The organism is Fluviispira multicolorata (assembly GCF_009208585.1).
Classification (GTDB): Bacteria; Bdellovibrionota_B; Oligoflexia; order Silvanigrellales; family Silvanigrellaceae; genus Silvanigrella; species Silvanigrella multicolorata.
This window is the reverse complement of sequence record NZ_WFLN01000005.1, coordinates 260,813-376,155: the sequence shown is the minus strand read 5'-3', so window position 1 is coordinate 376,155 and position 115,343 is coordinate 260,813. Positions and strand designations below refer to the sequence as shown.

Annotated in this window: 100 protein-coding genes and 1 pseudogene (2 of these 101 running past the window's edge); 54 read left to right on the top strand and 47 right to left on the bottom strand. The window is 33.7% G+C overall.

Annotation, left to right across the window (positions count from 1 at the left end; translation table 11 throughout):
- The 3 genes from GCL57_RS05185 to GCL57_RS05175 form a co-directional block, all read right to left on the bottom strand.
- Positions 1-88 carry the start of a diacylglycerol/lipid kinase family protein gene (locus tag GCL57_RS05185; RefSeq protein ID WP_152212218.1) on the bottom strand. It extends 914 nt beyond the left edge of the window, so 88 of the gene's 1,002 nt are visible here — the first part of the coding sequence; its start codon is at positions 86-88; its stop codon lies off the left edge, out of view.
- A 3-nt stretch (positions 89-91) separates the two neighbouring features.
- Positions 92-1,654 (bottom strand): pyruvate kinase, encoded by a 1,563-nt coding sequence (locus tag GCL57_RS05180; RefSeq protein ID WP_152212217.1) that lies wholly within the window; start codon positions 1,652-1,654, stop codon positions 92-94.
- A 112-nt stretch (positions 1,655-1,766) separates the two neighbouring features.
- Positions 1,767-2,258 (bottom strand): Fur family transcriptional regulator, encoded by a 492-nt coding sequence (locus GCL57_RS05175; RefSeq protein WP_152212216.1) that lies wholly within the window; start codon positions 2,256-2,258, stop codon positions 1,767-1,769.
- A gap of 89 nt (positions 2,259-2,347) precedes the next feature.
- Between GCL57_RS05175 and GCL57_RS05170 the strand changes: the two genes are divergently transcribed.
- Positions 2,348-4,378 carry a carboxy terminal-processing peptidase gene (locus tag GCL57_RS05170; RefSeq protein WP_152212215.1) on the top strand — a complete coding sequence of 677 codons (2,031 nt, stop codon included), beginning with the start codon at positions 2,348-2,350 and terminating at the stop codon, positions 4,376-4,378.
- A 111-nt stretch (positions 4,379-4,489) separates the two neighbouring features.
- Positions 4,490-6,595, top strand: a complete 2,106-nt coding sequence (locus GCL57_RS05165; protein WP_152212214.1) for an ABC-F family ATP-binding cassette domain-containing protein — start codon at positions 4,490-4,492, stop codon at positions 6,593-6,595.
- Here the strand turns inward: GCL57_RS05165 and GCL57_RS05160 are convergent.
- The 4 genes from GCL57_RS05160 to GCL57_RS05145 form a co-directional block, all read right to left on the bottom strand.
- A complete protein-coding gene (locus tag GCL57_RS05160; protein WP_281349643.1) occupies positions 6,581-7,489 on the bottom strand; it encodes a TatD family hydrolase in 909 nt (302 codons plus the stop codon). The genes GCL57_RS05165 and GCL57_RS05160 overlap by 15 nt on opposite strands.
- A 14-nt stretch (positions 7,490-7,503) precedes the next feature.
- Complete coding sequence (locus tag GCL57_RS05155) at positions 7,504-7,944, bottom strand: Fur family transcriptional regulator (protein ID WP_152212212.1); 441 nt, start codon at positions 7,942-7,944, stop codon at positions 7,504-7,506.
- Between the two features lie 99 nt (positions 7,945-8,043).
- Positions 8,044-8,703, bottom strand: a complete 660-nt coding sequence (locus tag GCL57_RS05150; RefSeq protein WP_152212211.1) for a trimeric intracellular cation channel family protein — start codon at positions 8,701-8,703, stop codon at positions 8,044-8,046.
- Positions 8,704-8,734: 31 nt separating this feature from the next.
- Positions 8,735-10,141, bottom strand: coding sequence for a chloride channel protein (locus GCL57_RS05145; RefSeq protein WP_152212210.1), 1,407 nt, complete (start codon positions 10,139-10,141; stop codon positions 8,735-8,737).
- 148 nt (positions 10,142-10,289) lie between these two features.
- Between GCL57_RS05145 and GCL57_RS05140 the strand changes: the two genes are divergently transcribed.
- The 4 genes from GCL57_RS05140 (at position 10,290) to GCL57_RS05125 (ending at position 14,860) form a co-directional block, all read left to right on the top strand.
- The gene (locus GCL57_RS05140; RefSeq protein ID WP_161597608.1) at positions 10,290-11,573 is read left to right on the top strand and encodes a cysteine desulfurase family protein; all 1,284 of its coding nucleotides are present in this window, start codon (positions 10,290-10,292) and stop codon (positions 11,571-11,573) included.
- 15 nt (positions 11,574-11,588) lie between these two features.
- Positions 11,589-12,920 carry an FAD-dependent oxidoreductase gene (locus GCL57_RS05135; RefSeq protein WP_152212208.1) on the top strand — a complete coding sequence of 444 codons (1,332 nt, stop codon included), beginning with the start codon at positions 11,589-11,591 and terminating at the stop codon, positions 12,918-12,920.
- A gap of 76 nt (positions 12,921-12,996) precedes the next feature.
- Positions 12,997-14,247, top strand: a complete 1,251-nt coding sequence (locus GCL57_RS05130) for a cation:dicarboxylate symporter family transporter (RefSeq protein WP_152212207.1) — start codon at positions 12,997-12,999, stop codon at positions 14,245-14,247.
- Between the two features lie 184 nt (positions 14,248-14,431).
- On the top strand, positions 14,432-14,860 hold the full coding sequence (locus GCL57_RS05125) for a hypothetical protein (RefSeq protein ID WP_152212206.1): 429 nt from the start codon (positions 14,432-14,434) through the stop codon (positions 14,858-14,860).
- A gap of 107 nt (positions 14,861-14,967) precedes the next feature.
- Here the strand turns inward: GCL57_RS05125 and GCL57_RS05120 are convergent, their stop codons facing one another.
- The 7 genes from GCL57_RS05120 to GCL57_RS05090 all read right to left on the bottom strand — a co-directional run bounded on the left by GCL57_RS05120 (position 14,968) and on the right by GCL57_RS05090 (position 23,415).
- On the bottom strand, positions 14,968-15,525 hold the full coding sequence (locus tag GCL57_RS05120; protein ID WP_161597607.1) for a Panacea domain-containing protein: 558 nt from the start codon (positions 15,523-15,525) through the stop codon (positions 14,968-14,970).
- Positions 15,526-15,795: 270 nt separating this feature from the next.
- Positions 15,796-16,935 carry a hypothetical protein gene (locus tag GCL57_RS05115; RefSeq protein WP_152212204.1) on the bottom strand — a complete coding sequence of 380 codons (1,140 nt, stop codon included), beginning with the start codon at positions 16,933-16,935 and terminating at the stop codon, positions 15,796-15,798.
- 62 nt (positions 16,936-16,997) lie between these two features.
- Positions 16,998-18,815, bottom strand: a complete 1,818-nt coding sequence (recJ, locus tag GCL57_RS05110) for a single-stranded-DNA-specific exonuclease RecJ (protein WP_152212203.1) — start codon at positions 18,813-18,815, stop codon at positions 16,998-17,000.
- Positions 18,816-19,871, bottom strand: coding sequence for a protein translocase subunit SecF (gene secF / locus GCL57_RS05105; RefSeq protein WP_152212202.1), 1,056 nt, complete (start codon positions 19,869-19,871; stop codon positions 18,816-18,818).
- Between the two features lie 17 nt (positions 19,872-19,888).
- Positions 19,889-21,679, bottom strand: coding sequence for a protein translocase subunit SecD (secD, locus tag GCL57_RS05100; RefSeq protein WP_152212201.1), 1,791 nt, complete (start codon positions 21,677-21,679; stop codon positions 19,889-19,891).
- A gap of 103 nt (positions 21,680-21,782) precedes the next feature.
- Entirely contained in the window at positions 21,783-22,217 is a 435-nt protein-coding gene (gene yajC / locus GCL57_RS14895; protein ID WP_211363222.1) for a preprotein translocase subunit YajC, read from the bottom strand.
- A gap of 40 nt (positions 22,218-22,257) precedes the next feature.
- A complete protein-coding gene (locus GCL57_RS05090) occupies positions 22,258-23,415 on the bottom strand; it encodes an acyl-CoA dehydrogenase (RefSeq protein WP_152212200.1) in 1,158 nt (385 codons plus the stop codon).
- A gap of 167 nt (positions 23,416-23,582) precedes the next feature.
- Between GCL57_RS05090 and GCL57_RS05085 the strand changes: the two genes are divergently transcribed.
- The 5 genes from GCL57_RS05085 (at position 23,583) to GCL57_RS05065 (ending at position 31,307) form a co-directional block, all read left to right on the top strand.
- Positions 23,583-25,076: a HAMP domain-containing methyl-accepting chemotaxis protein gene (locus tag GCL57_RS05085; RefSeq protein ID WP_152212199.1), complete on the top strand. Its 1,494-nt coding sequence runs from the start codon at positions 23,583-23,585 to the stop codon at positions 25,074-25,076.
- A gap of 85 nt (positions 25,077-25,161) precedes the next feature.
- Positions 25,162-26,664, top strand: coding sequence for a methyl-accepting chemotaxis protein (locus tag GCL57_RS05080; RefSeq protein WP_152212198.1), 1,503 nt, complete (start codon positions 25,162-25,164; stop codon positions 26,662-26,664).
- Positions 26,665-26,758: 94 nt separating this feature from the next.
- Complete coding sequence (locus GCL57_RS05075; protein WP_161597606.1) at positions 26,759-28,273, top strand: HAMP domain-containing methyl-accepting chemotaxis protein; 1,515 nt, start codon at positions 26,759-26,761, stop codon at positions 28,271-28,273.
- Between the two features lie 35 nt (positions 28,274-28,308).
- Positions 28,309-29,802 (top strand): HAMP domain-containing methyl-accepting chemotaxis protein, encoded by a 1,494-nt coding sequence (locus tag GCL57_RS05070; RefSeq protein WP_152212196.1) that lies wholly within the window; start codon positions 28,309-28,311, stop codon positions 29,800-29,802.
- Positions 29,803-29,813: 11 nt separating this feature from the next.
- On the top strand, positions 29,814-31,307 hold the full coding sequence (locus GCL57_RS05065; RefSeq protein ID WP_152212195.1) for a HAMP domain-containing methyl-accepting chemotaxis protein: 1,494 nt from the start codon (positions 29,814-29,816) through the stop codon (positions 31,305-31,307).
- A gap of 34 nt (positions 31,308-31,341) precedes the next feature.
- On the opposite strand, the gene GCL57_RS05060 is transcribed toward GCL57_RS05065, so the two are convergent.
- The 7 genes from GCL57_RS05060 to GCL57_RS05030 all read right to left on the bottom strand — a co-directional run bounded on the left by GCL57_RS05060 (position 31,342) and on the right by GCL57_RS05030 (position 38,543).
- On the bottom strand, positions 31,342-32,355 hold the full coding sequence (locus GCL57_RS05060) for an SPFH domain-containing protein (protein ID WP_152212194.1): 1,014 nt from the start codon (positions 32,353-32,355) through the stop codon (positions 31,342-31,344).
- A gap of 15 nt (positions 32,356-32,370) precedes the next feature.
- Positions 32,371-32,826 carry an NfeD family protein gene (locus GCL57_RS05055; protein WP_152212193.1) on the bottom strand — a complete coding sequence of 152 codons (456 nt, stop codon included), beginning with the start codon at positions 32,824-32,826 and terminating at the stop codon, positions 32,371-32,373.
- 5 nt (positions 32,827-32,831) lie between these two features.
- Complete coding sequence (locus GCL57_RS05050) at positions 32,832-34,079, bottom strand: pseudouridine synthase (RefSeq protein ID WP_152212192.1); 1,248 nt, start codon at positions 34,077-34,079, stop codon at positions 32,832-32,834.
- Positions 34,080-34,180: 101 nt separating this feature from the next.
- On the bottom strand, positions 34,181-35,419 hold the full coding sequence (locus tag GCL57_RS05045) for a pyruvate dehydrogenase complex dihydrolipoamide acetyltransferase (RefSeq protein WP_152212191.1): 1,239 nt from the start codon (positions 35,417-35,419) through the stop codon (positions 34,181-34,183).
- Between the two features lie 23 nt (positions 35,420-35,442).
- Positions 35,443-36,420 (bottom strand): pyruvate dehydrogenase complex E1 component subunit beta, encoded by a 978-nt coding sequence (locus tag GCL57_RS05040; RefSeq protein WP_152212190.1) that lies wholly within the window; start codon positions 36,418-36,420, stop codon positions 35,443-35,445.
- 24 nt (positions 36,421-36,444) lie between these two features.
- Positions 36,445-37,413: a pyruvate dehydrogenase (acetyl-transferring) E1 component subunit alpha gene (pdhA, locus tag GCL57_RS05035; RefSeq protein ID WP_152212189.1), complete on the bottom strand. Its 969-nt coding sequence runs from the start codon at positions 37,411-37,413 to the stop codon at positions 36,445-36,447.
- Between the two features lie 218 nt (positions 37,414-37,631).
- Positions 37,632-38,543, bottom strand: a complete 912-nt coding sequence (locus tag GCL57_RS05030; RefSeq protein WP_161597605.1) for a dimethylarginine dimethylaminohydrolase family protein — start codon at positions 38,541-38,543, stop codon at positions 37,632-37,634.
- A gap of 184 nt (positions 38,544-38,727) precedes the next feature.
- Between GCL57_RS05030 and GCL57_RS05025 the strand changes: the two genes are divergently transcribed.
- From GCL57_RS05025 to GCL57_RS05000, 6 genes are all read left to right on the top strand, one after another.
- Positions 38,728-39,951, top strand: coding sequence for a class I SAM-dependent rRNA methyltransferase (locus GCL57_RS05025; protein WP_152212187.1), 1,224 nt, complete (start codon positions 38,728-38,730; stop codon positions 39,949-39,951).
- Between the two features lie 25 nt (positions 39,952-39,976).
- Complete coding sequence (locus GCL57_RS05020) at positions 39,977-41,095, top strand: glycosyltransferase family 4 protein (protein WP_161597604.1); 1,119 nt, start codon at positions 39,977-39,979, stop codon at positions 41,093-41,095.
- 89 nt (positions 41,096-41,184) lie between these two features.
- Entirely contained in the window at positions 41,185-43,014 is a 1,830-nt protein-coding gene (gene typA / locus GCL57_RS05015) for a translational GTPase TypA (RefSeq protein ID WP_152212185.1), read from the top strand.
- 71 nt (positions 43,015-43,085) lie between these two features.
- A complete protein-coding gene (mutS, locus tag GCL57_RS05010; RefSeq protein ID WP_152212184.1) occupies positions 43,086-45,983 on the top strand; it encodes a DNA mismatch repair protein MutS in 2,898 nt (965 codons plus the stop codon).
- A gap of 123 nt (positions 45,984-46,106) precedes the next feature.
- Complete coding sequence (rpsR, locus tag GCL57_RS05005; protein WP_152212183.1) at positions 46,107-46,352, top strand: 30S ribosomal protein S18; 246 nt, start codon at positions 46,107-46,109, stop codon at positions 46,350-46,352.
- A 111-nt stretch (positions 46,353-46,463) separates the two neighbouring features.
- Entirely contained in the window at positions 46,464-48,404 is a 1,941-nt protein-coding gene (locus GCL57_RS05000; protein WP_152212182.1) for a sulfatase-like hydrolase/transferase, read from the top strand.
- Between the two features lie 32 nt (positions 48,405-48,436).
- Here the strand turns inward: GCL57_RS05000 and GCL57_RS04995 are convergent, their stop codons facing one another.
- A complete protein-coding gene (locus GCL57_RS04995; protein WP_152212181.1) occupies positions 48,437-49,900 on the bottom strand; it encodes a sigma 54-interacting transcriptional regulator in 1,464 nt (487 codons plus the stop codon).
- 139 nt (positions 49,901-50,039) lie between these two features.
- The gene (locus tag GCL57_RS04990) at positions 50,040-51,938 is read right to left on the bottom strand and encodes a methyl-accepting chemotaxis protein (RefSeq protein ID WP_152212180.1); all 1,899 of its coding nucleotides are present in this window, start codon (positions 51,936-51,938) and stop codon (positions 50,040-50,042) included.
- 175 nt (positions 51,939-52,113) lie between these two features.
- Here GCL57_RS04990 and GCL57_RS04985 point away from each other — a divergent pair, with 175 nt between their 5' ends.
- The 13 genes and pseudogenes from GCL57_RS04985 (at position 52,114) to GCL57_RS04930 (ending at position 66,431) form a co-directional block, all read left to right on the top strand.
- Positions 52,114-53,727: a SpoIIE family protein phosphatase gene (locus tag GCL57_RS04985; protein ID WP_152212179.1), complete on the top strand. Its 1,614-nt coding sequence runs from the start codon at positions 52,114-52,116 to the stop codon at positions 53,725-53,727.
- A gap of 18 nt (positions 53,728-53,745) precedes the next feature.
- Positions 53,746-54,681 (top strand): PDZ domain-containing protein, encoded by a 936-nt coding sequence (locus GCL57_RS04980; RefSeq protein WP_152212178.1) that lies wholly within the window; start codon positions 53,746-53,748, stop codon positions 54,679-54,681.
- A 1-nt stretch (position 54,682) separates the two neighbouring features.
- Positions 54,683-55,630: a hypothetical protein gene (locus GCL57_RS04975; RefSeq protein WP_152212177.1), complete on the top strand. Its 948-nt coding sequence runs from the start codon at positions 54,683-54,685 to the stop codon at positions 55,628-55,630.
- A complete protein-coding gene (gene gspD, locus GCL57_RS04970) occupies positions 55,627-58,191 on the top strand; it encodes a type II secretion system secretin GspD (RefSeq protein ID WP_152212176.1) in 2,565 nt (854 codons plus the stop codon). Before GCL57_RS04975 ends, gspD begins: the two co-directional genes overlap by 4 nt.
- A gap of 18 nt (positions 58,192-58,209) precedes the next feature.
- Positions 58,210-60,033, top strand: coding sequence for a GspE/PulE family protein (locus GCL57_RS04965; protein WP_152212175.1), 1,824 nt, complete (start codon positions 58,210-58,212; stop codon positions 60,031-60,033).
- A gap of 2 nt (positions 60,034-60,035) precedes the next feature.
- On the top strand, positions 60,036-61,265 hold the full coding sequence (locus tag GCL57_RS04960) for a type II secretion system F family protein (protein ID WP_152212174.1): 1,230 nt from the start codon (positions 60,036-60,038) through the stop codon (positions 61,263-61,265).
- Positions 61,266-61,319: 54 nt separating this feature from the next.
- Positions 61,320-61,778 carry a type II secretion system protein GspG gene (locus tag GCL57_RS04955; protein WP_152212173.1) on the top strand — a complete coding sequence of 153 codons (459 nt, stop codon included), beginning with the start codon at positions 61,320-61,322 and terminating at the stop codon, positions 61,776-61,778.
- Positions 61,739-61,903, top strand: a pseudogene (locus GCL57_RS15180) (prepilin-type N-terminal cleavage/methylation domain-containing protein); the annotation flags it as partial. The gene GCL57_RS04955 and the pseudogene GCL57_RS15180, both read left to right, overlap by 40 nt.
- Positions 61,904-61,939: 36 nt before the next feature.
- Positions 61,940-62,620: a hypothetical protein gene (locus GCL57_RS04950; RefSeq protein ID WP_246164805.1), complete on the top strand. Its 681-nt coding sequence runs from the start codon at positions 61,940-61,942 to the stop codon at positions 62,618-62,620.
- A complete protein-coding gene (locus tag GCL57_RS04945; protein ID WP_152212172.1) occupies positions 62,592-63,203 on the top strand; it encodes a type IV pilus modification PilV family protein in 612 nt (203 codons plus the stop codon). The genes GCL57_RS04950 and GCL57_RS04945 overlap by 29 nt, the downstream gene beginning before the upstream one ends.
- A gap of 1 nt (position 63,204) precedes the next feature.
- Positions 63,205-63,954 carry a PulJ/GspJ family protein gene (locus tag GCL57_RS04940; RefSeq protein ID WP_152212171.1) on the top strand — a complete coding sequence of 250 codons (750 nt, stop codon included), beginning with the start codon at positions 63,205-63,207 and terminating at the stop codon, positions 63,952-63,954.
- Complete coding sequence (locus GCL57_RS04935) at positions 63,945-65,261, top strand: type II secretion system minor pseudopilin (protein ID WP_152212170.1); 1,317 nt, start codon at positions 63,945-63,947, stop codon at positions 65,259-65,261. Before GCL57_RS04940 ends, GCL57_RS04935 begins: the two co-directional genes overlap by 10 nt.
- 6 nt (positions 65,262-65,267) lie before the next feature.
- Positions 65,268-66,431 (top strand): metallophosphoesterase, encoded by a 1,164-nt coding sequence (locus GCL57_RS04930; protein WP_152212169.1) that lies wholly within the window; start codon positions 65,268-65,270, stop codon positions 66,429-66,431.
- Here the strand turns inward: GCL57_RS04930 and GCL57_RS04925 are convergent.
- Together GCL57_RS04925 and GCL57_RS04920 are read right to left on the bottom strand one after the other, a co-directional pair.
- Positions 66,426-67,148 carry an alpha/beta fold hydrolase gene (locus GCL57_RS04925; RefSeq protein WP_152212168.1) on the bottom strand — a complete coding sequence of 241 codons (723 nt, stop codon included), beginning with the start codon at positions 67,146-67,148 and terminating at the stop codon, positions 66,426-66,428. The two genes, GCL57_RS04930 and GCL57_RS04925, sit on opposite strands and share 6 nt — an antisense overlap.
- 46 nt (positions 67,149-67,194) lie before the next feature.
- Complete coding sequence (locus GCL57_RS04920) at positions 67,195-67,791, bottom strand: helix-turn-helix domain-containing protein (protein WP_152212167.1); 597 nt, start codon at positions 67,789-67,791, stop codon at positions 67,195-67,197.
- 370 nt (positions 67,792-68,161) lie between these two features.
- Between GCL57_RS04920 and GCL57_RS04915 the strand changes: the two genes are divergently transcribed.
- Positions 68,162-68,377 (top strand): hypothetical protein, encoded by a 216-nt coding sequence (locus GCL57_RS04915; protein ID WP_152212166.1) that lies wholly within the window; start codon positions 68,162-68,164, stop codon positions 68,375-68,377.
- Between the two features lie 55 nt (positions 68,378-68,432).
- Here the strand turns inward: GCL57_RS04915 and ettA are convergent, their stop codons facing one another.
- Positions 68,433-70,103: an energy-dependent translational throttle protein EttA gene (gene ettA / locus GCL57_RS04910; protein WP_152212165.1), complete on the bottom strand. Its 1,671-nt coding sequence runs from the start codon at positions 70,101-70,103 to the stop codon at positions 68,433-68,435.
- A 170-nt stretch (positions 70,104-70,273) separates the two neighbouring features.
- On the opposite strand from ettA, the gene GCL57_RS04905 reads away from it, so the two are divergent.
- Entirely contained in the window at positions 70,274-70,969 is a 696-nt protein-coding gene (locus GCL57_RS04905; RefSeq protein WP_152212164.1) for a recombinase family protein, read from the top strand.
- 10 nt (positions 70,970-70,979) lie between these two features.
- Here GCL57_RS04905 and GCL57_RS04900 read toward each other — a convergent pair whose 3' ends face one another.
- Together GCL57_RS04900 and nadB are read right to left on the bottom strand one after the other, a co-directional pair.
- Positions 70,980-72,062 (bottom strand): glycosyltransferase, encoded by a 1,083-nt coding sequence (locus GCL57_RS04900; protein ID WP_152212163.1) that lies wholly within the window; start codon positions 72,060-72,062, stop codon positions 70,980-70,982.
- A gap of 25 nt (positions 72,063-72,087) precedes the next feature.
- Positions 72,088-73,725 carry an L-aspartate oxidase gene (gene nadB / locus GCL57_RS04895; protein ID WP_152212162.1) on the bottom strand — a complete coding sequence of 546 codons (1,638 nt, stop codon included), beginning with the start codon at positions 73,723-73,725 and terminating at the stop codon, positions 72,088-72,090.
- Between the two features lie 174 nt (positions 73,726-73,899).
- Between nadB and lpoB the strand changes: the two genes are divergently transcribed.
- The 7 genes from lpoB to GCL57_RS04865 all read left to right on the top strand — a co-directional run bounded on the left by lpoB (position 73,900) and on the right by GCL57_RS04865 (position 80,016).
- Positions 73,900-74,526, top strand: coding sequence for a penicillin-binding protein activator LpoB (lpoB, locus tag GCL57_RS04890; RefSeq protein WP_161597603.1), 627 nt, complete (start codon positions 73,900-73,902; stop codon positions 74,524-74,526).
- Positions 74,527-74,591: 65 nt separating this feature from the next.
- Complete coding sequence (gene frr, locus GCL57_RS04885; protein ID WP_152212160.1) at positions 74,592-75,152, top strand: ribosome recycling factor; 561 nt, start codon at positions 74,592-74,594, stop codon at positions 75,150-75,152.
- Positions 75,153-75,368: 216 nt separating this feature from the next.
- On the top strand, positions 75,369-76,292 hold the full coding sequence (locus tag GCL57_RS04880) for a hypothetical protein (RefSeq protein ID WP_152212159.1): 924 nt from the start codon (positions 75,369-75,371) through the stop codon (positions 76,290-76,292).
- Between the two features lie 88 nt (positions 76,293-76,380).
- The gene (locus GCL57_RS04875; RefSeq protein ID WP_152212158.1) at positions 76,381-77,034 is read left to right on the top strand and encodes a YdcF family protein; all 654 of its coding nucleotides are present in this window, start codon (positions 76,381-76,383) and stop codon (positions 77,032-77,034) included.
- Positions 77,035-77,156: 122 nt separating this feature from the next.
- Positions 77,157-77,288 (top strand): hypothetical protein, encoded by a 132-nt coding sequence (locus tag GCL57_RS15055; RefSeq protein ID WP_281349640.1) that lies wholly within the window; start codon positions 77,157-77,159, stop codon positions 77,286-77,288.
- 284 nt (positions 77,289-77,572) lie between these two features.
- Positions 77,573-78,757, top strand: coding sequence for a transposase (locus tag GCL57_RS04870; RefSeq protein ID WP_152212157.1), 1,185 nt, complete (start codon positions 77,573-77,575; stop codon positions 78,755-78,757).
- Positions 78,758-79,077: 320 nt separating this feature from the next.
- On the top strand, positions 79,078-80,016 hold the full coding sequence (locus GCL57_RS04865; protein WP_152212156.1) for a hypothetical protein: 939 nt from the start codon (positions 79,078-79,080) through the stop codon (positions 80,014-80,016).
- 1,045 nt (positions 80,017-81,061) lie between these two features.
- Here GCL57_RS04865 and GCL57_RS04860 read toward each other — a convergent pair.
- Positions 81,062-81,235: a GTP cyclohydrolase, FolE2/MptA family gene (locus GCL57_RS04860; RefSeq protein WP_152212155.1), complete on the bottom strand. Its 174-nt coding sequence runs from the start codon at positions 81,233-81,235 to the stop codon at positions 81,062-81,064.
- 570 nt (positions 81,236-81,805) lie between these two features.
- Here GCL57_RS04860 and GCL57_RS04855 point away from each other — a divergent pair.
- Positions 81,806-82,360, top strand: a complete 555-nt coding sequence (locus tag GCL57_RS04855; RefSeq protein ID WP_152212154.1) for a hypothetical protein — start codon at positions 81,806-81,808, stop codon at positions 82,358-82,360.
- Between the two features lie 77 nt (positions 82,361-82,437).
- On the opposite strand, the gene folE2 is transcribed toward GCL57_RS04855, so the two are convergent.
- Positions 82,438-83,217: a GTP cyclohydrolase FolE2 gene (gene folE2 / locus GCL57_RS04850; protein WP_152212153.1), complete on the bottom strand. Its 780-nt coding sequence runs from the start codon at positions 83,215-83,217 to the stop codon at positions 82,438-82,440.
- 32 nt (positions 83,218-83,249) lie between these two features.
- The gene (locus tag GCL57_RS04845) at positions 83,250-83,750 is read right to left on the bottom strand and encodes a hypothetical protein (RefSeq protein WP_152212152.1); all 501 of its coding nucleotides are present in this window, start codon (positions 83,748-83,750) and stop codon (positions 83,250-83,252) included.
- Between the two features lie 96 nt (positions 83,751-83,846).
- Here GCL57_RS04845 and GCL57_RS04840 point away from each other — a divergent pair, with 96 nt between their 5' ends.
- The 4 genes from GCL57_RS04840 to GCL57_RS04825 all read left to right on the top strand — a co-directional run bounded on the left by GCL57_RS04840 (position 83,847) and on the right by GCL57_RS04825 (position 87,508).
- Positions 83,847-84,254: an OsmC family protein gene (locus GCL57_RS04840; protein ID WP_161597602.1), complete on the top strand. Its 408-nt coding sequence runs from the start codon at positions 83,847-83,849 to the stop codon at positions 84,252-84,254.
- A gap of 274 nt (positions 84,255-84,528) precedes the next feature.
- On the top strand, positions 84,529-85,005 hold the full coding sequence (locus tag GCL57_RS04835; RefSeq protein ID WP_152212150.1) for a hypothetical protein: 477 nt from the start codon (positions 84,529-84,531) through the stop codon (positions 85,003-85,005).
- A 320-nt stretch (positions 85,006-85,325) separates the two neighbouring features.
- Positions 85,326-86,105, top strand: coding sequence for a transporter substrate-binding domain-containing protein (locus GCL57_RS04830; RefSeq protein WP_152212149.1), 780 nt, complete (start codon positions 85,326-85,328; stop codon positions 86,103-86,105).
- The gene (locus GCL57_RS04825; RefSeq protein ID WP_152212148.1) at positions 86,102-87,508 is read left to right on the top strand and encodes a phospholipase C/P1 nuclease family protein; all 1,407 of its coding nucleotides are present in this window, start codon (positions 86,102-86,104) and stop codon (positions 87,506-87,508) included. Before GCL57_RS04830 ends, GCL57_RS04825 begins: the two co-directional genes overlap by 4 nt.
- A 4-nt stretch (positions 87,509-87,512) precedes the next feature.
- Here GCL57_RS04825 and GCL57_RS04820 read toward each other — a convergent pair whose 3' ends face one another.
- Positions 87,513-87,974: a YaiI/YqxD family protein gene (locus GCL57_RS04820; protein ID WP_152212147.1), complete on the bottom strand. Its 462-nt coding sequence runs from the start codon at positions 87,972-87,974 to the stop codon at positions 87,513-87,515.
- 83 nt (positions 87,975-88,057) lie between these two features.
- On the opposite strand from GCL57_RS04820, the gene GCL57_RS04815 reads away from it, so the two are divergent.
- From GCL57_RS04815 to GCL57_RS04795, 5 genes are all read left to right on the top strand, one after another.
- Positions 88,058-88,948 (top strand): substrate-binding periplasmic protein, encoded by an 891-nt coding sequence (locus GCL57_RS04815; RefSeq protein WP_152212146.1) that lies wholly within the window; start codon positions 88,058-88,060, stop codon positions 88,946-88,948.
- Complete coding sequence (locus GCL57_RS04810) at positions 88,949-89,932, top strand: phosphate/phosphite/phosphonate ABC transporter substrate-binding protein (protein ID WP_152212145.1); 984 nt, start codon at positions 88,949-88,951, stop codon at positions 89,930-89,932.
- 112 nt (positions 89,933-90,044) lie between these two features.
- Positions 90,045-90,425, top strand: coding sequence for a hypothetical protein (locus tag GCL57_RS04805; RefSeq protein ID WP_152212144.1), 381 nt, complete (start codon positions 90,045-90,047; stop codon positions 90,423-90,425).
- Positions 90,426-90,453: 28 nt separating this feature from the next.
- Positions 90,454-90,861 carry a hypothetical protein gene (locus GCL57_RS04800; protein WP_152212143.1) on the top strand — a complete coding sequence of 136 codons (408 nt, stop codon included), beginning with the start codon at positions 90,454-90,456 and terminating at the stop codon, positions 90,859-90,861.
- Positions 90,862-90,991: 130 nt separating this feature from the next.
- The gene (locus GCL57_RS04795) at positions 90,992-91,627 is read left to right on the top strand and encodes a TetR/AcrR family transcriptional regulator (protein ID WP_152212142.1); all 636 of its coding nucleotides are present in this window, start codon (positions 90,992-90,994) and stop codon (positions 91,625-91,627) included.
- Between the two features lie 226 nt (positions 91,628-91,853).
- Here the strand turns inward: GCL57_RS04795 and gatB are convergent, their stop codons facing one another.
- The 3 genes from gatB to GCL57_RS04780 form a co-directional block, all read right to left on the bottom strand.
- On the bottom strand, positions 91,854-93,308 hold the full coding sequence (gene gatB / locus GCL57_RS04790) for an Asp-tRNA(Asn)/Glu-tRNA(Gln) amidotransferase subunit GatB (protein WP_152212524.1): 1,455 nt from the start codon (positions 93,306-93,308) through the stop codon (positions 91,854-91,856).
- A 71-nt stretch (positions 93,309-93,379) separates the two neighbouring features.
- A complete protein-coding gene (gene gatA / locus GCL57_RS04785; RefSeq protein WP_152212141.1) occupies positions 93,380-94,861 on the bottom strand; it encodes an Asp-tRNA(Asn)/Glu-tRNA(Gln) amidotransferase subunit GatA in 1,482 nt (493 codons plus the stop codon).
- 17 nt (positions 94,862-94,878) lie between these two features.
- Positions 94,879-95,214 carry an Asp-tRNA(Asn)/Glu-tRNA(Gln) amidotransferase subunit GatC gene (locus GCL57_RS04780; protein ID WP_152212140.1) on the bottom strand — a complete coding sequence of 112 codons (336 nt, stop codon included), beginning with the start codon at positions 95,212-95,214 and terminating at the stop codon, positions 94,879-94,881.
- Between the two features lie 120 nt (positions 95,215-95,334).
- Here GCL57_RS04780 and cmk point away from each other — a divergent pair, with 120 nt between their 5' ends.
- Complete coding sequence (gene cmk, locus GCL57_RS04775) at positions 95,335-96,006, top strand: (d)CMP kinase (RefSeq protein ID WP_161597601.1); 672 nt, start codon at positions 95,335-95,337, stop codon at positions 96,004-96,006.
- Here the strand turns inward: cmk and GCL57_RS04770 are convergent, their stop codons facing one another.
- Positions 96,007-99,084 carry a phosphodiester glycosidase family protein gene (locus GCL57_RS04770; RefSeq protein WP_152212138.1) on the bottom strand — a complete coding sequence of 1,026 codons (3,078 nt, stop codon included), beginning with the start codon at positions 99,082-99,084 and terminating at the stop codon, positions 96,007-96,009.
- 385 nt (positions 99,085-99,469) lie between these two features.
- On the bottom strand, positions 99,470-100,507 hold the full coding sequence (locus tag GCL57_RS04765) for an ABC transporter substrate-binding protein (RefSeq protein ID WP_152212137.1): 1,038 nt from the start codon (positions 100,505-100,507) through the stop codon (positions 99,470-99,472).
- A gap of 95 nt (positions 100,508-100,602) precedes the next feature.
- Here GCL57_RS04765 and GCL57_RS04760 point away from each other — a divergent pair, with 95 nt between their 5' ends.
- Together GCL57_RS04760 and GCL57_RS04755 are read left to right on the top strand one after the other, a co-directional pair.
- Positions 100,603-101,304 (top strand): ABC transporter ATP-binding protein, encoded by a 702-nt coding sequence (locus tag GCL57_RS04760; RefSeq protein ID WP_152212136.1) that lies wholly within the window; start codon positions 100,603-100,605, stop codon positions 101,302-101,304.
- Positions 101,297-102,088 (top strand): ABC transporter permease, encoded by a 792-nt coding sequence (locus GCL57_RS04755; protein WP_161597600.1) that lies wholly within the window; start codon positions 101,297-101,299, stop codon positions 102,086-102,088. Before GCL57_RS04760 ends, GCL57_RS04755 begins: the two co-directional genes overlap by 8 nt.
- A 2-nt stretch (positions 102,089-102,090) precedes the next feature.
- Here GCL57_RS04755 and GCL57_RS04750 read toward each other — a convergent pair whose 3' ends face one another.
- From GCL57_RS04750 to GCL57_RS04730, 5 genes are read right to left on the bottom strand one after another with little or no spacing between them, the layout of a single operon-like run.
- Positions 102,091-103,452, bottom strand: a complete 1,362-nt coding sequence (locus tag GCL57_RS04750; protein ID WP_152212134.1) for a molybdopterin-binding protein — start codon at positions 103,450-103,452, stop codon at positions 102,091-102,093.
- Positions 103,453-103,509: 57 nt separating this feature from the next.
- The gene (locus GCL57_RS04745) at positions 103,510-104,718 is read right to left on the bottom strand and encodes an SDR family NAD(P)-dependent oxidoreductase (protein WP_152212133.1); all 1,209 of its coding nucleotides are present in this window, start codon (positions 104,716-104,718) and stop codon (positions 103,510-103,512) included.
- Between the two features lie 40 nt (positions 104,719-104,758).
- Positions 104,759-105,916: an N-acetylglucosamine-6-phosphate deacetylase gene (gene nagA / locus GCL57_RS04740; RefSeq protein WP_152212132.1), complete on the bottom strand. Its 1,158-nt coding sequence runs from the start codon at positions 105,914-105,916 to the stop codon at positions 104,759-104,761.
- 31 nt (positions 105,917-105,947) lie between these two features.
- Positions 105,948-106,853 carry a glucosamine kinase nucleotide-binding domain-containing protein gene (locus GCL57_RS04735; RefSeq protein WP_152212131.1) on the bottom strand — a complete coding sequence of 302 codons (906 nt, stop codon included), beginning with the start codon at positions 106,851-106,853 and terminating at the stop codon, positions 105,948-105,950.
- A gap of 2 nt (positions 106,854-106,855) precedes the next feature.
- A complete protein-coding gene (locus GCL57_RS04730) occupies positions 106,856-107,641 on the bottom strand; it encodes a carbonic anhydrase (RefSeq protein ID WP_152212130.1) in 786 nt (261 codons plus the stop codon).
- Positions 107,642-107,761: 120 nt separating this feature from the next.
- Between GCL57_RS04730 and GCL57_RS04725 the strand changes: the two genes are divergently transcribed.
- Entirely contained in the window at positions 107,762-108,418 is a 657-nt protein-coding gene (locus GCL57_RS04725) for a shikimate kinase (protein ID WP_161597599.1), read from the top strand.
- A gap of 844 nt (positions 108,419-109,262) precedes the next feature.
- The gene (locus GCL57_RS04720; protein ID WP_152212128.1) at positions 109,263-110,024 is read left to right on the top strand and encodes a hypothetical protein; all 762 of its coding nucleotides are present in this window, start codon (positions 109,263-109,265) and stop codon (positions 110,022-110,024) included.
- A gap of 85 nt (positions 110,025-110,109) precedes the next feature.
- Here the strand turns inward: GCL57_RS04720 and GCL57_RS04715 are convergent, their stop codons facing one another.
- The 5 genes from GCL57_RS04715 to GCL57_RS04695 all read right to left on the bottom strand — a co-directional run.
- Positions 110,110-111,564 (bottom strand): sigma-54-dependent transcriptional regulator, encoded by a 1,455-nt coding sequence (locus GCL57_RS04715; RefSeq protein ID WP_152212127.1) that lies wholly within the window; start codon positions 111,562-111,564, stop codon positions 110,110-110,112.
- A 114-nt stretch (positions 111,565-111,678) separates the two neighbouring features.
- Positions 111,679-111,846 carry a FeoB-associated Cys-rich membrane protein gene (locus GCL57_RS04710; RefSeq protein ID WP_211363220.1) on the bottom strand — a complete coding sequence of 56 codons (168 nt, stop codon included), beginning with the start codon at positions 111,844-111,846 and terminating at the stop codon, positions 111,679-111,681.
- A gap of 21 nt (positions 111,847-111,867) precedes the next feature.
- Complete coding sequence (gene feoB / locus GCL57_RS04705) at positions 111,868-113,793, bottom strand: ferrous iron transport protein B (RefSeq protein ID WP_152212125.1); 1,926 nt, start codon at positions 113,791-113,793, stop codon at positions 111,868-111,870.
- Between the two features lies 1 nt (position 113,794).
- Entirely contained in the window at positions 113,795-114,139 is a 345-nt protein-coding gene (locus GCL57_RS04700; RefSeq protein ID WP_152212124.1) for a FeoA family protein, read from the bottom strand.
- A gap of 157 nt (positions 114,140-114,296) precedes the next feature.
- Positions 114,297-115,343, bottom strand: the 3' portion of a protein-coding gene (locus GCL57_RS04695) for a sugar ABC transporter permease (RefSeq protein WP_152212123.1). It continues 288 nt past the right edge of the window; 1,047 of the gene's 1,335 nt are visible here — the last part of the coding sequence; the start codon falls outside the window, past its right edge; the stop codon is at positions 114,297-114,299.

Here is a 115,343-nt window from a genome sequence, read left to right as displayed (position 1 = left end):
TAAGCGGAAGAGTTTTTTTTACCCAATTTAATTTTGTTTTACCAGAATTTGCATTGGGATTTACAATAAAGAATATTGTAAATTGCATATACTAATCAATTTCTTGTAAAGTGAATAAATTTGAATTTCTTTGTGAAACACTTGATGCTGTTAAAGAAACAAATACAAATTTATCGCCTTTTTTAAAACCAAATGCATTTACAAGAATATCTTTTGTCTCATTTAAAATGCGCTCAACCTGTGTGCGTGATTCAAGAACCATTGCAGTGACTGAACGAAGCAAATTCATTTGCCGCATGATTTTTTTATTGCAAGTGATTGCAATAATTTCTGTTGGTGTGCGCATAGAAGACAACTTCATAGCTGTATAACCGCCCTCTGTGAAGCAGACAATGGCACGTACATTTGCTTGCTGAGCAATGCGAATAGCACCATATGTCACAGCGTCATCATCACTTGGAATTTGATCCATTTCAAAAGGATGCCATTTTTTTTCTTCCCAAGCTTCAGAATTAACAAGAGTTTCAAGAGAAACTTCGGCAACGAGATCCGCATTTGGACCTTCCGTAATTTCATGAGAAAGAACAAGCGCATCGGCTCCGTCTGCAGCCGCATTTGCCATATCTGAAACCTCAGCACGCGTTGGATTTGCATTGACGCGCATGGAGTGCATGAGTTCAGAGGCTACAATAATTGTTTTTGACATTCTGTTACAGCGATCAATTAACTCTTTTTGCAAGATAGGTAAATTGTGAGGATGCTCATCAATTCCAAGCTCTGAGCGACTTAAAAAGACACCATCAACATGTTTTAATAAATAAGGTAACAATTCAAAAGAACGTCTGGAGTCAACTTTTAATAAAAAACGAGGTGGCAATAAAGCTTCGGTTTCAAGCACATCTTTATTAATTGGAATACTTGGATGTCTTTCAGAAAATGGAGCATTTTCACCTAAAATTCCAGCTTTAATTGCAAAAAGCTCTTGCTCAGATTTAATTCCATCGACAATGACATAATCAGCAAGATAAGAAAAACCAGCTCGTAAAGTTTTTTCGTCATCGGCAAGAAGTGGAAAGAGATCACGAGACATATCTTGTGAATGAACATCTACACCCGAAATAAGGGTTCCACCATGTTCAACAATACAACGCGCACTTAATTCTTGTGCTGACTTTTTAAGAACTTCAACAATTTGTAATTCAACTGAACCAAATGAAATATTTATTATTGAACCTGCTTTTAAAGTAGAAAGCTGATCTTCTGAAGAAACACTCACTTCAAATTTATTTGACTTAGAATTGCATTGTGTCATCGAAGCACAAGCAGCAAAATCGACATAAAATAACAATTCAACTTCACTTCCACTTTCAACTGCGACTTCACTTCCAGGAACAGAAAGAAGAGCTCGTCTACCAACAAAACTTAATAAAAATGGAACTTTACCATCTGCTGGTTGCTTATCTTCATTTGCAAGTTGTTTTGTAATTTTTTCGCGTAATTTTAATATATTTGGATATGCATTTGTAGAATATGTCATTCTGACTGCATTCAGGCGATTTTTTGCAATTGTAGAAGCGATGTGATCGACTCCTAATTTCTCACAACCGTTGTTTGTGACTGTCCAAATGAGTTTCGCCTTTGACTTTATCTTCATATCCGATTTCTTCCTCTAAAAAATGTTTGGGAAATTCCAAACGGATCCGTTTTGAAATGCCCTTCAAAATGTCATGGAGAAAATAGAACTAGGAGGGATAAAGATCAATTGACTATTTTGAATTTTTACGATCACACTTGTCAGAGCTTAAACATTCTGCAAAAAGCTCCATTTTATGATGGGTCAATTTAAAGCCTAAATTTTTTGCAACGTCTTCTTGACGTCTTTCAAGTTCTTCGTCATAGAATTCGACAATCTCACCACATTGTTTGCAAATAAGATGATCATGGTGTTCATCACCTTGATCGGCAAACTCAAAGCTTGCCCGATCTCCACCAAAATGGCGTTCCACTAAAATTTGAGAATCAGTCATCATTTTAAGAGTACGATATACAGTAGCCAAACCAATTGAACTGTCCGTTTTTTTCACTTCATTTGCAATTGTTTCAGCATCGACATGGCGCCCCGAAGCAAGCACTGCATCGAGAATAATACGTCTTTGTCTCGTCTGTCTAAGGCCGAGCTGATTAAGATAGGACTCAAACACTTGATGCAAATGAGCTCTCTTTGGCAAAGAGTCTCGAGGACTACGCGCTGTCGTCATAAAATCTCACAAAAAAACAAATTGACTATTGAATAACAAAAATTGACAATAAACAATACAACATTCGATTTAAACACAGGAAACAAAATATGCGTTTACTTGCAATTATGTCACTCGTATTTTTTCTTTGTTGCACTGCTTGGGAGTCAATTGCTCCAAGAATAGCTTACGGAGACAATTCGAGAAATGCAAGAATTAATGTACCTGTTCTTTCATGCAAAGAAGTAAAATTGCGTTTGAATGCAATGCTCGATCTCCATTTCTTTTATAAAGAGTTCAATGAAGATTTGTCAAAGAAAACCTTCAAAAAAATATTTGAAACCATGGATCCTTATAAAGTTTATTTCATTAAATCTGATATCAAAGCATTTATGCACCTAGAAAACTCAATTGGAAAAAATATTGAAAATAATAGTTGTAACTTTATCTTAGAAATTTATAATGTTTTCTTAAAAAGAGTGCATGAACGTACCGAATATACTAAATTATTTTTATCAAAACCATTTGATTTCGCAAAACCTGATTATCTTCCAATTGGAAAACCTGATTGGAGTGTAAACATAAATGAAGCAAATGAAAGATTGAAAAAAAGAATTAAATTGCAATATTTATCTGCAAAAATGAACGAAGATGAAAGTGCAAAAGTCCGAGAGAGACTTTTAAAAAGCTATATTAAATCTGAAAAAAAATACACTGAGTTTGATGATGATAAGATTTACTCTATTTTTTTAAATAGTTTTGCTCTTGCTATGGATCCTCACTCTGCCCATATGCTCCCCCTCGATCATGATTCATTTGTAATTCATATAAGCAATAAACTAGAAGGCATTGGTGCACAACTACAAGAAAAAGATGGTTTCATTATAATTCGTTCACTTGTTCAGGGTGGAGTTGCTCAAAAAGATGGTCGTTTAAAGGCAAATGATAGAATTATTGCAATTGATCCAGGAAATGGAAGTGGTCTTCAAGATTTAAATGATCTGGATGTCGAACAAACTGTAGAATTGGTTCGTGGAAAAAAAGGAACATATGTTCGCTTAGTTGTTTTGAGAAAAAATCAAAAAGGAAACGAACGCTTAAATATTCTTCTCACTCGAGATGAAATTGATTTAAAAGATGATGAAGTAAAGACAAGTGTAATTGAAAATGGATCAAAAAAAATTGGTGTTATAAAAGTTTCTACATTTTATACAGATTTAAAATGCAAAATAAAAATATTTTCTCAATGTCATGGTGTAGCTTATGATATTGAACAAGGACTTCGAAAACTTACAAATAGGGGAGTTGAAGGAGTTTTAATTGATTTACGTAACAATGGAGGTGGAGATTTTCCGGAAAGCATTCGTCTGACTGGTTTATTTATTCCAAACGGCACCGCTGTGCAGACTATAGATAAAAATCAATCTGTAAAAAGACAGCTTATTGGTGAATCAAATTGGCTTTATAGAGGTCCATTAGTTGTATTAATCAATAAATACAGCGCTTCAGCATCGGAAATATTTGCAGGTGCGATTCAGGATTATTCACGGGGAATTATTGTTGGAGATAAAAGTACTTATGGGAAAGCTACTGTACAAGTAGTACAAGAAATACCAGGAAGTTTAGGAAGAAGAAGCGATGGTGCCCTAAAAGTAACACAAAGTAAATTTTATCGACCCAGTGGAAATAGCAATCAACTCAATGGCGTGCAGTCTGATATAATCATTCCAGATATGTTAGACGCATATGAAATTGGAGAAAATCAATTGGATTTTGCTCTTCCATCAGACTCAATTCCTGCTGCAAAAAATTTTAAGCCTTTGCAAAATTTATCTCCTTTAATTGCTAAACTAAAATCACTTAGTCAGGAAAGAATTTTAAAAAATTCTAAATTCCTCGAAGTCATTTCTAAAATTGATAAATATAATAAAGAGAAAAAGCATCCCATGCTCTTGACAAAGGAATATGCAAAATCATTAGAAGATCAAGAAAATCCTAAAGATATAAAAGATAAAGAAGGAAATAATGTCGATGAAATTGTTTCTCAAAATGATTTAATAATACAAGAAGCTTTAAATATAACAAGTGACTCCATTAAATTAACAGAAAATAAGTCTCTTTGGATTGGTATGGGAAATTAGTATTATAACAAGCAAAGCAACCTATTTAGTTTTAATATAAAATAAACTCTTTCTGTTTTGAAGAATTTATGCTTTGTTAGAAGCGTTTGATTCTTCAATTGGAGTTTATTCATGTCATCTGCACCGTATTTAAGTTGTCATAACCTCTCTACAAGCTATGGTTCTACTCAATTATTCAACAATCTATCCTTTACAGTTCACCCAGGTGAAAGATGGGGTATCGTTGGTCCCAATGGTGCAGGAAAATCTACATTATTTCGACTGATAACAGGAGCTCAAGCGGCAGATTCAGGCTCTATCTCTATTCGAAACGGTATTAGAGTAGCCATTGTAAATCAAAAATATACTTTTGACATTGAAATGACAGTTGAAAATATTCTGCGAGAATCCTTACCAGAAGAATATGATCTCGATTTACAAATTAAAAATATTGAAAATGAAATAGAAAATCACTCCCTTTTAGCAGAAAAAAAACCTGAAATAATGAATGATCCTCAGTGGGGAGATAAACTCAGCAATTTAAATGATAAACTTATAAATATTTCAGGAGTGGGAACAGACAATGTCATTCTGAGCGCTCTAAAAGCAGGCAAACTTCTTTCTTTGCGAAATAGAGAGTTTAAAAATTTATCGGGCGGGCAACAAAAATGTGTTCAAATAGTAGCAGCTCTCTTAAAAAATCCTCATCTTATTTTGCTTGATGAGCCCACAAATCATTTAGATGTACAAACTGTCGATTGGCTTGAAGAGTTCTTACTCGAAGTTGTCGAACAAGGCGTTGGACTTTTTGGCTTTAAACCTAAAAATGAATCTACTGAACCTGTGGCTTTTGTTATCATTTCACACGACCGTGCTTTACTTGACACATTGGTCAATAAAATTCTTGAAATTGAAGCAGGAGAATCCAAGCAATACGATGGCAATTATGAGAACTATAGCCAGCTCAAACTTGAAAATGAAATTGTAGAACAAAAAACACGCTCAAAAATGGCAAATTTAATGCGTCGTGAGTTAGCCTGGTTGCGCACAGGTGCAAAAGCAAGAACAACGAAACAAAAATCACGTATTGACAGGGCACACGCATTAGATAAATCATTAAATTCAAAAATTCAAAGAGCAAATATACCAAAAAATGCTGAAATGACATTTGATGCACTTATGACAGACGAACAACGTAACAACGAAGATAATATTATTTCTGTCGTTAGAAACTTAGGAGAACAAGAACTTGTTCGTCTTAAAAGCGTTACAATAAAACATCCCGGCGCAAAGAATGATCAACATTTTGTCTTCCAAAATTTAGAACTTGTTATAAAACCTAAAATGCGCATTGCCTTATTAGGACCAAATGGATGTGGAAAATCAACTTTAATGAATTTGGTGGCAAGCCATACACAACCAGAAGTTGGCGAAGTCACTTACCATGAACTTGTCAGCATTTCACATTTCGATCAGCAAAGACAAAAACTCGATCCAGACGAAACCGTGCGCACAACCATTGCCCCTGAAGGGGAATATGTGCATTTTGCCGGAAAATACATGCATATTATGAGTTATTTGGATCGTTTTTTATTTTTTAAATTTGATGCTAATAGAAAAGTTGGTGAATTATCAGGTGGCGAGCAAGCACGCTTATTACTCGCAAAGCTGATGCTTGAACAAGGTAATTTGTTGATATTGGATGAACCTACAAACGATCTCGACATTTCTACCCTACAGGTTCTTGAAAGAAATCTTTGTGATTTCCAAGGCGGCGTTTTATTTACAAGCCACGATCGTTATTTTGTCCAAAGAGTTGCAACAAGTATGCTCACTTTTTTAGGTGAGAAAAATGTTAAAGGGGCTCTTACTGGTGATTGGCTTATGCTACCTGACTTAGACCAAGCTCTAGAATCCATGGAAAAATACAAAGATACTGAAATACCTAAAAAGCAAAGTGATAAAGTAACAATTGAAATTGCTTCTAAAAATATAAGTGCACAACCAAAAAAATCGAAATTAAGTTTTAAAGAACAGCGCGAACTTGAAGGCATTGAAAAAAAGATCGAAGTTCTTGAAGAAAATTTAATTTCACTTTCAAATCAACTTGAAGAAGCTTATGCAAATGGAAAATCTTATAATGAAACATTAAGTATTTCAAATGAAATAAAAGCAAAGCAAACTGAAATTGATTCCTGCTATTTTAGATGGGAAGAGCTTTCCTCAAAAAACACCTAAGAAAGTTAAAATATTTTTATTAGAATTTTTTATAAAATAATCTAATTCAGTATTTGAGTATTTTGCAAGTATTTCGGCAATATTCTTTAAATATTTTGGTTCATTTTTTTGTAGTTTATCTATATCTGAAATTTCGGGCGGTAAATCAGGTGAGTCCGTTTCAAGCATTAAAAAGTTTGGATCACACTGTAAAAAAGCATTCCTATTTTTAATTGCCTTTTTCCAAGTTGGAACCCCACCAAAAGAACAATAAATAGATAAATGAGACAATACTTTCATATCTTCTGCTGGTCCACTAAAACAGTGGACCATAATTTTCTTTACTCCACTCTTTTTTGCCCATTTAATTTTTTGCAAACATAAATTCCAGTTTCCTCTTAAATGTAAAATAAGTGGTAAACTGTATTGAATAGCCGCTTGTACACATACTTCAAAAGCTATATTTTGTAATAAAATAATATCTTGTTTCGTTAAATTTTTACATTTTTCACTTTGTAAAATCTCTTTTGAAAGATCAAAACCCGTTTCTCCAATAGCCCAAATATAATTGATATTTTTATAAAGAATTTCTTTAAAATTTTTAATATCTGTTTGAATTAAATCATTATTACAAGTACCATCTAAATTAAGCCACTTTTCATGCACATATATAGGATGTAAACCATGCGCTAAAAAGCAGACAAAATGATTTTCTTGAATAAGATTAATATTAGCTTTTTCTTTTTTAAAAAAAATTAAATTATGTAAATCTGGATTTTCTATAAAAGATAAATTCTCAAGAGTGTCATTGTTCCAAATTCCAGCAACTATTCCTGATTTTACAGAAGAATTTAGAGCACTGCTTAAAGAGGCTTTTATGTCAGTAAGATAATTTAAATGAAAGTGAGCATCGATTAAATAAGGATTATTTATTTTATAGAAATTTTCCCACGCAAAAATACTTCAACCCCCTGGACAGAAATATCATTTGGCATTGCCAGAGTTACTTGGCATTCTTCAGGTGATACATCAAAAAGTTTTCCTGTATTGCTATCAAGAAAATGAAAATGTTCCGCAACATTGGTATCATAAACTATTTTACCGGTATGTGGTAATTTTAATTCTTTTAAAAGGCCTGCTTGGACTAAAACTTCAAGTGTATTGTAAACCGTCGCACGACTGAGTTTAGGGAAATTTACATCTGTCCATTTTTTAATATCTTCAGCAGTCGGATGATCCGCTTCACATAAAATGTACTTACAAATTGCTATTCTTTGCGCAGTTGCAGATATTCCAATGTCATTTAAGCGCTTTTCAATTTGCGCTGAAGTCAATTGATTATAAATTTTATGGCCGTGATCTAATTTCATACACTCCCCTTTTCAGCTCGAGAGTATAAGAAGAGAGTGTATCGTGCAAGCTATTTTTAGACTTATTCTAAGTGGCTTTAGATATATTTATTAGTAATTTTAAATATTTATACGTTGATTAGGCTTTCGAGTCATTGGAAACTTTCTTTTTCGAATAGAAACCTCACCCGCCCTCGGCAAATGCCATTTTTTCCAGACTGAAATCATACGAGCGGCAAAAATTATAGGAATAACAATAAGATCTGGTATTCCCTCTGACATATAACTTCTTAAAAAGAAATAGAGAATCCCACCCAATAAAGCAAACCCGCCATAAATTTCATTTTGAAAAACATAGGGAACACGATTGACAATAACATCTCTCGTTATTCCACCAAAGCATGCTGTAATAACCCCCATAAGGACACATTGATAATTCAAAAGACCTGATTGTATACCAACTTTAACACCTACAACCGTAAAAAAAGCGAGACCCATTGCGTCGAAAATAATAATAATTTTTTCTACATATTTATTTTGAATATTAAAGAAATAAACGAGAAAGGTCGCACATAAAGCAATAATCCAATAGGCAGGAGTGTCAAACACAGTAGGTGGTGTTTTGCCAATAAGAATATCGCGTAAACATCCCCCACCAAAACCAGCAATAATTGTCATCACAAAAATACCAAAGAGATCCATCCTACGTGAGGCAGCAATTGATGCGCCACTCACACAAAATGCAAAAGATCCACTGTAATCGAGAATTGCAAGCAACATAAAAATCCCTTAAAAACTTAAGTAACAGAACTTAATAAACGTCATTTGGCTTTTGCTGATTTTCATTATCTGATGCTTTTATATTTTCATCATGGGGAAACTTTACTCCTTTCTTTCCTAATTCCTGCGTTAAGATAGAATGCTGCATTAAAAATAGTGAGACAATATAAGCTGCTATGCATCCAGTTAAAACAGGCACTGCTGCCCAAAACTGATGAGTGGATTCTAATGTAATAAAAACAGAAGCCAAAAATGCACGTGTCACTCCACAAAATAAAGCTGCCATTCCTACCAAAGCAGCAACTTTAACATCAAGAGTAATGAGTGGAAATAAATTTACAATGATTCCGTATAAAGTAACTCCTAAAGCGCTTCCAACCATAAATAATGGAGCTAAAGTACCAGCAGTCGTTCTACTGCTCACAGCAATAAGCCATGTTATAACTTTTAATATAAAAATAGAGACAATAGAGTATCCTAATAAATGACCATTTAATATTTGACTTATGGTTAAGTATCCAGCACCTAAAACACGGGGTTCTAATAAACCGACCGCACCAACACCAACTCCACCAAGAGCAGGCCACCACATCCAATGCACTGGTAATTTGGCATAACCATTTTCTAAAAAATGTACGCAATGAGTTATTCCAACAGCAACTATACCTGCAATAAGGCCAATAATTAAAAAACAAAAAATTTCTACTGAAGCCGATGGTAAAGTAACAATTGACATTGGAAAAACGAGCTCATCACCTATAAATTTCATTCTAATAAACTCTGCTGCAATAACAGAAACTGAAGCAGGAATAAGAGAACGTATTTTAAATTCAAATAACATTAATTCTATTGCAAGAAAAATACCGCCGAGGGGACTGCCAAAGGCAGCAGACACAGCTCCAGCAACCCCTGCACTCAGTAAAATTTTTCGCTCATATGCTGAAGTTTTTATAATTTGCCCAAAAGCGGATCCTAAAATACCTCCTGTTGCAATAATAGGACCTTCGTCACCAAAAGGCCCTCCTGTTCCTATAGAAATAGCTGCGGCAGCTGGTTTTAAAATAAGCATTCTCTTTGAAATAATGCTGTCATTTAGTAAAACTTTTTCCATAGTTTCAGGTATTCCATGACCATAAATAGCAGGATTAATAAAACGAGCCATACAACCAATTATAAGGCCACCGATAATCGGTATAAAAAATGCCCAATTACCTAATTGATGATGTGCAGGTGAGATATCTGATAATGAAAATTTACCGAAATAAAATAAATTTGTGACAATATTAATAACTAATTTTAAAGCTTCGGAAAGTAATCCAATAAAAATTCCGATAAATAAACTAAGGATACAAAGAAAAAAATCACGTTTTTGAAAAATAGCTGGTTTAGGCGCAAAGCTTTTTCCTTTTAAAAATCGCATTTTTTCAAAATAAGTCATATAAGAAATCCTGCTCAACAACAAGAGATTCTAATCATCAAAATCACCTACTCCGATCATAAAAAAAAAGCAAACAACTTTGATTGCAAATTAATAATACACGAATTAGATTCAAATCTGTAGATTTGGTTAAAATATGGAATGGAATATGGAAAAAAATACATTTATTGAAAATTTTGTTCTCCCTTCAGAGTTGATGAATTCAAGCACAAAAAACGTCGAGCACATTTCTTTTGGTGGTGTCTCTCTCCCACATGACACAATTTATCTTGATTTTGCAGCAAGCACACCACTCGATAAACGTATCTTCGAAAAAATGACGCCTTGGATGCTTGGCTATTTTGCAAATGCAGCCAACAGAACACACCCAATGGGGGAATTAACTGAACATGCACTTGCTTGGGCACGCACCTCAATTGCTAAAGTTTTCTCAGTCTCATTTGAAGAAGTTATTTTTACTGCGAGCGCAACTGAAAGTAATAATCTTCTTATTCGTGGGCTCGTTGAAGATCCACACCGTAAACGCAATAAAATTGTTTTTTGTGCAACCGAACACTCAAGCATAATTACAACCATTCATACTCTCGTTGAAAATTTTGATAAAAAGTTAGGAATTGAATTTGCTGAGCTTACCGTAAACAAAGATGGACAAATAAATATAGATGAAGCACAAAAAATAATTGACAATAATACTCTTTGTGTTTGCGTAATGGATGTAAATAATGAAACAGGCATTAAGCAAATTCAACTCGAAAAAATTAGACAACTCACTTTGAAATTTGCTACAATTCTACATGTTGACTCTTCGCAAGGTTTTGCGCGCAGTGAACTCATAGCACAAGGTGTTGATTACGACACAATGACAATTTCTTCTTCAAAAATATATGGCCCCAAAGGAGCTGCAGCTCTTATTATAAAAAAAAGAAAACCAAGAATTAAATTACAAGCGCAATTAACAGGTGGTGGGAATGAGTTTAATCTTCGTTCAAGCACTCCTAATATTGCTGCTATTTTGGGTTTTGCTCATGCCTGTATTTTTCAAAAACAAGAAGCAAAAGAACGTATTCAATATTATAAAAAATTAGAAAATATATTTTGTGAAGAATTGTCCAAATACATCAACGTTAAATATTATGCAAGTGAAAATTATAAAGTACCAGGGGTTCTCACTCTCTCCTTTAAGAATGTCAACGCAATGAAACTTCTTGAAGAAACAAAAACTGTCTGCGCAAGCGTCGGCAGCGCCTGCAAGACGTTACAAGCAACTGCCAGTCACGTCCTTGTCGCTATGGGAATAGATCTCGAAAATACGTTGTCGAGTTTTCGAGTGAGTTTTGGTCTCACAAATTCTGAAAATGAAGTTCGAGAAGCAGCTCAAAGACTCGCTCATTCAGCATTAAACCTAAGAAAAAAGTCAGCAACTCTTTCATAAGGATTATATAACGCTATGGATTTGAATGTTCTTATTGTTGGCGGTGGAATACATGGAACAGGCCTCTTGCATGATCTTGCAAGTCGCAAACTTGCGGGCGTCCATCTAGTCGAAAAAAATCTTCTGTCATCAGGCACTTCAAGTAAAAGCACAAAACTTGTGCATGGGGGACTTCGATATCTTGAACATCTTAATCAATGGGGACTCGTTCATGAGGCTCTCAAAGAAAGAGCTCTTTTATTACGTATCTTAAGAGGCATCGTAAAACCACTTCCTTTTGTATTGCCTAATTTTAAGAGTGATAAAAGACCTCCTTGGATGGTTCGTCTTGGTCTCTTTTTTTACGACATGCTTGCAGGTGATGGCGGTCTTCCTGCTGCATCTTCAATAAATAAACAAGATATTCTTTCATATGCTCCATATTTAAATCCTGATAAAGTTGAAAAAGAAATGCTCAGTGCATTTCAATACTACGATGCACAAATGTTAGACGATGTAATCACACGACTTGTTGCTGAAGCGGCTGTTAAGTTAGGTGCAAGTTATGAAGAAAATGCAAGTGTAACAGAAGTTGTGCCCATACAAAACGGATTTAAAGTAACAATCGTATCAAAAGGAGGGACTAAAACTTTAACAACAAAAACAATTGTAAATGCTTCAGGTGCATGGTGCAACGCCAATCTGTTGAAATGGAATATTATTCCTAATATCACATGTCTTTTAAATTTAGGTACACATATTATTTTTAATCCCGAAGCTGTGCCAAATGGTGATGTATCAAAAAACTCGGCAACTTTAATTCAAGAACCAGATGGACGTATCGTCTTTTTTATTCCTTGGTTTGGAAAATGGCTTTATGGAACAACAGAATCAATTCTTGTCGGCGAACCTTCAGGCGTTCGTTACCCAGAGGAAGATAAAGCTTATTTAATGCACACAGCCAAAGAAACTTTGAATTTAAATGAAGCTGAAAAAAATATTTCTGAAATTTTTTGTGGTGTTCGTTGTATGCCGCTAAAAGAAAAAAATAAAATAAATAGTATGAACTCTAAGTGGCAAAACGAACCTTTTAACTCGCCATTTTATGTGAGAAGTCTTGACAAAAACATTTCGAGCTTATCAAGAGAAACAGTTTTAGAAGAAACTCTACCTGGAATAATAACTATTTATGGTGGTAAATATACTACTTATCGATCTATTTCTGAAAAAATTGGTTCTCTTCTCTCTCGAAAATTAAATTTAGGAGCATCGACTGGAACTCATTTAGCAGAAAACTGGTTTTTATCTGATCTCTTACAAGAAAAACCAGATATTTTTAAAAGCTCTGCTAATCTACGTCAAATATAAAATAATTTCCTATCTTCACAAGACCCTCACTTTTTTATATAGTAAAAATGGCACTAATTATCTTTGTGAGGTTAATATGGTTTCAGCAGCAACGTCTTCTCGTCTTTCTCATTTTTTTAAAAATCAACTTTTTTTACAGGTCGTAATAGCAGTTATATTAGGAATTATCGTTGGGGTATTATTACCTACATTTGCAATCGATCTTAAAATAATTGCAGTGATATTTATCCGTTTTATTAAAATGGTTATAACACCAGTGGTTTTTGTTTCAATCGTCTTAGGTGTTTGTGCAAACAAAGAACACCGAAGTATTGGAAAACTCGCATTTAAAACCCTTGTTTATTTTGAAATTATGTCTGTTATTGCTGTGGTTATTACTTTTGCATACATGTTTCTTTTCCATCCTGGTAGCGGATTTAATGTCGGTTCATTTAGCGGTATAGATGTTTCTAAGTTTCAGCCTAAATCTGGGACAACTGGTGGTTTTATGGAATTCATAACCCACATGGTTCCTGAAAGCGTATTTGGTACTTTAGCGGGTGATAATTTACTTGCAGTTATAGTTCTTGCTGTTATTTTTTCGGTAGCTATTTTACAGGTTGAAGATAATGTTAAAGTTGTTACTTTTTTTAAACAGGCAAATGAAGTTTTTTTCAAAATGATTGCAATTATTTCTCGGGTATCTCCAATAGCCGCATTTGCAGCAATCTCTGCAACTGTAGGTGCACAGGGAGTAAAAGCTCTCACCATGCTCGCCTATTTTATTTTAGTAATGGGAATTAGTATGGTTACTTTTTGGATATTAGTTTATATTGTCGGCAAACTTTATGGATTTAGTGCTATAAAGCTTATGAAACATATTAAAGAAGAAATGTCTATTGCTTTTGGCACATCCTCTTCAGAATCTGTATTCCCTCAGTTAATGGAAAAACTTGAAACCTTTGGTTGCTCTAAAAAAGTAGTGAGCTTCGTTTTGCCGACAGGTTATGCTTTTAATTTAGATGGAACTGCAATATATGTGACTGCTGGGGCAATTTTTATTCAACAAGCTTATAATATTCCATTTGGTCTAAGCGAATATTTTACATTATTAGTAACTATTTTAATTGTTTCAAAGGGTGCTGCAGGAATTACAGGTGCAGGTTTCGTTACTTTATCTGCTATTTTAGCTGCCATGCCAGGGCACGTTATTCCTATTGAAGGTCTTGCACTCCTCCTAGGAATTGATCGCTTTATGTCCGATGCAAGGGTTGTCACAAATATTGTAGGGAACACTGTAGGTACAGTCATTATTGCAAAATCGGAAGACGAGTTCACTCCCACATAAATTTATTTAGTATTATTTATTAAATAATAATTTTTAATAAATAATATATTGAAAAAAAATAAAAAATATCAAATAAAAAAATCAAGTTTAAGTTTCACTCTATTTTTATAAAAAAAATTTTACGTGTTCAAAACAAAAGAATTCTGTTATGATTAAATTCAATTCATTTTTTTTAGAGGTTGCTATGAAAACTTTTTTTACAATTACTCTTTTATCTTTATTAAGTGCGCATTCTGCTTTTTCTCAATTAGTAAAACAAAATACCTTTGAAAATAGCGATTGGAGCGGAACGCACTGCAGTCCTTATGCAGATAGTATTTTACAAGGAACCTATAATTACAAATTTAGCAATGGAAATAAAATAGAAGGATACCTTGTGTATTACACTGATATGAGTTGTACAACCAAAACAGGTTATTCAGAAAACATGACAAGCGGCACTTATAAGATATTAAATTCTTGGCATGAAGGAAGTAATGAGGTTTTTAATATTCAAGTCAAATATGACCATTTGAATTATGATTTAACTTTTAAAGTAACATTAAACGAAAATGAAATGACATTATGCAGGAACTCAAATAGAAGTTGCGGAAAATATTTGCGAATCAAATAAAATTCAATTCGCAAATATCTGCAATTATATTTCCACTATATTTTTCATATTTTTTTTAAAATAAAAAGTTTAAAACTGAGTCTTCATCAATGCAAGAAATAATTTTACTACAGTTTTAACATATTTATTTCTTGATTAAGATAATGTGCAACCTCAAAAATATCTTTAAAAGCAACAATTGGAATATTATCTAATAAAAAACTATTATAATCAAACAAGCCTAAAGGAAGAAAAGTTTTTTGTTCTTCATTATTAAATTTTTTCTTAAAAAAATGCTTAATAAGCATATTATCAATTAAATTATGTTCTTTTTCGCTATGATATGTTTTCTTCCAAGGATTATCTTGATCCTCTATCTTCTCTTCATGCGTTTCATTAACAAGACTTCTTGGCGACAGTCTGCCGTAAATATCAACTATAGCAGAGATCAATTCAATTAATTGCTTTGAAAATATTTTACTTTTCTCATTGCCATCATTAAAAACATGGTGTGTTGAGTCAATTTTATAATATGGGTCATTTGGATTTTTAAATAAATCATAAACTTTTCGATTTACTGGGCCATATTTCCAAGCTTCAAATTCGATTCCATTTACCTCATTATCTAAATCATATGCTAAAGCAGCTCCAAAACAATAATAAGCAAGTTTTTGAAATTTAAGCAAAGTAAGATCATTTTTATAATTATTTTCATATTTTTTTATAATTTCATAAACTAATTTGGTATTTTTTTAATCACCTACTCTTTTGCAAACTCCTCATAGTCAAATATAAGCATGTTTTTTACAACTATACTATACTTTTTATTAGTTTCATAACTCAAATAGTTTCTTTCGACAAATTTAATTCTTAGTTTAGATCACCTTATTAAACTCATATAATTAATAACTTATTTATAAATAAATATAACAAAATACTAACATAAATTAAATACCTTACAATCTCAATTCAATGACCATACCTTCAGTTCCCTGTTTAATTTCATAATCACAGCCAGCTGCGGTTGCAAGGTCAATCCAAGTGACAAAGCTAATAAGAGCAAATAAAGTATTAGGACTATTAGGATCAGGGGCGATCAGCAACATACCTTGTTCAATGCGTTCATTCACACTCAATTCAGAATTGCGCATAAGGTCAAAAAATTCTTCGGGGAAAGCCATGCCTTCGCACTCCCAGCGTGCACTGATTTTGCCTTCAATGCTTTTAGCAGAAAAAACAACACCATTGCCACGGCGTGCAAAATATACGGAACTGCGCCAAGGTCCCACGAGGAGTCGACGCAACACAGCTTCGTTGGTGCTTGCTTTTAAAGGCGTAACAATGGCTTGCTCAATATTAATTCCTTTACGACGCCAAGTCGTGTCAAAAGTCTCGGCAACGTCTCTAAATATTTGTGAAACATCCATGTTTTGTGGCGGGGATTTAACAATAAGTTTTTCAATAATCCCTTTAGGATCATTGGCTAAATAAATTTCAAATTCATTGAGACTGTCAACCACGTCATTCCAACGTCTTTTTAGTAAAGAATTTGGATCGGCACCATTCAATGAAGAAAAAGGATCGGGTGCACGTTCCTGTTTTTGTTTTAAAAATGATTTTTCCATGGCATAAGCACGCACTTGCTGAATAAATTGATAAAGAGCCATTTCGGGTGCAGGAATACCTTTACGAGGTTCATCGGGATGAACATTTCCTTGAAAATATTTTATTCCAAGCGCAACTAAATTCATTCCATCATTTTTAGGTGACAGATAAGAACAAATAGCACCTATTTTATAAAATAAGAAAAATGTAGAGAAAATAAGCGAGAGAATTCCTCCGCCAACATAGATAAAAAGTTTTAAACCATGCACTTCTGCTAAAAAACAAAATGCAAAAAAAACGCCCGAAGCAATTGCAAAAAGCAAAGAAAAGAAAAATGGTGCGACTAAAGAAACACCTTGTTTAACATGTATAGCTTTTTCAATAATATTTTCGGGCGTATTTTTTTGAACACGACTGGTCTGTTGTGTTGTATTTACTTTTTTTTTCCGAACATACCATGGTTCTGGATCATTTCGTTGCGACTGGAGCATAAGCAAGTCCACTCAATTTAATAAGAAAGAAGAAATATTTTATACAACTATACCCTTAATAATCAAAATGAAAATGGGAGAGTCGACTCACTCGAGTAAATAACAGGAGCATAGTCAATAACCCTAATCTCGGGTAAGGTCTTACCATTCCAGTTGCCTAGCTTGGCTTCAACCACAAGTTGTATATCAACGCCGGTTGCTAAAAACTCTTCAAAAATATCTGCCATTCCAAATGCTGTTACCCAAACATTTTGCCCATTTTCAAGCAGCAAGACCTTTGCGTGACCCTGTGAAATATCTTTTCCTATGCGTTTAACATGCTTTACATTTGCTGGCCCAACAAGCCAACGCGTGCGAGGATTTTCAACTCCATAGGGTTCAAACTGTTCTAATTTTCGCAAAAAATTAGAACTTAGACATTCTAGTGACAAAATACCGTCAACGTGTAAAGGAGGAATTTTGTCATTGGCTAGTATGATCTCACCTGCTTTTTTTGCAAGATAATCTCTTAACCAAGATAATTTTTCAGGTGCAAGCGTTAGCCCAACAGCGTGAAAATGCCCGCCAAATGAAATAAACTCATGCCTGACTTCATTCAACACAGAGAAGAGATCGAAGGAATGCGTCGATCGACCACTCCCTTTTAGTTTGCCATCAAGTGTCCCAAAAACCAAAACAGGACGATAGAATTTATCGAGCACACGAGTCGCAACAAGTCCCACAACCCCAGGGTGCCAATCTTCTTTGTGAAGAACCAATGCTTCAGGAAGCTCTTTAAGAGAAGCAACTTGTGCAAGAGCCTCTTGTGTAAACGCTTTTTCGAGGGTCTGTCTTTCAGCATTTTCAGAATGGAGAAATTGCGCCATTTCTAAAATATTTTGATCTTCATTAGAATAAAGTATGTCCACGCTATTGAGAGCATTACCAAGTCGACCCGCAGCATTGAGACGTGGTCCTATTTTGAATCCCACATCAGCCGAATCAACCTTTGCATTTTCGTTCCAACCAGCACATTTTAATAAATGATATAATCCGTTGCGTTTGCCATCTTGTAAATTTTGGGTCAAAACTTCGAGACCAACCTTACAAAGCGTGTGATTCACGCCCGTCAAAGGAGCCATATCGGCAATTGTACCAAGAGCAACGTAGTCCAAATAATTTTTTAAATTAACTGGGCAGGATAATCCTTGTTCACGCATAAGAGAGCGTATAGAAACCATAAGATAAAATGCGACACCTACGCCTGCAAGCATACGATAAGGAAATAAACAGTCTGCTTGTTTGGGATTTAATATTGCAAAAGCTTTTGGGAGAGTAGGAGGAATATCATGATGATCGGTAATAATAACATCAACACCGAGAGATAAAGCATGCGCGCAAGCATCCACCGCTGCAATGCCATTGTCCACTGTGATAACAAGTTTGCATCCATTATCCGAAATTTTTTGTAAACCTATTTTATTTAATCCATAACCTTCGAGCAAACGGTCAGGAATATAAATATCTACTGGATAATTTAAATCAGAAAAAAAATGTTTTAACATGGCACAAGAAGTTGTGCCATCGACATCATAGTCGCCAAAAATGGTTATTTTTTCGCCATTTTTTATGGCTAATAAAATACGTTCCGTAGCTTTACGAATGTCTTTTAATGCCCAAGGTTCAGGTAACAAAGAAAGTGGAGAAACTCCCTCTTCTATATTCTTACCTTCAAGCAATGATAATTTTTTTTCGAAAATATAATTATCTATTTGTTTACCATTTTCAGCAAATATTTTTCTTAATTTCCAAGCAAAGCGACCTGTAGTACATATATTTTCTTTATTTAAAAGAAAATGATGAGAAGTCAATTTACTTTGAGAAATCGTTTCTAAATCCATTTATTTTTTTTCCTGAGGAACTTTTTTTCTAACATTTATTGGAGGTGCAAAATCTTTTGGACGCACTTCTTTTGCTAATTCTTTATTGTCTTTTTTCTTCCAACCTAGTTTATTGAAGTAAGTATCCATCATCAATGTTAAAGGAGCTGCGACATAAATTGAAGAATAAGTACCAACGACAACACCCACAAGCATGGTAATAGCAAAGTCTTCAATGGAACCTCCACCTAAAACAGAAAGCACAAGTAGAGCTAAAATACCGGTTGTTGAAGTTAAAATAGTACGGTTCATAGTTTGACTAATACTACGATTTACAACATCAATCATGGCCATTTTAGGTTGGAGCATACGGGTTTCGCGTATACGATCGTAAACAATCACGGTATCATTGATAGAATAACCAACAATGGTTAAAAATGCTGCAATAGAAACCGTCGTGAAAGGTCGACCAAATAAAGTCATTACACCCAGCGCAATAATAACATTGTGGACAAGACATAAAACAGCCCCTGGTGCAAAGCGGGAGTCAAAACGGAAAGCAATATAAATAAGAATTCCAATACAAGAAAGTAACAAAGCCATGTAACCTTTGTATTCGTCTTCTTTTCCAACTTTTCCAGAAATATTAGTAATAGATGCAATTTGAATTTTATTGGTTCCAAATTCGGATTTAAGAATATTCACAAGATTATCAGCACGATTTGTCGTTGCATTTTCATCTTGCCCTTTTTCACGTTGCATACGAATAACATATGCTTCGGAATTGTCTTTACGCGCAGCAAGAGACCCATAAGTTGTAATTTCTGCATGATTTACACCCGCTTTTGCTACGGCTTCATGTAATTGTTCACGGGTTAAAGATTTATTTAAAACATTGACTTGGATTTCGGCACCACCCAAAAAGTCAATACTGTAATTCAAGCCTTTTATTCCGACAATAAATAATGAAATAGCAACAAGTACGACAGATATTCCAACTGTTACTTTACGCCATTTCATGAAGTCGAAAAAATAATTATGTGGGAAAACTTGAATATTTCCAATTTTGAAAGCCATAATCGTTTTCCTCTTTTTTAGCCAAATCTTTTTACTTTAGTTTTTTCAACCAACCATTGGCCAATTACTTCGGTTACGTAATAAGAAGTGAATAAAGTACAAATAATACCGCACAATAAAGTAACAGCAAAGCCTTTTACAGTTGGATTTCCATAAATGATAAGCACAATTCCTGCAACTGCAGAAGTAATATGCGCATCGATTAAAGTACGAAAACTTGTGTTATAACCTTTGTAAAAAGCTTGTTTTTGTGAAAAGCCTGAACGAATTTCTTCGCGAATGCGTTCGTTGATAACAACGTTGCCATCCACTGCAATTGCCATTGTTAAGACAATTCCTGCTATACCTGGTAAAGTGAGAGTTGCTCCAAATAATGCCATAAATGCTAAAATAAGAAGAACGTTAAAGAGCATTGCAATATTTGCAACAAAACCTGACATTCCGTAAATGATAAGCATAACAACGACAACTAATACTCCAGCAATAATTGTAGAAACAAAACCTGCATGAATATTTTGTGCACCTTCACTTGGTCCGATTTGTCTTTCTTCAACAACTTTTACAGATGCTGGAAGCGCACCAGCTCTTAAAACTAAAGATAAATCTTGAGCTTGCTTCATTTGATCAACTAAATTTGTACTGCTGCCCATAGTGATCTGCGCACTGCCTGTGGTGATAGGCGCATTTACTACAGGTGCACTTTGCACGTTGCCATCAAGAATAATTGCAACTTGATGTGGTGCATTATTAGGTTGAAATGCTTGAGTTGTAATATCCCCAAAAAGCTTTGCACCTTGCGGTTTAAATTTTAAAGAAACAACATATTGAGGAATATAATTTTCTGTAGACTGTTGTGCTTGAGCATCTTCAATTAAATCTCCTGTTAATTTAGCATGAGATTCTACTAAATAAGGAAGAGTTGAAATAGTTTTAATTGATTGTGCAGAAGGAGAAGTCACCCGATGTAGAATAATGGTTGTATTTTTTGGTAATTTATTTTTGTCACGTAACCACTGCGACAAAGTCTCAATTGTTGCGGGTTGATTGTCATCATTTGTAATTTTAAGCGCTTGACGAGCCTCATTTAACAATGTTGGCAACTGAGCCTGCGGAATGCTGTTGAGCACGAGACGAAAATCAAGCTGAGCTGTGTTACCTAAAAGCTCTTTTGCTCTTTGTGTGTCAGACATGCCTGGTAATTCTACCATAATACGTGTGCTGCCCGCTTGAAAAATATTGGGCTCAGCCACCCCAAATTGGTCAATACGATTGCGAATTGTATTGATAGCCTGCTGCATAAGTTGCTTTTCGTAGTCAGATATATAAGAGCGATTTACTTGGAAATAAAGAGTTTTATCAACTATTTTATCGAATAATACGAGGAGAGTTTGCTCTTGAATTCTTTTTTGCACTTGCTGTGCTTTATTTGCATCTTCAAGTTCAACAGTTGCCGAAAAGTCGGGGTTAACTTTAAAAGAAGTGATTTTAATTCCTTCAGTTGAAACTAAATCTTTTGCCAAAGTTATGGAACGATGAATGGAGTCTTGAATTGCTTTTTCAACTTCAACATTGAGAGTTAATGATAACCCACCTTTTAAATCGAGTCCTAAATTAATACGAGAGTTTGGCAGAAGATTCTCTGCCACCCTTTCATACCACTGAGTTGGGACACCTTTGGAATCTCTCTGCCAATCAGAAGGATTTCCTAAAAATGTTGGAAGAGTATAAATAATGCCAAATACAAGTGCACAAAGAATTATGACACTCTTAGTCCACCACATTGGTGGCATGGAGCTTTTGTTCTGCATAAGTTCACCCAATGTCTATCAATTAAAAAAAGCTTTATAAAAGAAAAAACCGCCCACCCTATTAGAGCGGGCGGTTTTCTTATTTAAGATGCAAAACCGACTCTTACTTTGCTGGTACAGCGACAGTGGAAGCGGAATCAAGTCTTCCAGAGATTGAACTTTTGAGAACGCGCACAGTGGAACTGCCCACATTGAGTGAAACAATATTTTCTTTCACTTCTACAACTGTGCCAATAATTCCACCAGCAGTAATAACTTCAGAACCTGCAGTTAAAGAAGCCAAAAATTCTTTTTGCTCTTTAGCACGTTTAGACTGCGGGCGAAAAACAAAGAGCCACATAAAAAGAATCATACCGCCAATAAGAGCAAAGTTAAGCCACCCAGAACCAGAGGGTTGTGCTGCAGCAGCCGCTCCTGCCGGAATTTGTTGGGGAGCCGTTGCGACAGCAGTGGATGCGTCTTGTGCAAGAGCCTGACCCGCAATAAAAGTTGTCGCAATGATTGAGCTTAAAGACATAGAAAGAGATTTTATATTCATTGATAGATGCACTCCAATTAAAACTAAAAAAACAACACGTTTAATCTAGTATCATCTTTGAAATAGTTTGCAACTGCATGTTCGTTGTACCTTCGTATATTTTACCAATTTTAGCATCTCGATAAAATTTTTCTGCTGGAAAATCTTTAACAAAACCATATCCACCATAAATTTCGAGAGATAAACTGGAAACAAATTCTGCAACCGAACTGGTAAAATGCTTTGCCATTGCTGCCTCTTTGACAAAACTTTTTCCTGCATCTTTCAAACGAGCAGCATTATACACCATAAGACGCGCGGCTTCAATACGGGTCGCCATTTCTGCAAGTTGAAATTGAATTCCCTGAAACGAAGAAAGGGGTTTACCAAACTGCTCCCGTTGCTGTGCATACATCTTTGCTCCAGCCAAAGCACCTTCTGCAAGTCCTAACATTTGCGCTGCAATACCAATGCGCCCCTCATTTAAAGTCTCAATTGATATTTTATAACCTTTACCAACTTCACCAACTATATTTTCTTTTGGTACTTTAACGTTTTCAAAAATAACTTCACAAGTGCTACTTGCTCTTATACCAAGTTTTGTTTCCTTACGACCTAAAGAAACACCTTCCATTTCTTTTTCAACAAAAAATGCAGTGATACCTTTGTAACCAAGATCAGGATTTATATTTGCAAATACAAGAAATAAACTTGCTTCTTTTGCATTGGTAATAAAAATTTTTTTCCCACTTATTTCATAATGCGAACCTTTATCAACGGCTCTTGTCTTTAAAGCAAAAGCATCGGAACCACTGTGTGCCTCTGTTAAACAGTATGACCCGACTTTCTTTTTTGCCATTTGTGGAAAATAAGTAGATTTGATGTGTTCAGAACCCCATTTCAAGAGAGCATTTTCCACTAAAGTATTTTGCACATCTACAAATACGCTCACACTGGGATCAACTTGAGCAATACCTTGAATAGCTAAAATCGCTTGAAAAAACGACCCACCCGAACCACCATACTTTTCGGGAACTTCAATTGCCATAAGCCCCATTTCAAAGATTTTTTCAATTATTTTAGGATTTAAAGTTTCGGTTTCATCCATATGAGAAACATGTGGTTGAATTTCCTTTTTGGCAAAATCTTGTACAGAACTAAAAAAAAGTGTCTCTTCGTCGTTTAGAACGGTCAAAGGCAGCAGACCTAATTGTTTCATTCCCACACTCCAAGGTACAAAATTGGTTACAAAAAATTTAAAGGCTCAGGTTTTTAAATACATCCGTCCGAAGAAAAGCGCAATAACTCATAAATGCACTCATTTTTAGCATTTATTAAACCGAACTCTCTTTACAGAAAGCGTCTTATTTCTGACGGAGTGGGTTTATGGAAAAGAAAAGCCTCGCATTTAAATTAAATATTTCTATATCAATTCTATTGCTCTTTATATTATGCTCCTCGATTTATACAATAATAATGATTGAAAGATCACAAAAGTATGCGGATAATACAGGCTCAAATTGGTTACCAAGTCTCAATTCAATAAGTGCAGCGAATATCATATTTGCAAACCTCTCAAGAAGAGAATTAAGAGCATTATTAGAAAAAGATGCCAATGAAAAAGTAAAATACTTAAAAGAAATAGAAGAGTTTAGAGAAAAAATAAAAGATTGGATAAAAAATTATCAATCCCTTATCAATGATTCAACAGAAAAAAAAGAATTCCAAGAAGTTGAAAAAAACCTGCAAGAATATCTTATAATTAACGAAAAAACAGTTGAATTTATTAAAGCAGGAGAAGAAAAAAAAGCATTTGAAAATTTAAATATTGTAGGAAAACCTGTCGTCTATTCTACCGAAAAAGCTCTTAATAAATTATCAGACTATAATTACAAAGGCGGAATCAATTCAACGAAACAAGGTAATTATTTAACGACCCTCACCAAAACAACCATGATGATTATTATCATTTCTGGATTGCTGGTAGCCGCTGCAATATTTAAACTTATTATTAACTCAACACAATCTATTGCAAATGCTGTGGTTAATTTAAAAAAGCAAAGCATTGCTACAAGTGAAATTGCAAATAATTTAAAAAAAGGTGCTGGCGCCTTAAACGACTCTGTAGGAGAACAAGCGGCTTCTGTTCATGAAACCACAGCAGCCATTAACGAAATTACAAGTATGGTGAATAGAACTGCTGAAAATGCAAAGGAGTCAACAAGCGTAGCTAAAACAACTTCAGACAAAGCAGAAGCAGGCCAAAAGACCATGCATCGCCTCGTCCAAGCTATGGAAACCATTCAAGAGTCTAACAGTCAACTGCAAAACATTGCTGTTATTATAAACCAAATAAATACCAAAACAGCAGTTATAAATGACATTGTAACAAAGACAGAGCTGTTATCTTTAAATGCATCCATTGAGTCTGCCCGTGCCGGTGAATATGGCAAAGGTTTTGCTGTGGTGGCCGAAGAAGTTGGAAATTTAGCTAAAATAAGTGGAAAATCTGCCCATGAAATTCAAGCTCTCATTTCAAAAAGCCAAGAAGAAGTGAATAAAATTCTTGAAATCACTAAAAATAGAGTGAATGAAGGTAAAACTGTTAGCGAAGAAGCCCAAAGTTCCTTTCAGAATATTGCAGAAGATATAAATATTATGTCAGGAGTCATTCAACAGATTTCAGATGCTACACATGAACAAGAGATAGGCGTTCGCCAAATTTCAACTGCAATGAATCAAATTGATAAAGCGACACAAAACAGTCAAATGGCTGTCAACACCACCGCAGACTCCTCCAAACAACTTGTCGAACAAAGTGATAAACTCGACATAACTGCTAAAGATATTGAAATTTTGATTATGGGAAAAACCTCTTAATTTAAATTTAAATAATCTTTATATAGAGCGCAGATTTAAAACAATAGATAAATATATTTTAGAATTAAAAGTGGAGTTTAATCCTATGGAAAAAAAAAGCCTCGCCTTTAAACTTAACTTATCTTTTTTAGTATTGCTATTATTTATTTTAACCTGCGCAGTCTATAGTATTTTAATGAACAATAAAACCCAAGGTTATGCCGATGACGTTGCAAACAATTGGTTTCCAAGCGTGAATTCGACTGCAAATTTGAGCAACGAAATGACTCGCTATTCTCGCCGCGAAGTACTAGTTATAGCATCATTTTTAGGTAACAGAACAGAAAGCGTAAAAACAGATTTTGATGATCTAGCCACATGGAAAAAAAACTTCGAAAAGCTACTTGAAAATCACAATAAAAACTTGGTTTCAGGACCAGATGAAAAAACAATTCTTGATGATGTCGAAAAAGCATGGAAAATATATACCGATTTTGTTGAACAGGATTTAGCTTTAGTTAAGCAAAAACCTATTTTAGGGCTTGAGCATTACCAGAAAAATACTAAAGGAGCAGCATTGCTTGTTAGCACTGCAATTGATAAACTCACTAAATATAATTATGAAAATGGGGTTCTTTCTTCAACCAAAGGGAATTCTTTAACTGCTATTACAAATATTACAATGACAAGCATAGTTATTGCTTCGATTCTTGTTTCTTTAGGTATTTTTACAATAATAAAAAAATCTACGGGTTCAATTTCAAATGCTGTTAATAATTTAAAAGAGCAAAGTGTTTCGACCAGTAAAATTGCGGGAGCTTTAAAAACAGGTTCCCAGTCACTTGCGGACTCGGTTGCAGAACAAGCGGCTTCTATTCATGAAACCAGTGCTGCTATTAACGAAATAACAAGTATGGTGAATAGAACTGCAGAAAACGCAAAAGAATCGACAAATGTGGCAAAAAGTGCATCGGACAAGGCAGAAGAAGGACAGTCAACCATGAAACGCTTAGTTCAAGCCATGGAAACCATTCAAGAATCTAATGCTCAATTGCAAAACATTGCGGTTATTATCAATCAAATTAACACAAAAACTGCTGTTATCAATGATATTGTTTCTAAAACAGAATTGCTTTCCTTAAACGCCTCTATTGAGTCCGCCCGTGCCGGTGAATATGGCAAAGGGTTTGCTGTGGTGGCTGAAGAAGTAGGAAACTTAGCTAAAATAAGTGGAAAGTCTGCCCACGAAATTCAAGAACTTATTACGACAAGCCAAGAACAAGTAAACCAAATATTAAATATTACAAAAGAACGAGTGGCTGAAGGTAAACGTGTCACAACCGAAGCTCAAGAGTCTTTTCTGCATATTTCTGAAGATATTTCTAATATGTCAAATGTCATTCAACAGATTTCAGAAGCGACCCGTGAGCAAGAAATTGGAGTGAGACAAATTTCAACCGCTATGTCACAAATTGACAGGGCAACTCAAAATAGCCAAGTGTCTGTTAACACAACATCTGAATCGTCAAATAATTTAGTTGAACAAAGTAACAAACTAGATGCAACAGCAAAAAGTATAGAAATTTTAATTAATGGCAAAGCGTCTTAAAATTAATTTAAGACCTTCTTTAGAAAATTTTTTTACCACCGATAAAACTCCTAAGAAGTGAAATTCTGTAAATGCGAGAATGGAGTTCAGTCTTATGGAGAATAAAAGCTTAGCCTTTAAACTCAATACATCTTTTTTAATTTTACTTATCTTTATTTTGACTTGTGCAGTCTATAGCATTTTAATGAACAATAAAACCCAAGGCTATGCCGATGATGTGGCGAATAACTGGTTCCCAAGCGTTAATTCGACTGCAAATTTGAGCAACGAAATGACTCGCTATTCTCGCCGCGAAGTGCTTGTTATAGCATCATATTTAGGTAACAAAACAGAGGGCATAAAAACAGATTTTGAAAATTTAACCACATGGAAAAAGAACTTTGAAAATCTACTAGAAAATCATAAAAAAAACTTGGTTTCAGGACCAGATGAAAAAGCAATTCTTGATGAAGTCGAAAAAGCATGGAAAATATATTCCGATTTTGTTGAACAAGACTTAACTTTAGTTAAGCAAAAACCTATTTTAGGGCTTGAGCATTACCAGAAAAATACTAAAGGAGCCGCATTGCTTGTTAGCACTGCAATTGATAAACTCACTAAATATAATTATGAAAATGGGGTTCTTTCTTCAACCAAAGGGAATTCTTTAACTGCTATTACAAATATTACAATGGCAAGCATTGTCATTGCTTCTATTCTTGTTTCATTAGTCATTTTTACAATAATAAGAAAGTCTACGGGTTCAATTTCCAGTGCTGTGAATAATTTAAAAACACAAAGTGTTTCGACCAGCAAAATTGCTGGAGATTTAAAAGCAGGTTCACAGTCACTATCAGATTCGGTTGCAGAGCAAGCCGCTTCTATTCATGAAACCAGTGCTGCTATTAACGAAATAACTAGTATGGTGAATAGAACTGCAGAAAACGCCAAAGAATCAACAAATGTAGCAAAAAGTGCGTCAGACAAGGCAGAAGAAGGTCAGTCAACCATGAAACGCCTTGTTCAAGCCATGGAAACCATTCAAGAGTCTAATGCTCAACTGCAAAATATTGCTGGAATTATCAATCAAATTAACACAAAAACCGCTGTCATTAATGACATCGTTTCAAAAACAGAACTGCTTTCCTTAAATGCTTCTATTGAGTCAGCACGTGCCGGTGAATATGGCAAAGGCTTTGCTGTGGTGGCTGAAGAAGTTGGCAACTTAGCTAAAATAAGTGGAAAGTCTGCTCACGAAATTCAAGAACTTATTACAGCAAGCCAAGAACAAGTGAACCAAATATTAAATATTACAAAAGAACGAGTGGCTGATGGTAAACGTGTCACAACCGAAGCACAGGAGTCTTTCCTGCATATATCTGAAGATATTTCTAATATGTCAAATGTCATTCAACAGATTTCAGAAGCAACCCGTGAGCAAGAAATTGGTGTGAGACAAATTTCAACCGCTATGTCACAAATTGACAGAGCCACTCAAAATAGCCAAGTGTCTGTTAACACAACGTCTGAGTCATCAAATAATTTAGTTGAGCAAAGTAACAAACTAGATGCAACAGCAAGAGATATTGAAATTTTAATTAATGGCAAAGCATCACCTGTTTCGCATTAATTAATAATTAAATAATTCTTACTTAGGGATGAGTGATGAATAAAAAGAGTTTATCCTACAAATTATATACTTCGGTTATTACTATACTCTTTATTGTACTTGTCTCAGCAGCCTATACAGTCTTTATGATTAATAAGACACAAGGATATGCTGCAGAAACCAAAAGATTTTGGCTTCCAAGCGTTCGTATTGCTCATGATTATTTAGAAGATCTTACATTAATGCGGCAAAGTACTTTAAGAATAATGCTTGCTCAAAGTGAACAAAATAGAAAATTTTTCATTGATAAATGGAAAAGTGAAACGGATGAAATAGAAAAACTAGGCAGTGAATATGCTGCTTTTATTACATCTGAGAGAGAGCGAAAGTCTTATACAAGACTTCAAGAAAATTGGTATAAATTTAAGGCTTTAAATGGAAAAGTAGTGGAATTAGGTAAAAATGGAAAGACAAAAGAAGCTCTTAATATTATTCGAGATCAAACGGATCCCCTCCTTGTTGGTATGGAAGAAGAACTTGAAAAACTTGTTGAAATAAACTATAAGGGTGCAGTTAATTCAACAAAATTAGGAGCCAATTTAACAAATATTACAACAATTACTATGATTATAATATTAATTATCACAACTATCATTGCACTTGTTATTATACTTATAATTAAAAACTCTATGGGATCTGTAGCCTCTGGAATTGAAAATTTAAAAATGCAAAGTGTCTCAACTAATAAAATTGCTGTAACTTTAAAAAACAGTTCAAATTCTTTAGCAACTTCAATTACCGATCAAGCCGCTTCAATTCACGAAACCAGTGCTGCCATAAATGAAATAACAAGTATGGTAAACAGAACCACTGAAAATGCAACCCAATCTACCATCGTGGCAAAAGCAGCTTCTGAAAAAGCTGAAGAAGGACAAGCCACAATGAAACGTCTGGTTAAAGCAATGGAAACAATACAAGAATCTAACGTACAATTACAAAATATATCAGTGATTATTGGACAAATTCATACAAAAACAGCGGTTATTAACGATATCGTAGCAAAGACCGAACTTCTTTCCTTAAATGCTTCTATTGAATCAGCTCGTGCCGGTGAGTACGGCAAAGGCTTTGCTGTGGTGGCTGAAGAAGTTGGTACTTTAGCTAAAATTAGCGGACAATCTGCAAGTGAAATACAAGAACTTATTAATAAAAGCCTAGAACAAGTGAATCAAATTCTCGATGTCACAAAAGGACGCGTTGCTGAAGGCAAAAAAGTAACAACAGAAGCTAAAGAGTCCTTTTTACAAATTTCAGACGACATCACCAATATGACAAATGTCATTCACCAAATTTCAGAGGCCACTCGTGAACAAGAAATTGGTGTGCGGCAAATTGCCTCTGCGATGACTCAAATTGACAAAGCAACACAAAACAGTCAGGCCGCCAGCACAAGTGCCGCGGAGTCTTCAAATAAACTGGTCGAACAAAGCGATAACCTTGATTTAACAGCAAAAGACATTGAGCTGCTTGTCAAAGGAAGCGTTGCGTAAAGGGTATTAAAATGGCTAAAAAAAGCCTTGCATTTAAACTCTATATTTCAGTCGTATGCCTTGTACTTATAATATTTGGCTCCGCTTCATTTTCAATTTTTATGATAGGTAAAACTCAAGAGTATGCGAATAATACAGGCGAGGATAATCTTCCAAGCTTTCACTATGCATATGAAATTCAAACTGCTCTTGGTCTATTAAGAAGAAATGAATTGCGCACACTGGCGTCAGAAGAAGCAAAATTTAAAGAATTGAATAAAAAAACTTTATTCAAAAACTACGAGAAAGTATCTAGTATTATTAATGTTTATAGAAAGTATGTAGAAGATCCTACAGAAGTAAAACAATTCAAAGAATTTGAAGAAGACTATGCTAAATATAAAATAATATCTGAAAAATTTATTGAACTCAGCAATCAAGGAAATAATAAAGAAGCTCTCAAGTTGATGTTTGATCAAGGTGATGGTCTGCTTAATAAAATGGTTGAAAGTTTTGCAAGAATTATTAAAACTGATTACAATATTGCTTTAAGTTCAACCGATAAAGGAGCTAACTTAACTTTTATTACAAGTATAACAATGAGCTGTATTATTGTTGCTTGTTTACTTATTGCATTTATTATTTTCAGACTCATTCAAAAATCCACTCGTGCTATCTCAGTTGCCGTTTTAAAATTAAAAGATCAAAGTGTTGTTACAGGTAAAATAGCATCTGAACTCAAAAATGGAGCTGCATCGCTTTCTGATGCTGCAAATGGACAAGCAGCTGCAGTTCATCAAACAACGGCCGCTGTTAATGAAATTACAAGTATGGTTAATAGAACTTCTGAAAATGCAAGACATTCAAATGAAGTCGCTAAAGGCGCTGCCGAAAAAGCAGAAGGAGCACAAAAAACCATTCAACGTCTTGTCTCAGCAATGGACACAATTCAAGAATCGAACAGTCAATTGCAAAATATTGCAGATATTATTGCTGAGATAAATACAAAGACAAAAGTTATTAATGACATTGTAAATAAAACTGAATTATTATCTTTAAACGCATCAATAGAATCAGCACGTGCAGGTGAACATGGTAAAGGTTTTGCTGTGGTCGCAGATGAAGTAGGTAAACTTGCAAAAGTTAGTGGAAAATCTGCAAAAGAAATACAGCAACTCATTCGGAAAAGCCAAGGAGAAGTAAATCATATTCTTGATTTAACAATTTCAAGAGTCACTGACGGTAAAAAAGTAACAAATGAAGCTCAAGAGTCTTTTATTAAAATTTCAGAAGATATTATTAATATGACAGCAGTTATTCAACAAATATCCGATGCCACTCATGAACAAGAAATTGGAGTGCGGCAGATTTCTACCGCAATGGATCAAATTGATAGAGCAACTCAAAGTTGCTTAAGTGCAGTGAACACGACAACAGAATCATCTATTCAGCTTATTAAGCAAAGCGATAAACTTGATGAAACTGCAAAAAACATCGAAGTTCTTATTATGGGTTCAAGAGCTTAAGAGAGTATTTTATTAATAAATAATTATTAAAAATTTATTTTCTAGGTAAATTTAATTTATCGTCGCCTGTTACTTTCTTCATAATTTCTCCAATTGAGCCTAAAGAAGATAGAACAGCAGTTGCTTCGTAAGGAATAAATATTTTATCTGTATTTTTTTGAGTCATCTCACCAAAGCGTTTTAAATACTCCATTGCAACTAAATAATTTGCTGCTACTTCTGGACCACCAAAGGCTCCTTTAATTAACTCAATAGATTTTGCTTGCGCCGCTGCGACTGACTCAATTGCTTTAGCCTGACCTAAAGCACGAGCCACAGTTGCTTCTTGATCTCCAAGAGCTTGGTTGATTTTTTCTTGTTTTTCGCCTTCAGAGTGTTCAATACGAGCACGCTTTTCGCCTTCTGCATTTAAAATTTGGCTTTGCTTTGAACCTTCAGCTGTAAGAACATTTGCACGTCTTTCACGTTCGGCTTGCATTTGTTTTTCCATGGCATTTTGCACTTCAGGTGGAGGAGTCACATTTTTAAGTTCAACCCGATTGACTTTAAGACCCCATTTGTCAGTAGCTTCGTCAAGGACTATTTTAAGACGTGAATTTATAACATCACGACTGCTTAAGGTGTGGTCGAGATCCATTTCACCCACTAAGCTTCTGAGTGTTGTTTGAGTGAGTTGTGCAACTGCAATTGGCAATGCTTGAATTTCATAGGCTGCGCGTTTTACATCGGTAATTTGTACGTAAATAATTGCATCCACATTAATTCCAACGTTGTCTTTGGTAATAACCTGTTGCGCAGGAATATCGATAACAACTTCACGCATGTCAATGCGATCGACATTTGTAATCATACCATTGCGACTCCAGAGAATAGCTCGGGATTGATCGACAAAAGGGATAAGGACATTAAGACCAGAATTTAATACAGCGTGGAACTTACCCAAACGTTCAACAATTATACATTCTTGTTGCCTAATAACGATTACATATTTAGAGAATATAAAGATAACAAGAAAGACAACTGCTAATAAAACGATAATTTCAACCATAGCTTAACCCCTATTTTAAATTTTTAATTTTTCAACGATAACTTTGTTACCTTGAACAGAAGTAACTTTAACGCGATCACCCACTTTTAATTCTACAATTATTTTTTCATGGTGTGAATCCCAGTAAATTTCCCAAATATCAGAAAATATTTTAACTTTTCCTGTATTTTGTTGTGACTTAAATTCTTCGACAACAAGTCCCATTTGGCCAACAAGACCAACGATAAAATGACTATCCTTCGGCTTTAGAAAGCGTGATTTTCGCCATTTAGAAATTAAAAACAACAACATTATACTAGATAATACAAAAACACTTCCGTGTATATAAATATTATCGAAAAATATTGCAAAAAAACCTGTTAATAGCGCAGCCAAAGCAATGGGCAAGAAATAAAATGTGAGTGTAAAAACTTCAATTAATATAAAAATAATTCCAATTAAGAAATAAAACCAATATAATTCAAAGTTCATAGAAATTACCTCTTTTTAGAGTTTGACTTTTTGGTATTTGCTTTTTTAGATTCTTTTTCGGTAACACGTTCAAATCTCTTTTTGGGTTTTTCAGTTATCTTTTCTGAACGAGAATCTTTTTTGTTACGAAAAGAATTTCCATCGCTTTTTTTACGATCTTGTGCTTTATTATCTTTACTTTCATCACGATAAGATTTTTTTTCTTGAACATTTTTCTCTTGGCGTTGTTCCGTCCGATAAGAAGAGCGTGATCCATTCTTTTCTTCAGTTGGCTTTTCTTCGCTGTTCCACGAGTTTCTTTTTTCTTTTTTGAGATCATTTTCTTTTTGTTTGCGAGCTCTTATAACTTGACTTGAACGCATATCGCGACGTTCTGCTTCACGAGCATAATCCGCATCATTCAATTTCATTTTACGTTTGAGTTTGCGGGCATCAAGAATTTCCTTAGGTAAGGTAACAGAAGGCTTTTTATTCTTTTTATTTTCACTCAACATTTCGAGTTTAATTTCGCCCAAATATTTGCCTTCTTGTTCGGTGATTTGTCTCATTTTCCCTGGCTCAAGTTTTCCTGGTAAACGAAGATCACCAATAGCAACACGAACAAGTCTTACAACACTCAGCCCTAAAGCTTCCATCATACGACGTACGAGACGATTGCGACCTTCAGTCACAACAAGCTCTAACCACTGACCAACACTGTTCCCTAAAGTTTCTTTGTTACCAATTTTTACCGAAAGTGCTTTTGCAGGGCCATCTTCAAGTTCTATTCCCTTTTTTAATTTTTCAGCATCTTCAATATTGACTGGACCAGATAATAAAACAGCATAAGTTTTTTCGACCGAATATTTTGGATGCGAAAGAGCAAGAGCTAAATCGCCATCGTTCGTTAAAACAAGCAAACCTTCGCTGCGATAATCAAGTCGTCCCACAGATTGGACATTTAATGAAAGTTTTTTGAGATCGGGTAAATCAAAAATAGTTGGTCTTTCTTTTTCGTCTTTTCTGCTGGTGATTGTCATAAATGGTTTATTTAAAATATATGTTACTTTAGGAGGAGCGTTTTTAAGTAACTTTCCATCAACAGAAATTGCAGAGCCACTTTCAACTTTTATACCAAGTTTCTTTATTACTTTTCCATTTACTTTTACTTTTCCAGCTTCAATAAGTTCATCGGCTTTACGTCTTGAAGCAGCGCCTAACTCTTGCAATAATACATTCAATCTGATCAATTCGTTTTTTTGATCTTTACTCATAAATAATGTTTCCCAACATGATAAAAAAAAACAGAACTTGCATAACCAGACGGATTAAACTGGTATGAGTTCTGTCATTTTAGTTTAAAAAAAGCTAATTTTTAACCTAGAAATAATGCTGTTGCAGGATCTTCAAAATACTGTTTTAAAGTCTTTAAAAATTCGGCTCCAACTGCTCCATCAATAACTCTGTGATCACAACTCAAGGTCACTTTCATTCTTTGTTCAACTCCAACAGAACCGTTAGAGAGTACAACAGGTGTCGGAAGAGTGGAACCAACAGCCAGAATAGCAGCTTGAGGAGGATTGATTATTGCTGTGAAATCTTCAATTCCCGTCATACCTAAATTACTAACAGAAAAAGTTCCACCAGCATAATCATTTGGCTGAAGCTTTCCTTCTTTTGCAATTTTTACAAGACGTTTTGTCTCTTGCGCAATTTGGACAACTGTCAATTTGTCTGCATGTCTTACAACCGGAGTCATTAAACCATTTGGCAATGCAACTGCAACGCTTATATGCACGTCACCGTATTGAAGAACACAATCATCTTGCCAAGAAGAATTGACTGCGGGATGGCGCTTAAGTGCACGCGCAGCTAGGAAAATAACTAGGTCATTGACACTGAATTTTTGATCTTCAGGTAATTTAGCAACCGCAGATTTTCTCCAATTCAACAGATCTGCCATATTAAAGCTGATGGATAGGAAAAAGTGGGGGGCTGTGTTCACACTTTCAGCCAAACGACGTGCAATTGTTTTGCGCATATTGGTATGAGGAATTTTAACAACACCACCAGATGCAACTGCAAATGCAGGAGAAGTTGTCGCGGCAGATGATGAAGTTTGACTTAAATCGCGCTGAACTATACGGCCATTTGGACCACTTCCCTGAATTGATTTAAGATCGATTCCTTTGTCAGCAGCAATTTTTTTAGCCAGTGGGCTTGCTTTAACATCTACTTGAGAAACAGAAGTCGCTTGTGGAGCAGCTGCTTTTGCTGGAGCAGACGCTGTAGCTTTTGGTGCTTCGGATTTTGCACTAGCAGCAGAGCCGCCTTTTTTAGCTTTATATTTTTCGAATACTTCTTCCCATTTTTCATCGGCTTTACCAATGATTGCAATCGGAGCTTGCAAAGGACATTTTTGTCCATCACCTACAAGAATTTTTAATAAGACTCCGCTTGCAGGAGATTCATATTCCATAGTTGCTTTGTCGGTCTCAATTTCAATGACAGGAATACCAGCCGAAACTTTATCGCCTTCTTTTTTTAACCAACGCGCCACAGAGCCTTCAGCCATTGTGTCCGAAAGTTTTGGCATTTCCATTACTGTAGCCATAATGATGTCTCCAAAAATTATCTTTATTTATATAAAACAGCCTTAATTGCAGAAATTGTTCTTTCTGCCGTTGGCATGACTTCGTGCTCGAGGCGTTCATTATAAGGCATTGGTACAAAAAGATTTGTCACACGTTCAGGCGGAGCATCGAGGTCATCAAAACACTCTTTTACAACTCTATCGACAATGTGACAGCCAAATGATGCAACTCCCCAACCTTCTTCAAGAACAACAAGACGATTTGTTTTACGTACGGAATTGAAAATTATTTCTTCATCAAGAGGCATGAGAGTACGTGGGTCAATTATTTCAACACTAATACCTTCTTTTTCAAGTTCAACGGCAACATCTTGGGCTAAAAGCACCATTTTATTCCAAGCAACTAAGGTAACATCAGTTCCTTCACGCTTAACAATACCCACACCGATTGGGACAATATGCTCACCATCTGGAACTTCACCAGAACGGCCATAGTGCATTTCGCTTTCTAAAAAGAGAACGGTGTTGTCATCGCGAATAGCTGACTTCATAAGACCTTTTGCATCGGCAGGATCAATTGTACTGATAATTTTTAAACCAGGGCAATTTACGAGCATATGATCGACACACTGACTGTGCTGAGCAGATAACATGTGAGCAGCCCCATGTGGTCCACGGATAACCATGGGAACTTTGTACTGACCACCGCTCATGTAAAGCATTTTTGCAGCATGATTGATAATTTGGTCAAAGGCTTGAATGGCAAAATTCCAGGTCATCATTTCAATGATTGGACGCAATCCACACATAGCCGCACCAACACCAAGTCCAGCAAATCCAGCTTCGGAAATGGGGGAGTCGACAACGCGCATAGGACCAAATTTTGCAAGCATACCTTTGGAAACTTTATAAGCGCCATCATATTCAGCAACTTCTTCTCCCATAAGGAAAACACTTGGATCTCTTTCCATCTCTTCGCTCATCGCTTGATTGAGCGCTTCTCGTAAAGTTAAAATAGCCATTTTTAAAACCTCAAATTCTAGTGACTAAACAAGAACATGTTTATAAAGTTCATCGAGTTCTGGTTCTGGTGAGTCTTCAGCAAAGGCAACAGCAGCTTCGACTTTATCTGCAATTTCTTCTTCAAATTTTTCGAAGTCGTCTTCTTTTGCAGCTTTTTGGTTCAGCATGATGTCTTTGAGTAAAACAAGACAATCCCGTGCGCGTTCTTTTTCAACTTCTTCCTTTGTACGGTAATTGCCTGGGTCAGAAACAGAGTGGCCACGGAAACGATAAGTTTGAATTTCAACCAGAATAGGTTTTGAGGTTTTACGTGTTTCGTCGACAATTTCTTTCATTTGAGTGTATGTATTTACAACATTTCTTCCATCAACAACAGCTTGACGCATGTTATAGGCTTTTGCTCTGTCAGCAAGAGTTGTTAAAGAACATGTACGAGAAATTGCAGTTCCCATTCCGTACTTATTATTTTCAATAATAAAAATACATGGAAGATCCCAGATAGCAGCCATATTGAGCGCTTCATGAAACTGACCTTGATTTGAAGCTGCATCTCCTAAAAAGCAAAGAGCAACTAAATCTTCTTTATTGTATTTAATTTTCCAAGCAGCTCCCGTTGCCAATGGAACTTGTCCACCAACAATTCCATGCCCTCCCATAAAACGGAATTTTTCAGAGAACATATGCATGGAACCACCTTTTCCACGCGCACACCCAGTTACTTTACCGAGTAGTTCAGCCATCATGACACCGGGTTCCATACCTAAAACAACAGGTGCAACGTGATCGCGATAGCCTGTAATAACATAGTCTTGGCCTTTACGAATAGCATTTAAACAACCCGTTGAAACAGCTTCTTGACCTATATATAGGTGACAAAATCCACTAAATTTTTGTTGAACATAAAGCTGTCCCACGCGCTCTTCAAGGCGACGGCCAAGTAGCATTTCTTTATAAAAAGCCACTAGGAGCTGATTTGATAATTTTTGAGTCATCTATGAAACTCTCCAAAAAAAGAAGAATCGAAAACAATTTTTTATGACAATCACTGATAGGATTCGTTTGAGATAAACCTCAAACACACAAGGTATACGCTATGACAGAAAAAACGGGACTGCAAGAATAGGCAATCTTAAAAGAATAAAAAAAGAATGGCATATGCAAACAGATCCCTGCTGCCTTACAAAATTTGATTATAAAAATTTATGAAATTTTAGAAAAACATTAATTTCATACAAAACACAGAACCACCTGATTTTATAAATTCAGAGGTATCCACTGGAATAGGTTCAAAGCCTTTGCTTTTTAGGAGTGACTTTGTCTTTTTACAGCCTGTCTGAATAATCACATGCTTTCCATTTGGACAATGTGCATTGCAAGCAAATCCAGGTGAATCTGCTTCATTTAAAGGAACTTCGATTAAATTTGAAAAAATACCCGATAAAAGTTCCCAACCTTCATTTGTAAATGCTTCTTTACAGACAAGCGCTGTGTTCTTATTTAAGATGCTTAAACATGTGTCTAAATGATAGAATTTAGGGTGAGTCAATTCAAATAAAGCTACAGGGGCATCAGTGGTTTCACTTAAAATTTCATATACTCTTTTATCAGTTCGAAATCCGTAGCCACCCAAAATGAAACGTCGTTCAGGAATCCAGAGAGCGTCGCCCATGGATTCAAAAAAATATCCTTCTGTGCGTGAAGCAATGCGATGGGTTTGATATTGATGCGCATTTAAAAACGAATTGATATAAGGAACTTCTTGATTGCGTATATCATTGTGCATGTTTGATAAAACGGCATGTAAGTTTCCACAAGCATCTAAATAAGGGAAACTTTGATTTGCACAAAAAACCATATCAGGAAGATTCTCAACGGGATCGACAACAAAAACATTTAACCCAATATTTTCATATGCTTTTTTTAAGTTTTGCCACTGATCTTGAGCTTTATTTTTATCAAGTTCGTGCAAGGAACCATCTTCTTTGACCATATGCGCATTTATAGGGGTGTCCACATTAAAATAAACTGGATTTACCATCATGACTTTTGTTGCAAGAGGCATTGCGGGAACGGAATCAATTAAAAAAGTTAATTCTGATACATTATGTATCACTTTTTGCATATGGCACCTCAAAAAAAAGAAGCACGCTTTCATTTCAGACAATGGAAAGCAGCATCAGTTATTACATCATTCAAATTATAGGTTCAAACATTTTACAAAAAAAGTTAAACAAGTTTATATCTTTCTTTTGATTTGAAAACAATAAGCTTCAAATAAAATAAAGTCAGCCAGAGGAGATCCCATTTTGTTAAAAATTCTTCAGATTGATATCATTGATTCTAAATATAAATACTTTAAAAGTCCTTGGATTTTTAGTAACCAAGTAAACCATTTAGACGATAATTTACTTAACGATGAGAAAATTTCTTTGGTGCAAATTAAAGGAACAAAAAATTTTGGTATTTATTGTAAATCAAATCTTATTTCGATTCGTTTGTTACCTGATTGTCTCTTTGAAAAAATTAATAATAATTTCATTTCTAAAGAAGATTTTATTGATCAACTTAATCTTTATTTAAGCAAACTCTATAAAGAAAAACAGTGTTTTTCATTTGCTCAAAATGAAGCATATAGGCTCTCGCACGGGGATAACGATGGTTTACCCGCTTTAGCTATCGATGATTATAAATCTGTTCTTGTCATACAAAGTTCTTCTGCAGTGGGTGATTTTTTGCTTCCTTTTATTGTCGAAGCAATTAAAAAAACAATTCATTTACCTATTTTTGAAAGAAGTACAGGACAAATTCGAAAACTCGAAAATTTACCAGAAAGAACCCGTTGGATTCAAAAACCAGCTAACGAACAAAGTTATGAAGTAACATGCAATTTAGCACATTTAAAAATGAGTTTTTCTTTAAATAAAGCACAAAAAACAGGTCTATTTTTAGACCAAAGAAACAATTTAAAATACCTAGCAGATCTCTTAGTTAATTATAATATTAAGAAAAGTCTTGATATTTGCAGTTATGCTGGGGCTTGGAGCGCTATCGCGGCACAAGCAGGAATTATGGACATGACTCTTATTGATCAAGACGCTTGGGCATTGCAGCTTGCTCAAAAAAATATTATACAAAACTCACAACACTCTCCCGAAATTACAACTTTGCATGGTGACATGTTTGAACATTTACAAGGTCTCACTAAAAGTGCTCAAAAATTCGATCTTATTATCGCTGATCCCCCAGCTTTTACCAAATCGAAGAAGAACATTGCCGAAGCAAAAAGAGCATATACAAAAATGACCCGCTTAGCTCACAATTTATTGAATGAAAATGGTATCTTAATTGTATGCAGTTGCAGCCGCCATATAGATGACCAAGAATTTCTTGAAAGTGTTTCTCTTGGTCTAAGTACACAAAACTGGGTACTTCTCCATAAAGGGGAGCAGTCCCCATGTCATACGCGTCTGGCAACTCCAGATTCTTCTGAATATTTAAAGTGTTACTTTATAAAAAAGAGAATGCTTTAGTTTCATTTGAGGTATGAGGGGAAAAATGAATTCGTTTAAAAAAAGAATTATGATTGATACACGTGTTGTTATTGAAGGCAATGAACATGGAATTGCACGTCACACCCGCGAACTTATCTACAATCTTATTCACAAAAATAATCCCGCTATTGAGTTTTTATTACTTGTAAATAAGAATTCTCCTTTTTTTAAACAAAAGCTTCCAAAAAATTTTAAAGTTATTAAATTAAAAACTGGACTTTATAATTTATTTGGGCAGTTTGAAATGTTTTTTTATACTTTAAAATATCGCCCTCATTTTTTTCATTCACCTCATTTTATTGTTCCACTGCTAGGAAATACTCCCTTAATAGCAACGATTCACGATATGAATCATGTTGCACTTTCCAAAAATTACACTTTAAAACAAAAATTGTATTATAACTTCTTTTTAAAAAGAAGACTTATTAAAGCAAAATATATTGTAACTGTTTCGGATTTCTCTAAAAATGAGATCATGAAGTATTTTCAAATTTCTGATGACAAAATTCGCGTTATTTACAACGGAGTTTATAATAATTTTAAACAGCGTAGTGAGTTTTGTGTTGACAGAATTAAAGAATTTTTAGCAAAATATAACCTGCCCGAAAAGTATATTTTTGCCAGTGGAAACCATAAGCCACATAAAAACTTAGAAAAACTTACCGAAGCATATTGTCTTGGAAATTTTGATCTCCCTTTGGTTATTTTATCTGATTTTAACGATAAAAATTTGGAGTTAGCTAAAAAATTTAATAAAAAAAATCAAATTTATTTTTTGAATTTTGTCAGAGAAGAAGATTTTCCTCTCCTTTATGCGCTCAGTTCTGCATTTATATTCCCTTCACTTTATGAAGGATTTGGCCTCCCCCCCCTCGAAGCTGCCGCCTGCGGTGTCCCTGTTGTTGTTAGCAGCACAACTTCATTACCCGAAATCATGCAGGATACAGCTACATATGTGAACTCAGAAAGCATTCACGATCTGCAAAGAGGTATGCAAGAAGCTCTCAATGAAAATAACGAAGTCATTCATATTCGTGTCAAAAATGGATTAAAACTTGCCCAAAAATACACTTGGTCAAATATGGCGCAAGAAACTCTCGAACTTTATGATAAGTTATATTGATTTGATTTGCTTTTTTTTAAAATTGTGAATACCAACAGTACGGAAACTTTCTTGGAAACATTTTGTTCCAAAACTCTGAAAGGCTTTTTATGACAACTATTAACGGAAATATGCGTAACATTGCAATTATTGCACACGTTGACCATGGCAAAACTACGCTTGTGGACAAACTTCTTCAACAATCAGGTACATTTGCAGCTCACCAATCCATTGCAGAGCGTGTCATGGACAGTATGGACCTTGAACGTGAACGCGGAATCACCATTGCAGCAAAAAATGCTTCTATGATGTACAAAGATGTTCGTATTAATATCGTCGACACTCCTGGACACGCAGACTTTGGTGGCGAAGTGGAACGCACTTTAATGATGGTTGATGGAGCAATCCTTTTGGTAGATGCTGCTGAAGGCCCCCTTCCTCAGACTCGCTTCGTGTTGCAAAAAGCTTTACAACGCAATCTCCGTATGATTCTTGTTATCAATAAAGTTGATCGTTCTGACGCACGTGTTGATGAAGTATCTGAAATGGTTCAAGATCTTTTCTTAGAACTCTCTTCTGAAGATCACCATCTCGACTTCCCAATTTTGTACGCTTCAGGCCGCAACGGTTGGGCAAGCAAGTCAAAAGATATTAAAACAGATAATTTACAAGACCTATTCGATACAGTTCTTGAACATGTTCCACCACCCCGCGTACAACTTGAAGGTGGAGCTCAATTTTTAATTAATAATTTAAGTTACAATAACTTCTTAGGTCGCTTGGCAATTGGCCGCATTGAACGTGGCACTCTAACAGCAAACCAAAATATCGTTCTTATCAATAAAGAAGGTAAGCAACAGCAAGCTAAAATTATTAAAGTGAGAGCTTACAGAGGCCTTGAGCAAACTGATGTAGAATCCGTTTCTGCGGGAGATATTGCTATTCTTGCCACTGGTTTAAACGATCTTGCAATTGGTGACACCATTGCAGATGCAACAAACCCTGAAGCCCTTCCACGTATTGAAGTTGACCCACCTACAGTTGGTGTTGAAGTCAGTGTAAACACGTCTCCAATGGCGGGACGCGAAGGAACATACCTCACAAGCAGTAAGCTTGGTGAGTTCTTACTCAAAGAAGCTATGAACAACGTTGCTTTAAAAATTGAAAACACAGACTCCCCAGAAGTGTTCATTTTAAAAGCCCGTGGTGAGCTTCAAGTTGCAATCGTTATGGAAAATCTTCGCCGTGCCGGTGGAGAGTGTATGGTTGCACGTCCAAAAGTTATTACAAAAAAAGAGAAAGGCGAAACCCTTGAACCGGTTGAAAGAGTTGTTCTCGACGTGCCAGACGCAAGTGTTGGTTCTGTTACAGAAAAACTTTCTATTCGCAAAGGTCGTCTCGAAAATATGCAGGCGTTCAACAACGGTCGCACACGTATTGAGTTTAGCATCCCAACCCGTGGACTCCTAGGTTACCGCAGTACTTTCCTTACAGACACTAAAGGTGAAGGACTTATGTCCAGTTACTTTGAAGGCTGGGAAACAAACCGTGGAAGCTTCCTTTCACGTGTAAACGGAGCACTTGTTGCTGACCGCTCAGGTAAGACAACTGAATATGCTCTTTCCGGACTTGAAGAACGTGGTCGTCTTTTTGTTGGTGCAGGTGAAGAAGTTTATGAAGGCATGATTGTTGGTGAACACAATCGTGACTCTAACCTAGATGTAAACGCTGTTCGTGAGAAAAAGCTAACAAACATGCGTGCTTCTGGATCCGATGACTCAACCAAACTCTCCCCTGTAACTCGCATGAGCCTTGAAACCGCTCTTGACTGGGTTGAAGATGATGACTGGATTGAAATCACTCCAAAGAACATTCGTATTCGTAAGCGCACCCTCGCTTCCAACCAACGCAGTGTTTCCCGCAGAGAAAAAGGAGAGTAAGTTTTACTCTCCTTTTTTTATATTCTATAGTGTGTTGCTTATGACTCTTGTGCTTAAAAGGGCTTTCCGCAATGACCTTAGTAGAAAATTTAAATATGAATTCCACCCACTCACTCTTGAAACACTGGCTTGCAAATGGCAAAGAACTCCCTCCGCATTTAAAACCAGCTATTGAAAAACTAAGTTCCGAACATATATCTGGAATATCCTTAAATCAGCTCGACTCACCTATGATGAAGCAATTTAAAACTGCAAAAGACGAAGTGCCCGATGCACTGCTTTTTTTCAGAATGGGTGACTTTTACGAGCTCTTTGGCATTGATGCCATTATTGTTTCAGATATTTGCGGATTAACCTTAACATCTCGAGATAAATCAAGTGCAAACCCTGTACCAATGGCAGGCTCACCCGCTGTTGGTTATAAAAATGCACTAAAAAAATGTATTTTAGCTGGTTTTAAAGTCGCTGTGTGCGATCAAGTTGAAGATCCACGCCAAGCTAAAGGAATTGTAAGAAGAGAAATCACTCGGATAGCCACACCAGCCGTTCCAGGCGATTTAGATGACGAAGAAACAAGTCATGAAACAAAATTCGGTTGTTACTTAGCCAGTATTATTGAACATAAAAAAACATACAGCATTGCCTATGTGGATGTCTCAACTGGTGAGTTTCGAATAACACAAAATTTAAATGAATTGTTATTGAGCCAAGAAATTGCGACCATTGCTCCACGCGAAATACTTGTGCCTAAAAGTATTCAAAATTACATTCACGAACTCATTAAATCTCTGCAAAAAAATCATTCCACAACAGTGAATGTAATTGATAATTGGATATTGCGCTCACCTGTAAACTGCAAAGAACTCTTTCTTGAGTTTTTTAAAGAAAAAGATTTAAATTCTTTTGGTTTAAATGAAATAACAAATGGCTTACAATGCACTTGCGCAATCCTTCAATATTTAAAATCAACACAAAAGTCTGTTTTAAAAAACATACAGTTTATCACTTACTATGATTTAACAGCTCATCTAATAATTGACGAAGGAACTCGTAAACATTTAGACTTTTTTTATACAGCTTCAGGTGAGAAAAAAGGAAGTCTTTTCCATTTTCTTAATAAATGCTCAACGGCAACAGGCAGTCGAAAACTGATTCGCAGACTTAATTATCCATTTAAAAATTTAAAAGAAATTGAAAAATCTCATTTAATTATAAGTGAATTTTTAGAGCAAACCGAAATTGTCAATGAAATAATTGAAAATCTACGTTCAACCGCAGATATTGATAGATTATTATCAAGAGCTGCACAAAAGAATTTAGATGCAAGAGGAATGGCTTGGCTAAAACAAACATTAATATCATTACCTACACTTGAAAAGGTTTTAAATAAAGTTAAGTCTAATCCATTTAAAAATAATAGCATCATAAAATCTATAGAACCATTAAAAGATCTTTTAATAAAATCGCTCGCCGAAGAACCTTCAGCTGTTATGGGAAAAGGAGGAATTGTTTTTAAAGAAGGTTATTCTAAAGAACTCGATGCAGCCATTGCCCTTACAACAAATTTTTCTGAGTTGCTAAACTCCCTTGAACAAAAAGAACGCGAAATCTCACAAATTTCAACCTTAAAAATTGGCTATACGGGTGCATTTGGTTATTATTTTGAAATTTCTAAGGGAAAAATAGCTCAAGCACCAAAACATTTTATTAGAAAACAAACTTTAACAAATTGTGAACGATATATTACACCAGAGCTTAAAGAACTCGAAGAAAAATCATTAAATGCAAGTGATGAACGCATCATATTAGAAAAAGAAATTCTCGAATATTTAAGAACACAGATTTTAGAATATTCAAGCATTTTGACAAAGGCTTCTGAACTTATTGCAGACATTGATCTTTCTGTTACCTTTGCACAGCTCGCTCAGCAATACGATTGGTGTCACCCTAGTTTAAGTAACAAAATATTTACTAAATTAACTGGCTCAACTCATCCTATTTTAGCAAATTTACAAACAACTGAAGTCTTTGTACCAAACGATATTTCACTTGGAATTATAAATGAAAGTTCAGAGCAGAATCCGTTAGTACACTTAATTACGGGCCCAAACATGGCCGGTAAAAGCACGCTTATGCGACAAGTCGCTGTGACCCAAGTCCTTTGCCAAATTGGCTCCTATGTACCTGCCCAAAAAGCTGAAATAGGTCTTGTAGATCGTATTTTCACCCGCATAGGTTCTGGTGATAATGCACTTAAAAGCCAGTCTACCTTCATGGTTGAAATGCTTGAAACAGCTAATATGCTGAGGTTTGCTACCCCGCAAAGTCTGCTGTTGCTCGATGAAATTGGTCGCGGAACATCAACCTTTGATGGTCTTTCCATTGCATGGTCAATTCTTGAAAATTTATCCGAAAAAGTAACAGCCAGAGCATTGTTTTCTACTCATTATCATGAGTTACAAGAAGTCTGTAAGACTCACAACAATATTTGCCCCATGCATATGTCCGTTGTCGAAACGACATGTAAAGATGAGAACAATCAAGATAAAAAAGAAATTATTTTCTCACGAAAATATGCACATGGAGGCTCAGGAAAGAGCTATGGTCTACATGTCGCTGAACTTGCAGGAATTCCAAGCAGCATTATTGCCCGAGCAGAAGAAGTTCTCCTAAAACTTGAACAGGAGCCAGAAGCAAAACCCATTCAATTAAAAAGCAATCAAATCAAGATCCCACAAGAGAGCCCTATAAAAAATAGTTTGCAAATGGCTCTCACGAGCCTTGACCTTGATGGCACAACACCCCGTCAAGCTCTTGAAGTTCTTTATATCCTTAAAGAATTTGCAGCGCAAAAACAACTTGCAGAAGGGGAACAAAGCGTTCATTTGCTAAAAACTCTTGCCAAACAACAAAATTTAGCCAAAAAGCAAAAGGAACGCCTTCTCTCTAACGAACAAACCCTCTTTTAACTTGACGCATTAGCTGAGCTGTGCTTATTTGAGTCTTCATGTTTTGTTGAGTTGCTGCGTTGGCAAATTAGCCCAACGCTGCTGCCTGCATTTTATTTAACAAACTTCATTAGGAGTTTTACCATGGCAGTATCCACAGGTAAGAAAAAGCGTCGTTATTCCAGACCAAAAAGAACGCTCGATCCACAAATCACTTTTGACTATAAAGACACACAACTTCTTCGCCGTTTCGTAACTGAACACGGAAAAATCGTTCCACGTCGCATCAGTGGTGCCAGCGCACAACAACAACGGGCTCTAACCGTTGCTGTTAAACGTGCACGCACTATGGCTATTTTAAGCTATGGCCAAGGCAACGACGCTCGCTAAAAATCTTTTTAGCAGTTTACAAAAAACCGAGTCTTCATAATTTGAAGATTCGGTTTTTTTGTTTTATGTTAAATAGTTCTTTATTTATCTATGAATTTTTAGGACTTTAAAATGATATCGAGTTTTTCCCATAAAATTTCAAGAATGAGTTCTTTCAAAAGAATTTCTATTATTATCGCTCTTTTTATAATGTATGACATATTTATTATAAAACAACCTCTGAAATTTATATATGACATAATTGGCGGAAGATATTTTGTTAATTACTTACTAAGTGTTATTACTCTTATCTTCTTTATTTTATTTATCGATCTTCTTTTTAAAGGTAAATTTTTTTCAAAACTCTTAGCAGTTCTTTTAGTATTTATTCCTCTAGGCATTCAAACAGCACATTATTCCTTTTACAACGCACCTTTAACAGCTTATGGAATTCGCTTTTTCTTTAGCGAACCCATGCTAACGACTCAACTTGGATTTGAAAATATTAATTATTTTAAAACAACTCTTTTTATTCTCTTTTCCTTTTTTATTATTTATTTATTTTTGCCCAAGAAAAAAGATCTTATTTTTAGAAAATCAAAAATGATCTTTTATTCGATCTTATATATACCACTTGTTATTTTATGTGGGGTCAATTGGTACCTTATTTTAGATTATCAACATTCAATGGTCTCTGTTTATGCCGCACTTCCCGAGACAGCTCGATCATTGTATTTTAAAAAACTTAAAGCAGATAAACCGACAATTAGTTTATCTCCAACGACTAAAAAGCTTCCAAATATTTTATGGATAGTTGGTGAGTCTGTTGCCAAAAGCCACATGAGCCTTTACGGATATCAACGCAATACAACTCCTAATCTAGACAAAATGCGTGACGAAGGAATCCTTATTCCATTCCAAAATGTTGTCAGCATTGGCCCACACACTCTTATTTCTGTTCCATATATGCTGGTTGGAAAACAAAATATCGATCCCTTTGGCACTATTTATTCAGCTCCAAATATTTTTGATTACGCTAAAGCCCGAAATTATGACACAGCATTTATCAGCGCTCAAGATTTACGTTGGAAAAATTTTGACCAGCTCACTGGCAATGGGCTAGTAGATTATTACCGCTCTGGTCCTGACTTTAGTACGAATGTAAGCGTATCAAAAGGAGCCGATGACATAAAGGTTCTTGATAAAAGTATTTTACCTCATTTATCAGAAATGCGATCCCCATTTCTTTTAATTGCTCATATGGATGGAAGCCATTATCCATATAATATTCACTCTGAAAAAGAATATAAAAAATATTTTCCTGAAAATAGCCCAAATGGAACCAATGCATATGATAATACAATCGTATATTCTGATGTCTATTTAAATCGTTTAATTGAGGCTGCCCGCAAAAAAGATCCCGATATTTGGATTTTTTATACAACAGATCATGGTCAAAATGTTGCGCTTGCACAAAATAAAAACGCTTCTCATGAAGAAAAAAAACAAGATTTTGATAGCAACTATAAAGATAAGAACATAGATAACTCTGAAGCAAAAAATAATAATAAAGACGAGTCAAACTCAATTTTTTCTGCATGGACAAATAAAATAAAACAAGTTTTTGAAGAAAAAGATAAAAATGATGACGAATCAAAAGTTATTTTTAATCAAGGCTATAGCAAAGACATTATTCACAATGCCTTTTTTGTTATTCCGCCTGATCATTATTTAGAGCAAATTAAAAACCAAGCAAATTCCCCTATCGCTCAATCTGATATCTTTGCTACAATTTTACAACTTATGGAAGTTGTAAAACCTGTGGCAAAAATTGATGGACTGTCATTATTAGAAACTATTCCTGAAAATAGGTTCCGTATTTCTACAGGATTTGTTGTTACAAATGACAACGTCCCAGAAGCCGAGGTTTTTTTTCCAGATTTATCTTCATTATTTGTTGATTTTTCTAGAAATAGTGTAAGCATTTCAAAAGAAAAAAAAGTTATTCAACTCAGCGATGCATCACAAGAAATTCAAGATCTTTTTGTAGAAAAAAATAGAAAGATCAATTGATCTTTCTATTTTTCATTAGTCTAATTTATCAATCAGACACCCTCTTCTGTAGCTAAATTAACAAAATCAATGGTGTCAAAATCAGGATTGTCATTACCCAACCCATCAAAAATAGTGAATGCTGAATTTCTTTTGACTCGACCTGTTTCTGATTTAATCGGTGAAGTGGTTGCCCGTTTCTTAAGTTTTTCAACCAAGGTTGTACGGTTCATAGAGAGCAATTGAGCGGCACGATTTTTATTATGATTTGTTCTTCTAAGAGCTTCTGAAATTAATCTATTTTCAAACTCTTCGACCACTCGGTAAAAATCTATTCCAGAACCCAAATCAATTTCTTTTTTAATAAATTGATCAATTTCACTTGGAATATCATCAAACATAGAATTTCTAGAAATTGATTGATTTGAATTTTGTAAATTATTTTGTGCTTGAGAATATGTTTGATTATAATTTTGTTGCGGTTGCGAAGCTTGTGTGTAGTTATTATTCGCAGGAGAATTTGCTTGGTTATTTCTATTAAAATGATTATTATGCCCATTCAAAATAGCATTTTCTCTTTGTGATTGACTGTAAGGTGGTACCTGAGAGTTTTGTGAACCAAGTTTTGCATACTGTGAAATATTCGATTGCGTTGGACTGTGATATAAATTGCCCGTCGTCTGCATAATATTATTTTGATTCATAATCGGTTGTTGAGTTCGATCATAAAATGCATCAATATTATCTGTTACAAAATTACGTAAACGAGGTGGTAAATCACTGATTTCAATGCTACCTGAATTCTTTAAAACAACAATTCTTTCAATTAAATTTTCTAATTCTTGAATATTATTTGCCCAAGTATTTTGTAAAAGAGCATTCATTGCATCATGGGAAATCCCAATTATCTTTTTTGCTTTAATTTGATTAAATTTTTGCACAAAAAATTCAGCTAAAATAGGAATATCTTCTCTTCTCTCACGAATTGGAGGCAAATAAATAGAGGTGGCTGATAACTTATAAAAAAGCTCTTCTCTAAATAGCCCTCTTCTCACCAATTGTTCAAGATCTACTGAAGTAGAACAAATAATTCTAATATTAATTGGAATATCCGCTTTTCCTCCAAGACTGCGAATTATTCCATCACTTATAGCTCTATATAAAGCAAGCTGGAGCTTATCACTTAATTTACTCACCTCATCAAGATATAAGGTACCACCTTCAGCCTGTCTGAAATGACCTTCACGCGCCTGCGGGCTCTGTGGAACATAACCTGATTCATAGCCAAAAAGTTCTATCTCAAGCAACTCTTCATTTCCTGCGGAACATTTAATTGGAACAAATGGGAACTTATTGCGTTGAGATCTTTCGTGAATGATCTTGGCAATTGCGTCTTTACCCGTGCCAGGTTCACCTGTAATTAATATTGCCGAATTGCTTTCTGCAACCTTGTATACAAGATGCTGAACATGACGAATAATGGCACTCGACCCCATAAGCGCATAAGATCCGTTCACGATCTCCTCCCCTTGCCAAAACTGGCATTAACTGGTGCAGTAGACATATATAAAATTGGGTTGACTGATTGTTATTATTGCACCATGTAAAAAATATAACAAGACCACAATTGGGAGTTTTTTCGGCAAAAATTTTTCTTTAAAAGAAAACCACATCGCCCTTCGTTAAAGACTCATCTTCTTCAGCATGCGAAGTAGATTCTGCTGATTTCGCCGCAGGTTTTAAGGGCGTTGGCGCAGATGTCGCACCACTTGGAGCAGCACTTGCTTTTGGAGGAGTCATAGATGGGGGTGGTGAACCTGCTGGCGGAGTCGAAGGAGGTGGTGGAGGTGTGCCTCCGCCATTTGCAGCACCTCCACCATTACCACCTTGATGTGCTGTTTTCAGAGCAAGAGCATCGTTTTGAAGCGCTTTGTTTAACAGATCTTCAATATTAATTTTTATTCTTTCGAGCGGTTGGAGAGCCTGATCGATTTGCTGTTTGGTGATGTCTTGAAATTGTAGACTTAAAATAATTTGGTCAATATTTTTCGCCACACTTTCAGAACTTGCTACAGCATTAGAAATGAGTTTTGTAAAGACCTCTGTGCTCTCTTCTGCAGTGCGCACAAGCTCATTTACAGCGTGGTCCACATGTGTTTTCTTTTCTGTGTTTTTCTTTAAGTTTTCTAGTAAACTTCTACTTATATCCCTTACACTTGAGTTTACCTTTCCAACAATTTGAATAATATTATTACTTGCAAGACTGGTTCTATCAGAAAGTTTACGAACTTCTTCTGCCACCACTGAGAAACCTCGACCATGCTCACCGGCACGAGCCGCTTCGATGGCCGCATTAAGCGCAAGTAAATTTGTTTGGTCAGAAATGTACTGAATTTCGTCACTGATTTTATTAATTTCTGCTGTATTAACAAGGATTGTATCTATTGCCTTTGAATAATCCATATTTAATTTTGAGTTTTGTTCGAGCATTTCTATCATTTCTCTTAATAATGATAAACTGCTTTGAATAACTTCACTCAAAGATGTGTTGTTATTGTTACCTTTACCACCTCTAAATTGCGCAGATATTTCGTTAGATTCCTCAAGATGTTCTTGTGCTTTTTCATAAATAAATCTAACTTTATCACCAATTTCAATTGCACTTCTTTCTGTTTGATGAGTTACGTTATGAAGTTGATTTGTCATTTCAGGAACAAGCGATATAATTTCTTCTAACCGCTTTACTTGCTCGCTCACACCCACTTCTTTTTGTGAATTTTCAAGTTGAAGTTTTGCTAATCTATTTTGCTGCTCAAGTGCTCTTTCCTCTGAAAGAACAGCCCGACTCTCTAAAGTTTTTGCCAATGACTCAAACTCTCTCTTTTGTTCTTGCAACTTTTTATTCATGCTCTCAGCAGAAGATTTCCAAAACTCCATATTTTTTTGAGCTTGCACATTTTTAGATTGGAATTCATGTTGCAGAGTGGCAAGACGTGCATTGTTAACTTCTTCCATATGCAGAAGCTGATGTCTGAGCGCTATAATATCTCTTTCATAAATTTCATCTTTTGTTCCTTCTCTTGAGCGTGATGAAGCAGCAACTGTGACTGAAGGAATAGAAGTTGTCTGCTCAAATGATTTCTTCTTACTTTCAAATTCCTCAATTTTTCTCATGAGATCTTTTTCACGCGTGACTATTTCTCTTTCTTTATTTTCTATTGATTTTTCTTTTCCTTCAAACGATTTTTCACGAGAATCTAAGTTTTTTTCTTTTTCATAAACTTTTCTATCAGTTACATTTCCACCTTTGGATTCCATTTCTTCACGAATGGCACGAGCAGCTTCGTTGGCAATTTTATCTAAATCATGGGTCAAAATCTCATCAATTCTTTTTCTGACTGCAAAAAACCAAACATATGACAAAAGAAACAGCACAACTCCGACTGCTGTAGTGAGCATCCAATCGGTTGAGAGAAAGCCTGTTGCTGCGATCACAACAGCCCCAATTATGGCAAGTAATACTAGAATTGTGGGTTTAAATCGGATTTCTTCCATGAAGCACTCCAAGTCGCAGTCGAATAAAATATTTTACTATGATCACTTCGGATACTGTAACATTAATATAGAGAGCCACAGTATTGACATAGTGAAAGAAGATTTCAAAGCTTCATTTAACTGACATCCCACTCAGATCGGAACTGATAAAATTGAGTGACGGGAGAATAAAGCTTTGAGCAATATAACGATTGAAGACATCATCCAAAAGTGGACAAAAAAACTTTTGAATATTGTTCAAAACGTTTATGCTTATATTGGAATTCTTATTGTTGTAGGAATAATCGGCAATATTTTCATTGTTAACTTAGCATTCAATATTTTCATGATTATTTTCACAATATTTTCAGGTGTGTTTACTTATAAAACTTATAAAAAATCAAACCAACTTATCGAAGAATGGCAAGCAGAGTTTACAGAGCCTACTCAAAAACTTTTACAAACCATTCAAATGGTATCAATTCAAAATCTTGATCTCTTGCCCGAAGAGCAGCTCAATAGCTTTACTTCTGAGTCACATTTAAAATTACTCGATGTTGCCCGTGGAATACTAGAACATCAAAGATTCATCGATCAAGTCGTAGATAACATGTTTGAAATGATGTTTCTCTTAAATCAAGATGGCATTATCATGAAAGCAAATAAATCTGCATGTGATACAACAAAATATGTTCAGGCAGAGTTAATTGGCCAACATATTCGAAAATTATTTCCACATGCAGAAAGTTTAGTTGATTATTATTTAGAGCTTGAAATACAATTTACAACCCAAGGATTTGTTAGAGATGTTGAAGTATTTGTTCAGACTTCAGAAGGAGAACTTCTTCCATTTTCAATCAATGGAGTAAAAATTGAGAGCACAACAGGTACTTTGTTAGGTTATACAATGATCGCAAAAAACCAAGCTGAAACAGTTCGTTTATTTAACCAATTAAATAAAAGTAACTACGAACTGGGCAGAGCAAACGATGAACTTGGCAAACGCTATGATCAAATTAAAAAAGAAATCGAAGAAAAAGAAGGTCAACGCCGAACTCTTGAAATGGAACTTGCAACAAGTCAATTGGTGCAAAAAACATTTCTTCCGCAAAAAGCACCTGAGCATTTAAATGTAGAGTGCGCAGGCACAGCAATTCCTGCTGCATTTTGTGGAGGAGATTGGTGGAATACTGTTTCCTTAAAAGATAAGTTTTACGTTTTCATTGCAGATGTAACAGGACATGGGACAGCCAGTGCCATGGTGACAGCTGCTGTATCAGGATATTTTGTTGCAGTTCAAAGCAAACTTTTTGCAGGAGAAAATCTTGATGTAGATGACATTCTCGTAGGATTTGATACAGTACTTTCGAGCATGGGCAATAGCAACGACGTGCGCTATAATATGACTTGTTTTTCTTGTGTTTTTGATTTTGATAAAAAAGTCATACGTTTTTCAAATGCTGGGCATAACTTTCCGATGCTTGTACGAGCAGACAAAAAAGTTGTAAGTATGGTTGCAAGTGGCCACCGGCTTGGTAATACCAATGGTGAAAGCTTTGAAAAGAAGGAAATTCCACTTGAGAAAGATGATTTTATATTTTTCTATACAGATGGACTTATTGAAAATAAAAATGATCAAGATGAAGAATATGGTAAAAGGAGATTACGTAAATTTATAGACAAAAATAATACTGAAAGTTGCGCTGCTTTTATTGAGCATCTCCTGCAAGAAGCTCTAGAATTTTATGGTTCTGGAAAGCCACTAGAAGATGATATAACCATAGTCGTAACAAGGATAAATCAACTTTAATGTTAAGAACTATTTAAAATGAAGAGCATTGTATCAAAATTCAAACATAAGATTTTCTCGTCAGACATTGCTATACCGCCTGCCGAAAAAGTATTACCCTATGTTTATTCCATTGTGGGACTTTCATTTGCCTTTGGTTTAGTCACCACAATTACAGGCCTCAATAAATCAACTTCTAAAAAACAAAATCATACAATCGAAAAAAATTTTAATAATGAAATTGCAAAAAAGAATATTGATGCAATAATTAAAAGAAACATATTTAACGTAACAGGCGCTATTCCTGATGCCGAAAGCAATGGACAGCTTGTCTGCCCAGAAATTCCAATAAAATCCGATCTCCCCTATAAGATATCTGGAATTGTTTTTGGAGGCAGTTCCGAATCAAGTATTGTTCAATTTGAAAGCAGTGGTTCCCAAAGTAAGTTAGGAAATAGTTTTAAACTTGGTGACACTCTTCCCATGGGCGGAAAATTAGCAGGTATCCAAAAAAATAGAATTTTAGTTACAAATAAAAATTGCCCCGAATTTATTGATCTCATTTATCCCACTCCTCCTAAAAGCCGTGACACTAAAGCTTTAGTCGGAAATACAGGAACAGGTTATAAAGAAAATGGTTTTGAACGTAATGGAAATGTTTCCACAACGTCAAAACAATGGGTAAATAATATTTTAAATAATAACTTTGCCAAAACCCTTGAAGAAGCCAAAGCTTCACCTTATTTAGTAGGCGGACAGGTTAAAGGATTTCAATTAACAAGCATAACACCTAATAGTGTTTATTCAAAATTAGGTTTTCAAAATGGAGATATTGTAACTTCAATAAATAATATTCAATTAAATGATGCTGCGAGAGCTATTCAAACACTCAATTCCATGAGAAATGAAAACTCCATTAACGTGCAAATTTTAAGAAATGGTAAACAAATTGAGTTGAAGGCGAATATACAGTAAAATGCAAAAAATTAAATTATTTGAAAATATTACAAACAATAAGTTCTTTGCAAAGCTAAGCAAAGAAAATATTTTACTTGCTCGTAATTTATCATTAACTTTTGCTACATGTATCTTACTCTCAAATATTGTTAATACAACTGCCTCTCTTTATTTATTAGATAATTCAAAACCCGCACCAAATTTTAATAGACATGTTTATAATCCTATTATTTTATCTGCTAATGTTTCATATCCACAAATGCAAGAAAAGATTATAGATCGTAATATCTTTAATATTTCTGGAGAAATCCCTGTAGAAGACACAGTAGAAAATAATGGACTTATTCAAAATTTCGATTCTGTTCCTTGTTCTAAAAACGACGAAAAACTTCCTGTTGAATTAGTCGGCATTTTATTTACAGGCAATCCAAACACCAATCTTGTTACCTTTAAAGATTCTCGCATTCCGACCGCAGATGTATATAAAGAAGGCCAAACTCTCATTGAAAATGAGAGTTATGAAATTTATAAAATACCAACGCCTTCCACAGTGCAAATTCGGCAAGCAAATACAAAAATTTGTCTTTCCACCGGAACACAATCAAGATATCCAATAGAGAGCGATAAAAATAATCAAAATGAAGGACAGTCTTATGAATTTACATCAGATTTTGTTGACGAACAAATTGGACCTGGATTTTCAAAGATCCTAAACTCCGCTCGTCTTGTTCCCGAAGTTTCAAATGGAAAAACACTTGGGTTTAAAATTTTTTCAATTACGGCAGGGAGTCTCTTTGATAAAATGAAGCTAGAAAATGGTGACGTTATTACAACTGTAAACGGAATAAAACTTGAGGATCCTTCTCAGGGCTTTAAACTTTATGAAGCTTTACAAGACGAAACAAATATCGTTATAGAAATAAATAGAGCGGGAATGCAGATGACAAAAAAGGTAACAGTTAGATGAATCAGACTTTTAAAAGATCAAATAACAATCGTATTTCAAGAATAGGAAATAATAAAAAATTAAATTTTTTTGTAATGACGACAGTTGCGAGTATTGTATTCAATAGTACAGTTATTGCACAAGCGCCGCCTATTCCTCCTTTACCACCTTCACCACCAAACGATTCAAGCAAGACACCACCGAATAAAAATGATACAAACAAAATACCTAAATTACCCTCAACTCCACCATCAAATGGCAATACCCCAAATTCACCGACTGCTCCTGGAGGAAAAACTTTTCAAGGAACTGCAGTCACCCCAAAATCAGCCCCACAATCTTCGATTACATCGCCAAATATTCCTGAAAAGCAAAATGCGAAATCTCAGGAAAAATCTCAGGAAAAAAACAAAAAAACCAATCCAGTGGATGATATCCCACATGGTAAAGAACTTGTCAGCATTGACTTTCCAAATGGTGCAAATTTAAGTGATATTATTAAAACTATTGGCCTTTGGACCGGAAAAAACTTTGTTCTGGCTCAAGGAGTCGCTGGATCCTCAAGAATTTCCATCATTTCTCCAGAACCAGTGACAAAAGAAGAAGCGTATCAAGCCTTCTTAAGTGCATTAAATATCTCTGGTTTTACTACAGTTGATACAGGATCTGTTGTAAAAATTCTGCCCATTGCCAATGCTAAATCTTCAAATATTAAAACCTACTATGGTGAAAACTGGTCGCCATCGACCGATGAAATTATCAATCAAGTTATTCCTTTAAAATATATCGACGCCAATTCAGTTATAAACCAATTGAGACCATTGCTTGGTATCACTCAATATGCGGCATTTACGACAACAAACTCTCTTATTTTAACCGACACTGGAAATCGAATCCGCCGTATTCTTGAAGTTATTAAATTACTCGATTCAAAAACCAATCAACCTTTGGTTTCTATCGTTCCAATTAATTACATGGATGCCAAAGATGCTGTAGCAAAAGTAAATGATATTTTTGGCAATAGAAATGGTCCATCTTTAAGTTTACAAAAAGTTTTAGCTGATGAACGCACAAATTCCATAATATTAGTTGGCCCTGCAAGTGGTCTCGACGACATTGTTCGATTTGTACAAAGAATTGATAAACCAGCAGTTGATCAAAACTCGCAAACCATGGTACGTGTCCGTCCTCTTGACTATGCCGACTCCGAAAAACTTGCACAAACTTTGCAAGCTCTCACACAAAATACACGCAATCAAAATTCACCTTACAGACCTGCTTTCTTTCAACCACCACCTCCTCCAGGTGCACCCAATGCTCCACCCGGTCAACCCCAAGGGCAAGCAGTTGCTGACTTAAATGGCGTTAAAGTAACTGCAGATAAAGCGACCAATGCTCTCGTTATTCAAGGGAGCAAATCCGCTTATGATGAACTTGATGGAATTATTGCTCAACTCGATAAGCGCAGGGCTCAGGTTTATGTTGAAGCAAATATCATCGATATGAATATTAATAATGGATTTAATTGGAAACCAGCAACACTTGGTGGCGCTACTTTAAGCGATGGCCGTTACGTTATGCCTTTTGGTTTTAATGCAGCTCAAGCAGCACCTTTCGTAGTAAATCAAACAAATTCCACCGCAAATATAGACTCATTAAAAGGAGCGGGTGATAATTTCCTTCTCGGTATTTTAAGTAATAAATCTATAAATCTTGGACCATTTACTTTAACACCTGGAGCACTTTTATTTGCATTAAAACAAGACTCTAATTCAAATATTCTACAAACACCAAGTATGATGGTCTCCGATAACGAAACAGCAAATTTTCAATCGAACCAACAATACAGCTCAGTTACAACGACCGCAAATCCTAACGGACAAGGTTCTATACAACAGGTTACTAAATATGACGTCACAACTTCTTTAAAAATCACCCCACAAATTTCACGGGCAGATTTTGTTACAATGAAAATCAATTTAAACTTAGATGATGCAGGACCCCTTGATAAAGATGGAAAACCAAATCCAATTAGCAAACGATCTGCCGAATCAACTTTAATTGTACAAAATGGTCAAACAGCAGTTCTTGGCGGAATCACTCAAGACAGTCATAAAGTAGGTGAATCAAAAGTACCTTTATTAGGTGATATTCCAATTTTAGGTTGGCTCTTTAAATCTGTGACAAAAGAGAAAAAGAAAACAAGTCTAACTTTATTTGTAACTCCACATATTGTTCGTAATTCAGAAGATCTCGAAAAAATATATAATAATAAAATAAAAGATCGAGATTTATTTTTGAAAATATATTATGGAGAAAAATATAAAGACGAAGAATTTTATTCTATTTTACCAAACGAAGAAGCTGGGAAAGCTCCTAAAACTCTGTCCAAAAGCGAAGAACAACAAGAAAATGATAAAAACCAAACCTACGAACCTGCTCCTGCAACGAAAAGAGCTGTATTGCCAAGTGAAGATCCAAATCCAATCAATGCACCTTCTTCAAATTCGGGTACGAGTAGCGGAGGAGGCTTTGGTTTTCCATCTCCACCACCTCCTCCACCCCCACCACCATACCAGTGATGAGGGGTAAAAAACGGAATGGCTATAAAGCAAACTGAAAAAGAAAATACTATTAACTTAGAGGATATTCTCTCTCGAATCTCTTTAAAAAAGGGTAAAGAGGAATACCCTGAGTTCTTAAATAAAAATAAAACTTTTGAAGAAATTTTAATCGAAAAATTTCGTGTGACTCAAAAGCAAATTGATGAAGCTCTTACTGAGCAAACAACAAACAATCTCCACATAGGGGATATTTTAGTTGAAAATGATGTCATCCAAGAAGTCGATAAAATTAAAGCTCTAGCTCTTTTATTAAATCTAGATTTTCAAGAGCACTTTGCATACAGTGATATCAATCCAAAAATAATTCAAAATTTAAATATAAGTTTTTGCCTTCAACATATGTTTATACCAATTGCAGAAGACGAACTTAACGTTACAGTCGCTGTATCAAATCCACTGGATACAGTCAGCATCGACGACATACGCGTTATATTAAATAAAAATATTAAAAGAATTGTAGCTCCACGTGACCTCGTCGAAGCTGCTATCAACAACGTATTTGAACGCCAAGAGCTTGCTGACCAAGGGAAAGGTCTCACTGCAGATGATGACATCGATGGTATAGAAGGGCTTGATGTTGCCCACAATCTATTGCAAGACAATGAAGAAGCACCTGTGCGTAAGGAAGTGACTGCGATTATTCGACGCAGTATTACTGAAAAAGCCTCGGATATTCATATTGAACCTTTTGAAGATCGCGTTTCTGTACGATTTCGCATAGATGGTCGCTTACGTGAAGTCAGAGTGATTCCAAAAAAATACCAATCGAGCGTCACCACCCGTATCAAAATTCTTGCCAAATTAAATATTGCAGAAAGCCGTTTGCCTCAAGATGGACGTATTACACTTAAAGTTGGAACTCGAGAAATCGATGTGCGCGTAAGCACTCTTCCAATTAAATTTGGCGAAAGAATTGTGTTACGTATTCTTGATAAATCTGGAGGCATGCCCGACCTTGAAGACATTGGCATGCCCAAAGTTCTGCTTAAAAACTTCAAAACCATCATCAATCAAAAACATGGAATTGTACTTGTTACGGGCCCTACAGGTTCAGGTAAAACGACAACATTGGCATCAGCCCTTATGTCTATCAATAAACCTGATGTGAGTATTATTACCGTTGAAGATCCAGTGGAAATCCAACTTCCTGGAGTGAGTCAGGTGGAGGTTAACGACAAAGCAGGATTGACTTTTGCTGCTGCATTGCGTTCTATCTTAAGACAAAACCCAAATATCATCTTAATTGGTGAAATTCGTGATGGTGAAACGGCGCAAATTGCAGTGCAAGCTTCGATTACAGGTCACCTTGTTTTAAGCACATTGCACACAAACGACACAGCAGCTTCGGTCACTCGACTTGTTGACTTTGGTATCGAACCTTTCCAAATCACCACCGCTGTGGTTGGAATTCTTGCAGTACGTCTCGTTCGTAAGGTTTGCCAAACATGTCGTGTGCAAACTACCCACACACCCGAAGAACTTGGACTTCTTGGTTTAAGCCTTAAACAAGTTGAAGGAAAAGTTTTTTATAAGGCAAAGGAAAATGGCTGCCAAGCATGTAAATCGACGGGGTATTCTGGACGCATTGGAATTTATGAACTCCTCGTCTTTGATGAGCACATTCGCAGTTTTGTCCTTAAAAGTTCCGATGGAGCAAGTTTAAAAAGAATGTGTGTGCAACGTGGAATGAAAACACTGAGAGACTCAGCTCAAGAAAGGTTCCTCAAAGGAGAAACAACTCTTGAGGAAGCGCTTTTTGCCACTCAATCAGAAAGCGAACAGGAAAAAGAGGTATTATAATCATGCCCTTGTATTCTTACAAAGGTCAATACGCTAAAACTGGAAAAAAAGTAAAAGCCTTTATTGAAGCTGAATCTCCTCGTGATGCACGGGTTAAGCTTAAAAAACAAGGCATTTACATTATTGATATGAAAGTAGACAATCGAGCCAGTGCAGCCGAGGGACGTACAAGTTTCATTGCGAAACTCAATCGCAAGCCTCCTAAACAAGAAGACTTAGCTCTTGCCACCAAGCAGTTTGCAATTTTACTAAGGTCAGCAGTGGATATAAATGATGCTTTGCGCGCTGTTTCAGAGCAAATTGAAAACGAAGAATTAAAAGCGATTTATATTCGAATCCGTGAACTTGTTTCCGAAGGAAAATCCCTTTCAGATGCACATAGAACATATCCTAAAGTCTTTAGTTCAATTTATATAAATATGATTGCTGCCGCTGAAAAAGCAGGAGCATTGCCACTGGTCATGCAAAGACTTTCTGAATTTATCAATTATCAAATTGAAATCAAAAGAAAAGTTGTTGGTGCATTAACTTACCCAGCATTTATGGTTATCGTAGCAATCTTAGTGACAGTATTTTTATTTGTTAAAGTAATGCCTGAAATGATAAAGTCATTTACTTCAATAAAAGTTACTTTACCTTGGTATACCGTTATTATGAATGATTTATCGAATTTTTTGCAAAATTGGTGGCTCCCTTTTCTTATTATTTTTATAATAATTGGTTTTGCACTTTTTTCCTGGTCAAAAACTGTAAAAGGGCGCTATAAAATAGATCTCTTTTTATTTACAGCCCCAATCATAAGTCCACTTATTCAAAAGGTAACAGTCTCACGTTTTTCAAAAACCCTTTCCACTGTTCTCTCCAGTGGTGTGCGTATTGTTGAAGCACTTCAATTAACACGAAAAGTCGTGGGCAATACCGTCATGGAAAAAGCACTGGATGAGGCCATTGTTAAAGTTCAAGATGGAGATAAACTTGCAACAGCACTTGAAAGAACAGGGCGTTTCCCTACAATGGTTATTCACATGCTGCGCACAGGTGAAAAAACGGGTCAGCTTGAAGAAATGTTATTTAATATCTCAGAGGTATATGATGAAGATGTAAATAATCAAGTTGAAATCACAACAAAATTACTTGGCCCAATTATTATGGTTTTTATGGCAGGAATGGTATTTTTAATGGTCATGTCTGTCATAGGACCGATGCTTGAAGCCATGAATGGGTTGCATTAACAAAGTGATTCAGTATACTAAAAATTCCTTTTATCCCTTTGGAGATTTCACATTATGAATCTTAAAAAACATTTAAAGTTCAAAAAACAACTCGCTGCACAAGCAGGTTTTTCTATTTTAGAAATTATTATAGTTGTAGCGATTATTGGTACTTTAATGGGTGTAATTGTCAGCCGCATATCTGGCGGTACTGATAATGCAAAATCAGGTATAACAGACACTAAAGCGTACACACTTCAATCAAAATTAATTCAATATCAACTTGCAAATGGTAAATTTCCAACCACTGCACAAGGATTACAATCTTTAATTACAAATCCAGGAACTCCAATTGCAGCTGAAGAAGACACTCGTGATGGTTGGGGCAATTCATTCGACTATAAGTTAACAAATAAAGGCCCTCTCATTATTTCTAATGGTAAAGATGGACAACCAGGAAGCAACGAATCCCTCTGTTTCCTTAATGGTAAAAAATTGGACTGCAAAACTGTCGAAGCAGGAGCTCCAAACTGAAATATCTGTTTTCTAAAAAAAAACTTTCAACTCAATTATTTAAAAAGAATATTTTAGCTGAAAATGGTTTCACACTCATAGAAATCATCATTGTTCTCGGAATAATTGGTGCTATAGCCGGAGTTATTTTACCTAATTTAACTCTTTCAGTTGACTCACAAATGTCTACTTCACTTAGAAACTTCACTTCACAAGTTCGTTCATCTTATAACAATGCTATTTTCACCGGTCGCTTGCATCGTATGGTTATCGATATTAAAAACAGTGAATATTGGGTTGAACAAGCACCCCTTGGTTATGAAGGCCGGCCTCCTCCTGTCGAAAATACCGATGCGGCAGATGGCCTCTTGAAAAAAGATAGAAGAAAAAAATTATTAGAAGATTTCGATGACAGAGCTAAATTGCTTATGAATAGAGAACTTGGAACAAGCACTGCAAGTAATAAAAAATTTTATACAATTCGCAGTATTCCTATAATACAAAGAAATGTATTACGCCCTATCAATTGGGAAGAAATTAATGACTCAATTATTTATAAACAAAAATTTTTAAGCAAAGTTGTTGTTGCAAAGTTTTTAACTGGATTAAGTAGCAAAGAATTAACCTTTGAAAGCATTGCAAGAGATAGCGATAAAAATAAAAAAGAATTTGGATATATTTATTTTTTACCAAATGGTTTACTCACTCCGACTTCATTACAATTTACTTCTAAAAGTGGGAATGAATCAACATTACTTGATCAAAATGGACCTAAATTTACAATCAACATAAATACTCTTACGGGACAATCTCGTTTGCTTGAAGGCTTTCAAAATGCAGATTTTACACCGCCTAAAAAATAGTGAAAGCGGATTTTCTCTTCTAGAATGTGTTCTTGCCATTGCAATACTCTCTATTGTCATTGGAACTATTGTTGGTTTACAATCTTCAATTATTTCATCCACCCAAATTTCTGGCGACAATATGAAAGCATCTTGGGCAATGCGATCCGCAATTTCTCAATTGCAATATTTAGTTGACACGGGGGGAGCATCAACAATTCCCAATGAAACAGATTTCCCTTGGATTACAGATGAGCAATTTAAAGTTAATTTAATTAAAAAAGAATTAAAAGATGTAAAACCTTCACAGTTTTTATTAAGTGCCTTAGGTGTCTTTAATTTAATATCACCCGATGGAAATGAACAAACCGATGTCACTTCTACCTTTTCTGCTATCACCCCACTGCTCGATGCTCCAGCAGGAGCCCAATCACAAAGTTTTTTTAACAACGTTACAATATCCGTCAATTGGAAAGATGCTTCTGTCCAAAGAAATATTTCCGAAGGTTTTTTTCTAATTGACAAAAATGCTTTGCAAGGAATTAATTTGCCAAATTTAGGTGGTGATAATAAAAATCAAAATCCTCCGCAAGGAGGAAAATAATATGTTTAAAAGTCAACATGGTTTTTCACTCCTAGAAATTATTTTAGCCTTATCGATTTTAGCAACTTTAAGTGTCTTAACAATTAATATATTAACGACTCAATTAAATACCCGTGAAAAAGTAACAGATTACAATTCACAAAAACATGCAATGAATATGGCAATGAAAAAAATATATGAAGACTTACAAAGTGCATATATTTCTGATCAAAACTACACAGCCGCCCTCAATTTGGGAGCACGACAAATTATTCCTCAGCTTTATTATCGTAACAAAAATTTAGTATTTTCAACCTCAAACTATAAATCCTATATTGCAAATTCAACACAAAGTAATCTTGCATTTGTACGCTACTTTGTTAGAACTGACCCAGGAAATTCAACAAGAAATCAACTTATGCGTGTAGTCGATACCAATATGTCTGATAGTATTGAAAGAGATGAAGTTGGCTTAACTGAAGTTTTAAACCCAGATATCAAAGAATTTAAAGTGCAATTTTGGAATGGAAGTGACTATCGAGAGGAATGGGATAGCACTGCAAATGACACACAAAATAAATTGCCAAAACTTGTTAAAATTCATTTAGAAGCATATTTTCCCGAAAGTGCTCTTGAAAAACAATTACGTGATACGAATTCAAGCAGCCAACAGAATAGAAAAACCTTAGCACTCGACACCATAGTTTATATTATGAGTACAAATGGAGTGTCCAACGTGATCAATCCTTCTGGAAATTATAAATGGCAATAAAAATATCTTTAAAAAAACTTAAAAATAAAACTCATTTTAAAAAGCAAAACGGTTTTGCACTCATTTTTATTCTCGTTTTTATTGCAATGATTTTAGGGGTCATTGCGGATATTGTATATCAAACACAAGTGAGTGTTAAAAGCTCACTTGAACAACGCAGTGAACTCGATGCACAAAGCACTGCCTACACCGGTATTGAATTTGCAAAATTTCTCCTCGGATTAAATGCACTTGCTGCACAATATCAAGATAACCCTGCTATTCCAATTCCTAAAAATATGTATAATTTATTAAATGGACAACCACTTGGCTCGAATAGTTTTGAAAATATAGAAAAACTATCAGGCGTTAATTTATCAAATGCAATTGCACCTGAAATTAAAGACGCTCTGAAAGCTGTTAAAGGCTATTTTGTTCTGAACATAAATTCTGAAAATACAAAGCTCAATGTAAATATGCTACAAGGAAGAGATTATTCTGACGCACAAAAAGCACTTCTAAGAATCTTTTCAACTCAAGATTCTGAAAAATTTTTAGAAAGCCTTGGCTACACTCCTCAACAACTTGTAGACAATATGGGTGTCTACATTAAACTCTCTGTAACAGATGGATATTTACAATCTGCAACTCAGAGCGCCTATGATGCAGTGTCCGCAAAATACCAACCTAAACATGCCGCTCTTGAATCACTAGAAGAACTCAGGCGCATACCTGGTTTTCATCTTGACGATATCTACAATATGTATACTCCTTATTTAACTATTTGGCCTCTTTCAGGCAACAAAAACAACTTAAATATCAACTCCGCTCCAACTGAGCTCATTGCAGGTATATTGACCCCTGAAAAGACTGACATAAATGACTCAGATTGGGATAAATTTGACAATTACCGCAATTCAAGTTCTTTTAAAAATTCAGGAATAAAAGAATGGTTTCAAACGAATATCTCGGGTTTCAAAGGAAATAAAGACAGTGAAAATATCGCAGATAAACTTTTTGGAACATCCGATAATATTTTTAAAGTTGAGTCTAGGGGTGTCGTCAATGATGTGGAAAGAACTCTTGTGGTTGTTTTTCAACAGGCTCCATCACAAACAAACAATGCACAACAAGGTGGAAATGACCCCAATAAACCAAATGACCCTAATAAACCAAATGACCCCAATAAACCAAATGACCCTAATAAGCCAAATGACCCTAATAAACCAAATGATCCCAATAAACCGAATGATCCTAATTCAAAAAATCAGAACACCCCTGTTAACTCTAATCCAAATTTCCAAGTTCTCTACAGTTATTGGAAATAAAATAAAATGCTATTAAAACTTATTTTTGCAATTTTACTAGCATTCACTGTTACTGCATCTGGTCATTATTATCTATTTATTAGACTTATATCTCCATTATTTGGAGTAAACCCTTTTTTAATTACTTTGTTTACATCTCTTTGGGCAGTGACTTTTTTTGGTTTCTTAATTTTACGCATCGTACCTCATTTCTTACGCAGAATATTTGAAGTTTTTATGTTTCTTTGGATGGGAATTGCATTTCTATTTTTAATAGTCTGTCTTTTAACTTCGCCAATTAATTTATTTTTAAATATCATGGGCTATAGTCAAATATATTTATGCTATTCAGTCATAATTTGTGGTTTTTTATTGACTATTTATTCAATGTATAAAGCCTTAAAAGCGCCTCAAGTCATTGAAGCAAAAATTCCTATTTATAAAAACCTACCTGATAATTTAAAAAATCTTCGTGTTATTGTTATTAGCGACATACATGTTTCTGGTCTAATTGGCAGAAAAAGAATGATTAAATTAACCAAGAAAATAAATTCACTTGCTCCCGATGTTATTTTCATAACGGGCGATCTTATGGATGGATCGGTTAGACAACTTAAACGAGAAGTTGCCCCTTTAGCAGATCTCCGTTCAAAACATGGAGTCATTTATATTACCGGCAATCACGAATACTACAGCGGTCCCAAAAGTTGGAAACAGCACTTATCCGAGAGGTTCCATTGGAAAGTTATTTCAAACTCTTCATATTCTTTTAATATAGATGATTTAAATATAAATATTCTTGGAATAGAAGATAGACATTGGTTAAGTCACGAGAAAATTCCACGCAAAAATGACAGACGACTACACTCTGCTGTTTTTCATATGCATCAACACGGACATCATGCAGATAAATCTTTAAATATTTTACTTGCGCATCAGCCCAAAGATGCAAAATTCATGCCTGAATTTCCCTTTATTGACCTACAAATTTCGGGTCATACACACGGAGGGCAAATATGGCCACTTAAATATATTGTTCTAAAAGATCAAAAATACAATAAAGGTCTTTATAAGCTAAATGACAAACAACATATTTATGTCAATCAAGGCACAGGTTTTTGGGGACCTCCTATGCGCTTAGGTACAATTTGCGAAATTACTTTAATGACATTTTTTACCAAACACTCATAATTTATTGAGGAATGAAAATAGTTTTTCTTTAAATTCATGAGGAGATTCCCAAGGGACTCTGTGACCTGCATCTTTTATAATATGATTTTGAATACAAGAGTTTAATTGCTTCATTTCATCAGAAATTTCTGCAAATTTTATATCATTTTCTCCTGCAAGCCATAAAATTGGGATATGTAAAGTACTTATTTTTTCCCGAAGATTTTCTTGCCTACCTAGTGAAAAATAATTTAATATTTGAGCGACCTCATACCGATTAAAATCACTTTCTTCCCGCTTTAAAATATTTTTTATATTGGCAAAGACTCCTTGGGAATTCCAAGAGTTCATCACATCATCCCAGTTTTCATTTAAAAATCTATTAGCCCAAATACTGTCATTGAGTAAACGAACTTGCCTGTCATTTTCATTTTTTAATCCTGGGTTTGCCGATATAATTATGCCAGCATTCCAATCATTACTTTCAAGTATTGCTCTAAGGGCAAGCCTTCCACCCAACGAATAACCTACCAAGATATTTATTTGAGGTTTATTTTTCTGATTAAAAACCGCTGCATTAAATTTTTTGCACCATTCCTTAAAAGAAGAATCCTCTGTAGATGGCAAATATTCAGAAATAGAATGAAATTTAAAATTATAATTTATTAAATCTTTTTTAAAGATATTCCAGTCGTTTGGAAAACCTAAAAAGCCATGAATGAAATGCAAATTTATCATTATTTATATCCCATTTTTTTGCTAACGAAATATCATAAAATAGAATTTAATTAGCTTCATCTCTTTTTATTTTGCAAAAATCTTTCTGCTTCATGATATTCCCCGTCATGATATCAAATATTCCCATTGTTTTTTCCCGTAGAAATCGTTGTTCTTCGGAATTTTCTTCTTCAACGTATAATTCTTTTAAAATAACTTCTTCTACACTTAACTTACGAAATGCGGGTAAACGAGCCCACATTAATGCAATTCTAAAAGCATTTTTCATATCAAGCATTTTGCCCACATCATCAGATTTTGGTGCTTTATAGTAAGTCATAAATTCAGAAAAAATAAAATCAATTAATTTTCTAGGAATATCATGATTATCATTCATATTAGATAAGAATATTTCACAAATGACATATTTAAAATTAAGTCCAGTAATTTCTGCGAATTTAAAATAAGTTGAAAGAGGAATATTAACAATATCTGAATTTTCGTATTTGGCTAATAAGTTAAATCCTTTAAAACCCATTAATGCAGAAAATTCAGTTTGAGTTAAATTCATCCGCAAACGCTCTCTTCGCAATAATGTTGCAAAACGCTTACGTACACAATTTTCAAGTTCTTCTAAATCATTTTCATTTTTTTTCTCTAACATAATTGCAATCCATTTTAATTAATGTTAATAATAAATTAATATTGTTTTTATATTCTCATAGTGAACACACTTAGCAAAGGATACAAAAAAAGAGTACATCCGTAAATGCACCCTCTCTCGCAAAGAAAGACTAACACGGATTAGATTAAATAGCAACTTATCTTTATAGGAGATCATCTGTGATTACTTATTTTTTCAAAATTTATTATTAATAAATTTTTTATTTTTTCAACTAAATAACTCATATTAATAAAATTAAGAATTAATTATTTAAAGCACTTCTTAAGTTTAAAAACTACATTTATACGATTAAAAAATTATTTAATTTAATAATGTAAATTATTTAAGATTAAGGTACAAAGGAATGAATATGAAAAACGAACTCTGTCGTGAAATTAAAAGTGATTTGATTGACATGATTAAATATTTAAACAATTCTGACCTTAGAATGAATGATACAAAGCTCTATTTTGAATTTGGTGGAAAGATCTCTAATATGATTGAGCGTGTTGCAAAATCAGAAAATGATTTAAACGAAAATTCCTTAGAAACTTCTAAAAATCTAAAGTCAAATGATACTCATTAAATATTAAAATAAAAAAAGGCGCTCTCAGTTAAGAAAGTGCCTTTAAAAATTAAAATTAGTGTATTAGTTTTTTAAATTTTATTCTTTTTGGATTGACTGCATCGTCGCCAAGGCGACGTTTTTTGTCTGCCATATAATCTTGATAATTTCCTTCAAACCAAACAACTTTACTGTCCCCTTCAAAGGCAAGAATATGAGTGGCAATACGGTCTAAAAAATAACGATCATGGGAAATAACAACAGCACAACCAGGAAAAGACACAAGAGAATCTTCAAGGGCACGCAAGGTATCTACGTCCAAATCATTCGTAGGTTCGTCAAGAAGCAAAAGATTTCCACCATTCATTACCATTTTTGCTAGGTTTAAGCGATTGCGCTCACCACCAGAGAGTTTACCAACTGATTTTTGCTGATCAGCTCCTCTAAAGCCAAATGAAGAAATATAAGAACGTGCTGGAATTTCACGATTGCCAACTTGGATGAGATCTTTACCACCACTCAATTCTTGAAAGACGGTCTTATCACCATCAAGAAAATCACGATTTTGATCGACATAGCTGATTTTTACAGTGTCGCCTATTTTAATTTCGCCTTGTTCAGGTTTTTCAAGTCCTGCAATCATTTTAAAGAGAGTCGATTTACCTGCACCATTTGGTCCAATTACCCCAACAATACCACCAGGAGGAAGCTTAAAGTTTAGGTTTTCAAACAAGACCTTATCGGCAAAAGCTTTTGTTATGTCGACAGTTTCTACAACGCTGTCACCCAAGCGCGGAGCTGGAGGAAATACAATTTCACGAATGCCTTCATTGCGTTCATTTTGTTCTTTTAGAAGTTCATTGTATGCAGAAATACGCCACTTGCTTTTGGCTTGGCGTGCTTTTGGCGACATACTCATCCATTCAAGCTCGCGCTTTAAAGTCTTTTGACGTGCGGATTCTTGTTTCTCTTCTTCAGAAAGACGAGTTGTTTTTTGTCCTAGCCAAGATGAATAGTTTCCTTGCCAAGGAATGCCTTCACCTTTATCGAGTTCAAGTACCCATTCCGTTACATTATCAAGGAAATAGCGATCATGTGTAATTGTAACTAATGTTCCTGTAAATTCTTTAAGATAACGCTCAAGCCACTGTACACTTTCCGCATCCAAATGGTTTGTAGGCTCATCAAGTAATAAAAGGTCAGGTTTCTCGAGCAAGAGTTTACAAAGAGCAACACGACGGCGCTCGCCTCCAGAAAGAGTTTTTACGTCTGCATCGGCTGGAGGGCAACGCAAAGCATCCATTGCAATTTCAAGGGTACGGTCAATGTCCCAACCGTTTTTTGCATCAATTTCATCTTGGAGAAGGGCTGTTTGCTCTAAAATTTTATTCATTTCATCATCGCTCAACGGCTCACCCAAGCGTTCGTTGAGAGAGTCGAATCTACGAATAAGATCTTTTACATCCTTAACGGCCTCTTCAATATTTTCAACTACATTTTTAGTAGAATCCAATTGAGGTTCTTGTGGTAAATAACCAATTTTAGTTCCTTTTTGAGGAAAAGCTTCCCCAGCAAAATCCTTGTCCACTCCCGCCATAATACGCAAAAGTGTAGATTTACCTGCTCCGTTTGAACCAATAACACCTATTTTAGCCCCATGAAAAAAAGATAAATAGATGTCTTTGAGAATATCTTTTCCGCCAATGTTTTTGCGGAGTTTGACCATGTTGAAAATATAGTTAGCCATAGTTATTTCCTAAGTTTGATGTTGCAAAATCAAAACGCACAGTATCATCCACAAAAACCCAACCTTCTGCAATGATATCTTTTTATTTTTGCACGAATTAAGATTTTTAATAGAAATTGCCATAATGAATTTACCTTATTATATTGCGATTTGCTAAGGGAGGGCCTCTAATGAAAGTAGCTATTTACAGCAAAAATGATTCTTATGAACACAAGATGCCTCAAAAGCAAAAAAGCCGTTTGCACAATTACGCTCTGCAGCGGGGATGGAAAATAATCAATGAGTTTGAAGATTATTATTTCTCTGAAAAACGTCAAGCACGTGAGCGTGACAAGCTTATGCAACTCGCAAAAGAAAAAGAAATCGATGTCGTTCTCGTTTGGAGTTTAAAATGTTGGACAGCATCCACCCGTGATCTCATTTTAAGTTTAGATGAACTTTCTCAATATGGTGTCTCTTTTGTTTCATTATCTGAACCTCTTGATTCATTATCTCCTGCCGGAAAAACTTTTTCAGAAATTCTTACTGCATTTGCAAAATTTGAAAAAGAAAGTTCTTTTAAAAATAATCTTTCCACTCCAAAATCCACACAAATAAAAAACTCTCAAAATAAAAGATTAGGTAAAGCTTTAAAATGTGCTGATGAAATGAAAAGGCTGCAAAAAGAAGGAAAAAATCATTCAGAAATTGCGCGTGCATTAAATGTCTCAAGAAGTAGCGTACACAACATTTTAGGTAACACGAAAAAGAAAGCTGAAAACAATAGGATTTATAAAAAAGGAGAAGCACAAACGTTATTTTGTAAATCATTTTATAATGTAGTTAATTTTCTAACATATCATTCTCGCATGAGTATAAAAAAGTAAAAAAACAAAATTAATTTTTAGCTTTCCAAGTGATATTAACATTGATCATATAATTCCAAATTGCAGCAATAAAATATCCTAAAGCATTTGACAAATAAACATCAAAGCCAAAACTAAGCATTTTTAAAGCAATACCTTGATTAATAAAGGCACCACCTAAGCATATTGCATGAAATGTAATAAGCCCACGCGACATTTTCCAAAATCCATTTAATTTATTATCTCTAAAAGTCCAAAAATTATTTAAAAAGAAATTTGTTAATATACTTATTTCAATAGAAATGGACACAGCATTTGCATTTGAAAGAGAAGTAAACTCTTGGCAAATAAAAATGACCATTGTTGCAATTAATAATCCCGATGCTCCAATAATTCCGTACTTGATAAATCGAGTAGGAATATATTGACCAAGACTTAATTCATAAAGAGCATGAATATAGTCATAAATAACACGACTTGAGAGCTTACTTTCTCCATGAATACGGCCTTTAAAAGTATACCCAACCTCTTTTACATGTACATTTTCAGCTCGTGCCAAAAATTCTAATAATATTTTGAATCCTCTTGGGTTAATTTTACTCTTATTTTCTAAATAAACATTTCGGTTCATTGCAAAAAAACCGCTCATTGGGTCTGTTACGTTACAAGGCAACGCCATTTTTGCCATAAGTGTTGCAACCCAAGAAACAAATTTACGTATTGGACTCCAGTTTTCGACGCTTCCACCATCTACTTTTCGTGAACCAACTACAATATTTGCACCATTTTCAAATGCAATTAGAAAATGAACGATGGCTTCTTCATCATGCTGAAGATCGGAATCCATCACAGCGAGAATCTTTCCTTCTGCTTGTTCAAAACCAGCTATTACAGCTGAACTCAAACCTCTATCTGTCATTCTACGAATGACTTTAAGCCAAGGATATTGAGATGATAATTCCCTTGCAATTTCCCATGTTTTATCTGGCGAGTTGTCGTCAACTACAATCACTTCTTTATCTATGTCAGATAGACATAAGTTTAGTTTATCAAGTAAAATAGGAATATTTTTACTTTCATTATAAGTAGGAATTATGAGAGAAAGCTTTGTCATTTATACTCCATTTTACTTAAAATAACTAACTCAAGACCACTGTGTCTTTTTTATATTTTATATCATCTGTTAAAGGATAGTCTAAAGAATAATGAATTCCTCGACTCTCTTTACGCATTCTTGCACATTTAACAGTGAGTTGTGCAACAGTTGCTAAGTTTCTTACTTCAATTAAAGAGCGACTTGGAATTATATTCCAATAATACGTTTCTATTTCTTGGCATATTTGATCGATTCGCGCAGCGGCTCGTGCCAATCTTTTTTCCGTTCTTACAATACCAACATAATTCCACATCGTTCTCCGAATTTCGTCCCAAAGTTGACTGATAACAACCATCTCATCGGGCTCTGCCGCAGTGCCTAATTCCCATTTTGGAACATCAGGATTCCTATAAAGATTTAAATCAGACAATAAGTTTTTTATATCTTCATAAACAAAATCTGCAAAAACAAGTCCTTCTAATAAAGAATTTGATGCCAATCGATTTGCACCATGAAGCCCCGTACAGGCAACTTCACCCAATGCCCATAACGACTTAATGCCCGTTCTTCCTCGAATATCAGTTACGATTCCACCACAGCTATAATGTGCGGCAGGAACTACGGGAATAGCATTTTGAGTGATATCGAGTCCAATTTCAAGACATTTTGCATATATGCCTGGAAAATGTGTTTTAATAAATTCAGGCTCCTTATGAGAAATATCAAGAAGAACATAAGGATCTCCTGATTTTTTTATCTGAGAATCGATAGCTCTTGCAACAATATCTCTGGGCGCTAATTCTTTTAAAGGATGAATATTTTCCATAAATCTTTGACCATCAAGGGTCTTTAAAAGAGCTCCTTCACCACGCAGAGCCTCGGAAATAAGAAAATTCTTTGTCTTAGGACTGTATAAACAAGTCGGATGAAACTGCATAAACTCTAAATTTGCAACTCGAGCTCCCGCACGCCACGCCATGGCCACTCCATCTCCTGAAGCAACATCTGGATTAGAAGTATACAGATAAAGTTTTCCATGGCCTCCCGTCGCCAAAATTGTTGCTTTTGCCAAAATAGCATAAATACACTTGCTTTTTTCGTTTAAGACATAAGCTCCAAGGGCTCGATTGCGGGAAAAATCAGGAGTCACTTTATCGGTTACAATAAGATCAATTGCTGTATGATATTCAAGTAATACAATATTTTTATTTTCTGTTACCTTGCTTGATAAAGTATCTTGCAAAGCAATTCCAGTCATATCTGCAGCATGAATGATACGTCTTGCGCTGTGTCCACCTTCTTTTGTAAGATGATATTCATAATAAAGTCGATTTTCATTTGAGTTTTGAGTAAACTGCACACCTAAGTTTATCAATTGTTTAATTGTATTTGGACCTGCTCCAATAACTTTTTCAACTGTTTTTTCATGACAAAGGCCCGCTCCAGCTATTAAAGTGTCCTTAATATGCAAATTATAACTATCATTTTCACTTAAAACCGATGCAATTCCACCTTGTGCCCAACGGGTATTACATTCAAAGAAAGACTCTTTACACAATAATCCTACTTTTCCATATGCGCTCAACTTAAGTGCAAGTGAAGCTCCTGCTACACCACTTCCAATAATCAAAAAATCAAATGTTACATTATCAATAACTTGGAGAGATGATTTCTTCTTCATTGCTAAAACCTTTACAGAGTGAAGCTCACTAAACTCGAGAAAGCACATTATGCGTGATAGTTTACTCTTGCAAGCTTGCAAATAAAACGCATATACTTGCAAATGTTTAACCTAAGAAATACTAATTCTCTTGTTCTGGTTATTTTTTTATTTAATGAAAGAAAGGAATATTCGATGTTAAAAATGAAAAAAGTGATTTCTGTATCGTCTTTATTCATCGCAAGCACTTTATCTCTCACAAGCTGTACGTCGTTCCAAGGGGATTATGGCGATCCTGATCAAGCACAAATTTTAGATGATCGCTGGAATCCAACTGATGCCACTCAAACTGTTAAAAAAATGGTAACGGACATGACTGCAGCACCATGGATTCTCAACTGGCGCGAAGATATGCAAAAGAAAGCAGCAGATAGACCCTTTGTTTTAGTTGACGATATGGAAAACAGAACAAGTGAAGTCATTGATACTAAAGCACTTTTCGAAGATCTCCGCAGTCAAATTCTCAACAATGGAAAAGTTCGTTTCTTAGATGGAGATCTCCGTAAAAAAATATTAGATGAATACAAATACCAGCAGTCTGGTGTGGTTAAAAAAGGAGCGGTTAAAGGCCCTGGAAATCAACATGGAGCTGATTTCTTTCTGTCAGGAGCAATTTCTAGTATCAATTCAAAGCAAGGTGGCAAGAGTTCCGTTCAATATCAAATTGAAATGAAGCTCACAAATATTTCCACAGGAGAACTTGTTTGGAGCGGTATCGAAAAAATTAGAAAAAACTTCAAAAGAAGTAGTATTGGTTGGTAATAAAATTCAAATTGATCTCAAGCAGTTTTAAGACTGCTTTTTGTATTTATAGAAAAGGATAGCTCATGGATAAAAAGCAACTTGTCGACAAAGTTAAAGAAGGCATGGAAAAAACAATCAATTCATTAAAATCTGATTTACAAAAAATTAGAACGGGCAGAGCCTCAGCATCTCTTCTTGACGATGTCAGAGTTGATTCCTATGGAACACAAATGCCACTTAGCAAAGTTGCGACTCTAGCAACTCCAGAAGCACGCTTAATCACAGTCAATCCATTTGATAAAAGCATGTTACCCATTGTTGAAAAAGCTATTTTAACCTCTGGGTTAGGTTTGACTCCAAATAATGATGGAAAAGTCATTCGTATTCCTATTCCTGCTCTTTCCGAAGAACGCCGTAAAGAAATAGCGAAACAAGTTAAAAAAATTGCAGAAGAAGCTAAAGTTGCTGTGCGCCACCACCGTCAAGATGGAAATACAAAAGCAAAAGCTTCACAAAAAGAGCATGGTTGGTCCGAAGACGAAGTCAAGCGGGCAAGTGAAGAAGTTCAGAAATTAACAGATACTTATGCAAAAAAAGTGGATGAGCTTTGCGTTGCAAAAGAAAAAGAAGTTCTAACTATGTAGTCAATTAGATTTGATTTAAAAAAACACCACGACATTTCTCGAGGTGTTTTTTTTTAATTCATTCATTTTTTTAGATTATATTTTTAAATAACAACTCTTGTCAATTTGATAAATTTCAATTATATTTTAAGTAGAAAACCTTAATTGGTTTTTATATTTAATTTCATATCACCCAAATTATTATACAAAATAAATAATTCTTTCTCAGAGGTGTTCATGCTAAGTAATTCAATAAATAAATCAATGCCAACATTTCCTAAATTTATAATAGATTATTCAAAAAAAGGTAAAAAATTTGGAGGACAAGTCTCACGTTGTCCACATGGAGGTATTTATGAAAAAAACATTAACAATCAAAAATATACAATTTTATTTAAGCAAGGTCGAAATGATGGAGAAACAATTTGTGAATTTTTAGCCAAAGCAATTTATGAATTAGTTATACCTGGTTATGCAGCAAATATTTTTTTTTCAAAATACAATGATGTCACTCTTACAAAAAATATGAAAAAAAATGATCTCCATTATAATATTTATATTGGTTCCGTTTTTTTTGAAGATTTTTTTGAAATACATAAAATAATGGGCTATAAAGAAAGACCTCGTTTTTTAAATACCTTTCATTCAAAAGACTCAAAACATTTTGTAAACGTTTTTAAAAATTCTAATTTAGGTCGTATTTTGGCTACATCACTGTGGGTTGGGGATTACGACGTTCACATTGCAAATATCGGAACATCTACTGAAAAGAACAGGTACCATTTTGTTAAAATTGACCATGGTTGGAGCTTTGCTCAATTTCAAGATCGTATGAATTATAAAAGTGTTCCTTGGTCTGGTTTTAGTGCACTTGGAAGGCCTACAAATCACTACAAAGACTATGATCATTTTGGCTTATACAACAATCCCGAAGGTGAATTTCAAAAGACAATACGCTTCTTAAAACACATTGGACCTGAACAAATAAAAAGTGCGTTGTCAAAAGCATATTCAGAAGTACCTATTTATTATGCTGAAAATGCTAATAAATCTGTTGCAAAATGGATCGGTTTCCCCAGCTCGCATATCCCATCTGCAAATAACTTAATTGACTATTTAACCTATAAACTTTATAAAAGAGCCACTAGTCCTTTAGTTTAATAAATGAAGCCATCAAATAGTGTTATATGAAATCTAGTATTTTTAAACACCAGTCAACTTCTGCTTTCCAAAAGGAGAAAAGAGTTCAATGCAAAATTTAAATGGCTCAACCGTTCTACAAAAGGCAAAAATTCTATGGGATTTTCTTTGCGCTGGAAGGTCGCGAACCAAATGTGACTTACTCGTTGCCTGTGGCTCGTATGATTTAAGGGTGTGCGATTATGCCTGCGCATTGCTAAAAGAGGGTTATGCCGATAAATTAATTGTTTCTGGCAATACGGGCAACTGGACAAAGCATTTGTGGAGTGAAACAGAAGCAGAGGTTTTTTATAAAAGAGCCCTCAATCAAGGCATTTCAGCAAAAAATATTTTTCGAGAAGAAAGAGCAACAAATCTTGCCGAAAATATTATATTTTCCTCTCAACATTTTCCTGAAGCAAAAAGTATTCTTTTTATTACAAAACCAAATACAGTGCGACGGCTTGGATTATCAATACCAATCAATAATCCAAATATAATTTATTATGTCGATGCTCCTGATTTTGAATTCCCTTGGGGAGTTTCAAATTCCGTGGGTGTCTTAGGATTAATTGACGAAATGGTTGGTGATTTACATAGAATAATAGAATACCCAAAGATCGGATATCAAAAAGAATGCGCTCTGCCTTATGAAGTATTAGACGCTTGGAAATTTTTAATAAGCGAAAAATTCGATAGACATTTATTAGTAGAAAAATTTTAAATATAAAATTGTTGACATAAATAACATAATATTTTAAATATATTCATGCTTACATAATTTTTACTTTACAGATATTTTTTTTTAAAATCCTATTATTTTAAAATCGCTTTAAGGATAATTAGATGAAAATTCTTGCGGTCACAAACAATGATCAAGCAGGAGCTTGTATCATTGCAAATAATTCAGTTCTATGTGCCGTGAGTGAAGAACGTTTTACAAGAATAAAAGATCATAAAACTTGGCCTGAAAAATGAATGAAGAGATAAAATTGCATTTAAAGGAAAATAATACTTATAATATCTCATAATATAAAAAAAGAGAATTTTCCATGATATATCTTCTGAGCTTAGAATGATCACACATCGCTATTTACAGTTAACCCAAGTTTCCAGACAAGTTAACAGCAGAATACAAAAAAAACTCATAAATACATATAGAAATTTAAAGAGAATTGCGTTCCGCAGGCTTAAAACATAGACAAATTGAGTGACTCAAGATAAAGGTTTAGTTGCAAAAAAAATCTAACCAAGAGTCACCTATGATAAGTATTACAGCACCAAATGAAATTCGTAAAGTAGCAGACCGCTATAAAGATGTATTTTTTGAAACTCCAAGCAATTATAATTGTATTTGTGTTCTTTTATGCTTGCATCTGTTTGGGATGAAGAGTTTATCTTCTGCCGCAAGGGAATTGGGATGGAGTCAATCCGTTTTGTCCATTCAAAGTAATTTACATAAGTTTACTGCAAATCGATTTATGAGAAGGTTACGTTCGGGAGTTTTGAATAAATTAAAAAATGAAATAAATGATGAAAATTTTTGTTATGCAATCGATGATACTTCAAATATAAAGTCAGGGAAAAATGTGTTTGGTATTGGTAATTGGGGTAAAAGCAATAATAATGTATATACGGGCCAAAAAATATTTGTACTTTCTCTTGTAAATAAAAGAAAAGGTTATGCATTACCTTTGCACTATTTTATCTGTAAAAAAATTGATGGTAAAGTTGTTGAATCTGGACATGAGTTAACAATCAAACTTTTAAAAGATATTTTTGACGAAGGATATCCAATTCTTCCGGTCGCATTAGATTCTTGGTTTGACTCGATATCTTTAATGCAGAATTTAGATGACATGAAAGTTTCTTTTTGCATTCATACAAAAGATAATCGAAAGGTTAGGCATTGCAAATCATCTAAAGTGCCTTGGAAAACTTGGAAATCTCACTTTAAAAATAAAACGAGATACAGAGTCAAACTTTTAAAAACAGAGCATCAAAAAAGATCAAGGAAAACAAAGTACATACAAGAAAGCTTTGTATACATTAAGGGAAGAAAATCAATATTAAAAACAATTGCAGTTTACAATAAGTTAACTGATTCCTGTCATTTTTCAATTTACGTAACAAATGATCTGAAAATAAGTGGCGCATTTCTATATGAACTTGGAAGAAAACGCTGGTTGATCGAAGAACTATTTAGAAATTTAAAGCAAAAATTATCTTTTGGTAAGCTTTCGTGTACGGGTAAGGTAGCAGCAGATCTTTCCATCTGTCTACCATTTGCATTAATTATTTCCTTACATTTATCGCCGAATGAATTACACCAAAAGAATGTACAGTCTATAAGGTGCGCGACGCATATTCACGTAAAAAACGCACTAGCCGTATTTTTAAACAAATTTAATTATATCTTTCTTAAAAATGTCAGTTTGGAGCCATAGAGTTCATTTAAAATCTGTCAGTTAAATAAAAAAGTGAGTCTATGTTGACAGAAAATTTGGCTTTTAAATTGTAAAGATAGAGTTTGCTTCAAATTGACATTAATTTTTTGCAAATTTTTTAAGCAAGTGCGTTTTTTACACGAATCCGAGTCGCGCACCAGTATGGAACAATTTTAGTGTTAATGTCTTTGGGTAATGATATTGGGGGCACCCCATATCAAGGGACAATGATGGTCAGTATTTTGACAATATAGTTATTTTTTATTTTTTTGTACTCTTTGTGAGTTTAACTAAAAGAAAATTTATAACAGGGAGTTGCTATGATTTTTTCATGGATTAAAAAAGGTTTAGCTTGGCCCGCATTATTCATAATATTTAGTATGCAAGCATATTCCATTGATTTAAATAAATTGAGAGAAACGCAGCATTTTACAGTAAGTCAAAATATAACATATGCTTTTGTTGTAAATAATGTAAACAGTGATGGTTTTGGAGTTACATCTTGTATTGTTAATAAAGATGGTACATTCAGCAGTTGCCTACCAACGGCTCCAAAGTCAAGCAATCCTTATACAATTGATTTCGATAACAATAATAATGCTTATTTATCAAATTCTAGTTCTAATACCATTAGCTACTGCCCAGTGAATTACAATGGAATTCTATCCATTTGCAATTTGTCTAATACGAATATTACATCTCCCATGGGAATTGCCTTTTTTAGTGGATATGCCTTTATTTCAAATTACTCAGGCAATTCGGTTTCATATTGTAAACAAAATTATGATAATACTTTAAGTAATTGTGGAAATACCTTATATTTTAGATTTAAGGAACCTAGACGGATTACTATTCAAAACGGAATAGCATATATTACAGGTGATTCGAAAGAGACTATTACATATTGCTTTATTAAAAACAGACAATTAGCACATTGCAATGAAACAGGTTCTACATTCAATAATTCAAGAAGGATTGTATTTAATAATAAATATGCATTTATATTAAATAATGGAGGTGATAGTGTATCTGTATGTAATGAAAATTCAGATGGAACTTTAGTAAATTGCAGAATAAAAGCTGTTGGATTTAATAATGCCAATGATTTAGCTATATTTAATAATTTTGCTTATATTGTAAACAATGAAGATGATTCAGTTAGTAAGTGTAATATTCAAAGTGATGGATCATTAACAAATTGCAACTTAACTGGATATAATTTTCAAAACCCTACCTCCATCGCCATTTACACACCCTAATTAAACATAAATTTCAAACTTTTGATATTATGTTTTTAAATTTAATTTTTAATATTAAATTAGCAATAGGTATTCTTAATCCTTTTGAAAGAGCACAAAAATTTAAAAAAATCATATTCGGGGTTCAGATTTTCTTTCAGAATCATAAAGTTTCCACCATTATTTGTCCTTTGGGGCAAATGAAATTTTAATATTGTATCCCATTCTTCCAAGGATTTCTTGGAGCTTAGGAAAAGTCCAGCCTCGCTTGTCCCATTTGATGTAGCCCCTTATAAGGGGTCTTGTATGTTGATTTTGCCTTAAGAAGGATCAATCATAAGAAGCCCTAATCGAAACCAACTCGAGTGATGATATTGCTTCTATCGATTGTAAAAACTGCGGAAGATATAAAATAAATGAATTTAATCTTAGAGCGATTAAAAGAAGAAAAATAGAAGTACTGGATCAGATCAGAAAAAAAGTAAAAGAGGATCTAAATTATTTATCTACAAACCGTGATCTTCCTTAAAAGCAGCAGTGTGCAAACTTCAGAATAAATGACTTTTAGTTACAGTGCCCAATTCAAACGATCTAGGATAGACTTGTTAAATATAAAGATCTTAAACTTTCTGATTCAGTTGGCGAGGTCTTGCAAAAAGTGTGCCACGAATGATGTGAATATCGAAAGATATTTTACAGCAATGCTGTGTATGAGATGAGAGTCGACCTCTCAAAGTCGTCTTGCAGGCGAAGGCTTTAAACAACTCTATGTTGCAATAATCAAAAGTTATTGTGGTGAGCGATAGAGATAAGGCGTAGTAAATAAAGAATCAATGAAAAGTTATGGTGCTGAAATAACGATAGATGATTTTTCTAAATTGAAAATATTACAAAAAATGAAAAAATAAAATTATATATTGATAGTAGAGAATTTATTTATGAAAGTAAACGAGCTAATATAAAAGAGAAAGCAGTTCTATGGATGCTCAAAAATAATATTGATATTAATTATTCGTCAAAAAATGTGACACTTTTCATCGCTTAATTTTACACATCTGTTCAAAATTCAACTCAGATCGTCACTACAAATAAATGCGTAAGCATTTTGCTTGTGAATAAATTCAAAATTTTCTGAACTCACTTCAAAACGGGAGTGAGGACATTTATTTTTTAAAATCAAAGCGACTTTACGTGCTAGGTATTCAACAAAACGTAGATTATTATATGCTTTTTCAGTCACATATTTTCATCTGCTCTTTTAAGAATAGGTTAAATTGCAAAGCTACATGGACATAAACTTTTAATTATAATTTGCAAACTGATCTTATTTTTTTCCACTTGATCTTTCTTCAGTTTGAATATTTACACAAATATTAGTCACGCCTTTTAATTTTAAAACAAGTTATTATTTTTCATAAAAATATATAAAATCAACGTCTAAATATGTTTTGCTCGCTTCCAATATATTCAGCATTTTTGCAAATTTACCGAGAGAAAAGTGAGGAGAAATATCATAAAGTAACGAAGGAAAGCAAATCATATGAATCTCATTTTTTTAGGCTGGCAATTCAACATAAAATCAAATTTAAAGAATAAATAATAAACTATCTTGACTTTATAAACAGGTATGATACTGAATTCTTATCACTTAAAGAAATAAGTTTTAAGGAAATGAAGGAAAATATTTTAGAACTTATATTGACATTTAATATTTAATACTTCGCTGACTTTATACGAGTGAATATCTGCATGTTTTTTTTCAAGAAACTGTATACAAAAAAATTTTTATTATTTTATAGGAGATTAAAAGATGAAATTTGCTAATTTTCAAATGAATAACTTAAATAAATTATTCATAGCTACTGTTTTATGTGGAACCACAATAAATGCTTTTGCGAAAGATTGTCCAGGTGGCTTTTACACCACACATAACTACTGTGGTTATTCAAATACATGTACAGTCCAACCTGGTGAACAAAAGCATTGTGACTATGGGAGTAATGGGAATCATAGTTTTTGGTATACCATGAGTCCTTTCTCTCACGATACAGGTTATTACCCAGTTGGAGGAGGGGTTCTTAAACCAGTGCCAAAGATGGTTTTTAGCCCAACAAGCACTATTTCTGATGGCTCAGTGCAGGTAAAAAGCACCTTGTCTAATGGCATTGGAGGAGAATGGACATCATCAGTAGCAGAAATGTCAGGTGATGCGTCCGCCACCTTATCAGAAGGAAGTAACTATAATTATCTATATAATATCTACATAAAAAATAATACAAATAAAGAAGTTACTATAAAATATAATGTTTGTGATCACTTTTATGGAGATGGGGGAGATGCAAACGGCATTTATTGTGGCTATTAGACTCCTCTTTCTACTATTATTATTTGCTATGACAGCAATAAAAATAACTTTGCTTCACTGATTTTCCGCTTATAAATTCAACTCAGATCGTCACTACAAATAAATGCGTAAGCATTGTGATTGTGAATGGATTCAAAATTCTCTGAACTCACTTCAAAACGGGAGTGAGGACATTTATTTTTTAAAAGCAGAGCAGCTTCACGTACAAGATCTTCAACAAAACGTGGATTGTTGTATGCTTTTTCAGTCACATATTTTTCATCTGCTCTTTTAAGAATAGGATAAATTGCAGAAGATGCAGAATTGTCCGCAATGTCAATGCATTCTAAAATTGAAAGAGTCGGATTCCAAATAGAAATAGTCAAATGGCTTCTCTGACTATGTGCACCATATTCGGAAATAGCTTTGCTACATGGACATAGACTTTTAATTGGAATTTGCAAGCTGAGCTTAGTTTTTGTTTTTTGATTTAACTGTGCTTCAGTTTGAATATTTACACAAATATCAGTCACACCTTTTAATTTTGAAACAGGCGCTTCTTTTTCATAAAAATATATAAAATCAACTTCTAAATATGCTTTACTCGTTTCCAATGTATTCAACATATTTTCAGTCATTTTTTCGAATTTATTGAGAGAAAAGTGAGGAGCAAATTCATAAAGTAACGTAGGAAAGCGACTCATGTGAGTCCCTTTTTTTTCGGCAGGCAATTCTACATAAAATGAAAAATTCGCTACGCTTGGAAAGTTATTTTTCTCAGATGTGTCCTTATAAAAAATAGGATATTTAACATCTTTAATTCCAACTTTTGCAATTTTAACTTTGCGGTTGTCTAAAAAATTCTGCGTATCTTGCATGCTATAACCTTTAAAACTTTAAATAAGAATGCTCACTCTGGATTGGCAATAAGTTGAGTATGAGTTGGAAAGTCTGCAAAAAGAGGGCGACCAATATCTTTACGGAGTGGCCAAGGCAATGTTGCAACAAGAATTAACATTCCTGCCCAAGCAAAAATTGCCATTCTCTTATGTTTTTTAAGGTCTTGATTTGCGCGCTTTGAAAAAATTCTACCAAATTGAATTAAAGTTGCAAAAATAAGAATGCTTACAAAATGCTCAACTGCCCAATAACGCAAAGCAGGATTTTTCATAGCAAAACCCATATTAGACATTGCAGTCCTTACTATAGGACTGAGAGAAAAATATAAAATAAGCCCTATGAGAAGCTGTAAATGGATTGAGCCAATGAGGATTCCACCCCAAATTTTGTCGCCTTTTTGGTAGGTGGCGTTTTTGAGCCAACCTTGAGTGGATTTAAATAAGACTATAAATAAGGATAAAATTATAATCCATCTTAACCAGGAATGAACAAACAGTATAATATCGTACATAATCAATCCTCCACTAGAACAAACATCACTTCAGTGGTATTCTTTTCGCTCTATCGCTGCAAGTCGTTTTATCAGGTATTTATAAAGGAAATTCCTATGGGTCTTAAAATTACAGGTAAGTTGGTCGGCGTAAATTCAACAGAAATAACACACGGACCTTCCGGAGCAATTATAAAAACAACTGCTCCAGTAGACAATGGAGGAGATGGGAGTTCATTTTCACCCACCGATCTCTGTGCGGCGTCCCTAGGTGCCTGTGCATCAACTGTTATAGGGATGTATGCAAATAGAAATAATATAAATCTATCTTCTATCGAATTTCACATAGAAAAAGAAATGTCTACTTCACCGCGCAGAATATCAAAGTTAATTGTTACTTTTTTATTAAAAACGAATTGTTCAGATGATGATTTTAGAAGACTCGTCGGAGTTGGTAAAACCTGTCCTGTTAGAATGTCTCTTTCTGAGAACACAGTTATCCAAGAAAAGTATGAAAGAGTTTAAAAAATAGTTCAAGTAGCTTCTTAAAAAAATCCCAAAAAATCCTCACAATTTAATTATAAATTAAGTGCATTTAAAAAAAATAGAATTTCAAATTATGTTTCTTATTTAAAAATAATTTTATTTTTTTTTATTATAAATTATTTTAATTAAAATCTGACTGACAAAATTTAATTTAATTATTTTAGCCCGTTGACTTGTTTATTGTGCGGTGTTAAATGCCATATAGATTATTAATGTCCGTATATTTTTTTATTTATAATACAAAGGAGATCTTATGAAAAAGATTATTTTTGGTTTAATGCTATCAACTAGTACAGCTTTTGCGTCAGATGTTTCTATTAATTTTTTTTCAATAGTAAGGTCAGGCGGCGGCCAAATGGAAGCTATTATTTTTCAACAAAATAATACAGTATACGCATATGCACTTAAATGTAAATTTCAAGAAATTTCTAAAGAAAAGCAAAGCACAGGTATGTTTGCACTTAAAGGAACAGAGGCAAACGATGCACTCAATATATTAAATAATAATGCAATCATTGCTTCTGACGAGAGTATTCGTGATCCAAACCTTGTAACTGGTACTTGGCTTGCGACAAACTTTGAATACAAATATAAAGATCCAAATGGCGTTGAAAAAACTGAATCAAAGTCTATTAAAAAACCTATTTTCATAATAAACTCAAGAGTTTCAAATGTTTTAGAAAAAATTGAGCAACAAATTAGACAAAACTACAAAGGTATTTGTGATTAATTTAAAAAAATAAATTCAATTATATTTTAAATTTATTTTTGAGCACAAATTCAAATATATATACGACACCTTGATTAGGAATATTTTCAACGGCAAAATTTTCTTCTTTATCAAGGTATTTTGACGCCACAAAGTGAAAAACTATTCTAAATCCAAACAAATATTATTCCATAAATCATATAAATTCATATTTTTATTAAAGATATCTGCTAATTTATTGCATAATAGTTAATATGTTAGATATATACTTAACTGAGCTACTCTTGACTTATAAACGCAATCAATCGTAGAGTTTATTTAAATATATTGGAGGATTATGCATGATTCGATTTTTACTTTTTACTCTATTTGGCATATTAATAAATAAAAGTTTATTTGCTGAATCAGAAAAAATATATCTTCACTACCAAGATCGTCCTCCATATTTTATTATAAATAAAACTAGTAAAAAATTAGAAGGGGGTGAGCTTTTTATTTTAATTAAAAAAGTAATGAAAGAAGCGGAAATACCTTATGAATTTCAAATTTCACCAACATCTCGCTCTATACTTGCAATAAAAGAAAGATTAGAAAAAGTGTGTATACCGTCCGCATATATAACAAAAGACAGACAAGAATTTTCGCATTTTTCTATACCTTATTATAAAGACAAGTTAACCGTACTCGCAATTCGAAAAGAGGACAAACGTTTTGATAAATATAGTACGTTTGAAGATATAACAAGAGATCAGTCTTTAATTCCAATTACTAAGATTGGTTATTCATTTGGTGAGTATATGAATAAAGTTCTAGCAAAAAATAAAAATTATATATCTACAGAATTGGAAAAAGTTGATAAAAATAAAATTAAAGTAACATCATTAGAGCCTGAAGGCATTTTAGAATCAGTAGCCCATAAAGACGCCGACTACACATACTTTGCCTTAAATGAAATACAATTTCACATCAAAAATAATAAAAAAATTAGACAAGTAGTTAAGATAAAAACATTAAAAGATATTGTCGATGCAGAATCTCGATATTTTATGTGCTCAAAAGAAATTAGTGAGAATACTATGAAGAAAATAAATGCAGCAATAAAGAAAGTAAATGAAAAATGAGTATACTACGAATTGGTATTAATTGTATTATTTCGATAATAATTATGCCTTCTATTAGTCTCTTTGCCTGGTCAAATCATTCTTTAGTTACAGAAATTGCTTTAAAAAATTTACCTGAAATTAAAAAAGATAAAATTATAGTTCCTGAAAGCTTAAATAACTTTCTAAATAATACATACAGTGATTTGCCTGATCTATTTAATAAAATAGAAAATTGGTCTCTAAATAGAAAATTGAATTATAAATACTCTTACTATCCAGCAACTCCTAAAGAACTTTCTTTTAACTCTTATAAAAACGATCCAAATATTGAATTAAAGTTCTTAATGGCAATGCGGATAAACCCTGCTATGAAGTTTCCAATTTACTTACAACTTCTTCCAGGTGATGAAGCAAGTGACAGACATATACAAATTCCATCAACTGAAATTCTTCTACCTGAAATATCAAAAAACACAATTTCATATTCTTTTATAAAAATTGAGCAGAACGAACAACTGTCCCCCTTAAACATTGTCACGACTGCATCAGATGAACCGGACTATGGATTTGATATTGGTTTGTTTGATGATAGTCCAAATGCAGACAAACTAAATTATCAATTTGGAATTCAACCCTTTGGAAATCCACATCTTGTTTTTAGCAGCCAAGCTCCTTTTCATATGGGTTTTTATCAAAACTCCTCACTTATTTATAAGGCTGCTCCATTTTTAACTAAAACCTATGCAGAGTTTCGCTTTTATCTTTTTAAAGAACTTGCACAATTTGCCTTTAAACATGGACATCCTTACTGGGGATACCGCTTTCTAGGTTGGAGTTTACATTATATTCAAGATTTAACTCAGCCATTTCATGTCACTCCTTTACCTGGTTTTTCAAGCAGTGACTTAATTGCATTCAATATTTTAGACATTCTTGAAGGCACATTTATTAAAACTCACAAGAGCAAAAGCGATGCTATAAATATCATTTCAAATAGACATTTAATATATGAGCAAATTGTCTATAATTATCTTTATTATTTAAGAAAAAATAACATAGCAAATGATAGACTTCTTTATGTATTAGCGCTTCCAGATAGTAATTTATTAGACGCAAATACCATCAATAATTATATTCGAGAAACAATTACAAAAGAATCAAACCTTGATACTCTACCAACATATGGGAGTGTTATATTTGAAAAATATAATAAAGATATTTCCTCTTTGCTTGCTCGCACATTGCCTTATAAATATGTATATGATCCTGAGTATATTTTTGACTTTAATATCAATACATCAGATATTATTAAAAATTTAGATACTGACCAAAAAGATATTCTTATGAATATTTCATATAAATTAATGAAACGAACTGGCATTCACACGCGCAGTGTCACAAAATATATTTTACAAAATTAATATTTCATTTAGATTTTTTTATTAATATGTGTAAATATTTATCAAATGTAGAAGCAAATCTTTGCTTATCGGCAGGATTAAATTGTGCCGGTCCTCCTCCTTGTATGAGGCCGCTCTCACGCATAGACTGCATAAAGTTCCTCACAGAAAGCCTTTCAGAAATGTTACCTTCATTATAAAGCTCCCCACGTGGATTGATTGCAAGAGCTCCTTTTTCAACAACTAAGGCAGCAAGAGGCACATCAGCTGTGATTACCATATCATTTGCATTCAAATTTTGGACGATGTATGCATCGGCAACATCAAAACCTTTGGGAACCTTTACCATTGTAATTATTGGTGACTTTGGGATTTTTAACTCTTGGTTTGCGACCAAGCACACTTCTACCTTCAATCGTTCAGAAGCTTTGAAAACAATTTCTTTAACCGCAGCAGGACAGGCATCTGCATCAACCCAAATTTTCATAAAAATACTTTACTCTTTCTTACTAATATTCTTGAAAAAAATTTTCAACTTAAGCAGTATAACCTTCTCAAAAGGATACGCCAATGCTGATTAGAAAATTTCTATTTTTTAAGAAATCATCTTTAATCATAATAATTGCTTTTTTTAGCATTCAAAAGCAATTAATAGGTGAAGAAAAAAAAATTAAAATCATTGCTGAAGAAGTACAAATGCATTCCTTTTATGAAGTGATTAAAATAGATCCTAAAGCTCCGCCTAAGAAAGAAGATCCTAAAAATCCAGTCGAGCCAGTTGATCCCAATGCTCCTCCAAAAATTGTTGGCTCTGATGTTGAAATTGTCACTCGAATCTTAAAAAAATTAAAAATTCCTTTTGAAGTAGAAATCGTAAAGTGGAATGAATTAGTACCCATGATAAAAGAAGGCAAAGCAGATATAGCCCTCGGCATTCAAAAATCGGTTCTTTTAAAAAAGTATGCTTATTTTCCGAGAACTTCTCTTCGCACACGCAATTATATTTTTCATCGATTAAAAACTGAAATTGGTGATAGTGAAACATTAAGTTACGAAGAAGCAGTTGCTAAAAATTTAATAGTAGGTATTGTGGTTGGCTTTACCTATCCAAAAGAATTTTGGGATTTCTATCCCTATGAAAATTTACAATTAAATAGACTGTTATATGAAACAAAAGATTATAAAGATAATATTATAAAATTAAAGCAAAACAAAATTGATCTCTTTATTGCAGACAGAGAAAGAACAAGTGCGCTCTTAAAGAAATTAGGTGCTGAAGAGACTGTCTTTCAGTACAGAAATGTATTATATTGGAGAGATTATTATTGTGTATTTCCAAATAAAGCACAATATCCTAATAAAGAAAAACTCCTATCTCAGTTTGAAAGAGAGCTCTATAAAATGAAAGAAAAAGATGAAATACCAGTTATAAATGAAATGTGGATCGAAAAAGGGTTTTAAATGAAATTTAATTCACTGAAAGCTAAAACTATATTTCATTTATATCTTATTATTAGTATAGTTCTATTAACCAGTTGTACACAAATGTGCTTTAATTCCCCAGAACTGGGCTCAAAGGCACTTCCAGTTGAGTTTTATTTAGAAAGTTCAGAATTTTTGCATGTCGATGAAACTGCAGTGACAAATTTAGAAAACTGTATTGAAAATAAAACGGGATATCGAATTCACTTTAATTATGCTACCGACGATAAAGCCGTTATTTCAGCACTTTCACGTGGAAATGCACAATTTGCGTTAATGAGTGCTTTATCTTACGTAGGAGCCTCTGCAAAAACCTCTTTGCGAAGTATTCTTGTTTTATTAAATAAAGGATCTCCTTCTACACGTTCAATCATTATTGGTAAAACTTCTGTGTGGAAAAGTTATTTAAATAAATCAGGACTCTCACTCAATATTTTTACTTTTCAAAATGAAAATACAGTTCTTTTTTTTAATAACTCAACAATTGCTTATACAACTCCTGAAAGTGATGTGGGCTTTTTAGTTCCGAGAATGTATTTTCTACAAAGAAATATTTTTCCAAACAGTGCAATTTTTGTAGGAGATTATGACTCAGTTTTACAGTCTATTGAAGAAGAACTTGCAACAGCTGGAGTAATTTCAGAAAATTTTTTGGAAAAAAAATTTCCAAATTCAATTCCAATTAAAATTGGTTCACAAATAGGACATTTTACTATTCTCGGTGTTTCTCAAAGTATTCCAATGAAAGTTATTGTTGAAAATCCTAAAATTCCTATTGAAATTTCTAAATCATTAATTGACGGTTTAGAGTTTTGTGTACAAGAGAAAAATACAGATTTTAAAAAAATATTCGATGCTGATGGAATACAAAAATCTTCTGAAAAATCATTTTCCTTCACTAAAGAACTCTATAATTTTCAACAAGAAAACATTAGAATTCTCACTCCGCGAAATTCAAAATAATTATAAAATGTCAATTCTCTGTCCTTTCGATAAAAAATGCCTCACTCAAAAAATAAGAATCAGTTAAAAATAAAAAGAGAACATGATCTCATTTCAAAGATAGGATAATGCCATGACCCTAGCGATCGTTCCAAATGATATCGTTTGGACTCGAAATGGAGATCCCATTCGAGTGGAAAAAACAAATCCAAAAACTGGGAAAATAATTCTTGATCCTGATTTTGAAAAGATTCAAGATACAGCTCAAACAGGAATTAAAAATGGACTTGAACCTAAACTTAAAGATGCTTACAAGACTTCACTCTCCGATATTGAAGGCGAAGAAAAAAGACAAGAGATAAGAGATCTTTACGCAAAAATTGAAAGCTTAAAAAATGGCAATACAGATCAACGCGTCATAAAATATTTAGAAAATGAATTGCAATATAGAATTGTCAGAGAAAAGTTTGCACCTGAAAATTTTGCGGTTGATCCGATTACTTTAGGAATTTAATAAGCACACATTCTGAGGAGGATTGTTCATGGTTTATATTCCCCCCCCCCAAAAAGGCGCATTTATACAGGTAGGTGATTATGTGTCAAAGGTCGGTATTTATACAAACCCTGGGGTTGTAGAGGACAAACGTGAAGATGGAACAGTCGTCATAAACACTGATAAAGATATGATTAATAAATTTCATCGTCACTCAATTACAACAGGCCTTACTCCTGATGAAAAAGATACATTTAATTCAATAATGGATAATATTATGTCCCTTGAAGTTCAATCAGATCGAATACTCACATTACAAGATATCATTGATGAAATGCGCACAGATCCAAAAATGAAGAAAGTATCCGACTATTTACGCAATGAACAAGCTCAATTAATTCGTTGGTCTAAAGAACTTCCACGCGTTTATGATACCCAACCAGAAAAACTCAGATAACTCTATTTTATAAAAAGATATCATTTTGTTATAGTAACTTCCACTTGACTCATACGCAGTAATGAGATACGCACTAAATTACAGTTGAGTAATTGAATACTTACTCAATAGAGAAAGCGCAGAAATTACTATGTATACAGAACTCTCAGACGTTAGCTCAAAACCTATCCCTAAACGCCAAAGAAAAAACAGAGAAGATCGCTTTGACGATTTCATTTGTAGCGCAAAAAAAGTCTTTGCAGAAAAAGGATATGATGCAGCCACTATACGTGACATTGCAAAAGAAGCTAAATGTTCAGATGGGCTTTTGTTTCGCTATTTTAAATCAAAATCAGATCTTCTCATTGCTGTTATAAATAATGGTCGAGTCAACAGCCAAAAAGATATCTTAGACTGTTTATGTGAGACTAACAAAATTGAAGATCAAATTTATTTAATAATGAAAGTTTATATAGATAAATTTAAAGAAAGCGAACAGCTAATTCGTGTTATTCTTTCAAGAGCTCTCACCGACCCTGAATTCGAAGACTTTAAAATTAGATTTAAAAATATGGATTTTTTAAAATCACAAATTGAATTTTTTAGACTCAAACAAAAACAAGGTGAAATTTCTGCTACTTGTAACTGTGAAGCATTGGTTATGATGATTTATTCTTTGTCGTATATGATTGGATTTAATAGACAAGCATTATTATGCATTCCACGCGATGAATGCCTTGAATTAGCAAAGCAGTATATTAATATATTCACGACAGGAATTAGATAGATTTTATTTAATTCAAATTCAAATAAAAAAACCTCTCAAAAGATTCTTAATAATTTTTCATTTAATACTCTTTGCTTATTAATTTTAGCACGTTAGAGGAATAAAAATTTGACAATTTCCTAACACTCAGTTATAATCAATTTAATATAAACAGACAATGCTAATAGGTTGGATATTCCACCGAATTTAAAAACTCGGTGGAACCTTATTTAAAATGAAATTAAAATTACTTTTTGGAATCAAGTAATTTTTTTAACATTTCATTCACTTTTGCTGGATTTAATTTGCCACCAGAAATTTTCATTGTTTGTCCTACAAAGAAACCAAATAATTTTTCTTTGCCAGACAAATATTGAGAAAGTTGTTCTGGATTATCTAAGATAACTTGTTCACATATTTTTGCTATGGACGTGTCATCAGATATCTGCACTAAGTTTTTTTCCTTAACAATTTCAACTGGTGATTTTCCAGTTGAAATCATTTCTTCAAAAATTTCTTTAGCAATTCTTCCACTAATTGTTCCTGAAGCTTGCAAACTTAAAAGTGAAATACTATTTTCTAAAGAAACAGGTACTTCAAGCAATTCGTCAAGAGAAATTCCCTTTGCCTCTGCAAATAATTTACTTGCTCTCATAACATCAGTCATAAAATAGTTTGAAATATTTTTTGGTTCTACTTTCCCAAGAAGCGATGTTACAAGTGATTCAAAATAACTGCTGTTTATACGAGATGCGGTTATGACCTTTGCATCATATTCAGGAAGAGAGTACTTTTCAGTAAATCTTGCTGCTTTACTTTCTGGCAGCTCAGGCATAAGTTTTTTAACTTTTTCTATTCTCTCTAATGAAACAATAAGGGGAGGTAAATCAGGCTCTGGAAAATAACGATAATCCTTTGCAGATTCTTTGCTACGTTGCCCAACTGTTATATTTTTTTCACTATCATACCCACGTGTTTCCATATGGATTTTTCCACCTGCCTCAATCACTTCGTATTGACGTTCAATTTCATAGGCAATTGCTTTTTCGAGGTATTTAAATGAGTTTACATTTTTAATTTCACAACGCTGACCAAAAACTTTGGAATCTTTAGGCATAATTGAGACATTTGCATCGGCACGAAAATTTCCACGCTCTAAATCACCATCAGAAATATCTAAATTAACAACATAGCTGTGGAGTTTGCGCAGATAATCACTGGCTTCTTCTGGTGAAGTCATGTCAGGCGCACTGACAATTTCAATGAGTCCAACACCTGATCGATTGTAATCGACGAGAGAGGTAGCTCCGACGTGTATATTTTTTCCAGCATCTTCTTCAATTTGCACACGTTCAATATTTATTTTTTTACCATTTGGTAAAATCAACTCACCTCCTAAACAAATAGGTTTATCATATTGAGTGATTTGATAACCCTTAGGTAGGTCAGGATAAAAATAGTTCTTGCGGGCAAAAACACTTACAGGTTGAATTTCACTCTTAAGAGCAAGCCCCATACGTATTGCTAAGTTAACACACTCTTCATTTATTGTTGGTAATGCTCCGGGTAAACCTAAACAAGTAGGATCTATATTTGAATTTGGAGAATCTCCATAAGCATTTTTAGCATGACTAAACATTTTACTCTTTGTTGCAAGTTGACAGTGTACTTCAATGCCAATAACAACATCATATTTTTTCATTATCTCAAGAACATTTGGATAACTTGTTAAATTATTTTCACTCATAGTTTTCTGTTACCTTTTAAAAATTTTCACACCAATGCTGTTGTTCCAATGAGCTTTGTTTTTTCAAGTGCAGATGCAAATGCAATTAATTCTGCGTCTCGTCCTTTCGCCGCCATAAACTGAACACCCACAGGTAGGCATCCCATCCCAACTTTTGTTGGAACAGAAATAGCAGGAATGCCCGTCAAATTGGCTGGAATAGTAAAGACATCATAGAGATATTCTTTGAGAGGATCGTGAGAGTTTTCACCAAATTTAAAAGCACTTGTTGGTGCTGTTGGCATATAAATAAAATCTAATTTTTCAAAAACTGAAGCAAATTCTTTTGCCATCATATCCCGAACAGCAAGTGCACGTCCATAAAATGCATCATAATAACCAGCACTCAATGCAAAAGTTCCTAACATAATTCTACGCTTAACTTCAGCACCAAACCCTTCCGAACGAGATTTACTATATAGATCATTAAGGTCTTCAGTTCCTTCTGCGCGATGACCAAAGCGGATTCCATCATATCGCGATAAGTTACTAGACGCTTCAGCACAAGCAATCACATAATAAACACTCAGAGTGTGTTCTAAGGATGGAATTTCGATATCGACGAACTCAACTCCATATTTTTTCAGATTTTCTTCTAGAGATTGAAACTCTTGCAATACATTGTCATCTAAACCAGCCTTTAAAAGGCTGCGAATAACCCCAATTTTTTTTCCTTTTAAAGTATATTTTTCTATTTGAGATTCGTAACAGCCTCTTAAAGAAGTTGAATCTAATGGGTCTTCATGTGCAATAACTTTTAAAACAAGATCTAAATCTTCAACCGATCTCGCAAAAGGAGAAATTTGATCGAGACTCGAACCAAATGCCACCAATCCATAACGAGAAACACGACCATAAGTTGGTTTAAAACCATAAATTCCACAAAATGCCGCAGGTTCGCGCACACTGCCACCCGTGTCAGACCCTAAAGTGATCGGAGCAAAACCAGCAGCACATGCAACTGAAGATCCTCCACTTGATCCTCCACTCACACGCTTAGGGTCATGTGGATTGCGCACCACACCATGAGAGCTGTGTTCATTCGCTGATCCCATAGCAAACTCATCCATATTTGCGCTGCCAATGATAATTGCTCCTGCATTTTCTAAAGATTCAATAACCGTTGCATTGAATTGCCCTCGATAACCTTTTAGCATTTTCGAAGCACATTCCACTGGAAAATCAACTTTTTGAATATTTTCTTTTATAACAATTGGCACTCCATAAAGCATTTGATGTGCTTCTGGCTTTTTAGCTTCTAATTCTTTTGCACGTAAAAGTGCATATTCTTTTTGCAAACTGGTTATTGCATTCAATTCAGGATTGATTCTTTCAATATGCTCAAATAATTGTTCTAGATATTGACTTGGTTTTCTTTCTCCAGAACAAAATGTTTTCACCAATGACATTGCTGTATGTTCTTTCAATTCATTAACATATACAGAAGAAAATTGATTTTTATAACTCATAATTTATTCTCTTATCATTAAGTTGAAGAAGCTAAAATTGCTGGAACTCTTACAAAAACACCTTCTCTATCTGGCGATTGAGCAAGAAAATCATGTGTGGCAATTGAATTTTTTGCTTCATCGGAACACATACGAGAAAGAGAGTCATCTGCTCCTATCCCTTTAGCCATACCCAAAGCAGAACGAGCATCGCCTAGAAGCTCTTTAGGTAATGGAACTTGCGAAAGAGCATTAAAAGCTTGAATAATTTTAGCAAGTTCTTTTTGATATTGAGTTATTTCATCTTCCGACAGATGCAACCGACTCAGTTCAGCAATACGTTTTACGGATTCACGAGAAAAATCTGTTGTCATAAATGAAAAATCCTTTCAAAGCTATCCAATAGACAATTTGCTAAACTAATCTGACAAGGGCATTGAATCAACTAACAAATGCATTTATGGATAAAGCGACGCGTAAAAATGGAGACTCTCATGAGAATTGCAATTTCAGGACATAGCGGATGCGGTAATACAACAGCGACAACAAATGTCGGTAAAGCCCTTCAGCTCAAAATAGTAAACTATACTTTCCGCGATTTGGCGCGTGATTTATCCTTAAATTTTGAAGATATTCATAAAGAAGCGAGTACAAATCTTATTTATGATTATTTAACAGACTTAACCTTAATTCGTAATGCAATATCTAATGAAAATATTGTGGTTGGAACTCGCCTTGCGGCTTGGTTAATGGATGCGGAATTACGCATTTGGTTACATGCTCCACTTGAAATCCGTGCCACACGTATCAATCGCAGAGAGTCCGAAAAAGAATCCAGTTATGAGCAGGTTCTTTATAAAACTCTCAAGCGTGATGAGCAAAACAGAAAAAGATATTTAAGACTTTATGGTCTTGATATTGATGATCACAGCGACTTTGACGTAACAATCAACACCGAAAAACTCACCGCAGATCAAGTTTCAAGCCTTATTGTTGCAGCCGCAAAGTGGGCTAAAAAAAGTCAATTGGAACGAACAAACTTACACCTTTCGCGTATTCAAGAAATTATTGCAGAAAACTTACAACTTCCTATAGAAGCCGTTCAAGATCCTAAATATCCTATTGATATCAGAGAAGTTTATAAAAGACTTAAAAAGGTCAAATGATCAATTTGACCTTTTCTCTTTTAGGACAATCACATCTGAAACAGGTCGAGGAACTCCTTCACAAAATCCTCTCCATGATCCACTTACATTCATTTTCAATCCATCTGCAATCATATTAGCTGAACTTCCACCATCTAAATTAATGGCATCATCACAATTAAGTTTATTTACTAAATATTGAGATAATTCTACTAAAGTCATGCCAAATGAAGTTCTTTTACGACCATCTACTAAAACAAGCGCCCAATTTTTTTCAGCTTCATTTAAGGATCCATCATCATTTAATTTTCCTTTTCTAAAACATAAAGCTGTTCTTGGATGTTTTTTTCCAAAAAAGTCCACATCTAGATATTGAACAAGATTGCGAACAGTGCGATTGGAATCGACAAAGGGATTGCGAGGATGCCCAAAAGTGTGTACAATTGCTGATTTATTATTAATAACAAGCGCTTGCACCTTACCACGAATAAAAGTCATATCGTTGAAAGTGTGAGCGATTTCATTTCTTTCATTATAGAATTTAAAATCACTTTTTAATCTTTCTCCTACTTTAAGTCGTCTAAAATCTAACTTAATCAATTCATTCTCAATATAATTCCTACTTACAGACACAACAAAGCCATTTTTAGGAATAAAATTATTACCATTGTCATTTATATCTGTAATAATGTCATTCTCTACTATAACTTCAAGCCCACCTTCTGGAGTTCTTGTTCTTTCAGAAAATGTATCAAAATAAATAACAACATTGTGAGAACGCCTTTTAGGTTCAATATTTTTTTCTAAATAATCAGTGCTACCAGATTGCAAAATTGTATCAGAACGAAAAACATTTATTTTAGGCGAAGACATAATATATGACGAACCTAAATTATTAAATCCATTTAATATAGAAGTACCATCCGCAAAGAGTACATCCCAAATAACTTTAACTCTATCAATTTTATATTCACCTTTATCGTTCCAACCAACAACATCTGTAAAGTTATCTTCTGAAGAGTACCATTTATCATTTATCTTTAATATTCCAATTGGTAGAGTTACTACTCCATCTTTAGGATACTCATTTGTCTCACTACATGTTGAAATCATTTTTGTATTAAAAATACTAAAATGATTATTTATATCTTCTTTATTCAAATTATTATCTTGATAATGAACAAAGTTTCCATTATGCCAGTATTCAAAAAATCCGCCCGTAATTCCAGCAATATTTTTATCATCTTGCTTCAAAAGATCAAGAATAGTAAGAGCTCCATTGTTAAAAATATTTTTATCATTGCTATTACTGCTTGATCCTGATGTAAAATTTTTAGTTTCAATTGCAAGTTGAACTTGAGAAGGATTGAAATCAATCACATTCACATTTGAATGATCTTTAATACCAAATAATTTTTTATATTTAATTAACTGCTTAGTTTCTATATTAAGAAAATTTTTCTCAATATATTCTAAACGATTGTCAATCCAATTCATCATTTTATTTAAATCATAAGTTGTAAATTTGCTACCAGATCGTGAAGACCAACGTTTAAACTCTCGTGCATACGCTCCATTTTCTTCTAAGTGGGTAAATAAATTATTTAAATGATTTTTTAAGCGAATATTATTAAAATGATTTTCACTTGTTCTTTTATTTTCGAGCCAATATTTATTAAAATTATTCCTAAATAAAATATGTTCACTATTTGTTCGTGTGTAACAAGTCAATAGACTTGCCTGATTTTCAATAGATACATTATAAGTCAATTTTGTATTGATTGCTTTATTATTGTAAATTTCTTTATAGTTACTATAATCAATATCAAAAGCACCGTCTTTCATCCAACCTACAGCGCCCAAAGACATATCAAGATCCCATGGAATATAATAAATTTTAAAATCTTGTGAAAATAATTCGTTGGTATTCCAAATTGAGTTTTTACTTAAAGCAGGATAGACCGCTAAATGCACATTATTTGTTATATTATCGAGAGCTTGTGTTGCTAAAATAGTTGACAGGTATGCTTGACTATAGTTTTTATCAAAGAACTGTATGAAATTTGGATTGCAAATAACATTTCTATTTGCAAAAGAAGCCAATCCTGCTCCATTTTTATGTAGTTTTGAAACACTAAATAAATCTCCTTTTTTACCTAGTAACGCATCTCTCAAAACATCTTCATTGTTCTTTTTTATAGAATAAACATTCTGATTATTCATTTCAAACATATTAAATAAGTTCTCAGAGTCATTTTTAAAAACTAAATCCGATGGATTGACAGTATTCATGAGGGCATACACACCGTAGTATTCGCCTTCAATAAAAACATCTATATAGGACATATTTATATTTTCGTGAATTGAGTTCCCAGCAATTTGCCTGTTAAATAGATCGTGACCAAATTTTTCACGAATCATTGAAGAATCTAAATATGATGAATATAAACTGTATTCATTTGATTTTGAATAAACGTTAAATTTCTCTTTAAATATTTTAGATAGATCATTATCTCCATATAATGCAAAGGACTGTTTTGGATTTTTTAAACTCCCTTTTCCTCGTGTGTTCATTTTAATTTTAGCTTGTAAGTTTTCAGTTGAAAGACCATCTGTAAAAGTTAAAATATTATCATTTATTATAGGATGATTTTGAATACTATTCTTTTGTATTTCAAAAATAGGTAATTTTGAAAATGTTAAAAGAAATCTTTTAACTTCAAATGACTCAAAATTTTTCTTAATAATAATTGAAATATCAGTTGGAACATTATTATTATACACAGATAAAATATCTGAAATTTTTATTAAATTATTTGCCATAAGAGTGTTATTGATATATATTTCATATCCTTCCTCAAATTGAAAAATAACTTCTTCTTTATTATTTTCTAATTCATTTTGCTTATTTATACCCTGAACAATAATAAAACCATTTTTATTATCGACAAAAACCTTTCTATTTAAAGAATCAACTGATTTAACATAAGTAAGATCTCTATTTATAAATATTTTTTCTTTTTCAATATTTCTACATGATATATTTATAATTACTAATAAAAACCAAAAAACAATACATGATTTATAATTTAAATTCATTAATTCACCTGAAAGATAAAAATTTTTAACAAAAAAATAACTATTTTTATAAAATAAAAAATAGTCTACAAATTTATATTATTTTAAATCAATTATTTATAACAAATCCCTTTCTATCCCTTTTTTTTAAAAATAACTTGAAACAAATGAAGTCATATAAGAAAATTCTTATAATATCGAGTTAATTCAATTAATAGACAAAATCAAGGAAACAGGCAGATTTATAAAAATAAAAATCCATCTATTATTTTAAAGTATATTATAAATAATATAAATTATATTTTTTAATTATTTTTTGTTTTTTTAAAAAAAAATTAATACTATATATTAAAAATATCAATTTTAAATAATTTATTGCTATTTAAATAATGCAAAATAATTTAAATCACTTTGTATTATTTAAATACTTTAATGTATAAATACTATGGTAATCAATATTTTTATCAAATGCTTTACTTTCGATCAACATATTTGCAAACTCACGCCAACGCACATCTGTCATAATTCCCATACCGTACAACTCTGCATCGCCGCCCGAAATAATTTTTTCGTTTATGAACTTTTGATGAGCAAACTGCAACAACTCATCTGTCATTTCTGGATTTGCATTTTTTATAAGTTCATTCCCAAGGGTTGGATTTTCTAAATAGCTTTTCCATCCCTCAAGAGTTGCATTAACAAAATTTTGAACAATTTTAGGGTGTTTTTCTTCAAACTTTTTTGTGGTGGTTAAAAGTTCTCCATAACCTGAAAATCCATAATCAGACAATAATATTGCGACAGGTTTAAACCCAAAGTTTTTTTCTATTAAATATGGTTCTGAAGTTAGGATTCCCTCTTGAATTGAATTTTTATCTTGCAAAAAAGGTGTCAAAGAATGCGAATATGATTTCTTTTGACTCTCTTTATAGCCATATTTTCCTTCTAAAAAACCCCATATAGAAGCAGCTGTAGGAGCAGAAATAAAGATTGGCTTATTTTTCATATTTTCTAATGTATCATTCCCCACATTTGGGTGAGCTAACAAAACTTGAATATCTTTCTGAAATATCGCAGCCACACTAATAATAGGAAGTTTTTGTTTTGCTGCACTCATCATAATATATGATGCTGGCACATAAAACTGCACTTCATCTGCTAATAAAAGTTGAATCCCATTTACCTGGGGACCTCCCATTTTTATTTTGACATTGAGACCATATTTTTCATAGATTCCTTCAGCAACAGCCTGATAAAAGCCTCCATGCTCTGCTTGCGCAAACCAATCTGTACCAAGCACCAAAGGAAAATAATCATTATTTTCCTTAGAATTTATGGTTCCATGATTTTTCTTTCCTAAAACATAAAAAATCATTACCGCTAAAATTACGAGCAAAATAAAATATGGTATAGTTCTGAATTCTTTCTTAATTTGATTTCTCATCTACACTATCCTATGGAATTGATGTTGTGCTTTATCAAACACTTCTAAATACGAGATCACATGTGGACTTTATCAAATTAGACAACGTGAGTAAAATGTTTCAAAATCTCACAGTTTTAAAAAAAGTTTCAATGGAAATTCATAAAGGGGAATTTATTGGAATTTTAGGACCCTCTGGCTGTGGAAAATCTACCTTACTGACACTTCTTTCTGGCCTTGAAAAAATATCTTCGGGTGTTTTACATAACAATTCAACAAAAGGTAAATCTGCTTTTGTTTTTCAAGATTCTTGTTTGATGCCATGGAAGACACTTGAACAAAATATAGCAATACCATTAGAAATTCTAAATTTATCTCGACAAGAAATTGAAGAAAAAGTTAATAAATATTTAAAGATTTTAGATCTATATAAATTTAGAAAAAATTACCCAAGAGAGCTCTCCGGAGGAATGAAAATGCGTGCATCAATTGCACGTGCACTCGTAACCGATCCTGAAGTCATACTTATGGATGAACCATTTGCGTCTCTCGATCAAATATTACGAGAAAGACTTGTCGATGAAATCTATGAAATATATTTAAGGAAAAATTTAACGGGTATATTTGTTACACACAATATTGCAGAAGCCGTCTTTTTATGTAACCGTATTTATATTTTTTCATTTCATCCAGGACAAATTATTGGTCAAATTCAAATTAATAAAAGCAATATGGACATGAAAAAATACAGAAATTCAGATGTTTTTCATCAAACATGTGTTAAAATTAGAACAATTTTGGAAAACTCAAATGAATAGAACAAAAATTAATTTAACTTCATTTTTATACCCTCTTTTATTTTTAATTTTTATTTTGTTATTCTGGGAATTTTTAATTATTTATTTTAAGATACCCAAATATTTTCTCCCCTCTCCTTCCAATGTCCTCAATGCATTCATTTTGAATATTAAAACTTTTCTAATAGCAACATTAGTTACCTTAAGCATTACATTTCTTGCCATTACTCTTTCAATCATTTCTGGAGTTTTAATTGCAATAGGAGTATTCCAATATAAAATACTTGATAAAACCATTTCGCCCTATATTGTTATTTTACAAACGACTCCAATTGTTTCAATTATTCCTCTACTCATTATTTGGTTTAAAAGTAATACATTCATTACCTTGGTTATTTGTGCATGGATAGCCTGTATTTTTCCAATTATTTCAAACACCCTCATTGGTTTAAAAAGCACCGATAAATCATTAATAAAAATTTTCAGAATATACGGAGCTTCTCAAACTTTTATGCTTAAAAAATTATATATTCCTTCGGCTCTTCCCTACTTTTTAAGTGGATTGAAAATATCAGGAGCATTGGCATTAATAGGTGGAATCTCCGCAGAGTTTATTGCAGGAACGGGAGGGAGAGCATCAGGTATTGCTTATATTCTTTTAATGGCCGGCTATAATTTAGAAACAGATAAATTATTTGCAGCTCTCTTTATTATTACAGTACTTGGAATTTTTATTTACAGTCTATTCAATTTTATTTCTTATTTATTATTAAAACAATGGCATGATAGTTCAACAAATTTTTAAAATTATAGAACTGCAGAAAGAGAGCAGAGCAAATAATGCGCAGTTCTTGTTTTTTGCACATCCGCAGTGTGACGTTGATTTGATTTTATAAAGCAAGTGAAAGAATATGTATCTTCTTCATTTTCTATTTCAACGAATTTCCAAGAGTATTTATCAAGAATTTTTTTAGCTGATTCAATATTTGATAAGCTTTTCTTTTTAAATGCCATTGCTAAATAAAATCCTTCCTTTTTTTGATCTTCTGACTCCGAATGGATTTCATCTTTATTGCCACACTCTGCTAAAACAATGTCTGAATTGAATTTTTTTAAAGTCGCTAAAGCCATTTGTAATGCTAAATCATGTGAAGCTTTATTTTCTAGCAAAACTATATTATCTGGAAGCTGAAGAATTTCTTTTCTTACTCTATTATTATTTGCAACAATTGCTCCTACAAAATAAGTAGAATTTTCATTTAATGAACTCAACTCTTTACTTAAATAGCCTGCACAGGTACTTTCGGAAAATGCAATATTTAACCTTAATTTATTAAGCCGCTCTAAAATATAATTGGGAACTTTTTTATCTTCACTGTATAAAATATTATTTACAAATGCTTTTTCAACAGCAGATTGATAATCTTGATTTAAAAAATTTTCGCATTCAAATTTTTGAGATTTAGAAGTAGGAAAAAGAGTCACACCATAAGAAACATAATAAGGATGAGCCTGATAAGAAATCACAGAATTAGGGAAGCGGGCAATAAGCAATTTTTCAGCAACCTCAATTGCTGTTTGCATAAATGATTCGCCCATTAAAAAAACTTGCCAATTTTTTGAAACAGGCATAGCTGTTTCATCATATAAATTTGGTAAGACAGAATTTAAAAACATAGGCTCCATCTCATATGGCACACCTGGTAAAGAATAAATTTTAATTGTTTTACCAAATTTTTTGCCCGTGGTACAAAAACCAGCAGCAGTTCCTAATTTATTTGGAATAAGTTCACAGCCTTCTGGTAAAAATGCTTGTTTTTTATTGCTTTCAGGAATAGATTCTCTGCCAGCTTTGACAAAAAATGCTGCACAAGCAGCCCAAGCCTCATCATTAAATTTAACAGGAATATCAAAAAAATGTGCAACAACCTCTGCGGTGAGATCATCTGATGTGGGGCCTAGACCTCCAGTCATTAAAATAACATCACATCTTTCTGCCAGATAATTTAAACAATCAATGAGATCTTCTTCTAAATCTGAACACATCATGGAAGCTTTAACCGAAACACCAATACGTCTTAAATGCATTCCCATGAATGGCCCATTAGTATCTTTCGTTTTTGCAGAAAGGACTTCATTGCCAGTTATTAAAAACCCTGCAGATTTCATATCAACACCTCAGAATATTATTTTTTATGCTCAAAGCATTTTTAAATTAAATATATTTTACTTTAAACACTCCCAAACTTCCTTCGTCAAATCAAAATTCCAAAATCCACCATTATTTTTCATGCGCGTTTCTAACATTTTATTTGAAAGAAGATAGCTTATATTTTTTGCAGAGTTTTCGACAGAAATTTTACCACTCGGATTCATATCTGTTTTGACACTTCCTGGATGCAAACTTAGGATACATATTTTTTTATTTTGATTTTGAAATTGTAAAGCAACATTTTTTGCAAATTGAATAACTGACCTTTTTGACATTCGATAAGCTGCATAAGAGTATGTATCATAAGAATCATGCCCCATGAGACTTGAGACAAATGCTATAGTCGAACATGAACTCATTAATTGCATAAATTTATTATTTGCTTCAATCAAACCAAAAACATTTGCTTCATATATTTTATGAATTTCAGTGTAATTAACATCAAGAGAGTCAGCTCCACTATCTAATGAAAATACGCCTGCGTTGTGCACAATTAAATTTAGCTCAATAGAGTTTTTTTTCAAAAAATTTGATAAATAAGAAATAGAATTTGGTTTTGTTACGTCAAGATATAATGAGTCAAATATATTTGTATTTTCATATAAAACTTTCGAACGAGCCGTTGGAATAACTGCAAAGTCTTCTTGACTCAATTGTTTCACCAATGCATTGCCAATCCCCCTTGAAGCACCCGTTACAAGAGCAACACCGTTTGAACAGTTATTTGCAACATCTTTTATCCAATGTTTTAATTTATCCGATATTTTATTTTCTGGATCAAATATATCGATCTCTTTATTATTTACAAAAAGTTTAGGTGTCATATGACATCCAGATTTTTCTAACATGGCACTCACACCACAGTATTTTGTAAAACTTAAAAAAACAGCATTTGCAACTTTTTCAACATTAAGTTCTTTACCATTTACATAATAATTAATATTGCACTTTTCAAATACTTTGGGATGGACTGTCGTTTGTTCTGCATCACATTCAACTATCAATTCTTCGAGAGGTTGCCGCATTTTCTGCAATGTACTGATAACATCAACCGAAGTGCATGAAGCCATACCTTGTAACACGAGCTCTTTTGGATTTGGAGCAATTTTAACTGCATCCCCATTTTTTACTGATATTTGTATTTTTTCACCTTCATCACACTCCGCATAAAATTCCCAATTGTGCGGATACTCTTTTCCTTGCCAAATAGTTTTAATCTTCATTTAAGTTTTCCTTTTATTATATATAATATTTCATTAAAAACTAAATAATTATTTTTCCAAATTGTATGACACTTTTAATTCTTAAGTTTTTAGAATCAAGGACAACTAGATCAGCATCAAATTCTGGCAAGAGTCTGCCTTTTTTCAAAATACTCTTTTTGCTGCCATCAATTCCTAAGCACTCAGCTGCATTTGTAGAAGTCATTGGCAGGGCCTCTTCTAATGTAACTAATTTTTGAGTTACTATATTTTTAAATGCTTCATAAACAGAAATAGCAGAACCTGCTAAAGTTCCATCTGCATTTATATATTTTCCATCTTTTACAAAAATTTCTTTTTCATTTATATAAAATCTTTTCATATCTGTACCAAAAGGGGCCATGGTATCAGACACTAAAATGAATTTTTTATTATTCTTAACTTTAAATGCAAGTTTTAGAGATTCAAAACTAACATGTTGGCCATCCGCAATAATTCCACACCAAGAATCATCATGTAAAAGAGAAGCTCCCACAACACCTGGTTCACGACTTCCAAATTGACTGCATGCATTAAATAAATGGGTCACACCTTTAACGCCTTGTTTAAAAGCCTCATTCATTTGTGCAAAAGTTGCATTGGTATGACCAGCAAATAATATTACTTTTTTTTGCCTGAAAGCCTTAAGAATTGATTTTTCAATTACCTCTGGAGCAAGGGTAATAAGTGTCACAGCATTTTTTACAGAAGTCATTAACTGAATTTCATCAATTGTAGGCGTTCTTATATATTGTTTAGAGTGAATCCCATTTTTTTCTTTATTAATAAAAGGGCCTTCAAAATGAATGCCAAGAATTCCTGGTAAGAATTTTTTGACACAATCTTTAATCGTTAACACTGCCTGTGATATTTTCAGAAAATCATCGGTTATTAATGTTGGTAAATATGAAGTAACTCCATGGATAATATGAGCACGAGAAATTTTTAAAAGAGCATTTTCTGTTGGTGTTTCGTTAAAAAAACAACCTCCTCCACCATTTAATTGGATATCTATAAATCCTGGGACTACAATATTCCCTTTTAAGTCAAATACTGTTTTAATATTTTTATTTGGTTGTCGAGAAGTGAGATCTTTAATTTTTCCATCAGAAATTATTATATTCTTTTGTTTGACAAAAGAAATCCCATCAAAAACCCGTGCGTTTTTAAGGCAAATCATGAATAACCTCTTATGATACTACAATCAAAATTTAGCTCTGATTGTATTTTTCTCTTATCATAAGAAGAGCTCCATCGCACGCGTCTCCTCTGGGAAGAACCAAACGCTTTTTAATATTCGGTTTTAATAAAGAAACAATAAATTGTGAAACCCCTCCTACAAAAGAGCAAGGGAGTTTTATTTTTGAATCATTTTCAAACTTATCCAATGCAAAAAATATTTTTTCAATATGAGTTGCAGCATTATTTAGAAGATAAAGAGCAATTGTATCTTTTTGCTCTGCAAATTTAAAAACATCTCTTGCAATTTCTGCATATTTTGTTGCATTTGCATAACATGCCCATTCCGTCACACTTTCTGCACTGCCGCCTAATTTCTGTTTGACGTGTTGCAAAAGCAGAGAGTCGATTCCTCTTCCATCGCAAAGATGAAGAGTTTTTCGAATGGTTTCGAGACCAAGCCAAGCCGCTCCCCCTTCATCACCATGAGGAAAGCCCCAACCTCCCACTTGATATTTTCCTTTTTTAGCATATTTAAGACCAACAACTCCTGTTCCACATATAATAATCGATCCATAATTACCTGAATGAGCACCTAGACAAGCTACAAATGCGTCGGATTGAATTTCACAATGCGTAAAACCTAAATTCTTTTGCTTGGCTAAAAACTCTTCACGAACAGATTGAACCTCATAGCCTGCTAACCCCATACCAACATGAAAATGTACATCTTTCGATTTATGAACATCATTTAAATCTGCTGCATAAATAGCTTGCTCAAATGCATTTGATATTGATGAGATTGCAACGTCAACAGACAAACGAATGTTGGCTGGCCCAGCCCACCCCTCTCCAAGAACCTTTCCATCTTCTGACTCTAAACGAATATGGGTTTTCGTTCCCCCTCCGTCTACTCCAATGAAAAAGTTCCTAAGCATTTTTACTCTTTTTCCTCAACTTTTCGGTCATTCAATTTCTGGATAGGTCTAGCGTTCATATGAAATATTTTAGAAAATCTTTCTAATTGCTTAGGGGATACCTCAATTGGCTTTTTTAAAAGAATCCAATTTACGATTTCTGAGCAAGGAGGAGTGGTCAATGAGCCTGAATAATTATAATACCCAGTATCTTGAGGAAAAATGTCTATTCCATTAAACTTTGCTTCAACCTTTGTTTCACTGTCACTCTTCTCAGGTAGGTTATCAAACAAAGCTTCAAATGCTTTATTTTTATTACCTTTCTTCATTAGAACCCCAACCACTGCAAGGTTTCCATCTTCTTTTTTATGGACAAAATGCACTTCCATTTCTGAACGTTTGCCATCTAAAGCATGCTCACTCGGCGTATGGAAGTGAAACTGTAAAAGCTCATACACATCATGATTTATGGTTAATTTACTCCCTTTTTCATAATTAACTTGAATTGTATGACCATTGTTCAAAATATTTAAAGGAGTGCTAAAATAGGCGAAACTGAGAACGGGTATTTCATCATTTTTTTTACTTTCCTTAGACTTAACATCAACGGGAGATTGTTTTTTACCAGCTATACAAGATTGAAATTCATGTTTTAATGTTCCCCATTTTGCTGGACCTGTAGCACCCTCATAACTCCAGTGTACGGCTTTGTCAGCATTGGCCATGAGTTGTGAAAAAGCTTTATTTTCAATTGTAAAAAAGAAAAATAAACTTGAAATGATTATAGAGGTTTCAAACCTTATACCCATCAGCGCTATCCCTCCTCACTTAAAAATTTGTCTTCAGTTAATATAAAATATAGTCTACAAATGTTCATTCTAGGATGCAAACAGGCTCACATGCTAGAAAGTTTCACTGAAAGGACAATCATGACAAAGTATTGGGCAAAGAAGTTTAAAAATATCATACTAACAGGTATGCCGGGCTCAGGAAAAACAGCCTTCGGAAAAATCTATGCTCACGTTAGTGAAAGATTATTTTTAGATTTCGATGCTTTCATAGAGTCCACTACAAAAAAGTCTATTACACAATTATTCGAAATTGAAGGTGAAGATGGTTTTAGAAATCTTGAAGAAAAGATTTTACATAAGCTTGAACGTAGGCATAATTTTGTTATCGCAATGGGAGGAGGAACTCTCCTTAAACCTGATAATTTAAACTATGCACGTCGCTTAGGGCTTATTGTAACACTTAAAACTCCTCTTGAAATCATTAGCAAACGCATTTTTGAAATAAAAGAAACTCGCCCACTTTTTATAAATTGTAAAACAATTGAAGACGTGCAAGAAAAAGTAAATATTCTTTGGGATGAAAGAAAAGACGCTTATGAACAATCTGATGTCGTTATAGAAACAGCATATAATTCTATAGATACTTTAAAAATGCACCTTTCTTTAATTGAAAGACGTGCAGATAACAGAGAGTATATGCAAGAAGTGTATAATATAATTAATAAAAAATTAAAACAGTCCAATCGTTGGGTAGAAAAAGATGAAGTTATTCCTGAAAAAATTTCAGATTTATAAATTCTCAGAATTATTAAAAATATTATTATTTATACTTTTTACACGATCTTGATAAAATTATAATTACTTCTTAATCTCTGTCTGAATTTGCCAACAAACAATACCACCACTACTCCCTCTCAAATAATGAATTTTAAATTTTTTTAACTTCGTTGCTAGCCTTGATCATAATTGATCTGTTACCTTTGTTCTCAACATGTTTCCTCTCATAAGTTAGACTTCGTAATCCAACTTTTGCAGGCAACCTCCCAAAAATCTAGTTTTCTATAGAAGTTGAAAGCTACCCTAATGTCTTTAAATTTATATTTAAAATCTTCAGAACCAATAAAGAATCTATGAAAATATATCCATATGCTTTTTAAAGGCTTACAATAAAATATTCAGAAAAAATAGATATGAATCTCCATATCTATTTATAATTTTTACAGCAAAATATTCTATCTTTTCTTCACAATTGATTATATGAAAGCCTGGATCATTTGATTTTTTGTATTTAAAAGCTGCTCACCACGGCTAATCCAACAGCTTATAATATATGAAATATTAAAAATATTTTTCATCCTAGATGGATAAAGTAAATTATCAAATTTAATTGATCATTTTTATTCAATTAAAAAATTATTTTTTAAAAAAATCAGTAAAAAAAACTAATTTTAATATTTATTTAATGTCAATATTAAAGAAAAAATTCTTGACGATTTTTGAAAGTTCATCTATATTTTTTTTGATGATGGAATTTTCTTAAGTATTTATACCATCATATTTTAAAGCCTTACCCCTTTAAAAATAATAAATTTATTTACATATAAATTTTCCAACTAATACTTAATATGAAAGGTTTTTGATGTATAATAAATTAATAAAAAATACTATTTTTTTCACTACACTCTTTTGTTTAAATGCCAATGCATCACCTGTAGATGAGATTAGTAATTATGAACAAAATACAAAGTATAATAATGATACAAAACATTATGTGTATTCAGAGACAGCTCATAGTTACTTTAATAATCAAGGAGAGTATACTCATTTAATCGAAATCCCCATCTATGAAGACATCTCATTTTCTTCTAAAATGAGTGATAATTTTTCAATGCCAAAATTTACAGTCATTCGAATGTCTGAGGCATCAGCATATCACGTAGGACAAACTCATGGTGATATAGATAAAAGCATACCTATTGTATTATATTTAAGAAATGGAAATGGTGAAATCATTTCATCCAGTAGTGGAATGAGTATAAAAATGCAAAAAAATTATGTTTTAATATCGATAGACTCTAAAGAAAGTGCATATAATATCGGAAAAATATTATATAATACACGTTATTATATGCTAGGTGCTACATCCACTGTTCATAGTGAATTTTTAATTAGTAAGAACCATCTTACATCTATTACAAATGAAAATGTGGCTTCAGTTATCAAAGAAACTAAATTATTTACAAACAAAGAACTTACTGTGAAGATTCAATTTGTTAAAGCTAATTCTGATTCCCCTTTTTCAGGATACTTTCTTAACAAGTCACTACACAAATATCAACCAGATATAGATCTTTATAATAATAATGAAATGCAAATTAATGCAAAACCTGAAAATCTCTAAAAGCAAAATATATGTTTATAATTTTTAGTTAAAAATTTGGTATTTATAGGTAAGAAATGAATTGCTCCAATATGTTAAAAAAATTTTATTTACTTTTAATTTTATTATATTTAATTTGTAAGGTGCTTCTTGCAATACCAAGTTTCTTAGCCACTAAGCTTAAATTCATTTTCTCTGCATAAAATGTTTTCAGATAAGTCCTTAATAGGATTTCACACATTTCTTTAAATGAAAATAATTTTCCTTCTTGATTTTTAATAGGAATTTGCAAAGTATCTTTATCAATTATTAATTCATTATAACGCAAATCTTTTTCTTTCGATTTTTCTAAAATTCTTTCAGGAATACCCATTGGAGATAAAACTTTTTTATTTTGATGCTCTGTCATAGCTCTTAAACAGTTGCGCAACTCACGAACATTGCCTTCATCCCAAGGTAATTGGCATAGTACATTCATTGCTGTTTGTTCAATTTTATAGGGACCACCTCGCATTTTTTTACAAAAAAATGAAATGAGATCTGGAATTTCATTTTTTCTCTCTCTTAATGATTTTAATAATATTTCAGTTTCACAAAGTCGCTGCCAGAGATCGTTACGAAATTCTCCTTTTTCAACTTGTTTACCTAATGGAATATTTGATGCCGCAATAAATCGAACATTTATTTTCCTCGGAGTTGATTCTCCAATTCGAGTGACCTCTTGATTTTCAAGCACTCTTAAAAGTGCCACTTGAGCATTTGTCGAGAGACTTGCAACTTCATCTAAAAAAAGCCAGCCACCATGCGCATCTTCTAACAAACCTGATTTATGTGTATTTGCGCCCGTAAAAGCGCCTTTAACATGACCAAACAACACACTTTCTAATAAACTCTGCGAAATACTCCCACAATTTACCTTTATAAAAGGCATATCTTTTACAAAATAAGAAAATAAATCAGCAACTATTTCTTTGCCTGTACCAGACTCTCCTTCAACATAGACTGATGTGATTGCTGAATTTATTATTTGCGGAATACGGTAATATATTTTTCTTACAGTTGCGCCAGCAAAGCTATGCAAAAAATCATGCTGGCATTCTTTCTTTTGCTGAAAAACATCAGATATTCCTCTTTTTAAAAATGCTGATTTACGAATAGACAAAATTTTATCGACAATATTATCCATTTTAAATTTTTTAGAAAGAAATTCATCCGCTCCAGCTTTTAAGCTTTGTAAAATAGATTCTGGATCATCTAAATTTGAACTCATAAGTACAATAATTTCAGGATGTAATTTTCTTAATTCAGAGACAATTGATATTCCGTCTTGCTGATCCTTTTCAGATAGATAAATATCAAGAATTGCAAAATCTATTTTCTTTATTTTCTGGATCATCTTTTTAAACTCTAATAAATTGATGACAGAGATAATATTAAAAGAAATATTTTTTTTATTTGTTTGAATTTTACGAGCAAAACTTTTTAATTCAAGTGGATCATCATCAAGATGGATTAAAATAAATTCTTCTGCTGTCATTACATTTTGGAATAGAGTGTTCATTTTTTTCTCACACAAATAAAGGTACTTTTTTATGAAAAAGAACCTCCATTTCTAGTCCATATGAGTCAAAATCTTATTATCATATTTTTTTAAAATAATTTCCAATTATTTTCTCTAAGAAAATTTTTTGAACTTTGTAGGTTTGTCCACTGAACAACTACCACATCCAGATGAACATCCTTGTGATTTCTCAAGTACATTCTTTTTTTTGGGCCACCATTTGTAAATAAGAAACAGTGCCGCAACAATAACAATTGATATAACAATAATTTCTTGAAGCACGATGAATTCCTTTTTTACAATTTATCTAATTAAATATTGAGTCACATGAAAAACAATAAATGAACATAAATAAGCTAAACCAAACATATAAGTAAACATAACAGTTGGCCAAACCCATGAATTGGTTTCACGTTTTGCAACGGCAAGAGTCGGTGCACATTGAGGTGCAAAAATATACCATGTTAAAAATGAGAGAGCAGTTGGCAATGTCCAAGCATTTACAAGCATTGTTTTCAAACCTTCTGCAACAGCATCTTCGCTTCCGCTAATTGCATAGACTGTACCAAGTGCAGCGACAGCAACTTCACGTGCAGCCATTCCAGGAATAAGAGCAATTGCAATCTGCCAATTGAATCCTATAGGAGCAAGAAAAGGCTCGAAAAAATGACCTATCATTCCTGCAAAAGTATAGTCAATATCAGGCAAAGTTGCACCTTCAGGCGCACTGGGGAAGGTACTTAAAAACCAGATAACCACCATCAAAGCAAGAATAAGTGTTCCAGCTTTACTAAGAAAGAGCTTTGCACGTGTTGTTAGACCCAAAAATAGATTTTTAATACTTGGCAATTTATATGTTGGAAGTTCCATAAGCAATGGGTGAACATTCCCTTTAATAAAAAATCTTTTTAGTATAAAAGCAACAACTAAAGCGGAAATTATTCCAATAACATACAGACCAAACATAACTAAACCTTGCAAATTTGCAAAACCCAAAATAGTTTTAGACGGAATAAAGGCTGCAATTATGAGTGTATAAACCGGTAAGCGAGCTGAACAAGTCATAAGAGGTGCAATGAGAATTGTGATGATACGATCTTTTTTACTTTCAATTGTTCTGGTTGACATAATACCTGGAATAGCGCAGCCAAAACTAGATAAAAGAGGAATAAAGGCGCGCCCATGCAGGCCAACACCCCCCATAAGTTTATCCATTAAAAAAGCAGCACGTGCCATATATCCAGTGTCTTCAAGTAAAAGTAAAAAGAAAAACAATGACAAAATTTGTGGTAAAAATACCAATACACTGCCCACACCCGCAATAATTCCATCTGAAATTAAACTGCGTAAAATTCCATCTGGCAAATATTCTGTAATTAAACCTTGTAGGGCAGCAAAAGAAGACTCAATTAATCCATTTGGATATTCTGATAGTGTAAATACAGCTTGGAATACTAAAAACAAAATAGCAAGAAGAGTGACCAAACCAAAAACGGGATGTAATAAAAACGCATCGAGCCTTTTTGTCCACTCAGAGGCAAAGCCTTGCTTTCTATTTGCAACACATAAAATACGCTCAACTTCTTTGTGGTAGGAGCGAACTTCTATTGCATTTGGTTCAGTCCAAACACATTTTAAATGAGAAGAATTATTTTGGTTATTCGTCGTTTCTACGCTGCTATTTTCAGTAATAAACTTTCCGACCTCTTGTTCCACAGCAGCAACAAGCTCGTTAATACCATTTTTACGAATAGCAACCGTAGGAATTACAGGCACACCCAATTCATTTGAGAGGAGTTTAATGTCAATATCATACCCTCGCTTGCGTGCAACATCCATCATATTTAATGCTAAAACAATGGGCTTACCTACTTTTTTAAGTTCAAGAACAAGCCTTAAACCGAGGTGAAGATTTGTTGCATCGGCAACACATATAATTGCGTCTGGTATGCTTTCATTCGCAAATTTTCCTAAAACTACGTCACGCGTCACTTCTTCATCTGGACTACGTGCTCTTAAACTATAAGTTCCTGGTAAATCTACAACTTTAACTTTTTTACCTTTAGGACTAAGATAAGCTCCCTCCTTTTTTTCAACAGTAACGCCTGCATAATTTGCAACTTTTTGGCGACTGCCCGTTAAAGCATTAAAGAGAGCTGTTTTCCCACAGTTTGGATTGCCAACTAAAGCAATACGCGTTTGAGTTAAAATATTTACTTGAGATGACATTTTAAGAGATCTTTCTTACTAAAATTGCTTGAGCTTCTTTACGACGCAATGCAACTAATGAACAAACGCGAATGAGAACGGCAATTGGATCTTTTCCAATCATTCCTTCATGCTCTAAAGTAACTTCAGTGCCTTCCACAAAACCCATTTCTAAGAGCCTTTTTTCTAGTTCACCCGCAGGAAGTGCGCTTTCAGAATCTAATTGTTTTTCACTAATGAGAACAACTTCACCTCTTTCTCCTTTTTTTAAGTCGCATAAAGAAAAGAAATTTTGAGGAGCAGCTAGATCGTTGCAGCTTTTCAGACCAAGATCGACAGCATGAGCTGCAGCCGTTTTTACTTGCATTGAGGAAACCTCTAATAATTTGATATTATATGAAATTAATGGTATTTTCCGGACTTTGGAAACAACCAGCACAACTTATGCTAGCACTCATGATAACGATTATCAATATCGGAAGGTGGATATATAAGCGACATTATAGGTGAGAAATTAACGATTATTATTCATTTTTCTTTCGAGTGGCAATATCTACCCAGACTGCTAATAATAAAATACTCCCCTTAACTATGTACTGCCATGTGACTTCAATGTTCATAAGACTCATACCATTGTCTAAACTAGCCATAACTAATGCACCAATGATTGCCCCAAATATGGTTCCAACCCCACCCATTGTGCTTGTCCCACCAATGATAGCTGCCGAAATTGCATCGAGTTCAAAGTTTTGTCCAGCAGAGGTAGTTGCCGCGTTCAATCGCGCTGTTAAAATAATTCCTGCAACAGCTGCAAGAGTTCCCATTAAAATGAAAACACTCAAAGTTCTTTTCTTAATATTTATTCCTGAAAGTTTTGCTGCTTCAAGATTTCCTCCCATTGCATATAAATGTCTTCCAAAAATTGTATTATTTGTTACTATATGGAAAATAATTCCTAAAATGAATACCAATAAAACTGCGTAAGGAATTCCCATATAAAAAGCCATCACTAAAAAAAACGCCGCAATGGAAATTGAAAATAAAACTATACTTACAAATTCTAAAGATTTTGGTAGGACAGTAAAACCATATTTTATTCTTGCATTTCTTTTCTTAATTCTCATCATAATAAAAGCGGAGATGCAAATGAATGATAATAATATTGTTAAATCATTGAATGGAGGCTGTTCTCCAATAGTAAAACTATTTGAAAATAAAGAAGTGAAACCAAGAACAGGATTGCCAAGTTCATCAAGCACAATTTTTCCAGAAGAATCTATTTGAGTAACTTGCGAAAAAATAATGGAAGGTAGATATCCTTGCCCAATAAGTTTAAAAGAATCACTCATTGGGCCAATTGTTCGGCCATCTGTAATACCCAAAATTGCACCACGGAAGGCAATCATACTTGCTAACGTAACAATAAAAGCAGGGATTTTTCTATAAGCCACCCAGTATCCTTGCCACACCCCAATTAGCGCACCTAAAGCGAGGGCTGTTAGTATCGTGGGTACAGCTGGCCAATTATAATTGACTTGCAAAATTGCTGCCGCAGCACCAATGAATCCAGC

Bases quoted from the DNA above. Each gene is read 5' to 3' on its own strand.
- GCL57_RS05180 (WP_152212217.1), bottom strand. From the start codon at position 1,654: ATGAAGATAAAGTCAAAGGCGAAACTCATTTGGACAGTCACAAACAAC.
- GCL57_RS05175 (WP_152212216.1), bottom strand. From the start codon at position 2,258: ATGACGACAGCGCGTAGTCCTCGAGACTCTTTGCCAAAGAGAGCTCAT.
- GCL57_RS05170 (WP_152212215.1), top strand. From the start codon at position 2,348: ATGCGTTTACTTGCAATTATGTCACTCGTATTTTTTCTTTGTTGCACT.
- GCL57_RS05165 (WP_152212214.1), top strand. From the start codon at position 4,490: ATGTCATCTGCACCGTATTTAAGTTGTCATAACCTCTCTACAAGCTAT.
- GCL57_RS05155 (WP_152212212.1), bottom strand. From the start codon at position 7,944: ATGAAATTAGATCACGGCCATAAAATTTATAATCAATTGACTTCAGCG.
- GCL57_RS05150 (WP_152212211.1), bottom strand. From the start codon at position 8,703: ATGTTGCTTGCAATTCTCGATTACAGTGGATCTTTTGCATTTTGTGTG.
- GCL57_RS05145 (WP_152212210.1), bottom strand. From the start codon at position 10,141: ATGACTTATTTTGAAAAAATGCGATTTTTAAAAGGAAAAAGCTTTGCG.
- GCL57_RS05140 (WP_161597608.1), top strand. From the start codon at position 10,290: ATGGAAAAAAATACATTTATTGAAAATTTTGTTCTCCCTTCAGAGTTG.
- GCL57_RS05135 (WP_152212208.1), top strand. From the start codon at position 11,589: ATGGATTTGAATGTTCTTATTGTTGGCGGTGGAATACATGGAACAGGC.
- GCL57_RS05130 (WP_152212207.1), top strand. From the start codon at position 12,997: ATGGTTTCAGCAGCAACGTCTTCTCGTCTTTCTCATTTTTTTAAAAAT.
- GCL57_RS05125 (WP_152212206.1), top strand. From the start codon at position 14,432: ATGAAAACTTTTTTTACAATTACTCTTTTATCTTTATTAAGTGCGCAT.
- GCL57_RS05115 (WP_152212204.1), bottom strand. From the start codon at position 16,935: ATGCTCCAGTCGCAACGAAATGATCCAGAACCATGGTATGTTCGGAAA.
- recJ (WP_152212203.1), bottom strand. From the start codon at position 18,815: ATGGATTTAGAAACGATTTCTCAAAGTAAATTGACTTCTCATCATTTT.
- secF (WP_152212202.1), bottom strand. From the start codon at position 19,871: ATGGCTTTCAAAATTGGAAATATTCAAGTTTTCCCACATAATTATTTT.
- secD (WP_152212201.1), bottom strand. From the start codon at position 21,679: ATGCAGAACAAAAGCTCCATGCCACCAATGTGGTGGACTAAGAGTGTC.
- yajC (WP_211363222.1), bottom strand. From the start codon at position 22,217: ATGAATATAAAATCTCTTTCTATGTCTTTAAGCTCAATCATTGCGACA.
- GCL57_RS05090 (WP_152212200.1), bottom strand. From the start codon at position 23,415: ATGAAACAATTAGGTCTGCTGCCTTTGACCGTTCTAAACGACGAAGAG.
- GCL57_RS05085 (WP_152212199.1), top strand. From the start codon at position 23,583: ATGGAAAAGAAAAGCCTCGCATTTAAATTAAATATTTCTATATCAATT.
- GCL57_RS05080 (WP_152212198.1), top strand. From the start codon at position 25,162: ATGGAAAAAAAAAGCCTCGCCTTTAAACTTAACTTATCTTTTTTAGTA.
- GCL57_RS05075 (WP_161597606.1), top strand. From the start codon at position 26,759: ATGGAGAATAAAAGCTTAGCCTTTAAACTCAATACATCTTTTTTAATT.
- GCL57_RS05070 (WP_152212196.1), top strand. From the start codon at position 28,309: ATGAATAAAAAGAGTTTATCCTACAAATTATATACTTCGGTTATTACT.
- GCL57_RS05065 (WP_152212195.1), top strand. From the start codon at position 29,814: ATGGCTAAAAAAAGCCTTGCATTTAAACTCTATATTTCAGTCGTATGC.
- GCL57_RS05060 (WP_152212194.1), bottom strand. From the start codon at position 32,355: ATGGTTGAAATTATCGTTTTATTAGCAGTTGTCTTTCTTGTTATCTTT.
- GCL57_RS05055 (WP_152212193.1), bottom strand. From the start codon at position 32,826: ATGAACTTTGAATTATATTGGTTTTATTTCTTAATTGGAATTATTTTT.
- GCL57_RS05050 (WP_152212192.1), bottom strand. From the start codon at position 34,079: ATGAGTAAAGATCAAAAAAACGAATTGATCAGATTGAATGTATTATTG.
- GCL57_RS05045 (WP_152212191.1), bottom strand. From the start codon at position 35,419: ATGGCTACAGTAATGGAAATGCCAAAACTTTCGGACACAATGGCTGAA.
- GCL57_RS05040 (WP_152212190.1), bottom strand. From the start codon at position 36,420: ATGGCTATTTTAACTTTACGAGAAGCGCTCAATCAAGCGATGAGCGAA.
- pdhA (WP_152212189.1), bottom strand. From the start codon at position 37,413: ATGACTCAAAAATTATCAAATCAGCTCCTAGTGGCTTTTTATAAAGAA.
- GCL57_RS05030 (WP_161597605.1), bottom strand. From the start codon at position 38,543: ATGCAAAAAGTGATACATAATGTATCAGAATTAACTTTTTTAATTGAT.
- GCL57_RS05020 (WP_161597604.1), top strand. From the start codon at position 39,977: ATGAATTCGTTTAAAAAAAGAATTATGATTGATACACGTGTTGTTATT.
- typA (WP_152212185.1), top strand. From the start codon at position 41,185: ATGACAACTATTAACGGAAATATGCGTAACATTGCAATTATTGCACAC.
- mutS (WP_152212184.1), top strand. From the start codon at position 43,086: ATGACCTTAGTAGAAAATTTAAATATGAATTCCACCCACTCACTCTTG.
- rpsR (WP_152212183.1), top strand. From the start codon at position 46,107: ATGGCAGTATCCACAGGTAAGAAAAAGCGTCGTTATTCCAGACCAAAA.
- GCL57_RS05000 (WP_152212182.1), top strand. From the start codon at position 46,464: ATGATATCGAGTTTTTCCCATAAAATTTCAAGAATGAGTTCTTTCAAA.
- GCL57_RS04990 (WP_152212180.1), bottom strand. From the start codon at position 51,938: ATGGAAGAAATCCGATTTAAACCCACAATTCTAGTATTACTTGCCATA.
- GCL57_RS04980 (WP_152212178.1), top strand. From the start codon at position 53,746: ATGAAGAGCATTGTATCAAAATTCAAACATAAGATTTTCTCGTCAGAC.
- GCL57_RS04975 (WP_152212177.1), top strand. From the start codon at position 54,683: ATGCAAAAAATTAAATTATTTGAAAATATTACAAACAATAAGTTCTTT.
- gspD (WP_152212176.1), top strand. From the start codon at position 55,627: ATGAATCAGACTTTTAAAAGATCAAATAACAATCGTATTTCAAGAATA.
- GCL57_RS04965 (WP_152212175.1), top strand. From the start codon at position 58,210: ATGGCTATAAAGCAAACTGAAAAAGAAAATACTATTAACTTAGAGGAT.
- GCL57_RS04960 (WP_152212174.1), top strand. From the start codon at position 60,036: ATGCCCTTGTATTCTTACAAAGGTCAATACGCTAAAACTGGAAAAAAA.
- GCL57_RS04955 (WP_152212173.1), top strand. From the start codon at position 61,320: ATGAATCTTAAAAAACATTTAAAGTTCAAAAAACAACTCGCTGCACAA.
- GCL57_RS04950 (WP_246164805.1), top strand. From the start codon at position 61,940: ATGTCTACTTCACTTAGAAACTTCACTTCACAAGTTCGTTCATCTTAT.
- GCL57_RS04945 (WP_152212172.1), top strand. From the start codon at position 62,592: ATGCAGATTTTACACCGCCTAAAAAATAGTGAAAGCGGATTTTCTCTT.
- GCL57_RS04940 (WP_152212171.1), top strand. From the start codon at position 63,205: ATGTTTAAAAGTCAACATGGTTTTTCACTCCTAGAAATTATTTTAGCC.
- GCL57_RS04935 (WP_152212170.1), top strand. From the start codon at position 63,945: ATGGCAATAAAAATATCTTTAAAAAAACTTAAAAATAAAACTCATTTT.
- GCL57_RS04930 (WP_152212169.1), top strand. From the start codon at position 65,268: ATGCTATTAAAACTTATTTTTGCAATTTTACTAGCATTCACTGTTACT.
- GCL57_RS04925 (WP_152212168.1), bottom strand. From the start codon at position 67,148: ATGATAAATTTGCATTTCATTCATGGCTTTTTAGGTTTTCCAAACGAC.
- GCL57_RS04920 (WP_152212167.1), bottom strand. From the start codon at position 67,791: ATGTTAGAGAAAAAAAATGAAAATGATTTAGAAGAACTTGAAAATTGT.
- GCL57_RS04915 (WP_152212166.1), top strand. From the start codon at position 68,162: ATGAAAAACGAACTCTGTCGTGAAATTAAAAGTGATTTGATTGACATG.
- ettA (WP_152212165.1), bottom strand. From the start codon at position 70,103: ATGGCTAACTATATTTTCAACATGGTCAAACTCCGCAAAAACATTGGC.
- GCL57_RS04905 (WP_152212164.1), top strand. From the start codon at position 70,274: ATGAAAGTAGCTATTTACAGCAAAAATGATTCTTATGAACACAAGATG.
- GCL57_RS04900 (WP_152212163.1), bottom strand. From the start codon at position 72,062: ATGACAAAGCTTTCTCTCATAATTCCTACTTATAATGAAAGTAAAAAT.
- nadB (WP_152212162.1), bottom strand. From the start codon at position 73,725: ATGAAGAAGAAATCATCTCTCCAAGTTATTGATAATGTAACATTTGAT.
- lpoB (WP_161597603.1), top strand. From the start codon at position 73,900: ATGTTAAAAATGAAAAAAGTGATTTCTGTATCGTCTTTATTCATCGCA.
- frr (WP_152212160.1), top strand. From the start codon at position 74,592: ATGGATAAAAAGCAACTTGTCGACAAAGTTAAAGAAGGCATGGAAAAA.
- GCL57_RS04880 (WP_152212159.1), top strand. From the start codon at position 75,369: ATGCTAAGTAATTCAATAAATAAATCAATGCCAACATTTCCTAAATTT.
- GCL57_RS04875 (WP_152212158.1), top strand. From the start codon at position 76,381: ATGCAAAATTTAAATGGCTCAACCGTTCTACAAAAGGCAAAAATTCTA.
- GCL57_RS15055 (WP_281349640.1), top strand. From the start codon at position 77,157: ATGAAAATTCTTGCGGTCACAAACAATGATCAAGCAGGAGCTTGTATC.
- GCL57_RS04870 (WP_152212157.1), top strand. From the start codon at position 77,573: ATGATAAGTATTACAGCACCAAATGAAATTCGTAAAGTAGCAGACCGC.
- GCL57_RS04865 (WP_152212156.1), top strand. From the start codon at position 79,078: ATGATTTTTTCATGGATTAAAAAAGGTTTAGCTTGGCCCGCATTATTC.
- GCL57_RS04855 (WP_152212154.1), top strand. From the start codon at position 81,806: ATGAAATTTGCTAATTTTCAAATGAATAACTTAAATAAATTATTCATA.
- folE2 (WP_152212153.1), bottom strand. From the start codon at position 83,217: ATGCAAGATACGCAGAATTTTTTAGACAACCGCAAAGTTAAAATTGCA.
- GCL57_RS04845 (WP_152212152.1), bottom strand. From the start codon at position 83,750: ATGTACGATATTATACTGTTTGTTCATTCCTGGTTAAGATGGATTATA.
- GCL57_RS04840 (WP_161597602.1), top strand. From the start codon at position 83,847: ATGGGTCTTAAAATTACAGGTAAGTTGGTCGGCGTAAATTCAACAGAA.
- GCL57_RS04835 (WP_152212150.1), top strand. From the start codon at position 84,529: ATGAAAAAGATTATTTTTGGTTTAATGCTATCAACTAGTACAGCTTTT.
- GCL57_RS04830 (WP_152212149.1), top strand. From the start codon at position 85,326: ATGATTCGATTTTTACTTTTTACTCTATTTGGCATATTAATAAATAAA.
- GCL57_RS04825 (WP_152212148.1), top strand. From the start codon at position 86,102: ATGAGTATACTACGAATTGGTATTAATTGTATTATTTCGATAATAATT.
- GCL57_RS04820 (WP_152212147.1), bottom strand. From the start codon at position 87,974: ATGAAAATTTGGGTTGATGCAGATGCCTGTCCTGCTGCGGTTAAAGAA.
- GCL57_RS04815 (WP_152212146.1), top strand. From the start codon at position 88,058: ATGCTGATTAGAAAATTTCTATTTTTTAAGAAATCATCTTTAATCATA.
- GCL57_RS04810 (WP_152212145.1), top strand. From the start codon at position 88,949: ATGAAATTTAATTCACTGAAAGCTAAAACTATATTTCATTTATATCTT.
- GCL57_RS04805 (WP_152212144.1), top strand. From the start codon at position 90,045: ATGACCCTAGCGATCGTTCCAAATGATATCGTTTGGACTCGAAATGGA.
- GCL57_RS04800 (WP_152212143.1), top strand. From the start codon at position 90,454: ATGGTTTATATTCCCCCCCCCCAAAAAGGCGCATTTATACAGGTAGGT.
- GCL57_RS04795 (WP_152212142.1), top strand. From the start codon at position 90,992: ATGTATACAGAACTCTCAGACGTTAGCTCAAAACCTATCCCTAAACGC.
- gatB (WP_152212524.1), bottom strand. From the start codon at position 93,308: ATGAAAAAATATGATGTTGTTATTGGCATTGAAGTACACTGTCAACTT.
- gatA (WP_152212141.1), bottom strand. From the start codon at position 94,861: ATGAGTTATAAAAATCAATTTTCTTCTGTATATGTTAATGAATTGAAA.
- GCL57_RS04780 (WP_152212140.1), bottom strand. From the start codon at position 95,214: ATGACAACAGATTTTTCTCGTGAATCCGTAAAACGTATTGCTGAACTG.
- cmk (WP_161597601.1), top strand. From the start codon at position 95,335: ATGAGAATTGCAATTTCAGGACATAGCGGATGCGGTAATACAACAGCG.
- GCL57_RS04770 (WP_152212138.1), bottom strand. From the start codon at position 99,084: ATGAATTTAAATTATAAATCATGTATTGTTTTTTGGTTTTTATTAGTA.
- GCL57_RS04765 (WP_152212137.1), bottom strand. From the start codon at position 100,507: ATGAGAAATCAAATTAAGAAAGAATTCAGAACTATACCATATTTTATT.
- GCL57_RS04760 (WP_152212136.1), top strand. From the start codon at position 100,603: ATGTTTCAAAATCTCACAGTTTTAAAAAAAGTTTCAATGGAAATTCAT.
- GCL57_RS04755 (WP_161597600.1), top strand. From the start codon at position 101,297: ATGAATAGAACAAAAATTAATTTAACTTCATTTTTATACCCTCTTTTA.
- GCL57_RS04750 (WP_152212134.1), bottom strand. From the start codon at position 103,452: ATGAAATCTGCAGGGTTTTTAATAACTGGCAATGAAGTCCTTTCTGCA.
- GCL57_RS04745 (WP_152212133.1), bottom strand. From the start codon at position 104,718: ATGAAGATTAAAACTATTTGGCAAGGAAAAGAGTATCCGCACAATTGG.
- nagA (WP_152212132.1), bottom strand. From the start codon at position 105,916: ATGATTTGCCTTAAAAACGCACGGGTTTTTGATGGGATTTCTTTTGTC.
- GCL57_RS04735 (WP_152212131.1), bottom strand. From the start codon at position 106,853: ATGCTTAGGAACTTTTTCATTGGAGTAGACGGAGGGGGAACGAAAACC.
- GCL57_RS04730 (WP_152212130.1), bottom strand. From the start codon at position 107,641: ATGGGTATAAGGTTTGAAACCTCTATAATCATTTCAAGTTTATTTTTC.
- GCL57_RS04725 (WP_161597599.1), top strand. From the start codon at position 107,762: ATGACAAAGTATTGGGCAAAGAAGTTTAAAAATATCATACTAACAGGT.
- GCL57_RS04720 (WP_152212128.1), top strand. From the start codon at position 109,263: ATGTATAATAAATTAATAAAAAATACTATTTTTTTCACTACACTCTTT.
- GCL57_RS04715 (WP_152212127.1), bottom strand. From the start codon at position 111,564: ATGAACACTCTATTCCAAAATGTAATGACAGCAGAAGAATTTATTTTA.
- feoB (WP_152212125.1), bottom strand. From the start codon at position 113,793: ATGTCATCTCAAGTAAATATTTTAACTCAAACGCGTATTGCTTTAGTT.
- GCL57_RS04700 (WP_152212124.1), bottom strand. From the start codon at position 114,139: ATGCAAGTAAAAACGGCTGCAGCTCATGCTGTCGATCTTGGTCTGAAA.